This is a genomic window from Amycolatopsis lurida, from assembly GCF_900105055.1.
In the GTDB taxonomy this organism is placed as follows: Bacteria; Actinomycetota; Actinomycetes; order Mycobacteriales; family Pseudonocardiaceae; genus Amycolatopsis; species Amycolatopsis lurida.
The window spans coordinates 5913963-6028116 of record NZ_FNTA01000004.1; the positions used below are offsets into that span (position 1 = coordinate 5913963).

Annotated in this window: 104 protein-coding genes, 2 tRNA genes and 1 pseudogene (2 of these 107 only partly in view); 74 read left to right on the top strand and 33 right to left on the bottom strand. The window is 67.5% G+C overall.

All coding sequences use genetic code 11. From position 1 onward, the window contains the following. Window positions 1–374 carry the end of a serpin family protein gene (locus BLW75_RS33580; RefSeq protein ID WP_034315915.1) on the top strand. Its footprint begins 823 nt before the window's first position, so only the last 374 of its 1197 coding nucleotides appear in the window; the start codon falls outside the window, past its left edge; it ends in the stop codon at window positions 372–374. On the opposite strand, the gene BLW75_RS33585 is transcribed toward BLW75_RS33580, so the two are convergent. Beyond that, window positions 371–1195 (bottom strand): NAD(P)H-binding protein, encoded by an 825-nt coding sequence (locus BLW75_RS33585; RefSeq protein WP_034315788.1) that lies wholly within the window; start codon window positions 1193–1195, stop codon window positions 371–373. The genes BLW75_RS33580 and BLW75_RS33585 overlap by 4 nt on opposite strands. Window positions 1196–1273: 78 nt before the next feature. Then, window positions 1274–2701: a short-chain fatty acyl-CoA regulator family protein gene (locus BLW75_RS33590; RefSeq protein WP_034315786.1), complete on the bottom strand. Its 1428-nt coding sequence runs from the start codon at window positions 2699–2701 to the stop codon at window positions 1274–1276. 228 nt (window positions 2702–2929) lie between these two features. On the opposite strand from BLW75_RS33590, the gene aceA reads away from it, so the two are divergent. The 3 genes from aceA (at window position 2930) to BLW75_RS43995 (ending at window position 6421) form a co-directional block, all read left to right on the top strand. Further along, window positions 2930–4216 carry an isocitrate lyase gene (aceA, locus tag BLW75_RS33595; RefSeq protein ID WP_016336576.1) on the top strand — a complete coding sequence of 429 codons (1287 nt, stop codon included), beginning with the start codon at window positions 2930–2932 and terminating at the stop codon, window positions 4214–4216. A 99-nt stretch (window positions 4217–4315) separates the two neighbouring features. After that, a complete protein-coding gene (gene aceB, locus BLW75_RS33600; RefSeq protein WP_034315784.1) occupies window positions 4316–5920 on the top strand; it encodes a malate synthase A in 1605 nt (534 codons plus the stop codon). Window positions 5921–6289: 369 nt separating this feature from the next. Further along, entirely contained in the window at window positions 6290–6421 is a 132-nt protein-coding gene (locus BLW75_RS43995) for a hypothetical protein (RefSeq protein ID WP_255431241.1), read from the top strand. A 487-nt stretch (window positions 6422–6908) separates the two neighbouring features. On the opposite strand, the gene BLW75_RS33605 is transcribed toward BLW75_RS43995, so the two are convergent. Then, window positions 6909–8162, bottom strand: coding sequence for a glycosyltransferase family 4 protein (locus BLW75_RS33605; RefSeq protein WP_034315782.1), 1254 nt, complete (start codon window positions 8160–8162; stop codon window positions 6909–6911). Between the two features lie 108 nt (window positions 8163–8270). Between BLW75_RS33605 and BLW75_RS33610 the strand changes: the two genes are divergently transcribed. After that, complete coding sequence (locus BLW75_RS33610) at window positions 8271–10037, top strand: glycoside hydrolase family 2 protein (protein WP_034315780.1); 1767 nt, start codon at window positions 8271–8273, stop codon at window positions 10035–10037. 172 nt (window positions 10038–10209) lie between these two features. On the opposite strand, the gene BLW75_RS33615 is transcribed toward BLW75_RS33610, so the two are convergent. From BLW75_RS33615 to BLW75_RS33625, 3 genes are read right to left on the bottom strand one after another with little or no spacing between them, the layout of a single operon-like run. Next, window positions 10210–10695, bottom strand: coding sequence for a glutathione peroxidase (locus tag BLW75_RS33615; protein WP_034315778.1), 486 nt, complete (start codon window positions 10693–10695; stop codon window positions 10210–10212). A 15-nt stretch (window positions 10696–10710) separates the two neighbouring features. Next, complete coding sequence (locus BLW75_RS33620) at window positions 10711–12222, bottom strand: 1,4-alpha-glucan branching protein domain-containing protein (protein WP_034315775.1); 1512 nt, start codon at window positions 12220–12222, stop codon at window positions 10711–10713. Then, complete coding sequence (locus BLW75_RS33625) at window positions 12219–12992, bottom strand: class I SAM-dependent methyltransferase (protein WP_034315773.1); 774 nt, start codon at window positions 12990–12992, stop codon at window positions 12219–12221. The genes BLW75_RS33620 and BLW75_RS33625 overlap by 4 nt, the downstream gene beginning before the upstream one ends. A gap of 130 nt (window positions 12993–13122) precedes the next feature. Between BLW75_RS33625 and BLW75_RS33630 the strand changes: the two genes are divergently transcribed. Continuing rightward, window positions 13123–13545 carry a hypothetical protein gene (locus tag BLW75_RS33630; RefSeq protein WP_034315770.1) on the top strand — a complete coding sequence of 141 codons (423 nt, stop codon included), beginning with the start codon at window positions 13123–13125 and terminating at the stop codon, window positions 13543–13545. Here BLW75_RS33630 and BLW75_RS33635 read toward each other — a convergent pair. Further along, entirely contained in the window at window positions 13526–14377 is an 852-nt protein-coding gene (locus BLW75_RS33635) for a DegV family protein (RefSeq protein WP_091598821.1), read from the bottom strand. The genes BLW75_RS33630 and BLW75_RS33635 overlap by 20 nt on opposite strands. Window positions 14378–14620: 243 nt before the next feature. On the opposite strand from BLW75_RS33635, the gene BLW75_RS33640 reads away from it, so the two are divergent. The 4 genes from BLW75_RS33640 (at window position 14621) to BLW75_RS33655 (ending at window position 18239) form a co-directional block, all read left to right on the top strand. Further along, window positions 14621–15406 carry an electron transfer flavoprotein subunit beta/FixA family protein gene (locus BLW75_RS33640; RefSeq protein WP_016336566.1) on the top strand — a complete coding sequence of 262 codons (786 nt, stop codon included), beginning with the start codon at window positions 14621–14623 and terminating at the stop codon, window positions 15404–15406. A 26-nt stretch (window positions 15407–15432) separates the two neighbouring features. Further along, window positions 15433–16392 carry an electron transfer flavoprotein subunit alpha/FixB family protein gene (locus BLW75_RS33645; RefSeq protein WP_016336565.1) on the top strand — a complete coding sequence of 320 codons (960 nt, stop codon included), beginning with the start codon at window positions 15433–15435 and terminating at the stop codon, window positions 16390–16392. A gap of 177 nt (window positions 16393–16569) precedes the next feature. Continuing rightward, window positions 16570–17352 (top strand): GNAT family N-acetyltransferase, encoded by a 783-nt coding sequence (locus tag BLW75_RS33650; RefSeq protein ID WP_034315768.1) that lies wholly within the window; start codon window positions 16570–16572, stop codon window positions 17350–17352. Next, window positions 17349–18239 carry a lysophospholipid acyltransferase family protein gene (locus tag BLW75_RS33655; protein WP_034315766.1) on the top strand — a complete coding sequence of 297 codons (891 nt, stop codon included), beginning with the start codon at window positions 17349–17351 and terminating at the stop codon, window positions 18237–18239. Before BLW75_RS33650 ends, BLW75_RS33655 begins: the two co-directional genes overlap by 4 nt. A gap of 45 nt (window positions 18240–18284) precedes the next feature. Here the strand turns inward: BLW75_RS33655 and BLW75_RS33660 are convergent, their stop codons facing one another. Next, window positions 18285–19175: an NADP-dependent oxidoreductase gene (locus BLW75_RS33660; RefSeq protein ID WP_034315763.1), complete on the bottom strand. Its 891-nt coding sequence runs from the start codon at window positions 19173–19175 to the stop codon at window positions 18285–18287. 135 nt (window positions 19176–19310) lie between these two features. On the opposite strand from BLW75_RS33660, the gene BLW75_RS33665 reads away from it, so the two are divergent. Genes BLW75_RS33665 through mnmA form a run of 4 tightly spaced genes read left to right on the top strand, consistent with a single transcriptional unit; the run spans window position 19311 to window position 24326 of the window. Next, a complete protein-coding gene (locus BLW75_RS33665; protein ID WP_034315760.1) occupies window positions 19311–20564 on the top strand; it encodes a helix-turn-helix transcriptional regulator in 1254 nt (417 codons plus the stop codon). A gap of 24 nt (window positions 20565–20588) precedes the next feature. Further along, window positions 20589–21983 (top strand): MFS transporter, encoded by a 1395-nt coding sequence (locus BLW75_RS33670; RefSeq protein WP_277814984.1) that lies wholly within the window; start codon window positions 20589–20591, stop codon window positions 21981–21983. A 49-nt stretch (window positions 21984–22032) separates the two neighbouring features. Beyond that, on the top strand, window positions 22033–23229 hold the full coding sequence (locus BLW75_RS33675; protein ID WP_034315756.1) for a cysteine desulfurase family protein: 1197 nt from the start codon (window positions 22033–22035) through the stop codon (window positions 23227–23229). 5 nt (window positions 23230–23234) lie between these two features. Then, a complete protein-coding gene (gene mnmA / locus BLW75_RS33680) occupies window positions 23235–24326 on the top strand; it encodes a tRNA 2-thiouridine(34) synthase MnmA (protein ID WP_034315910.1) in 1092 nt (363 codons plus the stop codon). Here the strand turns inward: mnmA and BLW75_RS33685 are convergent. From BLW75_RS33685 to BLW75_RS33695, 3 genes are all read right to left on the bottom strand, one after another. Beyond that, window positions 24323–24766, bottom strand: coding sequence for a GNAT family N-acetyltransferase (locus BLW75_RS33685; RefSeq protein WP_034315753.1), 444 nt, complete (start codon window positions 24764–24766; stop codon window positions 24323–24325). The two genes, mnmA and BLW75_RS33685, sit on opposite strands and share 4 nt — an antisense overlap. After that, window positions 24763–25800, bottom strand: a complete 1038-nt coding sequence (locus tag BLW75_RS33690) for an MBL fold metallo-hydrolase (protein ID WP_034315750.1) — start codon at window positions 25798–25800, stop codon at window positions 24763–24765. Before BLW75_RS33690 ends, BLW75_RS33685 begins: the two co-directional genes overlap by 4 nt. 99 nt (window positions 25801–25899) lie before the next feature. Next, complete coding sequence (locus BLW75_RS33695) at window positions 25900–26706, bottom strand: LURP-one-related family protein (protein WP_034315748.1); 807 nt, start codon at window positions 26704–26706, stop codon at window positions 25900–25902. A 120-nt stretch (window positions 26707–26826) separates the two neighbouring features. Here BLW75_RS33695 and BLW75_RS33700 point away from each other — a divergent pair, with 120 nt between their 5' ends. Genes BLW75_RS33700 through BLW75_RS33715 form a run of 4 tightly spaced genes read left to right on the top strand, consistent with a single transcriptional unit; the run spans window position 26827 to window position 31212 of the window. Further along, window positions 26827–27864, top strand: coding sequence for a methionine synthase (locus BLW75_RS33700; protein ID WP_034315746.1), 1038 nt, complete (start codon window positions 26827–26829; stop codon window positions 27862–27864). Window positions 27865–27886: 22 nt separating this feature from the next. Continuing rightward, window positions 27887–28579 (top strand): hypothetical protein, encoded by a 693-nt coding sequence (locus tag BLW75_RS33705; protein ID WP_034315744.1) that lies wholly within the window; start codon window positions 27887–27889, stop codon window positions 28577–28579. 10 nt (window positions 28580–28589) lie between these two features. Beyond that, complete coding sequence (gene ligA / locus BLW75_RS33710; protein ID WP_034315741.1) at window positions 28590–30722, top strand: NAD-dependent DNA ligase LigA; 2133 nt, start codon at window positions 28590–28592, stop codon at window positions 30720–30722. Continuing rightward, on the top strand, window positions 30715–31212 hold the full coding sequence (locus BLW75_RS33715) for a GNAT family N-acetyltransferase (RefSeq protein ID WP_034315737.1): 498 nt from the start codon (window positions 30715–30717) through the stop codon (window positions 31210–31212). The genes ligA and BLW75_RS33715 overlap by 8 nt, the downstream gene beginning before the upstream one ends. 74 nt (window positions 31213–31286) lie before the next feature. Here BLW75_RS33715 and BLW75_RS33720 read toward each other — a convergent pair whose 3' ends face one another. After that, window positions 31287–31940, bottom strand: coding sequence for an ACT domain-containing protein (locus BLW75_RS33720; protein WP_034315734.1), 654 nt, complete (start codon window positions 31938–31940; stop codon window positions 31287–31289). Between the two features lie 244 nt (window positions 31941–32184). On the opposite strand from BLW75_RS33720, the gene gatC reads away from it, so the two are divergent. The 5 genes from gatC (at window position 32185) to BLW75_RS33745 (ending at window position 36770) form a co-directional block, all read left to right on the top strand. Continuing rightward, entirely contained in the window at window positions 32185–32484 is a 300-nt protein-coding gene (gatC, locus tag BLW75_RS33725) for an Asp-tRNA(Asn)/Glu-tRNA(Gln) amidotransferase subunit GatC (protein WP_005162012.1), read from the top strand. Then, window positions 32481–33998 carry an Asp-tRNA(Asn)/Glu-tRNA(Gln) amidotransferase subunit GatA gene (gene gatA / locus BLW75_RS33730; protein ID WP_034315731.1) on the top strand — a complete coding sequence of 506 codons (1518 nt, stop codon included), beginning with the start codon at window positions 32481–32483 and terminating at the stop codon, window positions 33996–33998. The genes gatC and gatA overlap by 4 nt, the downstream gene beginning before the upstream one ends. Then, window positions 33995–35500: an Asp-tRNA(Asn)/Glu-tRNA(Gln) amidotransferase subunit GatB gene (gene gatB / locus BLW75_RS33735; RefSeq protein ID WP_034315729.1), complete on the top strand. Its 1506-nt coding sequence runs from the start codon at window positions 33995–33997 to the stop codon at window positions 35498–35500. Before gatA ends, gatB begins: the two co-directional genes overlap by 4 nt. Continuing rightward, entirely contained in the window at window positions 35493–36002 is a 510-nt protein-coding gene (locus BLW75_RS33740; protein ID WP_034315728.1) for a hypothetical protein, read from the top strand. The genes gatB and BLW75_RS33740 overlap by 8 nt, the downstream gene beginning before the upstream one ends. A 72-nt stretch (window positions 36003–36074) precedes the next feature. Further along, window positions 36075–36770, top strand: a complete 696-nt coding sequence (locus BLW75_RS33745; protein WP_034315907.1) for a cupin domain-containing protein — start codon at window positions 36075–36077, stop codon at window positions 36768–36770. 6 nt (window positions 36771–36776) lie between these two features. Here BLW75_RS33745 and BLW75_RS33750 read toward each other — a convergent pair whose 3' ends face one another. Next, complete coding sequence (locus BLW75_RS33750) at window positions 36777–38000, bottom strand: PQQ-dependent sugar dehydrogenase (protein WP_034315726.1); 1224 nt, start codon at window positions 37998–38000, stop codon at window positions 36777–36779. 63 nt (window positions 38001–38063) lie between these two features. On the opposite strand from BLW75_RS33750, the gene BLW75_RS33755 reads away from it, so the two are divergent. The 3 genes from BLW75_RS33755 to BLW75_RS33765 all read left to right on the top strand — a co-directional run bounded on the left by BLW75_RS33755 (window position 38064) and on the right by BLW75_RS33765 (window position 40446). Next, the gene (locus tag BLW75_RS33755; protein ID WP_034315904.1) at window positions 38064–38969 is read left to right on the top strand and encodes a 2-hydroxyacid dehydrogenase; all 906 of its coding nucleotides are present in this window, start codon (window positions 38064–38066) and stop codon (window positions 38967–38969) included. A gap of 32 nt (window positions 38970–39001) precedes the next feature. Then, on the top strand, window positions 39002–39826 hold the full coding sequence (locus BLW75_RS33760; protein ID WP_034315721.1) for a DUF72 domain-containing protein: 825 nt from the start codon (window positions 39002–39004) through the stop codon (window positions 39824–39826). Window positions 39827–39903: 77 nt separating this feature from the next. Next, complete coding sequence (locus BLW75_RS33765) at window positions 39904–40446, top strand: DoxX family protein (RefSeq protein WP_034315901.1); 543 nt, start codon at window positions 39904–39906, stop codon at window positions 40444–40446. A gap of 63 nt (window positions 40447–40509) precedes the next feature. On the opposite strand, the gene ilvD is transcribed toward BLW75_RS33765, so the two are convergent. Both ilvD and BLW75_RS33775 read right to left on the bottom strand, forming a co-directional pair. Next, on the bottom strand, window positions 40510–42354 hold the full coding sequence (gene ilvD / locus BLW75_RS33770; RefSeq protein WP_034315718.1) for a dihydroxy-acid dehydratase: 1845 nt from the start codon (window positions 42352–42354) through the stop codon (window positions 40510–40512). Between the two features lie 63 nt (window positions 42355–42417). Further along, a complete protein-coding gene (locus BLW75_RS33775) occupies window positions 42418–42876 on the bottom strand; it encodes a PH domain-containing protein (RefSeq protein ID WP_034315898.1) in 459 nt (152 codons plus the stop codon). 321 nt (window positions 42877–43197) lie between these two features. Between BLW75_RS33775 and BLW75_RS33780 the strand changes: the two genes are divergently transcribed. The 4 genes from BLW75_RS33780 (at window position 43198) to BLW75_RS33795 (ending at window position 46962) form a co-directional block, all read left to right on the top strand. Continuing rightward, window positions 43198–45072 (top strand): acetolactate synthase large subunit, encoded by a 1875-nt coding sequence (locus tag BLW75_RS33780; protein ID WP_034315715.1) that lies wholly within the window; start codon window positions 43198–43200, stop codon window positions 45070–45072. Continuing rightward, window positions 45069–45575: an acetolactate synthase small subunit gene (gene ilvN, locus BLW75_RS33785; protein WP_034315713.1), complete on the top strand. Its 507-nt coding sequence runs from the start codon at window positions 45069–45071 to the stop codon at window positions 45573–45575. The genes BLW75_RS33780 and ilvN overlap by 4 nt, the downstream gene beginning before the upstream one ends. A gap of 34 nt (window positions 45576–45609) precedes the next feature. Next, a complete protein-coding gene (gene ilvC / locus BLW75_RS33790; RefSeq protein WP_016336537.1) occupies window positions 45610–46623 on the top strand; it encodes a ketol-acid reductoisomerase in 1014 nt (337 codons plus the stop codon). Window positions 46624–46698: 75 nt separating this feature from the next. Further along, on the top strand, window positions 46699–46962 hold the full coding sequence (locus BLW75_RS33795) for a DUF397 domain-containing protein (RefSeq protein ID WP_034315710.1): 264 nt from the start codon (window positions 46699–46701) through the stop codon (window positions 46960–46962). Window positions 46963–46969: 7 nt separating this feature from the next. Here the strand turns inward: BLW75_RS33795 and BLW75_RS33800 are convergent, their stop codons facing one another. Continuing rightward, window positions 46970–47983: a hypothetical protein gene (locus tag BLW75_RS33800; RefSeq protein ID WP_034315707.1), complete on the bottom strand. Its 1014-nt coding sequence runs from the start codon at window positions 47981–47983 to the stop codon at window positions 46970–46972. A gap of 43 nt (window positions 47984–48026) precedes the next feature. After that, the gene (locus BLW75_RS33805; protein ID WP_103746178.1) at window positions 48027–48464 is read right to left on the bottom strand and encodes a hypothetical protein; all 438 of its coding nucleotides are present in this window, start codon (window positions 48462–48464) and stop codon (window positions 48027–48029) included. 147 nt (window positions 48465–48611) lie between these two features. Between BLW75_RS33805 and BLW75_RS33810 the strand changes: the two genes are divergently transcribed. Then, entirely contained in the window at window positions 48612–49592 is a 981-nt protein-coding gene (locus BLW75_RS33810) for an ArsR/SmtB family transcription factor (protein WP_034315892.1), read from the top strand. A gap of 78 nt (window positions 49593–49670) precedes the next feature. On the opposite strand, the gene BLW75_RS33815 is transcribed toward BLW75_RS33810, so the two are convergent. The 5 genes from BLW75_RS33815 to BLW75_RS33835 form a co-directional block, all read right to left on the bottom strand. After that, window positions 49671–50003, bottom strand: coding sequence for a hypothetical protein (locus BLW75_RS33815; RefSeq protein WP_143055379.1), 333 nt, complete (start codon window positions 50001–50003; stop codon window positions 49671–49673). A 278-nt stretch (window positions 50004–50281) separates the two neighbouring features. Next, window positions 50282–51223, bottom strand: coding sequence for an NADP-dependent oxidoreductase (locus BLW75_RS33820; RefSeq protein ID WP_034315890.1), 942 nt, complete (start codon window positions 51221–51223; stop codon window positions 50282–50284). 275 nt (window positions 51224–51498) lie between these two features. Further along, window positions 51499–52455, bottom strand: coding sequence for an ankyrin repeat domain-containing protein (locus BLW75_RS33825; RefSeq protein WP_034315699.1), 957 nt, complete (start codon window positions 52453–52455; stop codon window positions 51499–51501). Next, complete coding sequence (locus tag BLW75_RS33830) at window positions 52439–53275, bottom strand: TIGR03620 family F420-dependent LLM class oxidoreductase (protein WP_034315698.1); 837 nt, start codon at window positions 53273–53275, stop codon at window positions 52439–52441. The genes BLW75_RS33825 and BLW75_RS33830 overlap by 17 nt, the downstream gene beginning before the upstream one ends. Further along, complete coding sequence (locus BLW75_RS33835; RefSeq protein WP_034315693.1) at window positions 53272–54180, bottom strand: TIGR03620 family F420-dependent LLM class oxidoreductase; 909 nt, start codon at window positions 54178–54180, stop codon at window positions 53272–53274. Before BLW75_RS33835 ends, BLW75_RS33830 begins: the two co-directional genes overlap by 4 nt. A gap of 96 nt (window positions 54181–54276) precedes the next feature. Between BLW75_RS33835 and BLW75_RS33840 the strand changes: the two genes are divergently transcribed. From BLW75_RS33840 to BLW75_RS33865, 6 genes are all read left to right on the top strand, one after another. After that, window positions 54277–54843 carry a TetR/AcrR family transcriptional regulator gene (locus BLW75_RS33840; RefSeq protein ID WP_034315690.1) on the top strand — a complete coding sequence of 189 codons (567 nt, stop codon included), beginning with the start codon at window positions 54277–54279 and terminating at the stop codon, window positions 54841–54843. Between the two features lie 140 nt (window positions 54844–54983). Beyond that, on the top strand, window positions 54984–56582 hold the full coding sequence (gene serA / locus BLW75_RS33845) for a phosphoglycerate dehydrogenase (protein WP_034315687.1): 1599 nt from the start codon (window positions 54984–54986) through the stop codon (window positions 56580–56582). Between the two features lie 305 nt (window positions 56583–56887). Beyond that, window positions 56888–60292: a S8 family peptidase gene (locus BLW75_RS33850; protein WP_034315685.1), complete on the top strand. Its 3405-nt coding sequence runs from the start codon at window positions 56888–56890 to the stop codon at window positions 60290–60292. 236 nt (window positions 60293–60528) lie between these two features. Continuing rightward, window positions 60529–61572, top strand: coding sequence for a 3-isopropylmalate dehydrogenase (locus BLW75_RS33855; protein WP_007031599.1), 1044 nt, complete (start codon window positions 60529–60531; stop codon window positions 61570–61572). A 297-nt stretch (window positions 61573–61869) separates the two neighbouring features. Continuing rightward, on the top strand, window positions 61870–63495 hold the full coding sequence (cimA, locus tag BLW75_RS33860) for a citramalate synthase (protein WP_034315682.1): 1626 nt from the start codon (window positions 61870–61872) through the stop codon (window positions 63493–63495). A 19-nt stretch (window positions 63496–63514) separates the two neighbouring features. Further along, window positions 63515–64285 carry a fumarylacetoacetate hydrolase family protein gene (locus tag BLW75_RS33865; protein WP_034315680.1) on the top strand — a complete coding sequence of 257 codons (771 nt, stop codon included), beginning with the start codon at window positions 63515–63517 and terminating at the stop codon, window positions 64283–64285. Between the two features lie 67 nt (window positions 64286–64352). Here BLW75_RS33865 and BLW75_RS33870 read toward each other — a convergent pair whose 3' ends face one another. Further along, window positions 64353–65591 carry an FAD-dependent oxidoreductase gene (locus BLW75_RS33870; protein ID WP_034315678.1) on the bottom strand — a complete coding sequence of 413 codons (1239 nt, stop codon included), beginning with the start codon at window positions 65589–65591 and terminating at the stop codon, window positions 64353–64355. Window positions 65592–66133: 542 nt separating this feature from the next. Between BLW75_RS33870 and BLW75_RS33875 the strand changes: the two genes are divergently transcribed. From BLW75_RS33875 to BLW75_RS33885, 3 genes are all read left to right on the top strand, one after another. Further along, a complete protein-coding gene (locus BLW75_RS33875) occupies window positions 66134–66868 on the top strand; it encodes an HAD family hydrolase (RefSeq protein ID WP_034315674.1) in 735 nt (244 codons plus the stop codon). Window positions 66869–66919: 51 nt separating this feature from the next. Continuing rightward, window positions 66920–66991 (top strand) — tRNA-Gln (locus BLW75_RS33880). Window positions 66992–67122: 131 nt separating this feature from the next. Then, a tRNA-Glu gene (locus BLW75_RS33885) sits at window positions 67123–67195 on the top strand. Window positions 67196–68025: 830 nt separating this feature from the next. On the opposite strand, the pseudogene BLW75_RS43660 reads toward BLW75_RS33885, so the two are convergent. Both BLW75_RS43660 and BLW75_RS42460 read right to left on the bottom strand, forming a co-directional pair. Further along, window positions 68026–69096 (bottom strand): annotated as a pseudogene (locus tag BLW75_RS43660) (recombinase family protein); the annotation flags it as partial. Further along, entirely contained in the window at window positions 69093–69434 is a 342-nt protein-coding gene (locus BLW75_RS42460) for a hypothetical protein (RefSeq protein ID WP_143055380.1), read from the bottom strand. The pseudogene BLW75_RS43660 and the gene BLW75_RS42460, both read right to left, overlap by 4 nt. Before the next feature lie 296 nt (window positions 69435–69730). Between BLW75_RS42460 and BLW75_RS33895 the strand changes: the two genes are divergently transcribed. From BLW75_RS33895 to BLW75_RS33925, 8 genes are all read left to right on the top strand, one after another. Continuing rightward, a complete protein-coding gene (locus BLW75_RS33895; RefSeq protein ID WP_034315666.1) occupies window positions 69731–70564 on the top strand; it encodes a helix-turn-helix domain-containing protein in 834 nt (277 codons plus the stop codon). A 64-nt stretch (window positions 70565–70628) separates the two neighbouring features. Next, on the top strand, window positions 70629–70874 hold the full coding sequence (locus BLW75_RS42465; RefSeq protein ID WP_143055381.1) for a hypothetical protein: 246 nt from the start codon (window positions 70629–70631) through the stop codon (window positions 70872–70874). Further along, window positions 70874–71812 (top strand): conjugal transfer protein, encoded by a 939-nt coding sequence (locus BLW75_RS33900; protein WP_034315887.1) that lies wholly within the window; start codon window positions 70874–70876, stop codon window positions 71810–71812. Before BLW75_RS42465 ends, BLW75_RS33900 begins: the two co-directional genes overlap by 1 nt. Before the next feature lie 8 nt (window positions 71813–71820). Further along, complete coding sequence (locus BLW75_RS33905) at window positions 71821–72066, top strand: hypothetical protein (RefSeq protein WP_034315664.1); 246 nt, start codon at window positions 71821–71823, stop codon at window positions 72064–72066. A 68-nt stretch (window positions 72067–72134) separates the two neighbouring features. Then, window positions 72135–72542, top strand: coding sequence for a hypothetical protein (locus BLW75_RS33910; RefSeq protein WP_034315662.1), 408 nt, complete (start codon window positions 72135–72137; stop codon window positions 72540–72542). After that, window positions 72542–75106 carry an ATP-binding protein gene (locus tag BLW75_RS33915; protein ID WP_034315659.1) on the top strand — a complete coding sequence of 855 codons (2565 nt, stop codon included), beginning with the start codon at window positions 72542–72544 and terminating at the stop codon, window positions 75104–75106. Before BLW75_RS33910 ends, BLW75_RS33915 begins: the two co-directional genes overlap by 1 nt. Before the next feature lie 61 nt (window positions 75107–75167). Further along, window positions 75168–77192: a hypothetical protein gene (locus tag BLW75_RS33920; RefSeq protein WP_034315656.1), complete on the top strand. Its 2025-nt coding sequence runs from the start codon at window positions 75168–75170 to the stop codon at window positions 77190–77192. Then, window positions 77189–78337: a C40 family peptidase gene (locus tag BLW75_RS33925; protein ID WP_091598837.1), complete on the top strand. Its 1149-nt coding sequence runs from the start codon at window positions 77189–77191 to the stop codon at window positions 78335–78337. Before BLW75_RS33920 ends, BLW75_RS33925 begins: the two co-directional genes overlap by 4 nt. A 52-nt stretch (window positions 78338–78389) precedes the next feature. On the opposite strand, the gene BLW75_RS44240 is transcribed toward BLW75_RS33925, so the two are convergent. Further along, entirely contained in the window at window positions 78390–79613 is a 1224-nt protein-coding gene (locus BLW75_RS44240) for a DUF4238 domain-containing protein (protein ID WP_091598840.1), read from the bottom strand. 19 nt (window positions 79614–79632) lie between these two features. Between BLW75_RS44240 and BLW75_RS33935 the strand changes: the two genes are divergently transcribed. From BLW75_RS33935 to BLW75_RS33990, 12 genes are all read left to right on the top strand, one after another. Further along, entirely contained in the window at window positions 79633–80343 is a 711-nt protein-coding gene (locus BLW75_RS33935; protein ID WP_241783779.1) for a hypothetical protein, read from the top strand. A 71-nt stretch (window positions 80344–80414) separates the two neighbouring features. Beyond that, on the top strand, window positions 80415–82547 hold the full coding sequence (locus tag BLW75_RS33940) for a type IV secretory system conjugative DNA transfer family protein (RefSeq protein WP_241783777.1): 2133 nt from the start codon (window positions 80415–80417) through the stop codon (window positions 82545–82547). A 3-nt stretch (window positions 82548–82550) separates the two neighbouring features. Beyond that, on the top strand, window positions 82551–83435 hold the full coding sequence (locus BLW75_RS33945; RefSeq protein WP_034315655.1) for a replication-relaxation family protein: 885 nt from the start codon (window positions 82551–82553) through the stop codon (window positions 83433–83435). Further along, window positions 83432–84538: a ParB/RepB/Spo0J family partition protein gene (locus BLW75_RS33950; RefSeq protein ID WP_034315653.1), complete on the top strand. Its 1107-nt coding sequence runs from the start codon at window positions 83432–83434 to the stop codon at window positions 84536–84538. Before BLW75_RS33945 ends, BLW75_RS33950 begins: the two co-directional genes overlap by 4 nt. 244 nt (window positions 84539–84782) lie before the next feature. Beyond that, a complete protein-coding gene (locus tag BLW75_RS33955) occupies window positions 84783–85649 on the top strand; it encodes a DUF4417 domain-containing protein (RefSeq protein ID WP_241783773.1) in 867 nt (288 codons plus the stop codon). Next, window positions 85646–85972 (top strand): hypothetical protein, encoded by a 327-nt coding sequence (locus BLW75_RS33960; protein ID WP_143055382.1) that lies wholly within the window; start codon window positions 85646–85648, stop codon window positions 85970–85972. Before BLW75_RS33955 ends, BLW75_RS33960 begins: the two co-directional genes overlap by 4 nt. A 10-nt stretch (window positions 85973–85982) precedes the next feature. Continuing rightward, on the top strand, window positions 85983–88409 hold the full coding sequence (locus BLW75_RS33965; protein ID WP_034315650.1) for a hypothetical protein: 2427 nt from the start codon (window positions 85983–85985) through the stop codon (window positions 88407–88409). Next, window positions 88409–90400: a hypothetical protein gene (locus BLW75_RS33970; RefSeq protein ID WP_034315648.1), complete on the top strand. Its 1992-nt coding sequence runs from the start codon at window positions 88409–88411 to the stop codon at window positions 90398–90400. Before BLW75_RS33965 ends, BLW75_RS33970 begins: the two co-directional genes overlap by 1 nt. A gap of 14 nt (window positions 90401–90414) precedes the next feature. Further along, window positions 90415–90858, top strand: coding sequence for a hypothetical protein (locus BLW75_RS33975; RefSeq protein ID WP_241783771.1), 444 nt, complete (start codon window positions 90415–90417; stop codon window positions 90856–90858). A gap of 44 nt (window positions 90859–90902) precedes the next feature. After that, the gene (locus BLW75_RS33980) at window positions 90903–91244 is read left to right on the top strand and encodes a hypothetical protein (protein ID WP_091598843.1); all 342 of its coding nucleotides are present in this window, start codon (window positions 90903–90905) and stop codon (window positions 91242–91244) included. A gap of 74 nt (window positions 91245–91318) precedes the next feature. Next, complete coding sequence (locus BLW75_RS33985; RefSeq protein WP_158005390.1) at window positions 91319–91954, top strand: prepilin peptidase; 636 nt, start codon at window positions 91319–91321, stop codon at window positions 91952–91954. 79 nt (window positions 91955–92033) lie between these two features. Further along, window positions 92034–92276: a hypothetical protein gene (locus BLW75_RS33990; RefSeq protein WP_034315647.1), complete on the top strand. Its 243-nt coding sequence runs from the start codon at window positions 92034–92036 to the stop codon at window positions 92274–92276. 10 nt (window positions 92277–92286) lie between these two features. On the opposite strand, the gene BLW75_RS33995 is transcribed toward BLW75_RS33990, so the two are convergent. Together BLW75_RS33995 and BLW75_RS34000 are read right to left on the bottom strand one after the other, a co-directional pair. Next, window positions 92287–92694 carry a hypothetical protein gene (locus BLW75_RS33995; RefSeq protein ID WP_091598849.1) on the bottom strand — a complete coding sequence of 136 codons (408 nt, stop codon included), beginning with the start codon at window positions 92692–92694 and terminating at the stop codon, window positions 92287–92289. An 18-nt stretch (window positions 92695–92712) separates the two neighbouring features. Next, entirely contained in the window at window positions 92713–93756 is a 1044-nt protein-coding gene (locus tag BLW75_RS34000) for a hypothetical protein (protein WP_034315645.1), read from the bottom strand. Between the two features lie 210 nt (window positions 93757–93966). Between BLW75_RS34000 and BLW75_RS34005 the strand changes: the two genes are divergently transcribed. The 4 genes from BLW75_RS34005 (at window position 93967) to BLW75_RS42470 (ending at window position 96499) form a co-directional block, all read left to right on the top strand. Next, window positions 93967–94251, top strand: a complete 285-nt coding sequence (locus BLW75_RS34005; RefSeq protein WP_034315644.1) for a hypothetical protein — start codon at window positions 93967–93969, stop codon at window positions 94249–94251. A gap of 330 nt (window positions 94252–94581) precedes the next feature. Beyond that, window positions 94582–95178: a hypothetical protein gene (locus BLW75_RS34010; protein WP_143055384.1), complete on the top strand. Its 597-nt coding sequence runs from the start codon at window positions 94582–94584 to the stop codon at window positions 95176–95178. Next, window positions 95175–96056 carry a hypothetical protein gene (locus BLW75_RS34015; protein WP_034315642.1) on the top strand — a complete coding sequence of 294 codons (882 nt, stop codon included), beginning with the start codon at window positions 95175–95177 and terminating at the stop codon, window positions 96054–96056. Before BLW75_RS34010 ends, BLW75_RS34015 begins: the two co-directional genes overlap by 4 nt. A 35-nt stretch (window positions 96057–96091) precedes the next feature. Further along, window positions 96092–96499: a hypothetical protein gene (locus BLW75_RS42470; protein ID WP_143055385.1), complete on the top strand. Its 408-nt coding sequence runs from the start codon at window positions 96092–96094 to the stop codon at window positions 96497–96499. Window positions 96500–96838: 339 nt separating this feature from the next. Here BLW75_RS42470 and BLW75_RS34025 read toward each other — a convergent pair whose 3' ends face one another. Continuing rightward, the gene (locus BLW75_RS34025; protein ID WP_034315639.1) at window positions 96839–99379 is read right to left on the bottom strand and encodes a S8 family peptidase; all 2541 of its coding nucleotides are present in this window, start codon (window positions 99377–99379) and stop codon (window positions 96839–96841) included. Beyond that, complete coding sequence (locus BLW75_RS34030; RefSeq protein WP_034315637.1) at window positions 99372–100340, bottom strand: AAA family ATPase; 969 nt, start codon at window positions 100338–100340, stop codon at window positions 99372–99374. The genes BLW75_RS34025 and BLW75_RS34030 overlap by 8 nt, the downstream gene beginning before the upstream one ends. 153 nt (window positions 100341–100493) lie before the next feature. On the opposite strand from BLW75_RS34030, the gene BLW75_RS34035 reads away from it, so the two are divergent. Genes BLW75_RS34035 through BLW75_RS34045 form a run of 3 tightly spaced genes read left to right on the top strand, consistent with a single transcriptional unit; the run spans window position 100494 to window position 104352 of the window. After that, window positions 100494–101537: a helix-turn-helix domain-containing protein gene (locus BLW75_RS34035; protein WP_034315636.1), complete on the top strand. Its 1044-nt coding sequence runs from the start codon at window positions 100494–100496 to the stop codon at window positions 101535–101537. Beyond that, a complete protein-coding gene (locus BLW75_RS34040) occupies window positions 101537–101863 on the top strand; it encodes a hypothetical protein (protein ID WP_034315634.1) in 327 nt (108 codons plus the stop codon). Before BLW75_RS34035 ends, BLW75_RS34040 begins: the two co-directional genes overlap by 1 nt. Beyond that, a complete protein-coding gene (locus tag BLW75_RS34045) occupies window positions 101860–104352 on the top strand; it encodes a tetratricopeptide repeat protein (RefSeq protein ID WP_091598855.1) in 2493 nt (830 codons plus the stop codon). Before BLW75_RS34040 ends, BLW75_RS34045 begins: the two co-directional genes overlap by 4 nt. 402 nt (window positions 104353–104754) lie before the next feature. On the opposite strand, the gene BLW75_RS34050 is transcribed toward BLW75_RS34045, so the two are convergent. Both BLW75_RS34050 and BLW75_RS42475 read right to left on the bottom strand, forming a co-directional pair. After that, window positions 104755–105627, bottom strand: coding sequence for a helix-turn-helix domain-containing protein (locus BLW75_RS34050; protein ID WP_158005389.1), 873 nt, complete (start codon window positions 105625–105627; stop codon window positions 104755–104757). 330 nt (window positions 105628–105957) lie between these two features. After that, window positions 105958–106290: a hypothetical protein gene (locus tag BLW75_RS42475; protein WP_143055386.1), complete on the bottom strand. Its 333-nt coding sequence runs from the start codon at window positions 106288–106290 to the stop codon at window positions 105958–105960. A 413-nt stretch (window positions 106291–106703) separates the two neighbouring features. Here BLW75_RS42475 and BLW75_RS34055 point away from each other — a divergent pair, with 413 nt between their 5' ends. From BLW75_RS34055 to BLW75_RS34065, 3 genes are all read left to right on the top strand, one after another. Beyond that, a complete protein-coding gene (locus BLW75_RS34055) occupies window positions 106704–108068 on the top strand; it encodes a helix-turn-helix domain-containing protein (RefSeq protein WP_091598862.1) in 1365 nt (454 codons plus the stop codon). A gap of 17 nt (window positions 108069–108085) precedes the next feature. After that, complete coding sequence (locus BLW75_RS34060; RefSeq protein ID WP_091598865.1) at window positions 108086–108883, top strand: class I SAM-dependent methyltransferase; 798 nt, start codon at window positions 108086–108088, stop codon at window positions 108881–108883. 207 nt (window positions 108884–109090) lie between these two features. Then, entirely contained in the window at window positions 109091–111763 is a 2673-nt protein-coding gene (locus tag BLW75_RS34065) for an MFS transporter (protein ID WP_241783769.1), read from the top strand. Here the strand turns inward: BLW75_RS34065 and BLW75_RS34070 are convergent. Beyond that, window positions 111760–112143, bottom strand: coding sequence for a winged helix-turn-helix transcriptional regulator (locus BLW75_RS34070; RefSeq protein WP_034315630.1), 384 nt, complete (start codon window positions 112141–112143; stop codon window positions 111760–111762). The two genes, BLW75_RS34065 and BLW75_RS34070, sit on opposite strands and share 4 nt — an antisense overlap. Before the next feature lie 69 nt (window positions 112144–112212). Here BLW75_RS34070 and BLW75_RS42480 point away from each other — a divergent pair, with 69 nt between their 5' ends. From BLW75_RS42480 to BLW75_RS34085, 4 genes are all read left to right on the top strand, one after another. Next, window positions 112213–112596, top strand: coding sequence for a hypothetical protein (locus tag BLW75_RS42480; protein ID WP_143055387.1), 384 nt, complete (start codon window positions 112213–112215; stop codon window positions 112594–112596). Continuing rightward, window positions 112593–113252: a hypothetical protein gene (locus BLW75_RS34075; RefSeq protein WP_034315628.1), complete on the top strand. Its 660-nt coding sequence runs from the start codon at window positions 112593–112595 to the stop codon at window positions 113250–113252. The genes BLW75_RS42480 and BLW75_RS34075 overlap by 4 nt, the downstream gene beginning before the upstream one ends. 139 nt (window positions 113253–113391) lie before the next feature. Continuing rightward, on the top strand, window positions 113392–113826 hold the full coding sequence (locus BLW75_RS34080) for a hypothetical protein (protein ID WP_241783767.1): 435 nt from the start codon (window positions 113392–113394) through the stop codon (window positions 113824–113826). Between the two features lie 224 nt (window positions 113827–114050). Beyond that, window positions 114051–114154: the beginning of a hypothetical protein gene (locus BLW75_RS34085; protein WP_241783764.1), read on the top strand. 559 nt of this gene lie beyond the right edge of the window; only the first 104 of its 663 coding nucleotides appear in the window; its start codon is at window positions 114051–114053; the stop codon falls past the right edge of the window.

Consider the following 114154-nt stretch of genomic DNA (forward strand, 5'->3'; position numbering starts at 1 on the left):
CCGCGCTGCTCGGCGAGATCCGGCCTGCCACCGTGGAACTGGCCATGCCCAGGTTCACCGTCCGGTCCGCGCTGGACCTGACGGCGCCGCTCAAGGAGGCGGGCATGCCCACGGCGTTCGAACCCGGCGCGGACTTCAGCGGCATCACCGACGAAGCCCGGCTACGGATCGCTTCGGTGCAGCACAAGACCTTCGTCCAGGTCGACGAGGAGGGCACCGAGGCCGCGGCGGCCACGGGGGTCGACGCCCGAGCCGTGTCGGCCGAGTTGCCGCGCACCGTGACCGCCGACCGCCCGTTCCTCTTCGTCATCACCGACACGGCCACCGGGGCGCCGCTGTTCCTCGGCCGGATCGGCGACCCGGCCGCCGGCTAGCGGAACGCGGCCAGATGCGTCCGTGCCCAGGTCGCGAACGGCCGCGGCTCCCGTCCGGTGAGGTCCTGGACGGCATTCGTGACCGCCGAGTCGTCGAACTCGCCCTCGGCGAAGAAGCGGAAGAAGGCGTCGACGTACTTCTCCGGCATCTCCGCGCTCATCGTCACGCGGGCCTCGGCGTCCGAAAGCGGTTCCAGCCGTAGCTCCCTTCCGAGCAGCTCGCTGAGGACACGGAGCCGGTCGGCGGGCCGGAGCGAACCCGGTCCGGTGATGGCATACGCGAGCCCTTCGTGTCCCGGCGTGGTCAGCGACTCCGCGGCGACGGCGGCGATGTCGTACGGGTCGATCGTCGCCACCGGGACGTTCGCGAACGGCTCGCGGACGACATCCCCGGCGCGAAGCTGCGGGACCCACTGCAGCGAATTCGACATGAACCCGCTCGGCCGCAGGAAGGTCCACGCCAGCTTCGAAGCGCGCACCGCCGCCTCGGCCGCCATGTGCATACCCGCGACGGCGTTGTCGGTGTGCCCGCCGACGACCGAGCGGGACGACAGCAGTGTGACCTGCTCGACGCCCGCGTCCCGCATCACCGCGAGCGCGCCCGGCATGTTCTCGTAGCCGCCGAGCAGGAAGACCGCCCGGACACCGGCCAACGCGGGCTTCAGGCTCGCCGGCTCGTTGAGATCTCCTGTCACCCCTTCGACGCCGTCCGGCAACGGCCGCGGCGTGCGGACCAGCGCTCGGACGGGATGCCCGCCACGCGCCAGGATCGCGGTCAGTTCCGAGCCGACGTTGCCGCCTGCCCCGGTCACCAAGATCATTCTTTTCTCCCCAGTGCGGTGGCCGCCGTCACAGGCCGCGGCCGTCGACGGTCACCCTGCCAGGGAGATCAGGACGGCTCAAGGCGACTTGGGCACCGCCGGGTACGGGACGAAGGTGCTGGTGTTCTCGTCGACGGTCAGCTGTTTGCCGATCGTCGGGAACGCGCGCTGCGAGCATGCCGGGCGTTCGCAGACTTTGCATCCCATGCCGATGGGGGTGGCCGCGGCGCGATCGTCGAGGTCGAGCCCGGTCGAGTAGATGAGCCGTTTCGCGTGCCGTAGTTCACAGCCGAGGCCGACGGTGAACGTCTTGCCGGGGCTGCCGTAGCCGCCGATGTTGCGCGACACCGTCCGCGCGACCCAGAAGTAGCTCTTGCCGTCGGGCAGGGTCGCGATCTGGGTGAGGATCTTGCCCGGCTGGGCGAACGCCTCGTAGATGTTCCACAGTGGACACGCGCCGCCGACGCGCGAGAAATGGAAACCCGCGGCGGACTGGCGTTTCGACATGTTGCCTGCCCGGTCGACCCGCACGAACGAGAACGGCACGCCGCGGTTCTTCGGGCGCTGCAACGTGGAGAGCCGGTGGCAGACCGTCTCGAAGCCGACGCCGAAGTGGTCGCAGAGCCGCTCGATGTCGTAGCGGAAGCGTTCCGCGCTCGCCAGGAACGGTCCATAGGGGAGGATCAGCGCGCCCGCGAAGTAGTTCGCGAGCCCCACGCGTGCCAGCGAACGCGCGGCGGGCCCGGAGAACGCCCACGAGTCGGCGAGTTCGGTGATCAGGTCGTCGTATTCGAGCAGCGCGATCTGCGAGGCCATCCGGAACGCCTGCTGCCCGACGCGCAGGCTCGGCGCCAGCCGCAGCACTCGCGGCCCCGGTTCGTACCGGTGCTGTTCGCCGTTGGTCTCGTCGATGCCTTCGTTCGTGACGTCGACGCCGTAGCGCTGGATCAGGGTCTCCTTCAGCGCCGCGAGCACCTGGCCACGCTGCAGGGGGATGTCGTGCGCCATCCGCTCGGCGCGTTCGTCCAGCTCGGCGACGTAGTTCTCCCGCTCGTAGAAGAAGTCGCGGACCTCTTCGTGCGGCAACGAGCCCGCCGCGCTGCCGTGCATGCCCAGCCCGTTTTCCGTGGTCAGCGCGGCGGTGTTCTCCACGGCGTTGCGATAGCTGCGGTGCAGTTTGACCAGGGCCTGGGCGATCGTCGGCAGGTTCGTGGCAAGGTCGTTGAGCTCGCTGTTCGTGACGTCCACGCCGAGGACCTCGTCGAGCAGCGCCTCCTTCACGTCCGCGACGAGCCGGGCGGTGTCGTTGTTCGCGAAGAACTCGGTGTCCACACCGAACGCCTGCGTGATGCGAAGGAGCACCGGGACGGTCAGCGGACGCGAGTTGTGCTCGATCTGATTGAGATAACTGGGTGAGATCTCCAGCACACGAGCCAGGTCGGCCTGGCTCATCGACCGGCTTTCGCGCAGATGCCGCAGCTTCGCTCCGGCGAAGGTTTTGTCCACTGAGGCCTCTCTGTCCGCAAGGTTTCCGGGCCTGAACGATTCAGTGAACGGTCAAGCCCGTGGATTTTGCCTCTGCTTGCGAATCTGCGATTCGCAACCTTTGCAAGATGCTACGGAAGCTTCGCAGAAATTGGCAAATTGGAGGCCTGGATCGGATTTCCCCTGTCATGTCAGGGTCTGGTCAGGAAAGGCGATCACTCGCAAACTTCGCAACACCGGGAGAATCCGATGACTCAGCACGCGCAGCAGCTGGAGCAGGCGGCCGCCGAACTGGCCAAGCAGTGGGAGACCGACCCCCGCTGGGCGGGCGTGAAGCGTTCGTACTCCGCGGCTGACGTGGTCAAGCTGCGCGGCAGCGTGGTCGAGGAGCACACGCTCGCTCGCCGCGGCGCCGAGAAGCTGTGGGACCTCCTGCACACCGAGGACTACGTCCACTCGCTGGGCGCCCTGACCGGTAACCAGGCCGTGCAGCAGGTGCGCGCCGGCCTCAAGGCCATCTACCTGTCGGGCTGGCAGGTCGCCGCCGACGCCAACCTCTCCGGCCAGACCTACCCGGACCAGAGCCTCTACCCGGCCAACTCGGTGCCGGCCGTCGTCCGCCGCATCAACAACGCGCTGGGCCGCGCCGACCAGATCAACTGGGCCGAGGGCAACACCGACATCGACTGGTACGCCCCGATCGTCGCCGACGCCGAGGCCGGTTTCGGTGGCCCGCTCAACGCCTTCGAGCTGATGAAGGGCATGATCGCCGCCGGTGCCGCGGGTGTGCACTGGGAGGACCAGCTCGCGTCCGAGAAGAAGTGTGGTCACCTCGGTGGCAAGGTGCTGATCCCGACCAAGCAGCACGAGCGCACGCTGAACGCCGCCCGCCTCGCCGCGGACGTGCTGAACGTGCCGTCGCTGATCGTCGCCCGCACCGACGCGCAGGCCGCCACGCTGATCACCAGCGACGTCGACGAGCGTGACCGCAAGTACGTCACCGGCGAGCGCACCGCCGAGGGCTTCTACAACGTCACCAACGGCATCGACCCCTGCATCGACCGCGGTCTGGCCTACGCCGAGTACGCCGACCTGCTGTGGATGGAGACCTCCAAGCCGGACCTCGAGGTCGCCCGCCAGTTCGCCGAGGCGATCAAGGCCAAGTACCCGGACCAGATGCTGGCCTACAACTGCTCGCCGTCGTTCAACTGGAAGAAGCACCTGGACGACGCGACGATCGCGAAGTTCCAGCGCGAGCTCGGCCACATGGGCTACAAGTTCCAGTTCATCACCCTGGCCGGCTTCCACGCCCTGAACTACTCGATGTTCGACCTGGCGCACGGATACGCCCGCGAGGGCATGACCGCCTACGTCGACCTGCAGGAGCGCGAGTTCGCTTCGGAGGACCGCGGTTACACCGCCACGAAGCACCAGCGCGAGGTCGGCACCGGCTGGTTCGACAACGTCGCGACCGCGCTGAACCCGGAGAGCTCGACCACCGCGCTCGCCGGCTCCACCGAGGCCGAGCAGTTCTGATCCCTCGCAAGTAGGTGACGGGTGGCGGTCTTTCGACCCCGGGAGACCGCCACCTCCCTTCCTCTTCTATCTCTCGCGAAGCCCCAGCGGAGGCACACCATGGTTGAGAAGCTGAACTACCGGATCGACGTCTGCGGACCTGCCGGTGACCGGTTCGACGAGATCCTCACCCCGGCCGCACTGGACTTCGTGGCCAAACTGGACAACGCGTTCGCCGGCCGCCGCCGCGAGCTGCTCGACGCCCGGCGCCTGCGCCGCGAGAAGCTCCAGTCCGGTGAGGAGCCGCTGGGCTTCCTGCCCGAGACGCGGGCCGTCCGCGACGACAGCAGCTGGTCGGTCGCTGCGGCCGCGCCCGGTCTCGAAGACCGCCGCGTCGAGATCACCGGCCCGACCGACCGCAAGATGACGGTCAACGCGCTGAACTCCGGCGCGAAGGTCTGGCTCGCCGACTTCGAGGACGCGACCTCGCCGACCTGGCACAACGTCATCGACGGCCAGATCAACCTGTTCGACGCCATCCGCCGCAACATCGACTTCACCACCGAAGCGGGCAAGCGCTACACCATCGGCGACGAACCCGCGACGATCGTCGCCCGCCCCCGCGGCTGGCACCTGGTGGAGAAGCACATCCGCATCGACGGCCGCCCGGTCTCGGCGAGCCTGGTCGACTTCGGCCTCTACTTCTTCCACAACGCGCGCCAGCTGCTGGCCCGCGGCAGCGGCCCGTACTTCTACCTGCCGAAGCTCGAGAACCACCTCGAAGCGCGGCTGTGGAACGACGTCTTCCTGCTGGCGCAACGGGAACTCGGCATCCCGCGCGGCTCCGTCCGGGCCACCGTGCTGATCGAGACGATCACCGCCGCGTTCGAAATGGAGGAGATCCTCTACGAACTGCGCGAGCACGTCTCCGGGCTGAACGCCGGCCGCTGGGACTACATCTTCAGCGTCATCAAGAACTTCTCGTCGCACGGCGCGGACTTCGTGCTCCCGGACCGCGCGCAGGTGACGATGACCGTCCCGTTCATGCGGGCCTACACCGAACTGCTGGTGCGCACCTGCCACAAGCGCGGGGCGCACGCCATCGGCGGGATGGCCGCGTTCATCCCGAGCAAGGACCCGGAGATCAACGCGACCGCCCTCGAGAAGGTCCGCCAGGACAAGGAACGCGAGGCGAACGACGGTTTCGACGGATCGTGGGTCGCGCACCCCGGCCTCGTCCCGGTCTGCCGCGAGGTGTTCGACGGCGTGCTCGGCGGCTGGCCCAACCAGCTCGGCAAGCTCCGTGAGGACGTCGTCGTCACCGCCGAGGACCTGCTCGACGTGGCCAGCGCGGGCGGCGAGGTCACCGAAGCCGGTGTCCGCGCCAACATCAACGTCGCGCTGCGCTACATCGACGCCTGGCTGCGCGGTACGGGCGCGGCGGCGATCCACAACCTGATGGAGGACGCCGCCACCGCCGAGATCGCCCGCTGCCAGGTGTGGCAGTGGATCCGCAACGGCACGAAGCTCGAAGACGGCACCGCGCTCACCCGCGAGCTGGCCGTGTCCTATTTGGACGAAGAGCTGGCGTCGGTGCGGGCCGAACTGGGCGAGGGCAACCGGCTCGGCGACGCCTACGAGATCTTCACCGAGACCGCGCTGGGCGAGAAGCTGCCGAGCTTCCTCACCACCGGCGCGTACGCGCGGTACCTGACCGCGCGGTGACGCAGGCTCCGGCCGCCTTTACCTGACGCGGGGCGGCCGGGTTCCACACCGGTTTGGGACGGTGTGGCCCAACGGGTCCGGTGGCGGCGGCTCCCCGTCACCGGACCCGCTTCACGCGCGCGCCCCTCCGGTAGCGCTGTCGGGCGTGCGCTTCGCCGCGAAGACCCCGTCCTCACCACACCACCGTGGACGGGGTCTTCGCGGCTTTCTTATGCCGAACAAGCGAGTTACGCCTTACGGGACCGGACGAATCGGTCACGGACCGCGATTAGGTAGGGGTACCTAGTGAAACCCCCGTTGTTTCGGCGGCGGGTCGCGCGGATGCTCGGCGCCGGGTGGGAATTCCACCCGTTTCCCCGAGGAGCAACCATGAAGAAGCAGTTGAGGACCCTCTTGGCCGCGACCTTCGCCGTCCTCGCCGTCGCCCTCGCCGCCCCCGCGGTGTCCGCTTCGGCCGGGGTCTCGGTGCAGCCGGACTGTGTCCGGCCCTGCCACTTCTGATCTTCGTCACCTAGAGCAGCTCCGGGGGTCGCGCCCCTCGCGACCCGCGACGCTCGTGGAGGGGGATCCGGGTCCCCCGACGTCCCGGATTTCCCCTCCGCCCCGCGGACACCGCCACGAATGGTCACCTGAATGCGGCGGCTCGGCCCGCATGAAGGGGTCCTTCGCGCAAAGACGAGTACGAACGCTAATTGTCCATAAAGGACGCTGAGGTCTGTCTGCGTGTCCGATCTGAGTGCTTTGCGCGGGGGTCGTGAGTGGTAATGGTCGTTCTAACGCGCTTTATCACTCACGACGCCGGCGCAAGAATGCGCAAAGTGCTCAAATCAGGCATTGGAGACCGCCCTTCAGCCCCTTGTGGACAGTCGCAGCCGCGGCAGGTCTTGCGAGGACCGGGCCCCTGAGAGTTTCAGGACCTGACACGTTGCCCTACCCCGCACGACCCAGCCGCGCCTGCCGCATTCAGTCCTCTGAACGCGTCGAGTGATCAGGGCTCGAAGGCGTTCCCGGTCGCGATCTTCGGCCGCCCCAGTTCCACCGGCTCCCCGATGCGAGCCCGCCGGTAAACGGCGACGGTCGCTTCGGCGATCCGGCCCCAGTCGAAGTCCGCGGCCAGGCGCGACTGCGCGGTCAGCGCGCGGCGGGCGGCGGCGACCTCGTCGTCCAGGACCGTCTCGACGGCGTCCCCGAGGGCGTCGACGTCGCCGGGGCTGAACGCCAGGCCGGTCTCGCCGTCGACGACGACCTCGCCGAGCCCGCCCGCGGTCGAAGCCACCAGCGGCGCCTTCGCGGCGGCCGCCTCCAGCGCGACGATCCCGAACGGTTCGTACCGGCTGGGCAGCACGACGGCGTCGGCCGCGGCCAGGACGGCGCGCAGTTCGCGGTCGGAGAGGTGCCCGACGAAGTCCACCGCGCGGCGGACGCGCAGCTTGCGGGCCTGGTCGACCAGTTCCTCCAGATGCCGTCCCTTGCCGGCGACGACCAGCCGCGTCCCCGGTTTGGCGCGGCGGATCCGGGGGAGCGCGGCGAGCAGGTCCTGCACGCCCTTCTCCCATTCCAGCCGTCCGAAGTAGAGCAGCAGCGGCGCGCCGGAGGGACTGTAGACCTCGCGCGCATGCGCGACCTCTTCCGCGGGCACCTGCCAGGTGCGTTCCTCGATGCCGTTGTGGATCACGGTGACCGCGTCGCCGTCGACCTCGAAGAGGTGCGCCACCTCGCGGCGCATGGCCTGCGAGCAGGTGATCAGCGCGTCCGAGCGGTTCGCGAGCCACCATTCGACCGAGTGAACCTGCTGGTTCAGCGGATGCGAGAGCCAGCCGGAATGCCGTCCGGCCTCGGTGGCGTGGATCGTGCCGACCAGCGGCACCCGCGCCGCCTCGGCGATCGCGATCGCGGGATGGGTGACCAGCCAGTCGTGCGCGTGCACCACGTCCGGCTGCCAGGTGCGCAGCAGGTCGGTGGCGGCTCGGACCATCGCGTGCCCCATGGCCAGCGTCCACGCGACGAGGTCCCGTTCGAAGGTCACGTGCATCGGATCCTCGGCGACCCGGATGATCCGGACGCCCTCGACCACGCGATCGGTCCTCGGATGGGTCTCGGCGTCGGTGCCCGCCGTGTGACGGCACAGGACGACCACGTCGTGCCCCTGCCGGGCGAGATGCCGGGCCAGGGCGTGGACGTGCCGTGCGAGTCCGCCGACGACCACGGGTGGGTACTCCCACGACAACATCAGCACGCGCATGGGTGGAGGTTACTCGTGAGTCGGTCGTCACCGGGACCGGGCGATCACCCCTGCCGGTGAACCCGATCGAGGGCGACAGGAGCGGCGATCTTTGCCACCATCGGAGTGATGACCTCCTCGGTGAACGCGGCCGGACCGGCCTTCGAAACCGTCGAACCGGTGCTCTCGACGCCGTGGTCCGCGCAGGTCGGGCCCGGCGACGCGCTGCCGGAGTACCCGCGTCCGCGGCTGGTCCGCGAACGCTGGCTGAACCTCAACGGCGTCTGGGAGTACGCGGGCAGCGGCGCGTCCGGCCGGAACGGGTACGGCGAGCGGATCCTGGTGCCGTTCCCGCTGGAGTCGGCGCTCTCCGGTATCGGGCGGCGGGACGAAACCCTCTGGTACCGCAAGGTTTTCAAGGTCCCGTCCGGCTGGGACGGTCAGCGCGTCCTGCTCCACTTCGGCGCTGTCGACCAGTCCGCCGAGGTCTGGGTCAACAATCAGAAAGTGGCTGTCCACGAAGGGGGGTACACGGCCTTCAGCGCGGACATCACCGACGTGGTGCGGCCGTCGGGATCGCAGGAACTGACGGTCCGCGCGACGGACCGCACCGACGCTTCGACCCACCCCGTCGGCAAGCAGCGGAACGACCCGAAAGGGATCTTCTACACCGCCGCGTCGGGTATCTGGCAGACCGTCTGGCTGGAGCCGGTGCCGTCCGAGCACGTCCGGGATCTTCAGGTGACGCCAGACCTCGAAGGGGTGACGGTTGTGCCCAAGGTCACAGGCGGCGCCCGCGTGGAGCTGATCGTGAGCGAGCCCGATGGACCGGAAGTGGCACGCGTCGCGGAGGACGTGGGACGCCGCTTGCGCGCGGAGGTGCCTTCGCCGCGCCTCTGGACGCCCGACGATCCGTATCTCTACGACCTCCAGGTCCGCTTGCTCGACGAGAGCGGCACCGCGCTCGACGTCGTCGAGTCCTACACCGGGCTCCGCACGATCGGGACGGTCGCCGACGCCCAGGGCAGGCCTCGGATCGCGCTCAACGGCCGGATCACCTTCCTCCACGGCCCGCTCGACCAGGGGTACTGGCCGGACGGGATCCACACCGCCCCCACCGACGAGGCGTTGCGGTTCGACCTGGAGAAGACCAAGGAACTCGGCTTCAATTTCGTCCGCAAACACGTCAAGGTCGAGCCGGAGCGCTGGTATCACTGGGCGGATCGGCTGGGCCTGCTCGTCTGGCAGGACATGCCGTCGCTCACCGTCTCCTTCGACGGCCCGCCCGGCACCGCGCCCGATCCGGTGCCGGAGGCGAAGGCGCGGTTCGAAGCGGAACTGATCGAGATGATCGAGCAGTTGCGCGGCATGACCTCGATCGTCGGCTGGGTGCCGTTCAACGAGGGCTGGGGCGAATTCGACACCGCGCGGATCGCGAAGCTGGTGAAGGACCTCGACCCGACCAGGCTCGTCGTCGCGAACAGCGGGGTGAACTGCTGCTTCTCGCGGCCGGACACCGGAGCGGGCGACGTCTACGACGACCACACCTACGTCGGCCCGGGGAAGCCCTCGGTGAAGGACCACAGGGTGATCGTCGACGGCGAGTACGGCGGCCTCGGCCTGGTCGTCGACGACCATCGCTGGCCGGGGGAGCCACAGGCTTATGAGATGACGCTGACCTCGGCACAGCTGACGAAGCGCTATGCCGAGGTCAGCGAACACCTCGAAAAGATCATCGCCGGAACCGGCCTGTCCGGCGCGATCTACACCCAGATCACCGACGTCGAGAACGAGGTCAACGGCCTGCTCACCTACGACCGGCGGGTGGTGAAGGCCGATGCGGCGACCGTCGCGGCCCGCAATCGCGCGGTCATCGAGGCGGGTCGGTCCGGCTGAACCTCCACCGGACCGCCCGAGTCCCGGACCCGGACGGGCACCCCGAGCAGCTGAGAAGGCAGCTGCCCGGGGTCGTCTGGCGCTTCACCTGGTCGCGCGGGTGGCCGGGATCTTCGGGGACTTTGGTCGCCGGATCGCTCCGGGAACCCGCCCGTCTCGGGAAAAGTGCGGATCAGCCGATCGTGGCGTCGATCGCCTTGGTGATCAGTTCGTCCTCGGGTTCGGTGCGCGGGCGGAACCGTCCCACCACTTCACCGGACGGGGCGACGAGGAACTTCTCGAAATTCCACTGCACGTCACCGGCGGCGCCTTCCGCGTCGACGGCCTTGGTCAATTCGGCGTAGAGCGGGTGCCGGGTTTCGCCGTTCACGTCCAGCTTTTCGAACAGCGGGAACGAAACGCCGTACGTCGTCGAGCAGAAGGTCTGGATCTCCTCGGCGGTGCCCGGCTCCTGTCCGGCGAACTGGTTGCACGGGAACCCGACGACGGAGAAACCTTTGTCCGCGTACCGTTCCTGCAGCTTCTCCAGCCCGGTGTACTGCGGGGTCAGCCCGCATTTCGACGCCACGTTCACCACCAGCAGCGTCTTGCCCTCGAGCGCGCCGAGCGTCGTGTCCTCGCCCGCGAGCGTCTTCAGTGGGATGTCGTGGATGCCCATGATTGCCCCTTTTCGTCATTTCCTCAGCAGGTCACGCGCGTCGACATGGCCGAAGGGCCCGTCGTCGCGCCGGAACGCGGCCGCGGTCTCCCGTGCGCGGTCGAGCGCACCGTCGCGGAGCAGTCCGGCGAGCGTGTCGAACCGTTCGGTGTGCACCTTCGCCCGCCGCCGCGCGTAGTCGGCGGCGGAATCCTTGGTGACCATGAACGCCCAGTCGCTCGACAGCGCCAGCATCGCCTCGGCGACGGCCTGATCGCGGACGGCGTCGCGGGTCGTCGTGTCCATCCCGGTGACCAGGTCCAGCATCCGGTGCTGCAGCGCGGTGTTGTCCCGCACCATGTCGGCGACCTGCTCGCCGTCCCAGACCCGCCAGTCCTTGCCCGAGCCCCACGACGACGCCGGGAGGTCGACCTTCCCGCCGAGGTGGCCCGCTTCGAGCGCGCCCTTGAGCGTCGTGACACGGACTCCAGCCTCGGGCAGCGCCCGGAGGACACCTTCGAGCCAGGCCGGGCCCTCGTGCCACCAGTGCCCGAACAGTTCCGTGTCGTACGCGGCGACGACGAGTGATTCGCGGCCGTGCTCGGCCTTGAGCGAGCGCAGGCGGGCGACGACGGTGTCGACGAAGTCCTGGACGTGGCCGCCGAGGGTGGCCGTCGCCAGCGCCGGGTCGTAGGGCGCCTTGTCCGGCGGCTCGACGGTTTTGCCGGTCACCCGCGACGGTTTGAGGCCGACCTCGTGCGCCCAGGTGTGGAAGTCGCGGTACGCGGCATGGCCGGGGTAGCCGGCCTTCGGCGACCAGACGCGGTACGTGACTTCGAGGTCGCGGCCGAAGCAGACGACGTCGGAATCGCCGACGGTCCGCGCCGCTGAGGTGTCGCCGTGCAGGGAAGGCCCGTCGACCATGAACCGCTGGACTCCCGCGGCGGCGTATCCGGATTCCATTCCGGGCGCGTAACCGCATTCAGGTGCCCAAATGCCCTCGGGGCGCCGTCCGATCCGCAGCGCGGTGTCGGCCAGCCCGCCACGCAGCATGAAGTCGCGGACCGCCGGGTCGAGCAGCGGCTGGAACGGATGTGCCAGCGGGCCGCCGAGCAGTTCGATCGTCCCATTGTCCACAAAGGACCGCAGGATCGGCGAGAAACCGTGCCGCCAGTGGGTTTCGAGTTCTTCCGATGCCTTGAGCGCCGTCCGGTACTCGCTCGCCGCGAGGTCGCGCAGCAGCGGGTCGCCGCGCCAGAGCGTGGACGCGTGCCAGGAGCGCAGCTGCCAGTGGCCGAGCCAGTCGTGGAAGGCGTCGATGCAGTACGGGTCGTCGAGCTGGGCGGCGAGGATCGGCGTCATGCCGAGGGTGAGGACGTCTTCGCGGCCCTCGTCGGCGAAGCGGCGCAGGAGGTCGACCATCGGCAGGTAGGAATGCGCCCACGCCTGGTAGAGCCATTCTTCGCCGACCGGCCAGGAGCCGTGATGCGGCAGCCATGGCAGATGGCTGTGCACGACGAGGCAGAACGTGCCCTCGTACTCGCTCATCGGCGCACCGCCACGGCCACGAGGTCGAGGCTGGCGTCGAGGTCCTCACCGTGGATGGCGAAATCCGCGGCCCGGATGGCTTCGACATCGGCGAGCAGCTCCGCCGGCCAGGTCGCCTGACCGGGCAGCTGTCCCATGACGACGTCGAGCTGCGCGTCGATGATCGAGCCGCCGTACTTGGCGTCGAGCTTGGCGACGCCTTCGCCGTGGTGGAGGCCGTGCAGCGTCTCGACCTCGAAACCCGCTTCGCGCAGCAGTTCGTCCAATTCGGACGGTGCGAGTTCCCTGGTGTGGAACGGGTTGAGCGGGGTGTCGCTGTCCGGGGTGAAGGTCAGCCGGTTGGGCGTGGTGACGATCAGGCGGCCGCCGGGGGAGAGCACGCGGCGGCATTCGGCGAGGAAGGCGCCCTGGTCCCAGAGATGCTCGATCACCTGGAAGTTGGCGACGACGTCGATCGAGGCGTCCCGCAGCGGCAGGAACACCAGGTTCGCCCTGGCCACGCCGATGCCGGGGTAGCGGCGGGCGACGTGCTCGGTGGTGGGGACGTCGTAGTCGAGGGCGAGCACCCGCTCGGCGACGGTGGCGATGAGCCCGGCACCGTAGCCCTCGCCGCACCCGGCCTCCAGGACGGTCTTGCCTTCGCACAGGGGCAGGAGCTCCTGGTACGCGGCCTCGTGGCGGCGGTACCAGTAGTTTTCCTCGGCGATGCCCGGCACGGTGCGTTCACCGGTGAGGTGCAGCGCTTCGGCCCTGGTGGCTGGGGTGGTCACGCCGCGACCCTACCGGCCGGTCACTTCGACCCTCCCGCAACTAGTCACCTACTTGCGTTGTTCGGCACTCGCAAGTAGGTGACGAATTGCGGGGTTGTCACGTTTCGCGGCGCTGCGCAGTCCAGGAGATATGCAACGGACATTCACCCGCGTACTGCTCGTCGTCTTCGGTCTCATCGAACTGCCCGTCGGGCTGTGGCCGCTGTTCAGCCCGGAGGGCTTCTACCGGGACTTCCCGGGGTTCCGCACCGGCTGGGTGGCGATGGACGGCCCCTTCAACGAGCACCTGATCCAGGACTTCGGTGGCCTCAACCTGGCGCTTTCCGCGATCCTGATCGGCGCCGCCGTGATCGGGACGACCGCCGTGGCCAGGCTCGCGGCGCTCGCCACCTTCTGCTTCGGACTGCCGCACTTCCTCTACCACCTCGGCCACGTCTCGCATTTCGAGCCGGTGGACCAGGTGCTGATCGTCGTGACGACGGCGCTGGGCGCGGTGCTCCCGATCGTGTTGGCGTTGATCCCCTCGAAGCGGGTTACACCGGCGACACCGTGATGCCGATGGCGCCGGGGCCGAGGTGGGCGCCGAGGATCATGCTGGCGTCCACCAGGGTGCTGTCGACCATATGCGGCAGCCGTGCCCGCAGCCGCCCGCCGATCTCGAGATCGCGTTCGTCCGGCCCGAACCGGGTGATGGCGACCTCCACGTCCTGATCGCCCGCGCACTCCACCGCGAGATCGACGAGCTTGTTGAGCGCCCGCCGCTGGCCCGGGACCCGGGTCAGCGGGGCGACCTCGCCGTTCTTCACCGTCAGCAGGGGTTTGATCGAGAACGCCGAGCCGAGGAAGGCCTGCGCGGCACCGATCCGGCCGCCGCGGCGCAGGAACTCCAGCGTGTCGACGTAGAGGATCTCCCGGCTGCCGCGGAACCGGCGTTCGGCGGCGTCGATCACCCGGGTGGCCTGCCCGCCGGCGGCGGCGACCTTGGCCGCCGAGGTCGCCGCGAAACCGAGGCTCATCCCGGTGGTCCCGCTGTCGAGGACGTGGACGGGGACGTTCACCTGCTGGGCGGCCTCGCGGGCGGCGTTCACCGTCTCCGACATGCGGCCCGAGATGTGGATGCTGACGATCGCGGAGGCGCCCTTGCTCGCGGCGTCCTGGAACGCCCAGAAGAACGCGGCGACCTCGGGCGGCGCCGTCTTCACCGGGGTGCCGGCCCGCAGGTGGCCGATGATGTCCTCGCGGTTGTAGCGGTTCTCTTCGTCGAACTGCTCTCCGACCTGCAGTTGGACCTGAACGACGCCGATTCCCCAGCGTTCGGCGACCGGGGCGGGGAGGCAGGCGGTGGAGTCCGTGATCACGGCGACGGGGCCGGGCATGGAACGCATGGTGGGGCAGGTTAGCCCGTCGTACCCGGCGGGTGTACCCCGGAATACGGCCGTTCGGGTTAGTCGGCCGGTAACACTCACTTCCGGGTGAATTACCTGGACGATGGTCCCACTAAAACGTGCATCCAGGTGAATGAAGTCACCTCGGGGGGCCGCGGCGCTGAAATGGCCCTAATCTACCGGCCAGTAGAGCTGTTGCCCCGTGGCCGACGCCGGCCACCAACGGGAGGTCGAAGTAGACCCATGACGAACATCGTTGTCCTGGTCAAGCAGGTACCGGACACCTACTCGGAGCGGAAGCTCTCCGGTGCCGACAACACTCTTGACCGCGAATCCGCCGACGCCGTGCTCGACGAGATCAACGAGAAGGCCGTCGAAGAAGCCCTGAAGATCAAGGAAGCCGGCGAGGGCGAGGTCACCGTCGTCTCGGTGGGTCCCGACCGCGCGACCGACGCGATCCGCAAGGCGCTGTCCATGGGTGCCGACAAGGCCATCCACGTCTCCGACGAGGCCCTTCACGGCTCCGACGCGATCGCCACCGCCAAGGTGCTGGCCGCCGCGATCTCCAAGGTCGAAGGCTTCGACCTGGTCATCACCGGTAACGAGGCCTCCGACGGCCGCGGTGGCGCCGTGCCGGCGATCATCGCCGAGCTGCTCGGCCTGCCGCAGCTGACCCACGTGAACGAGCTGACCGTCGACGGCACCTCGATCAAGGCCGACCGCTACACCGAGGACGGCGTCACGCACCTCGAGGCGAACCTGCCCGCGGTGGTGAGCGTCGGCGAGAAGATCAACGAGCCGCGCTACCCCTCCTTCAAGGGCATCATGGCCGCGAAGAAGAAGCCGGTCGAGACGCTGACCGTCGCGGACCTGGGCGTCGACGCCGGCGAGGTCGGCCTCGGCAACGCCTGGTCGTCCGTGCTCGAAGCCTCTCCGAAGCCGCCGCGCACCGCCGGTGAGCGCGTCGAGGACGAGGGTGACGGCGGCAGCAAGGTGGCCGCCTACCTGGTCGCGCAGAAGCTCATCTGAGACAGGTTTCGAGGAGGAATAGGGAAATGGCTGAAGTACTCGTCCTCGTCGACCACGTCGACGGTGAAGTCAAGAAGGTCACGCTCGAGCTGCTGACCGCCGCTCGTGAACTGGGTGAGCCGTCCGCGGTCGTCGTCGGCCCGACCGGCACCGCCGCCAAGGCGAAGGAAGCCCTCGCCGCGCACGGCGCCGCCAAGGTGTACGTCGCCGAGGGCGACAACGCCACCGGCTTCCTGGTCACCCCGAAGGTGGACGTCCTCGCCGCGCTCGCGGAGCGGACCTCCCCGGCCGCCGTGCTCGTCGCGGCCAGCGCCGAGGGCAAGGAGGTGTCCGCCCGGGTCGCGGTCCGCCTCGGCTCCGGTCTGCTGTACGACGCCGTCGGTGTGAACGGCGACGGCAGCGTCGACCAGTCCATCTTCGGTGGCGCGTTCTCCGTGAAGTCCAAGTCCACCAAGGGTGTCCCGGTCATCTCGGTCCGCCCGGGCGCGGTCGAGGCGGCCCCGGCCGAGGGTGCCGCCGCCGAGGAGACCGTCGAGGTCCCCGCGGGCGACCCGGCGAAGTCCGCCAGGATCACCGGCGTCGAGCCGATCGTCGGCGGCGACCGGCCGGAGCTGACCGAGGCCTCGGTCGTCGTCTCCGGTGGCCGCGGTGTCGGCTCGGCCGACAAGTTCGACGTCGTCGAGGCGCTCGCCGACTCGCTCGGTGCCGCCGTCGGTGCTTCCCGCGCCGCCGTCGACTCGGGCTACTACCCGGCGCAGTTCCAGGTCGGCCAGACCGGTAAGACGGTCTCGCCGCAGCTGTACATCGCGCTCGGCATCTCCGGCGCGATCCAGCACCGCGCGGGTATGCAGACCTCGAAGACCATCATCGCGGTCAACAAGGACGCCGAGGCGCCGATCTTCGAGATCGCCGACTTCGGTGTGGTGGGCGACCTGTTCAACGTCGCGCCGCAGCTGACCGAAGAGGTCCAGAAGCGCAAGGGCTGATGTCCTTCGTTCGAAGAGGGGCCGTCCGGGATTTCTTTCCCGGGCGGTCCCTTTTCTGTGATCCGAAAGTGATCTTCCAGCCTGAGAGAACCCTGAGAACCCGCAATTAACTGAACGTGCACTATTCGGCCATCGGGCGCATTGTCGTTGGTACCCCCCGGGGAGTAGACCTGGGTCATGACGACGTCACAGCTCCTCGTCAGTACTGACCAGGCAGGTGTCGAACTCCCGGCCGATGCGCCGCGTTACTCCCTTCTCGTGGCGAACGGGAACGAAGAAGTCGTTGCCGCGCAACGTCTTCGGTATCGAGTGTTCGCCGAGGAAATGGGGGCGACGCTCAATTCCCTCGAACCCGGGCTCGACGTCGACTACTTCGACGAGTTCTGCGACCACCTAGTGGTGCGGGACGACAACACCGGCGAGATCGTGGGCACGTACCGGATGCTGCCGCCCGATCGGGCCGCGCTGGCGGGAAAGTTGTACTCCGACAGCGAATTCGATCTCACCGCGCTCGATTCGCTGCGTCCTTCGCTGGTCGAGACGGGGCGTTCGTGCGTGCATCCCGACCACCGCAGCGGTGCCGTGGTGAGCCTCGTCTGGGCGGGGATCGGGCGCTACATGCTGCTGGCCGGGCACCGGTATCTCGCGGGCTGCGCCTCCGTGCCGTTGACCGGCGGCGGGACCTACGCGGCGGGCGTCTGGGATGTCCTGCGCGCCAAGCACTACGCGGATGAATCCCTTCGGGTGACGCCGCTCAACCCGTGGCGGACCGAGGGTGTCCAGCGGCCCGCCCGCGCGATCCTCCCGCCGCTCATCAAGGGCTACACCCGCCTGGGTGCGAAAATCTACGGCCCGCCCGCGCTAGACGCGGATTTCGGTGTCGCGGACTTCTTCGTCCTGCTGGATCTGCACAACGTCGACGAGCGGTACCTCAAGTACTTCCTGGGAGTGCAGGGATGACCCACGCCTGGATGCCGAAGTCGCCGTGCGGCGACGGCTGCCTGAGCGAAGGGGCGCCGACGGTGGCGTTCGGCCGGCGCGTCCTGCGGTTCACCGCGGCGATCGGCGTCATCTTCGGCGCCTTCCTGTCGGCGCCGCTGGTGCTCGTGCTGCGCGGCATGCCCCGGGAACGGTTGGTGCGCCTTCTCTTCGTGGGGATCTTGAGGTCCTTCGGGGTGAAGCTGCGCGTGCTCGGCGACGAGCGTTTCCGCGCCGTGCCCGGCCGTGGCGCGCTCGTGGTGAACAACCACATCTCGTGGCTGGACATCATCGCGGTCAACGCCGTCCAGCCGATGCGGGCGCTCGCCAAGAAGGAGGTCGGCGCCTGGCCGGTGCTCGGCCTGCTGGTGCGCCGCGGCGGCAGCATCTTCCTCGACCGGGAGAACCTGCGGAGCCTGCCCGCGACGATGGACGAACTCGCCGACGCGATGCGCGGCGGATCACTCGTGAGCGTGACGCCGGAAGGCACCACCTGGTGCGGTCTCGGCTCGGGACGGTTCCGCCCGGCGACCTTCCAGGCCGCGATTGACGGTGGCGTCCCGGTGCGGCCGCTCGCGCTGCGCTTCCGGCTCGCCGACGGGCGGGAGACGACCCAGCCGGCGTTCATCGGTCCGGAGTCGCTCATCGCCTCGCTGCGGCGGGTCGCGGCGCTGCGCGGTCTGGTGCTGGAGGTGCACGTGTGCCCGGAGATCGCGCCGGGCCGCGCTTCGGACCGGCGGGAGCTGGCCGCGCTGGCGGAATCCGCGGTGCAAGCGGCGCTCGGCCGGGTGCAGATCCCCATGCAGCGGCGGCGGCGGGCGGCAGCGGTTCCGGCGGCCGTGGAGGTCCCGAAGGTGCCCAGCTCGTGAGTGGTAAGGACGGTTCTAACCGTCCTTACCACTCACGAGGCCGGGTCACTCCAGCGTCAGCGTGATCTTCCCGCCCGCGTGACCGGTCGCGCTTTCCTGATGCGCCGAAGCGGCATCGCCGAGCGCGTAGCTGGAGCCCAGCTTCAGCTTCAGGTCCCGCGCGACCAGATCCTCCAGCACGGCCTGGGTTTGCGAGCCGCTCGCCGAGAACTTCAGCCCCTGCGCGTACGCCGCCGGGTCCGCGATCGTGACCAGCCGGTCAGGTGAGCCGAGCAGGCCGACGGACTCAGCCAGGACACCGAAGCCCGCCGCGTCGAACACCGCGTCGACGCCGTCCGGCGCGACCGACCGGACCCGCGAGACCCAGCCGTCGCCGTACTGGACCGGCACCCCGCCGAGCGCCTTCACCTCGTCGAGCGACGAAGCACCGGCAAGCCCGATGACCGTGGCGCCCAGCGCGACGGCCGCCTGCGTCGCGATCCGGCCGACCTGGCCGCTCGCGCCGTGGATCACCACCGTCTCGCCCGGCTTGACCTCGAGTTCGCCCAGCACCCGCAACGCCGTCTCACCGACGATCGGCAGCGAGGCGGCCTCGGCCCACGAAAGGCCGGCGGGTTTGCGGATGACGGTGGTCGCCAGCGCGTACTCCGCGTACGCGCCGGTGTCGGACCAGCCGAAGACCTCGTCCCCGACGGCGAAATCGGTGCCTTCGCCCACCGCGTCCACGACGCCGGCCAGCTCCAGGCCGAGGATGTGCGGGAAGTCGACCGGGCGGACCTCCGCCATCGCGCCGGACCGGATCTTCCAGTCGATCGGGTTGACGCCCGCGGCCTTGACCGCGACCCGCACCTGTCCCGAGCCGGGCTCCGGCAGCGGGACCTCGGCGGACCGCAGGACGTCCGGTTCGCCGTACTGGGTGATGGTGATCGCTCGCATGTTCACTCCTACTCGGATTTTCTTCGCTGCGATCAGTCAACCGGCGCCCGGACCCCGCCCGAACCAGCCGGACGAGCAGTGTTCACTAGCCGGGAGAGCAGCGTCCCCGCCCGCGGACGCGCTTACTGTGGACGCATGGACCCGCTGCACGTGCTGAGCCAGGTCGAGTACATGCTCGCCGCTCCGCGCCCCGAACTCCTGCCGCGCTTCTCCGCGACGGCCGCGGCCGTGCTGCCGCACCGCGCCGCCGCGATGGAGACCGGTGACTGCTCCCGCCTGCCGATCAAGGTCCACGGCGATCCGGCGATCACCGGAGCGGTCACGAGCGCCGAGCTTCAGCGGCTCGGCGCGCTCGGCGTCCCGGGCAAGGCGGTGGTGGCCGAAGAGACGCTCGGCGGGCAGCGCCGGAAACTCGTCGTCCTGACCTCGGCCCCGGTGATCGGCAAGGGCGCGATGATCGCGCTCGTCCCCGCCGAGGACGAGCCGTCGGACGGCGCGCTCGAATTCGTCGCCAAGCTGTGGGACATCGTCAGCGTGAACGCCGCCCAGCGCGCCACCGACCCCGAGCCCGCCGTCCTGGAGAGCAACATCGCGGCGGCCACCGCGCGGGCGCGGGCGATCACCGATCTGGGGCAGACCCACGCGACCACGTTGACGTCGTTGCTCTCGGTACTGCGGTCACGCAAGCTCGGCGACGCCGCCGCCAGGCAGACCGCGACCGACCTCGCCGCGGCCGCGCTGGTCGAGTTGCGCTCGATCGCGGACCGCGATCAGGAACTCTCGGCGGAGCCCGCGTCGGAGGCGTTCGACACCCTTGTCACGCAGCTGGCTCCGTTGGTACGCCACAACGACGTGACCGTCGACCTCGCCGGGCCGGACGACGAACGGCCGCTCCCGCAGGACATCGCGCACACCGCGCGCACGGTCACCCGCGGCCTCGTGCTCGCCGCGCTGGAGCGGGGCGCCGGCCGGGTCCGGGCGTCCTGGCGGATCGACGGGCAGCACCTCCGGGTCACCGTGCGCGACGACGGCCCGGACGTCGCCCGCGCCGTGCCCGCCACCGGTCTCACCGAGCGGATCACCCCGCTCGGCGGACGCTGGGAGGTCGACGCCGTACCCGGCTGGGGCGCCACGATCAGCGCGCTCCTGCCGCTCGGCGTCCAGGAAACGCCGGAACTGCGGCCGCTCGACCGGCTGAACCCGCGCGAATTCGAAGTCCTCGCCGGGATCGCGCGCGGGAAACGCAACCGGCAGATCGCCGAGGAGCTGGCGCTGACCGAGCACACGGTGAAGTTCCACGTGCGGAAGATCTTGGGAAAGCTGGAAGTCACGTCACGCGGCGAGGCCGCCGTGCTGGCGCGTGAGCTGCGCCTGGAGTCCGTGTCGTGAGCTTGACCTCCACCGAGCTGGAGGTTGCAGGCTCGTCGTATGACGATCACTGGGGACGAGGCCAAACCGAAGGGTGTGCTCTGGACACCTGAGCACCGCGTGACCACCATCGGGCTGCTGCTCATGGTCACGCTCATCGCGTTCGAGAGCATGGGCGTCGCCACCGCGATGCCGACGATGGTGGCCGACCTCGACGGCCTCGCGCTGTACGCCTGGCCGTTCACCACGTTCCTGGTCGCCAGCGTGGTCGCGACCGTCCTTTCCGGACGCCTCGGCGACCGCAAGGGCCCGGCGCCCGCGCTGCTCGCCGGTACCGCGTTGTTCGCCGCCGGGCTACTGGTCGCCGGGCTCGCGCACGACATGCCGCTGCTCCTGCTCGGCAGGGGATTGCAGGGCTTCGGTTCCGGGCTCCTGCTGGTCTCGGTGTCGCTGCTGATCGCGCTCACCTTCAGCGACCGCGAACGTCCGGTGATCTACGCCGCCAACGCCGCCGCGTGGGTGCTGCCGGCGGTGATCGGGCCTTCGATCGCGGGCGTGGTGACCGTGAGCGTCGGCTGGCGCTGGGTGTTCCTCGGGCTGATCCCGCTGACCGGGATCGGGCTCGCGCTGCTGGTCGTCGTCACGCGCAGACTGCCGGCACACGTGCCCGGCGAGTCCGCCGTCCGCGCCGGGGTCGTGCCCGCGGTGGTCGCCGCCCTCGGCGTCGCCGCGCTCACCTGGGCGGCGCAGCATCCGTCTCTCCCGGCGCTGGCCTACGGCGGCGCCGGACTGGTCGCCCTCGGGTACGCGCTCCGCGAACTCCTGCCCGCCGGGACGCTGACGTCGCGGCCGGGGTTGCCGACAGTGATCGCCTCGCGCGCGCTGATCGCGGGCGCGTACGCCGGGATGGAGGCCTATCTGCCGCTCACGATGACCGAGGTCCACGGCTACAGCCCCGCGCTGGCCGGGCTGCCGCTGACGGTGACCGCGCTGGGCTGGTCGGCGGGGTCGATGCTGCAGGGCCGCATGCTCGACTGGTCGCGTGAAGCGTCGCTGCGGACCGGGTTCGCGCTGGTCGCGGCCGGTTTGGCGATCTTCGTCTTCGTCCCGCTGCCCTCGTTCCCCGGCTGGATGGCGTTCGTGGCGTCGGCTGTCGGCGGCTCCGGGATGGGGATCGCGATGCCCGCGATCTCGGTTCTGCTGCTCCGCTACTCGCCGGAGGCCGAACGGGGGTTCAACACCTCGGCACTGCAGCTCGGCGACTGGGTCGGATCGGCTCTGACCATCGGTTTGGGCGGCGTTCTGCTCGCTTCGCTGGCTTCGGCGAAGGAGCCTTCGGTGGCGATCTTGGTGCTTTCGGTGGTGCTGACCGGCATCGCGTTGCTGGGGGTGCGGCTGACCGGACGGTGGCCGTCGGATATGAGCGCCGCCACCCGCTGACCAGGGTGGGCTTGGTCACGCCCCGGAACGGGCTACCCTGAAAGACGCGATGACCTATCTCGACCACGCGGCGACCACCCCGATGTTGCCCGAAGCCGTAGCGGCGATGTCCGAGGCGCTGTCCACAGTGGGCAACGCCTCCGCGCTGCATTCCTCGGGGCGCCGGGCGCGCCGCCGGGTCGAAGAAGCCCGCGAGGTGATCGCGGAGGCGCTGGGCGCCCGGCCGTCCGAGGTGATCTTCACCGCCGGTGGCACGGAGAGCGACAACCTCGCGGTCAAGGGCATCTTCTGGGCCCGCACCGGCGAGGACCCGAAGCGGAGCAGGGTGCTGTGCAGCACCGTCGAGCATCACGCGGTCCTCGAGTCCGTCGAGTGGCTGGAGCAGCACGCGGGCGCCGAGATCGTCTGGGTCGAGGTCGACCAGGCGGGCCGCGTCACCCCCGAGTCGCTGCGCACCGCCATCGGCGACAGCCCCGAGACGGTCGCGCTGGTCACCGTGATGTGGGCGAACAACGAGGTCGGCACGGTCAACCCGATCGCCGAGCTCGCCGCTGTCTGCGCCGAGCACGAGATCCCGCTGCACACCGACGCCGTCCAGGCCGTCGGCGCGGTGCCCGTCGACTTCGCCGAGAGCGGCGCCGCGGCGCTGACCCTCACCGCGCACAAGCTGGGCGGCCCGTACGGTGTCGGCGCGCTGCTGCTCGGCCGGGACACCGCGTGCGTACCGGTCCTGCACGGCGGCGGCCAGGAGCGAGCCGTGCGTTCGGGCACGCTCGACGTCCCCGCGGTGATCGCGTTCGCGACGGCGGTGAAGGCCGCGGTCGAAGGCCGCGAGGAGTACGCCAAACGCGTCGCCGAGCTGCGGGACGACCTGATCGAGGCCGTCCGGCGCGAGGTGCCGGACGTGGTGCTCAACGGCGGCGAGGGCGAACGGCTGCCCACGCACGCCCACTTCACCTTCCCCGGTTGCGCGGGTGACAGCCTGTTGATGCTGTTGGACGCCAAGGGCATCGAATGTTCCACCGGTTCGGCGTGCACGGCGGGTGTCGCGCAGCCGAGCCACGTGCTGCTGGCCATGGGCGCCGAACCCGCGGCCGCGCGCGGGTCGCTGCGGTTCTCGTTCGGGCATACCTCGGCACCGGAAGACGTTGAAGCGGTTTCGAGGGAGATCGCGGGCGTCGTCGACAGGGCGAGGCAGGCGGGGCTCGCCGGAATGCGCAAGCAGACGCAGAAGCAAGAGGTGTGAGGAAGATGCGCGTACTGGCCGCGATGAGCGGGGGAGTGGACTCGGCGGTGGCCGCCGCGCGCGCCGTGGACGCCGGGCACGAGGTCGTGGGCGTGCATCTGGCGCTGTCGGCGAAGCCCGGCACGCTGCGCACCGGATCACGCGGCTGTTGCACGATCGAGGACTCCGGCGACGCGCGGCGCGCCGCGGACATCCTCGGCATCCCCTTCTACATCTGGGACTTCGCCGAGCGGTTCACCGAAGAGGTCATCGAGACCTTCGTCGGCGAGTACGCCGCGGGCCGGACGCCGAACCCGTGCGTCACCTGCAACGAGAAGATCAAGTTCGAGGCGCTGCTGGACAAGGCGATGGCGCTCGGCTTCGACGCGGTCGCCACCGGGCACTACGCCCGTCTGTCCCTTGTGGACGGTGTGCCGGAGCTGCGGCGCAGCGTCGACACCGGCAAGGACCAGTCCTACGTGCTGGCTTCGCTGACGCCGGAGCAGCTTCGGCATTCGCTGTTCCCGCTGGGCGATTCGTGGAAGACCGACGTACGCGCCGAGGCCGCGAGCCGCGGCCTGTCGGTGGCGAAGAAGCCGGACAGCCACGACATCTGCTTCATCCCGGACGGGGACACGAAGAGCTTCCTGGAGAAGCGGCTCGGCCAGCGTCCCGGGCAGCTCGTCGACGCCGAGACCGGTGCCGTGCTCGGTGAGCACACCGGCGTGCACGGTTTCACCGTCGGCCAGCGCAAGGGCCTCGGCATCGAGGCGCCGGCGCCGGACGGACGGCCGCGCTACGTGCTCTCGCTGGAGCCGGTTTCGGGCACCGTGAAGGTCGGTTCCGCGCGGGACCTCGGCGTGAACGTGATCGAGGCGGACCGCCCGATCTGGCCGAGCGAGCGGCCGCTGGACGGCCCGACCGAATGCGTCGTGCAGGTGCGCGCGCACGGCGGGATCGTCGAGGCCGTCGCGGAGGTTTCCGGCGATTCGGTGAGCATCCAGCTGCGTGAGCCGCTACGCGGCGTCGCGCCGGGGCAGGTCGTCGTGCTGTACCGCACCGATGCCGCCGAAGGCGATCTCGTGCTCGGCAGCGCGAAGATCTCCGGGACTCGCTAGAACTTCAGCTTGAAGCCGGTGTGCGTGGCCTCGAAACCGAGGCGCTCGTAGAACCGGTGCGCGTCCTCGCGTTTCACGTCCGACGTCAGCTGGACGAGAGCGCAGCCCCGTCGTCGTGATTCCTCGATCGCCCACCGCATCAGCTCGCCGCCCAGGCCGGAGCCGCGATGGCTCGCCCGCACCCGGACGGCCTCGATCTGCCCGCGCAGCGCGCCTTTCCGCGCCAGGCCGGGGATGATCGACAACTGGAGCGTGCCCACGGCCTCCCCGGCGTCGTCGGCGACGATCAGCAGGTGCGCCGGATCGGCGTCGATCTGCTCGAAGGCTGCCAGGTACGGCGCCAGGTCGTCGGCGGAATCCCGGGTGCTGCCGATCTGGTCGTCGGCGAGCATCCCGACGATCGCCGCGACGTCTTCCCGGCGCGCTTCACGGATGATCATGAGGTGTAGTGTCGCACCCCGTCGGTCTCGGCCGCGGTGAGTTTCCCTTGAGCCACCAGCAGATCCAGATGCGAGCCGGTTTCGAGCACGGCGAGCATCTGGTTGAACGGGTCCATGTCGGGAAGTTTGCGCTGCCTCCGCGTCCAGCCCAGCCGCAGCGCGACCTCGTACGCGGTCGTGACTTCCGCGGTGATCTCGGCGCCCATGACTTCGAGCCGGTCTCGGTGGTGTTCCAGCAGTTCGTCGACGCGGGCGTGGACGCTGCCGGTGACCGGACCGTGCGCGGGGAGCATGCGCCGGTCCGGCATCTCGCGGACCAGGCGCAGGGAGTCGAGATAGTCGTGCAGGGGCAGTTCGGTCGGCACCGGCTGGAAGCCGATGGACGGCGTGATGTGCGGCAGCACGTGGTCGCCGGAGAACACCAGCCCGGCGTCGTCGTCGACGAAGACGACGTGCCCGTCCGTGTGGCCGGGCGTGTGCACGATGTCGAACTCGCGGCCGGGCACGATCTCGCGTTTGCCGGGGACGAGCCATTCGTCGGGCTGTTCCCACAGATGCGCCTCGGTGTGCCGGACACCGCCGAAGGCCTTGGCGAGTTCCTCGACGACCGGCCCCGCGCCGCACCGTTCGAGCAGGCTGACCTGCGCCTCCATCGGGAAGCGGTCCGGGTCGCCGGAGCGGACCAGCGACGGCTCCTCCCGCTTCCCGAGCCCGAGCCTGCCGCCGAACTCACGGCGCAGCTCCACGGCGAGGGTGTAGTGATCGCGATGCACGTGGGTGATCAGGAATTCGTCGATGTCGCCGAGGTCGGTACCGAGCGCCTTCAACCCGCGCGAAAGCCGTTCGCGCGCCGATTCGAGCGCCCAGCCCGAGTCCACGAGGACCAGGCGGGTTCCGTCGGTGACGACGTAGATGTTGACCGCGCGCAACGCGTCGTGCGGCAGGGGGAGCGGGATCCGGTGGACCCCAGGCGTGACCGTGTAGACGCCTGGCTCGGCCCAGTCCCGCTCGCCGTCTTCGGGCAACGGCTCCATGGTGACCTCCGTCCCGGACGCACTCCAGCGTGCCGCCCCAGTCCCTCCACCTTGAGCCGCCGGAAGCCGAGTGTCCACTTCAGGAGTGTGAGACCCCGATCACTTGTCGTCCTGTTTCAGCGCGGTGTCGATGGTGAGCGCCGACGCGACCACCATCGACGCCAGCGGGTCCCGCAGCGGACGGTGGATCTCGACGACGTAGTTGTCGGCGGTGGTGAACGCGGCCTTCACGAAACCGCCCCAGGTCTTCGTGATCCGCGCGATCTCGACGTCCGCGTGGTCCTTGATCGCGAAGTTCCACGCCCGCCAGTTCTCCGCGAAGATCCCGCCGACCTTCCGCCCGTCGACCACGAAACCCAGCCGGATCTTGCCGAAGACGTTCTCCTGCACGATCTCGCCGATCGGGGTGTCGTCGGCCTTCGTCACCAGGAACCGGGATTTGAACACCTTCGCCGGCCGCGTCACCTTCAGCACGGTGCTGTGGTTCGCGTCCCGGATTTCGAAGCGATGGGTCAGGAACTGGTCGTAGTTGGTGAGCAGCCGGATGGCCTTCTTCAACGTGCTCTGCCCGACCTGCACGACGCCGCCGAGGCGGTTGCCGTTCTGGTCGAACACCCCGAACTCGTTGGCCATCTCGATGAGTTTCGCGCGCTGGTTGACCACGAGCACGGGTTCGGAGAACAGTGTCCCGCCGCCGACGACACCGCCGCCGCGGCCTTGGGTACCCGTCGCCGCCTGCGCCCGGATCCTGTCCGGATCATGCGCGCCTTCGATGTCCAGCTCGATCATCTCGGCGTCGTGCGACGGCCGCGTGTTCGCGGTCCAGGCCTGCCCGTCCCACCACCGGTACAGCCGGGGGTTCTGCCGGTCGGGATACCAGCCGGCGGGCTGTGGGGAGCTCGTCATGGCAGGTCAGCGTAATGCGCCGGGCGCGGAATCGGGCTCGTCGACGGCAATTGCGTCGAATGTCCGTGTCCTCCCCCGCCCCGCCGCCCCGCCAGGTCGGACCAAGGGGAGAATCCGGGTGTGAACGAACGACCTTGGCCCCTTGGCGCGGCCACCGCGATCGGTTCCCTGCCCGGTACCGATCCGGTCGAGGCCGCTTCGATCGTGTTCGGCGAACTGCCCGAATTCCCCTGTATGCCCGAGCTTCCCGCCCGCGGCGTCGGGGCCGACATGATCGGCCGCACGGCGGCGCTGCTGGTCGACCTCGCGGTCGAGGTGGTGCCGAGCGGTTACCGGGTCGCCGCCCGTCCCGGGCACGACCACCGCCGGGCCGTCGACCTGATGAACTGGGACCTCGACGCCGTCCAGGAGGCGCGGGAAAAGGCGGGCGCCGCGCCGCCCGCCTTCAAGATCCAGGTCGCCGGGCCGTGGACGCTCGCCGCGAACGTCGAGCTCCCGCGCGGGCACCGAATCCTCACCGACAAGGGCGCCCTGCGAGATTTCGCCGCGTCGCTGCTCGATGGGCTGGCCGGGCACGTCGCGGAACTGAAGTCGCGCATCGGCGCGCCGGTGGTGATCCAGTTCGACGAACCGTCGCTGCCGGAGGTCCTCGCCGGTGATCTCCCGACGGCGTCCGGCTACGGCACCGTTCCCGCCGTGCCCGCCCCGGAGGCACGCGAACTGCTGTCGACGGTGATCTCCGGGGCGGAGCGGATCACCGGTCAGCCGGTCGCGGTGCACTGCTGCGCCGAAAAGCCGCCGATCCCGTTGCTGCGCGCGGCGGGGGCACAGGCGATCGCCTTCGATTTCACCCTGCTGAAAGGCGCTTCGCCCGCGCAGCTGGACGAGATCGGCGAGGCGCTGGATTCCGGCACGACGCTGATGCTCGGACTCGTCCCCACGACCGACCCCGGGGTCCCGGTCGAGCTGCGCGAGGTGGTCACGCCCGTGTTCAAACTCGTCGACCGGCTGGGTTTCCGTCGCGAGATCCTCGCCGAACGGGTCGTGCCGACCCCTGCGTGCGGTCTGGCCGGCGCCACTCCCGACTGGATGCGCCGCGCGCTCACGCTCAGCCGGGAGGCGGGCAAGGCTTTCACCGAACCGCCTGAAGGCTGGTGAGCGGCGCGGTAGCGTGCCCGTCATGCGTTTGTTCCGCCGTTCCCGCAAAACCGAGGACGTTCCCGACCCCCGCACCGCCTGGCCGGAGCAGCCGGTCCCCGAGGACGCGGCCGCCGCGGCGGCGAAGTTCTGGGAGGCCTGGTTCGCGCTCCTCCCGGAGGTCAGCGCCGCCCTCGGCGATCGAGAACCGCATCGGGTGGAACACGACCTCTGCACCATCGTCGAGGCGCTGCACCCCCGGCTGCACTTCTCCCTCGATCGTGGGCACCGGGCGATCTACTCGCTGGTGCTGACCGGCCAGGAGGATCCGGAACTGCGCCCGTACACCGACGCGTGGAAGGCCGCGGCGCCGCCGGAGGACGCCATCTGGGAGTACCACGACTCCGTGCCGCCGGTGCCCGATCCGAGTGAGGTCACCGTCAACCTCGGCGAGACGCGGATCGCGCTCGCCGACGTCCGGGTGACCGCGAAGGTCGACGAATCAGCCGGACGGGTGGACGTGACCGTGTTCCATCCGCTGATCGACGAGCTCGCACCGGAGACCCGGACGACCATGACCTTCCTGCCGCTGGACGCCACGCTGGGTGAGCGGGTCGCGGCCGAGCGGCTGGGCAGGGTCGAGCTGGTGACCGAGGCCCAGGACGGGCAGCTGACCCTCCTGGAACTGCGAGAGGTGGTCGGCAGGCTGTCCGGAAATGTCGGTGCCTCCGACTAGAGTCACCCCCGTGAGCAGCGAACTTCCCGAGAATCCCGAGCCCGCGCAGGATGTCACCGACGTACCGGCCGACGTCCGTGAAAGGCATGCCGAACTGGCGGAGGAGATCCGCGGTCACCAGTTCCGGTACTACGTGCTGGATTCACCGATCGTGTCCGACGGCCAGTTCGACGAGCTGCTCAACGAACTTCAGGCCATCGAAGACGAGCACCCCGGGTTGGTGACGCCGGACTCGCCGACGCAGAACGTCGGCGGCACGTTCTCCACCGAGTTCGTCGCGCACGACCACCTCGAGCGCATGCTCAGCCTGGACAACGTCTTCGACACCGGCGAGTTCGAGACCTGGGTCGAGCGGGTCCAGAAGGAGATCGGCGCGACGAGGTACCTCGCCGAACTGAAGATCGACGGGCTCGCGATCAACCTGCTGTACGAGAACGGCCGGCTGACCCGGGCGCTGACCAGGGGCGACGGCCGCACCGGCGAGGACGTCACGCTCAACGTCCGCACGCTGGAGCAGGTGCCCGAGCGGCTGACGGGGACGGACGAGTTCCCGGTGCCCGCGCTGGTCGAAGTCCGTGGTGAGGTGTACTTCCGCGTCGAGGACTTCCTGGCGCTGAACGCGAAGATGGTCGAGGCGGGCAAGGATCCGTACGCGAACCCGCGCAACACCGCGGCCGGGTCGTTGCGGCAGAAGGATCCCAAGATCACGAAGTCCCGCAACCTGCGGCTGATCTGCCACGGTCTCGGCAAACGCGAGGGCTTCGAACCGAAGCGCCAGTCCGAGGCGTACGACGCCCTGGCCGCGTGGGGCCTGCCGGTCTCGCCGCACAGCAAGGTGCTCGGTTCGGGCAAGGAACTGCTGGACCACATCGAATACTGGGGCGAGCACCGCCACGACGCCGAGCACGAGATCGACGGCGTCGTCATCAAGGTCGACGAGGTCGCGCTGCAACGCCGTCTCGGCACGACCTCGCGGGCTCCGCGCTGGGCGATCGCGTACAAGTACCCGCCGGAAGAGGCGATCACGACCCTGCTGGACATCCAGGTCAACGTCGGCCGCACCGGGCGGGTCACCCCGTTCGCGGTGATGGAACCGGTGAAGGTGGCCGGGTCCACGGTGGCGATGGCGACGCTGCACAACCAGGAAGAGGTCAAACGCAAGGGCGTGCTGATCGGGGACAAGGTCGTCATCCGCAAGGCGGGCGACGTCATCCCCGAGGTGCTCGGCCCGGTCGCCGACGCGCGCACCGGCGAAGAGCGCGAGTTCGTGATGCCGTTGCGCTGCCCCAACTGCGACACCGAACTGGCGTACCAGAAGGAAGGCGACATCGACATCCGTTGCCCGAATTCGCGGTCCTGTCCGGCGCAGTTGCGTGAGCGGCTGTTCCATCTGGGCGGGCGGGGCGCGTTCGACATCGAGGTGCTCGGCTACGAGGCCGCGGTCGCGATCCTGGACGCCGGTGTCGTGCACGACGAAGGCGACATCTTCGAGCTGGACGAGGAAAAACTGCTCCAGGTGGAGCTGTTCCGCACCAAGGCGGGGGAGCTGTCGGCCAATGGGCGCAAGCTGCTGGACAACCTGGAAACAGTGAAGGACCGTCCACTGTGGAAGGTCATCGTCGGCCTGTCGATCCGGCACGTCGGCCCGACGGCGGCGCAGGCGCTCGCGCGGGAATTCGGCTCGCTGGAACGGATCGAGAACGCCTCGGAGGAAGAGCTCTCCAGCGTCGACGGTGTCGGCCCGACCATCGCGCGCGCGGCGAAGGAATGGTTCGAGGTCGACTGGCACCGCGAGATCGTCGAGAAGTGGCGCGCGGCGGGCGTGCGGATGGAGGAGGAGCGCGACGAGTCCATCCCGCGCAACCTCGAAGGCCTGTCGATCGTCGTCACCGGTTCGCTGAACGACTACTCCCGCGACGAGGCCAAGGAGTTCATCATGGCCCGCGGCGGGAAGGCGGCCGGTTCGGTGTCGAAGAAGACGGCGTTCGTCGTCGTCGGCGACGCGCCGGGCACGAAGTACGACAAGGCCGTCCAGCTGAAGGTGCCGGTACTAGACGAGAACGGGTTCCGCGTGCTGCTGGAAAGCGGCCCCGAGGCCGCGGCCGAGCTCGCGCTGCCGACCGAGGAGGGCGCCGGTGAGTGACCTGGAGATCCGGCCGGCCCGGCCCGATGAGCTGACTGAGGTCGGGCAGCTCACGCTGGCCGCGTACTCCGCGGAGCGGACCCTTGTCGACGGCGCCGGCTACGCCACCGAACTGCTCGACGCCGCCCGGCGGGCGGAGCTGGCCGAGCTCCTGGTCGCGGTGGACGGGGACGGCGCACTGGCCGGCACGGTCACCATCGCCCGGCCGGGGACCGAGTTCGCCGAGCTGTCCCACGAGGGCGAGCTGGAGTTCCGGATGCTCGCCGTGCGGCCCTCGGCGGCCGGACGCGGCATCGGCGAGGCGCTGACCAGGGCGGTCATCGCGCGGGCGCGGGAACTCGGCGTGGCGAGGGTGGTGCTGTGCAGCCTGGTCACGATGGAGCGGGCGCACCGGCTCTACGAGCGGCTCGGCTTCGTGCGGCTGCCCGAACGGGACTGGGAGCCGCATCCAGGCGTGACCCTGATCGCCTACGGCCTGGAGCTCACTTGACCCCCCGCATTTAGTCCTCTGGATGCGGTAGTTCGTAACGCCGACTACCGCATCCAGAGGACGAAACGCGGAAGTCAGCTGTCCAGTACGACGGCGACGATCCCCGCGAAGTGCGCCAAACGCGCCACCTCGGCGGCCCGGAAGTTCGGCCCGCCCGGCCGGGCGACCAGCAGCGCCTTCCCTGGCTTCCCCAGCGGCGTCGCCGCGAGTTCGGTCCCCAGTTCCTTCCACGTCTCCGGCACCCAGGCCTCCTCGGCGTCGAGGATGGTGGCGCGTTCCAGCGGCAGCCACGGCAGGTCGGTGATCGGCGTCTCGGGCGCGGCGTTGGACGACGCGAGCCGGATCGCGCCGGCCTCGGCGTGCTCGACGACGACCGCCCAACCCGCCCGGATGATCCGCGGCACCCCTTCGGCGAGGATCTCCAGCCCCGCGGCGGGCTTCGCGGCGATCTCCTCGACCAGTTCGAGCTCGCGATGGGTGTCCAGCACCCCGGCGTACGGGCGGACGGCGTCGACCTCGACCCCGTCGACGCTTTCGGCGGCGGTGATGAGCGCGTCCGGCAGCCTGCCGGACGGGATTTCGACGACGAGGTCGTCGACGGCGACACCACCGCCGCGTTCGACCACGTCCACGCTCAGGATGTCGGCGCCGACGGTGCCGAGCGCGGTGGCGACCGCGCCGAGGGTCCCCGGGGTGTCCGGTAATTGGACCCGGATCAGGAACGACACACGCGCCCCTCTCGCCTCAGGCGTCCCAGCCTCGCCGTGGAACGCGCTACGCCGGGCGCCGATTGTGACAGACCGGACGAGGTAATGGGGACCGACGTCCGGGGCGCGGGATAACGAACCAGGCACTCCTTACCCGACATGGGAGCGCAGGCCGCGGCATAACCCAGTCGAGTCCGCCGACGCCGCCACCATAGACTTGCAGCTTCCGACAGAACCCGCACAGCACACCCCGGGAGTCACCCGCGTGCCCAACATTTCCCGCGACGAGGTCGCACACCTCGCCAAGCTGGCCAGGCTTGCCGTCACCGAAGAGGAGCTGGACGTCTTCGCCGGCCAGCTCGACCAGATCCTGGACTCGGTGGCCAAGGTGAGCGAGGTCGCAGGCGAGGACGTCCCGCCCACGTCGCACGCCGTGCCGCTGACCAACGTGTTCCGTGAGGACACGGTCCGACCGGGGCTGACCCAGCAGCAGGCGCTGGCCGGTGCGCCGGCCAGCGAAGAGGGTCGTTTCCGGGTGCCGCGGATTCTGGGAGAAGAACAGTGACCGAACTCATCAAGCTGACCGCCGCCGAGCTGGCGGAGAAGATCCAGTCCCGTGAGGTCTCGGCCGTCGAGGTCACCCAGGCCCACCTGGACCGCATCGCCGAGGTCGACGACCACATCCACGCGTTCCTGCACGTCGACACCGAGGGCGCGCTCGACGCGGCCCGCGCGGTGGACGCCGACGTCGCCGAGGGCAACGCGCCGAAGTCGGCGCTCGCCGGTGTCCCGCTGGCGCTCAAGGACGTGCTGACCACCAAGGGCATCCCGACCACGGTCGGTTCGAAGACCCTGGAGAACTGGATCCCGCCGTACGACGCCACCGTGACGCGCAAGCTGCGCGAGGCCGGTGTCGTGGTGCTCGGCAAGACCAACATGGACGAGTTCGCGATGGGCTCCTCCACGGAGAACTCCGCGTTCGGCCCGACGCACAACCCGTGGGACCACGCTCGCATCCCCGGTGGTTCCGGCGGTGGCTCCTCGGCGTCCATCGCGGCGTTCGAGGCCGCGATCGCGATCGGCACCGACACCGGTGGTTCGATCCGCCAGCCCGGCGCGGTCACCGGCACCGTCGGCGTGAAGCCGACGTACGGCGGCGTCTCCCGCTACGGTCTCGTCGCCTTCTCGTCGTCGCTCGACCAGGCCGGTCCCTGCGCCCGGACGGTGCTCGACGCCGCGCTGCTGCACGAGGTCATCGCCGGGTACGACCCGATGGACTCGACCTCGATCGACGCGCCGGTCCCGCCGGTGGTCGCCGCGGCCCGTCAGGGCCTGACCGGTGACCTCAAGGGCGTCCGCGTCGGCGTGGTGAAGGAATTCGCCGGCGACGGCTACCAGCCGGGCGTGTTGCGGTCCTTCGAGGCCGCCGTCGAGCAGCTGCGCGCGCTCGGTGCCGAGGTCGTCGAGGTCTCGTGCCCGAACTTCACCTACGCGCTGCCCGCGTACTACCTGATCGCGCCGAGCGAGTGCTCGTCGAACCTCGCCCGGTTCGACGCCATGCGCTACGGCCTGCGCGTGTCCGACGACGGCGAGCACAGCGCCGAAGAGGTCATGTCGCTGACCCGCGAGAAGGGCTTCGGCCCCGAGGTCAAGCGCCGCATCATGCTCGGCACGTACGCGCTTTCCTCGGGCTACTACGACGCCTACTACGGCTCGGCGCAGAAGGTCCGCACGCTCATCACGCGCGACTTCGAAGCCGCCTACGAAAAGGTGGACGTGCTGGTCTCGCCGACCACGCCGACCACGGCGTTCAAGATCGGCGAGCGCGTCGACGACCCGATGGCGATGTACCTGGCGGACCTCTGCACCATCCCGTCGAACCTCGCCGGGAACGCCGCGATGAGTGTCCCGAGTGGACTGTCGCACGAGGACGGCCTGCCGGTCGGCCTCCAGATCATGGCCCCCGCGATGGCCGACGACCGGCTGTACCGCGTCGGTGCCGCGTACGAGGTCGCACGCGACGCCGCCAACGGTGGTTCGCTGGTGCACGAGGTTCCGGAGCTGGGAGGAAAGAAGTGACCGCCGTGGTTGAGTTGATGGACTACGCCGACGTCGTCGAGCGGTTCGACCCGGTGCTGGGCCTCGAGGTGCACGTCGAGCTGAACACGAACACCAAGATGTTCTGCGGCTGCGCCAACGAGTTCGGCGGCGAGCCGAACACCAAGGTGTGCCCGACCTGTCTCGGGATGCCCGGTTCGCTGCCGGTCGTGAACGGCAAGGCGGTCGAGGGCGCGATCCGCATCGGCCTCGCGCTCAACTGCGAGATCGCGGAATGGTGCCGGTTCGCCCGGAAGAACTACTTCTACCCGGACATGCCGAAGAACTTCCAGACCTCGCAGTACGACGAGCCGATCGCCTTCAACGGCTACCTCGACGTGACGCTGGACGACGGCGAGGTCGTCCGCGTCGAGATCGAGCGCGCGCACATGGAGGAGGACACCGGCAAGTCGCTGCACGTCGGCGGCGCCACCGGTCGTATCCATGGCGCCGAGCACTCGCTGCTCGACTACAACCGCGCCGGCGTGCCGCTGATCGAGATCGTCACCAAGACGATCGAGCACACCGGCGGCCGTGCCCCCGAGGTCGCCCGCGCGTACGTGAGCGCCCTGCGGGATCTGCTGCGCGCGCTGGACGTCTCCGACGTCCGCATGGACCAGGGTTCCCTGCGCTGCGACGCGAACGTCTCGCTGATGGCCAAGGACGCGACCGAGTTCGGCACGCGCACCGAGACCAAGAACGTCAACTCGCTGCGCAGCGTCGAGCGCGCCGTGCGCTACGAGATGACCCGCCAGGCGGCGATCCTCGCCGAGGGCGGCTCCATCAAGCAGGAGACGCGGCACTTCCAGGAGGCCGACGGCACCACGTCGCCGGGCCGCACCAAGGAGACCGCCGAGGACTACCGGTACTTCCCGGAGCCCGACCTGGTCCCGATCGCGCCGTCGCGCGAATGGGTCGAGGAGCTGCGCAAGACCCTCCCGGAGATGCCGTCGGAGCGCCGCAAGCGCATCCAGCGTGAGTGGAACCTGACCGACGAGGCGCTGCGCGACCTGCTCAACGTCGGCGCGGTCGACCTGGTCGCCGCCACCGTCGAGGCGGGCGCGACGCCGGACGAGGCCCGCAGCTGGTGGGTCAACACGCTGGCGCAAGAGGCCAACTCCCGCGAGATCGAGCTGGCCGAGCTGGCGATCACCCCGGCGCAGCTGGCCGAGGTCATCGCACTGGTCAATGCCGGCGAGCTGACCAACAAGCTGGCCAAGGAGGTCGTGCAGGGCGTGCTCGCCGGCGAGGGTTCGCCGTCCGAAGTCGTCGAGAAGCGCGGCCTGAAGGTCGTCTCCGACGACTCCGCGCTCATCGCGGCGGTCGACGAGGCGCTGGCCGCGCAGCCCGACGTCGCCGAGAAGATCCGCGGCGGCAAGGTGGCCGCGGCCGGGGCGATCGTCGGCGCGGTCATGAAGGCCACCAAGGGCCAGGCCGACGCCAAACGCGTACGCGAACTGATCGTCGAGCGAGTCGGTGCCTGATCTCGCTTTGAAGAAGGTCACCTGGCGTGAGTGGCTCGGCCTCGCGGCCGGGCTGCTCGCGCTGGTGGCCTTGTTCCTTCCGTGGACGACGCTGACCGCCTCGCGCCCGGAAATCGAGGACGTGCTGACGACGTTGCCCGCCGACGACGTCACGCGAGACGCCTGGCACGCGGGTTTCCTCGCCTGGGCGCCGCTCTTCCTCCTGTTCCTGCCCGGAGTGGCCGTCGTGCTGTTCGGCCGCGTCGACGCCGTCCGCCGCGCGGGCCTGCCGCATCTGTGGCTGATGGCGGCCATCGGCGCGCTGCTGCTGATGGTGCTCGGCTGGGCCACCCTCGACTGGCAGTTCGACGCCGATCAGCGCGGGATCTTCTCCGCCGCCGGTATCGAGATCGGGACCGGGCTCGGCCGCTACCTCGGCCTGCTCACCGCTGTCGTCTCCGCCGCCGTCGCGTTCTTCGACGTCCGCTTGCTCCGCGCCGAGACCCGTACCCGGCGCCCCTGAGCTCTCCTTCGCGTTTAGTCCTCTGGATGCGCGGGGATACCGTGGGAAAGCGCTTTCTTGGAGGAGTACATCGTGTTCCCGCTTCCCGGAGGCATCGGCCTCTCCCATCTGTGCGCCTATGAATGGGAGGCCGAGGACGGGGTGTGCGGCGGCAGCCCGCATCTGCACCTCGCCTGCACCGAGGCCTACGTCGTCACCGGCGGACGCGGCGCGGTGCAGACGCTCGACGTCGGCGGCTACCGGGAGACCGAACTCGAACCCGGTGTCGTCGCGTGGTTCGCCCCCGGCACGGTCCATCGGATGGTGCAGCGCGAAGACCTGCGGATCACCGTGCTGATGCAGAACAGCGGGCTGCCCGAAGCGGGCGACGCCGTCTTCACGTTCCCGCCGTCGATCCTCGCCGACCCGGCCGCGTACGCCGAGGCCGCCGCGATGCCGGAGGACGAAGACGCGGCCCGTCGTCGTCGTGATCTCGCGGTCGAGGGCTACCTCCCGATCCGGGAGGCGCTCGTCGCGGGAGATCCCGGCCCGCTGAGGGACTTCCACCGCGCGGCCGTCGCGCTGTCCGCGCCGAAGGTCGACGCCTGGATCCCGCGCTGGCGCGCCGGTGCGCTGGCCGCCGCCGAGTTGACCGGGGAACACCTGGAAGCGCTGGCGAACGGCGACGCGAGTCACCTCGAACGGTCCGGGATCATGGTCACCGGTCCGTCCGAAGTGGACGGTTACGGGATGTGCGGGCGGCGGACGGAATACCGCATGGACTCCTGAGCCCGCTCAGTCCTTGCCGCCCCCGCCGGAGCTGGCCGACGGCGTGATGATGACGACGCGGTCGTCGCTCGAAACCGGGGTGCCGCCGTCCTTGTTGACCGTCCCGGCGAGCGCGACCTGCGGATTGACCATGCTCATCGCGGACAGCCTGCCGAAGGTCTTCGGCGGCTTGCCGACCTTGCCGTCCATGAAGACGTTCGGCTTGCCGGTCACCGCGCCGTCCGGGGTGACCGGCAGGTTCTGCAGGTTGCCCGCGATCGACGTCGTGACCGTGAGATAGCCGGTGGCACCGACGAAGTCCGCGCAGCCCGCCACGCCGGGTTTGTCGGTCCAGCTCCAGGCCGGGGTGGTCAGCGGCTGGCCGCCGCGAAGCCGGTACAGGACGTCCTTGTCGGCCAGCCGGTCGGTCAGCCATAGGCGGGAGCCGGTCTGGTCGCGGCAGATCCCACCGGGGGAGTGCACGCCGGTCGAGAAGACCGCCGAACCCGGGGTGGGGTTGCCCGCCGCCGGTTTGCCCGACGTGTCGACGCGCAGCACCTTCCCGGCCAGTGACGCCGGATCGGCCGCGAGCCCGGGGTTGCCCGCGTCGCCGGTGGCGACCAGGAGCGCGCCCTTGGCATCGGTGCCGATCGCGCCGCGATTGCCGGTGGCGCCCTTGGGGATGCCGGTCAGCACCGGTTTCGGTGCCTGGCCCTTCGCCAGCCGGACGACCCGGTTGTCGGTCGGGGTGGTGATGTAGGCGAAGACGAGCTGGTCTTCGGCGAACCCGGGGGAGAGGGCCAGCGAGGTGAGGCCGCCGTCGCCGGAGCCGTCCACGGGGACGGTCGCCCAGTCGGCGGGGTCCTTCTCCGCGGCGGCGAGCAGGATGCGGCCGCTCTTGCGTTCGCCCGCGAGCGCGCTGGGCGCGGTGCCGTCACCGGGGATCGCGGCCACGGCGGCGACGGTGTCCAGGCAGGTCGCGATGACGGACTTGTCGAAGTCCTTGCAGCCCTGCGGCGGCGGGACCGGCGTCGGCGTCTGGTTCGGCCCGTTGCCACGGCCGGGGCCGGAGTCACCCGCTTCACCACCGGGCCCGACCTGCGGCGGGACCTCGGGCGACGGCGGGTTGACCGGGGTGAACTTCTGCCCGGCGGCGGTGTTGTCGAACTCGGCACAGCCGGAGAGCATCAGCGCGCCGCAGGCCAGCATGGCCAGCGGCGCGGTCCATTTCCGCCGGTACCGGGTACGCACAGGGGCAAGCCTAGGTGGGCGTACGTGAGCCACGGGTAAGAGCCTCTCGATACCGTGGTGATCATGACTGTGACCGTTCTCGTGCCCGACGAAGAGGGAGTGGCCGCGCTTTCGGAGATCGAGGGCGTGCGTCCGGTGGTGTACCGCCGCGGGGAGCCGGTGCCGGCCGAAGCAGCCGAGGCCGAGGTCCTCGTGACCGGTGACGGGCCCAGCGACGAACTCTGGCGCGAACTGCCGAACATCAAACTCGTGCAACTGCTGGCGGCGGGCGCCGAGGACTGGGTCGGCAAGGTGCCGGACGGCGTCCTGCTCTCGACCTGCCGCGGCGCGCACGGCGGAAGCTCGGCCGAGTGGGTCGTGGCGGTACTGCTGGCGATCTACCGCGGTCTCGACGATTTCGCCGAAGGACTGCGGCGGAAGCACTGGGAACGCCGGACCACCGACACCCTGCAGGGCAAGCGGGTCCTCATCATCGGCGCGGGCGACCTCGGCAGGCATCTGCGCCGACGGCTGGAGACGTTCGACGTGCGCTGCACGATGGTGGGCGCGAACGCCCGCGAAGGTGTCCACGGCACGGACGAACTGCCCGCCCTGCTGCCCGACCACGACGTCACGGTGCTCATGGTGCCGCTCACGCCGCACACGCGCGGCATGGTCGACGCGGAGTTCCTGGCCGCGATGCCGGACGACGCGATCCTCGTGAACGTCTCGCGGGGCCCGGTCGTGGTCACCGACGCGCTCGTCGCGGAACTCGCGTCGGGACGGCTGCGCGCCGCGCTCGACGTGACCGACCCGGAGCCGTTGCCCGACGGGCACCCGCTGTGGGACTGCCCGGGGCTGCTGCTGACACCGCACGTCGCGGGCTCCGTGAGCGGGAGACGGCAGCGCGCCTACGCGGTGGTGGTCCGGGAATTGAGCCACTATCTGGGTGGGGAGCTGCCGAAGAACCTGGTCCACGGCGAATACTGAGCATCGTGACGAATCTTCATGTCGGTTGCGCGATGTGGACGCACAAGGCGTGGGCCGGGCGGTTCGTCCCGAAGTCGCTGCCCGCGGGGGAGCGCCTTCGGGCGTATGCCGGCTGGTGCAACGCGGTCGAGGGCAACACCACCTTCTACGCGACCCCCGCCCGGGACACCGTCGCGGCGTGGGCGCGGCAGACCGGTCCCGGCTTCCGGTTCGTGGTCAAGCTGCCCAAGGTCGTCACGCACGAGCGACGGCTCGCCGGTGTCGAGACCGAGATGCGGGCGTTCCTGGACGCGGTCGACCCGCTCGGCGATCGGGCGGTCCTGTGGACACAGCTGCCCGGCTCGTTCGGCCCGCCGGACGCCGACGCCCTCGGCCGCTTCCTGCGCCGTCTGCCCGCCGGGCTCCGGCGTGCCGTCGAGGTGCGTCATCCGGCGTTCTACACCGACACCCACGCCACGTCGCTGCTGGAGCGGATCCTCGCCGACGCGGACGCCGAGTGGGTGCCGTTCGACACCACGGTCTTCTTCTCCAGCCCGCCGGTCAGCGAGGCCGAGCAGGACGCCTGGGCCAAGAAACCCCGGCTGCCCCGGCGGACGACGGCGCTGACCGACCGGCCGATCGTCCGCTACCTCGGCCGGGATTCCGCCGAGGAGACCGCGCGGGGATGGGAGCCGTGGACCGAGGTGGTCGCCGGGTGGCTGCGTGACGGCCGGTCGCCGACGGTCTTCGTGCACACCCCCGACAACGACGACGCCCCGGCGCTCGCCCGCCGGTTCCACGATGACGTGCGCTCCCTGGTGCCCGATCTCGCCCCGCTGCCCGAGCCCGAACCGGTCGAACCCGCGACCCTGTTCTGAGCCGGTCCGGCGGTTCGGTCGCCTGACGGGCCGGTTTCCCCTACCCTTCGCGCGTGAGCGATGACTACCAGACCAGCATGATCTCGGACGTGGCCGAGCCCGACAAGGGCCCGAGCCCGGTGGAGACCAGGGGCGGGATCGATCTCGGTCTGCTCGTCCTGCGAGTGGTGCTCGGCGTGACCATGGGCGCGCACGGGCTCCAGCATCTCTTCGGCGCTTTCGGCGGGCCCGGGGTCGGTGGCTTCGCCAAGGCACTCGGCGGCTTCGGGTACACCAGCCAGACCACGCTGCTTTCGTGGATCACCGGGATCAGCGAGGTGGTCGGCGGCGCGCTCGTGCTGGTGGGCCTGTTCACCCCGATCGGTGCCGCGGCGCTCCTCGGGGTCTGCGCGAACATCGTGTACGTCAAGTTCGGCGGCGGGTTCTTCCAGAAGCAGGGACAGGGTTTCGAGTTCGAACTCCTGCTGGCCGCGGCCTCGCTGACCGTGCTGCTCGCGGGCTCCGGTCGGATCGCGCTGGACGTCAACACGCCCTGGCGGAAGCGGCCGCTTTCGTTCGGACTGATCGGGCTGCTGCTCGCGGCCGCGGCCTCGGTCGTGGTGATCGTCCTCTGCCGCTGAGACTCGTGAAGGCCCCCTTCCCTCGGCTCAGCCGAGGGAAGGGGGCCTTCACGCGCTTTGCGGTTACTTGCTCGGGTCCCGGACGGCACCGGTGTCGGCCGACGTCGCCATCCGCGCGTAGGCCCGCAGCGCGGCGGTGACCTTCCGGTCCCGCGAGACCGGCTGCCACGGCCGCTCGCTCGCCTCCATCTTCGCGCGCCGCTCGGCGAGGACGTCCTCGTCGACGAGCAGTTCGAGGCGGCGTTCGTGGACGTCGAGCAGGATCCGGTCGCCGTTCTGGACCAGGCCGATCGTCCCGCCCGCGGCGGCCTCGGGCGAGATGTGCCCGACCGAGATGCCCGACGAGCCGCCGGAGAACCGGCCGTCGGTGATCAGCGCGCACTTCTTGCCCAGTCCCGAGCCCTTGAGGAACGCCGTCGGGTGCAGCATCTCCTGCATACCGGGGCCGCCTGCCGGGCCTTCGTAGCGGATCACCAGCACCTCACCGGGCTGGATCTCCTTCTTGAGGATGGCCGAAACCGCCTCCTCCTGGCTTTCCAGCACCCGGGCCGGACCCTCGAAGTGCCACAGTTCCTCGTCGATGCCCGCGGATTTGATGACGGCGCCGTTCTCGGCGAGGTTGCCGCGCAGGATCGCGAGCCCGCCGTCCTTGGTGTAGGCGTGCTCGACGTCGTGGATGCAGCCGTCGGCGGCGTCGGTGTCCAAAGAGGACCAGCGGTTCTCGGTGGAGAACGCCTCGGTGGTGCGGACTCCGCCCGGCGCCGCGTGGAACAGCTCGATCGCCCGCTCCGACGGTGCCTTCGCGCGGATGTCCCAAGTGGACAGCCACGACTCGAGATCCGGCGAGTGCACGGAGTGGACGTCGGTGTTCAGCAGCCCGCCGCGGTACAGCTCGCCGAGGATGGCCGGGATTCCGCCCGCGCGGTGGACGTCCTCCATGTGGTAGTCCGAGTTCGGCGCGACCTTCGACAGGCACGGCACGCGGCGGCCGATGGCGTCGATGTCGTCGATGGTGAAGTCGACCTCGCCCTCCTGCGCGGCGGCGAGGATGTGCAGCACCGTGTTGGTCGAACCGCCCATCGCCATGTCGAGGGCCATCGCGTTCTCGAACGCCTTCTTCGTCGCGATCGAGCGCGGAAGCGCGGACTCGTCGTCGTTCTCATACCAGCGCTTGCACAGTTCGACGACCGTGCGCCCGGCGTCCTCGAAGAGCGCCTTGCGGGCGGCGTGCGTGGCGAGGGTGGAACCGTTGCCCGGGAGGGAGAGCCCGAGGGCCTCGGTGAGGCAGTTCATCGAGTTCGCGGTGAACATGCCCGAGCACGAACCGCAGGTCGGGCAGGCCGAACGCTCCACAATGGACAGGCCATCTTCGTCGACCTCGCTGCTGGCCGACGCGGCGATCGCGGTGATCAGGTCGGTCGGCGCCTGCGCGACCCCGCCGACGACCACGGCCTTCCCGGCCTCCATCGGCCCGCCGGAGACGAAGACCACCGGGATGTTCAGCCGCATGGCGGCGTTCAGCATGCCCGGGGTGATCTTGTCGCAGTTGGAGATGCAGACCAGGGCGTCGGCCTGGTGCGCGTTCACCATGTACTCGACGGAGTCGGCGATGATCTCGCGCGAGGGCAGCGAGTAGAGCATTCCGCTGTGCCCCATGGCGATCCCGTCGTCGACGGCGATCGTGTGGAACTCGCGGGCGACCCCGCCCGCCTCCTTCACCGCGCCGGCCACGATGTCGCCGAGATCCTTGAGGTGCACGTGCCCCGGCACGAACTGGGTGTAGGAGTTCGCGATGGCGACGATCGGCTTGCCGAAGTCGCTGTCGGTCATTCCGGTGGCGCGCCAGAGCGAGCGGGCGCCCGCCGCGTTGCGGCCGTGGGTGGTGGTCCGGGAACGGAGTTGAGGCACGGCTGACTCCAAGGTTCGGGATGGGGACCAGGGCGAACGAGCGCCAAACTGGTCCTACCAATCCTACTCCCCGGAATCGTCGCTCTTTTCCGGAGCCTTGGCCACGTCGTCGGTCAGCCCGGAGGGATCGGCCATGTGGCCCGCGCTGACCAGCGAGATCACCGGCAGATGGCGGGTGCGCACGGCGGGGAGGGCGATCTTGGTCTCGTCCTTCAGTACGGCCTGCACCTTCGCCTTGTCGGTGATGGCGAGGCCCTTGAGCGACGTCCACGGCAGGTCGCGCCGCCCGAACATCGTGCGAACCTCCAAGCCCTTGGCCGTCGCCGTCGTGCGAGTCCGGATGACGAACACCGCCAGCGCGATCGGGAAGACGTAGAGCCACTGGAGATAAGGCACGTCGCCGAACGCGACAGGCGTCACACAAACGACGAGGAAAGCGATCGCCAGCAACGCCGTGTTCGGGATTTTGAAGACGGCCTTGGGGTCCTCGTTCGCCTGTTCCTGCTGCTTTTCTTCTGCCACGTCAAAGATGGTGCACCGCCGCCTCCCCGGCCCCGAACGCGGGTCGCGCGACGCACCGAAGGTGTCCAGCATGCGGAATCGCCGTCCCGCAGAGTTGACACTCTTGACGGCGACCGGCTAGCTTCACTCTCGTGACAACGCAGACCGGCCTCGTACTTCCCAAGCGCGTCGACGCTTAGGGAAGTCTCCGCTGCGTCGACGCGCGACCCTCGTGCGACCACTCCGGTCGGCGGGGGTTTTTTGTTGCCTGGAACAATTTCACTTGCCCGACCAGCCAATGAATACCCGAACGAGTGACTAGACAAGACGAGGCAAACAGCGATGACTAGTGCCACCTCGCGAGCTGAAGCGAACTCCGGTACCGCCGGAGCCCGACCCAAGCCGGCGCCGCCCGCCGGGACCCCGGTGCGGGTCACGGGCGCGCAGTCGCTCGTCCGTTCGCTCGAGGCGGTGGGCGCGGAGGTCGTGTTCGGTATTCCGGGCGGCACCATTCTCCCGGCGTACGACCCGCTGCTCGACTCGACGAAGGTCCGCCACGTCCTGGTCCGCCACGAGCAGGGCGCCGGCCACGCCGCCACCGGGTACGCGCAGGCCACCGGCAAGGTCGGTGTGTGCATGGCCACCTCGGGTCCCGGCGCGACCAACCTGGTCACCCCGCTGGCCGACGCGAACATGGACTCGGTCCCGGTGGTCGCCATCACCGGCCAGCAGACCCGCGCGCTGATCGGCACGGACGCCTTCCAGGAAGCCGACATCTGCGGCATCACGATGCCGATCACCAAGCACAACTTCCTGGTCACCGACCCGGCGGACATCCCGCGCACCATCGCGGAGGCCTTCCACCTCGCCTCGACCGGCCGCCCCGGCCCGGTCCTGGTGGACATCCCCAAGGACGTCCTGCAGGAGATGACCTCCTTCTCCTGGCCGACGGAGCTGCGGCTGCCGGGCTACCGGCCCACGCTGCGCCCGCACGGCAAGCAGGTCCGCGAGGCCGCCCGGCTGATCAGCAAGTCGCGTCGCCCGGTCCTCTACGTCGGCGGTGGCGTGATCAAGGCCGACGCCTCGCGCCAGCTGATGGAACTGGCCGAGCTGACCGGGATCCCCGTCGTCACCACGCTGATGGCGCGCGGCGCCTTCCCCGACTCGCACCCGCAGCATCTCGGCATGCCGGGGATGCACGGTTCGGTCGCCGCGGTCGCCGCGATGCAGCGGGCGGATCTGCTGATCGCCCTCGGCGCCCGCTTCGACGACCGTGTCACCGGGCAGCTGTCCTCGTTCGCGCCGGACGCCGCCATCGTGCACGCCGACATCGACCCGGCCGAGATCTCCAAGAACCGCAAGGCGGACGTGCCGATCGTCGGCGACTGCGCGGAGATCATCACCGAGCTGATCGAGGCCGTCCGTGCCGAGACCGACAAGTCCGCGAAGCCGGACCTGAAGGACTGGTGGACCCAGGCGAGCGCTTGGCGTGACGACTACCCGGCCGGTTACGAGTGGCCCGACGACGGGACGCTTTCCCCGCAGTACGTCATCGAGCGCATCGGTTCGCTCGTCGGCCCGGACGCGGTCTACACCGCGGGCGTCGGCCAGCACCAGATGTGGGCCGCGCAGTTCGTGAAGTACGAGAACCCGCGCACCTGGATCAACTCCGGCGGCCTCGGCACGATGGGCTTCGCCGTCCCCGCCGCGATGGGCGCCAAGTTCGGCATGCCGGACAAGCAGGTCTGGGCCATCGACGGTGACGGCTGTTTCCAGATGACGAACCAGGAACTGGCCACCTGCGCCATCGAAGGCGCGCCGATCAAGGTCGCCGTCATCAACAACGGCAACCTGGGCATGGTCCGCCAGTGGCAGAACCTCTTCTACTCCGAGCGGTACTCCAACACCGATCTCGGTACCCACAAGCACCGCATCCCCGACTTCACCCTCCTCGCGGAAGCGCTCGGCTGCGCCGGGCTCCGCTGTGAGACCAAGGAGGACGTCGACGCCACCATCCGGCGTGCCATGGAGATCAACGACCGCCCCGTCGTGATCGATTTCGTGGTGGGGAAGGATGCCCAGGTGTGGCCCATGGTGGCCGCGGGCACCGGTAACGACGAAATCATGGCCGTGCGCGGGATCCGCCCGCTCTTCGACGACGACGAGGTCGCCGCCGAGGCGGAGCTGAACGCCGCCACAGAAGGAGACGCCCGATGAGCGTGCACACCCTGAGCGTTCTGGTCGAGAACAAGCCCGGTGTCCTCGCGCGGGTTTCCGGACTGTTCTCCCGGCGTGGGTTCAACATCGAATCCCTCGCCGTCGGGCCCACGGAGAATCCCGAGGTGTCCCGGATGACGATCGTGGTCGCCGTTGAGGAGCTACCGCTCGAACAGGTGACCAAACAGCTCAACAAGCTGGTCAACGTCATCAAGATCGTGGAATTGGAAAAGTCCACAGCCGTGCAGCGTGAACTGCTGCTCGTGAAGGTCCGGGCCGACAACACCGTGCGCAGCCAGGTCCTCGAAACAGTGCAGTTGTTCCGCGCGAAGGTGGTGGACGTGTCGCCCGAGGCGCTCACCGTCGAAGCCACCGGCACCTCGGACAAGATCGGTGCCCTGCTGCGGATGCTGGAGCCCTATGGCATCCGCGAACTGGTCCAGTCCGGAATGGTCGCGGTCGGCCGGGGCGCCCGGTCCATCACCGCCACCTCCGCTCGATAACTTTTGTAAGTCAGGAAAGGAAGTAGTACCCCTCATGGCAGTGGAAATCTTTTACGACGACGACGCGGACCTTTCGATCATCCAGGGTCGCAAGGTCGCCGTGATCGGCTACGGCAGCCAGGGTCACGCGCACTCGCTGAGCCTGCGCGACTCCGGCGTCGATGTCCGCATCGGTCTGCCCGAGGGCTCGAAGTCGCGGGCCAAGGCCGAGGAGCAGGGTCTCCGCGTGCTCACCCCGGCCGAGGCCAGCGCCGAAGCCGACCTGATCATGATCCTCGCACCGGACACGAAGCAGCGCTTCATCTACGAGCAGGACATCGCGCCGAACCTCAAGGACGGCGACGCGCTGTTCTTCGGCCACGGCTTCAACATCCGCTACGACCTGATCAAGCCGCCGTCCAATGTGGACGTCGCCATGGTCGCGCCGAAGGGTCCTGGCCACCTCGTCCGCCGCCAGTTCGTCGACGGCAAGGGCGTCCCGGCGCTCATCGCGGTCGAGCAGGACGCCTCCGGCAACGCGCAGGCGCTCGCGCTCTCCTACGCGGCCGCCATCGGTGGCGCCCGCGCCGGTGTCATCAAGACGACCTTCACCGAGGAGACCGAGACCGACCTCTTCGGTGAGCAGGCCGTCCTCTGCGGTGGCGCCTCCGCGCTGGTGCAGACCGGTTTCGAGGTGCTCACCGAGGCCGGCTACGCCCCGGAGATCGCCTACTTCGAGGTGCTGCACGAGCTGAAGCTGATCGTCGACCTCATGTACGAGGGCGGCATCGCCCGTCAGCGCTACTCGATCTCCGACACCGCCGAGTACGGCGACCTGACCCGCGGCCCGCGCGTCATCTCGCCGGCGGTCAAGGAAGAGATGAAGAAGATCCTCGGCGAGATCCAGGACGGCACCTTCGCCCGCGAATGGGTCGCTGAGGACGAGGCCGGACGGCCGAACTTCACCAAGCTCGAGGAGCAGGGCAACCAGCACCCGATCGAGGAGACCGGCAAGAAGCTCCGCGACCTGATGTCGTGGGTGGACCGGCCGATCACCGAGACCGCCTAGTTGTCACCACGAAGGGGCCCTTCAGCGCGAAGGGCCCCTTCGTTTTGCGTATCGGAAAGCGATAGCGTTGGCACCATGAGTGAGCAGCCGGTGGACGACAAGGCCCAGGTCAGGCCCGATCTGGACCTGAGCGACGCGGTGTGGATCCGGGCGGAACCGGAAGGCGCGAACCTCGCAGACCGCGCCGAGTACGCGCTGGTCCCGCATACCGACGGCGTCACCTATACCGCGATGCGCCAGGCGTCGGATCCGGACGGTCACATCCTCGTGTTCACCCCGACGGAATGGGACGCCTTCGTGAAAGGCGTGCGGGACGGCGAATTCGACCTTCCCGCCTGAACCCGGATCAGTAGGGCAGGACGTACGCGTGGCTCATGTCGGAGTCGTGCGTGGTGGTCGAGCCTTCCGAGTCGGTGAGTCCGGTGGCCGTTCCCTGGATGCCTGCCGCTTCGCCGCTCAGCCACTCGGCCTTGACGTAGGCGTTGAACCGGGGGACGCAGCCCGGTGCCTTGCTCACGGTGAAGTCCGCTTTGTTGAGCGGCACGTATTTGTGGTGCACCCAGTACGGCACCTCATGCGTGACCTGGATGCTGCTGTCGCTCTTGCAGAGTGTGCCGTCCGCCTTCCACTGGTTGACGAAAAGCGTGAACTTCACCTGCGTGGACTTGTATTTGTCGCAGGTGATGCCCCGTAGGCAGACCTGCAGCTCGACGTCGCCCACCACATTGAGGCCTTGCACGGTCGAGGGGAGGGTGAAGTGGTCGAGCGAGGGCTCCCACACCTTCGGGGAACCGGTGTGGAGACCACGGACTCCCGTGCTCACGCTGGACTGCACCGGTTGCCCGTCGGTGGCGTTGGTGACCGAGGTGTCGGCGAACGTGAGGTACCCGCTGACCAAGCGGTAGGTGGCGTCACTGGTCGGGCTGAGGGAGTTGCCCCGCACGTTCGCGGTGCAGGTGACCGTGCCCGCGACGCCGGGGTGGACGAGGAAGCGGGTGTAGAGCGTCACGTCCTGGTTGGGGGAGCCCGAGTTCGTGTCGTAGACGTTCTGCCCGATCACCATGTTCTTGCTCCAGCCGCCCGGGCCCCGGCAGACGATTTCGTTGTCGAAGAGGCTGCGGATGGTGGCGTCGTTGACCCGCATCTTCGAGACCACGTACGCGGTCTGCGTGGCGGTCATGTCCAGCGAAACGGTGCCCACGGGAGTGACGCTGTGCACGACACCCGACTCCGGGAGCTTGGGGACCGAGATCGTTTGCGGGGTGAAGGTGACGAATGTCGCCGCTTGCGCGGGGGTGGCGGCCAGGAGGCAGGCGATCAGTGCGAAAACCGCTGCCGTGGCCAAGGAACGGACGTTCAAGTGGACCCTCCTTATCGGTGCTTCTCGGTGCGGATCCGATCGGTCAGCTGTTCGGCGGCTTTCCCGGGTAGGGGCCGTCGCATTCGCTGACGCCGCGATAGCAGTAGAAGTGTTGGAGGCCTTCGGCGGGGTTTCCGGTGGTCATCCAGACACGGGCTCTGGTGGCCCCGCCGACGACGTCCGCGTCGAGGGGGAGGGATGCTTGCCCGGATCTGTCACACCAGGTGCTGGAATTCTGGGTGTCCAGATAGGTGGTGCCCGCCCAGGCGTCCGCGTAGATACGACGGCATCCGCTGGCTTTGAACGCTCCGTCGACGCCGACCGACCGGTTGTACCAGGTGACCTTGCCGATGTAGTAACTCGCGCCGACCTCGATCCGGAACGTACTGGTGGGGTAGGCGGCGGCGGTGGCCGGTGTCGCCGCGAAGACCAGCCCGCCCGCCGACGCGACCGCGGCGACGGCCGCACCGACCTTCCTCATGCGACTCTTCGCTTTCGTCGATCTCACCATGACGATCACTCCCAGGTTCGTTTTGTCCGGCGACACCACTCAACCCCGCGTGGCTGTCGCACCGGAAAGGATTCGAGCCCGTTCAAATCCGTCGCGAAGACTGCTACCGTCGACGTGGTGCTCACGTTGCGTGTCGACGCCGACACGGTGTCCAGGACACGGTTTTCCCCTTCCCCCGCAGCGGAATCCCTGGCGTGGCTGAAACTCGCCGCCGCCTCGGGGCGGCACCCGGTGTTCGGCGACCCCGGACCACTCGCCCGCGCGTCACTCGCCCATCCGGACGTCGCCCTGCTCGCGGACCTGTTGCCGCGCGACGGCGACACCTACACGCCCGATCTGCTCACCCCGCAGCCGGGCACGGACACGCAGGGCCGCGACCTGCTCGACGCACAGATCGCCCAGATCGAGGCGGCCGCGCAGGACGACCTCGAAAGCCAGGTCTTCCACTACACCCGGACCCACTGGAGCAGGCCACTGGACACCGAGACCCGCCGGGTCGCCGAATCGGGACGGATGCAGCGACGGCTCGCCAACGGCCTCGCCCGGTTCTGGCGGGACACCCTCGCCGATGGTTGGCCCGACCTGCGCTCGATCCTCGATCAGGACATCGCCCACCGCGCGACGGGCATCGCCACCCACGGCATCGGCCGGACGCTCGGAACGCTCCACCCCGACATCGCCTGGTCCGGCGACGCGGTCACCATCGAGAAGACGTGGGACGGCGAGGTCGACGGCACCGGCCGGGACCTGGTCCTCGCCCCCGGAGTGCTCAACTGGCCCGACGTCATCATCCAGGTCGACACCCCCGGCCAGCTCGTCCTCTACTACCCCGCCCAGCGGGTCGGCACCGGCCGGGACCGCAGGTCCGGAAACCTCGCGCAAGTGGTCGGCAACGCCCGAGCGGCCATACTGGCGGACCTCGAAACCGCCCGGTCCACGGCGGAACTCGCCGCCCGGCTCGGATACAGCCCCGGCACCGTCTCCTACCACCTCGGCGCGCTGCACCGCGCCCGTCTCGTCACCAAGGTGAGAGACGGGCGCTACGTGCTGTACCAGCGGACCGCGCGGGCGGCAGGTCTGCTGGAAGCCCGCGATTAGCCTGTCGGCCTGAGATGTCCACAGCCGACGACCGTCGACTGTGGACATTCGGACGAGCCCTGTGGCCTCGGCCCCTGATCAGTCCGGGTAGTCCACGCTCATTCCTCGCAGATTCGTGGTGTCCTGGGGACAGTTCACCTTCGATTCCTCGTTCTTGTTCGCCCACGGGCCGAAGTACCACCGGTAGGTGGGTTGGGTATACGTACGGCACTCCGCCGCCGCTCGATGTGCGCGTCGGGTGCACTTCGACGAAACCGCCCAGGAACCCGTACTCCGCCACACGCTGCAGTCGGGTGGGATGGCCTGGGTCGACGCGGATGCGGCCGGTGCCATCGACACCAGTGAGCCCGCGGCGATCGCCATCACCGCCGCCGCGACTCCTCCGCGTGCTTTCGACCGGATGCTCGTCATCGGTTCCTCCCTCGTGGTGAGATCCGGCGGATCCGGACTCGCCGTCGGGTTCACGCACTCGCCGACGAGGTCGTTGCCATCCGGCGAGCACGATCACCCGGATGGCGCTGATCAGCCCTTCGCGTACGCGCAGAGGAATCATCCCCGGGTCACTTGTCCCGCGAATCAGGACATCCGGCCTGTCCAAGCGCGCGTTCAGTTCGCCGCCGAAGTTCTCGCGGAGGGTTTCGCGGTTCTCCTGCCCGGCGGGCGTTGCGGACTCCCGCTTGTCCGCCTGGTCACTCCGCGACGGACAGCACGACCTTTCCCGTGGTCTTCCCGGCGGCCACGAGCTCTTGGGCCTTCGCCGCCTCTTCGAGGGGGAACACCGTGTCGATCGTCGGCCTGAGACGTCCGCTGTCGACGAGTTCGGCCAGCGCGAGCAGTCCGGTGCGGTCCGGCTCGGCGAGGGTGAACCCGGCGGTGACTCCGGCGGCCTCGGCCAGTTCCGGCATCCGCTCGTCGTTCGTGCGGGTGAGCTGGACGAGTCTGCCGCCGCGGCGAAGCGTCTTGAGCGACCGCGGCCCGTACTCCTGGCCGATCGTGTCGAGGACGACGTCGACGTCGCGGACCTCCTTGGCGAAGTCCGTCGTGCGGTAGTCGACGAGCTCGTCCGCGCCGAGGCCGCGAAGGAACTCGTGCTTGGCCGCGCTGGCCGTCCCGATCACGTACGCGCCGCGCGCCTTGGCGATCTGCACCGCGAGATGCCCGACCCCGCCCGCCGCCGCGTGGATCAGCACCCGTTGTCCCGGCCGGATGTCCGCCGTGTCGACGAGGCTCTGCCAGACGGTCAGCCCCGCGAGCGGCACCGCGGCCGCGTGCACGTGGTCCAAAGTGGACGGTTTGCGCACGAAGTGACGGCTCGGCGCGGCGACGTACTCGGAGTACGCCCCGGCCTGGAACGGGAACGACGGCATGCCGAAGACCTCGTCGCCGGGGGAGAACAGGGACGCGCCCGCGCCGACCTCCTCGACCACGCCGGACACGTCCCAGCCGAGGATGAACGGCGGATCGCCCATCGGGCCGATGCCCCCGGTCTCGCGGGTCTTCCAGTCGACCGGGTTGACGCCGGCGGCGTGCACCCGGACCAGGATCTGGGTCGGGCCGGGGACGGGTCTCTCGACGTCGACGAGTTCGAGGACTTCAGGGCCGCCGAGGCGGTTTTGACTGATCGCTCGCATGCGGTCCATTGTTCGGCGAGCGTCGTACGTTCGGCGAGGTTCGGGCGGGCCAAGCGTCGTCAGGATCGGGACAGCCGTTCGGGCCGCCTGCCGCGGAGGTTGCGAAAGCCACTTTCGCAACCTTCAACGTTGCGAAAGTGGCTTTCGCAACGCGGCGGCGGCAGGTGGTGGCGGATCCCCCGGATGTCGCGAAAGCCACTTTCGAGACGTCTGGTGTCGCGAAAGTGGCTTTCGCGACACTCGCGCGGGCGGGTGCCCACGTGCCAGGCACGCGCTCAGGCGTCCCGCAGTATCGCCAAGATCTCCGTCTGCTCGAAATGCTCGGCCCACCCCAAGGCCGACGACGAGTACAGCGAATCCTTGAGCGACGGATCCGCCCCCACCTCCAGCAAGACCCGCACCGCGTCGACATGCCCGCCCTGCACGGCAAGGTGCAACGCCGTGACGCCTTCTCCGTGGGAAAGCCCGCCGAAGGTGCCCTGGCGGTTCACCGATGCGCCGAGTTCCGCCAAGGTCCCGATCACCGATGCCTTGCCCTGAGCGGCGGCCCAGGTCAACGCCGTGCCCCGGTAGACGTCGGCGTCCACGTCGGCGCCCCGTGCGACGAGAGTCCGCAGCGTGTCGGACCGGTCGTTCCGAGCGGCCCACGAAAGCGCCTCGTCGACGATCTCGGCCGGATCGTCGCTCGGCAGCCAGTCCGGGAAACCGCTGTGCGGCCGGTGGAACTCGCGATGCGCGCCCGCCGCGGGGGAGAGCGTGCCGTCCGGCGCGAGCAACTCGTCGAGCAGGTCCGCCCGGCCGAGCCCGGCGGCGACGCGCAGATTGCCGGGGGAGACGCTGCGCGAAGCCAGCAGTTCCGCCGTCTCACGATGGCCCCAGAACAGCGCGACCACCAGCGGTGTCCCGCCGTCGCCCCGTGCCGCGACGTCGACCGGTGCGCCCGCGTCGAGCAGCATCGTGACCAGCAGCGGCAGCCCGGCGTACCCGGCTTGGTGCAACGCCGTCCAGCCGTGCACGTTGGCCGAAGCCGGATCGGCGCCATGGTCGAGCAGGATCCGGCACAGCCGCTCGTCGCAGGTCGCGGCGGCCATGCCGAGCAGGTCGTTCCCGTTCTTCCCGTGGGCGTGGACGAGGGTGGGCAGGTCGCCGATCAGGCGCGCGAGCCCGGCGAGGTCTCGCGCGTCGATCAGTTCCCGCGCCTTCTCGAAGGCGAGTTCAGCCGGTGACGTCACGCTCCCGCACGCTACCCCCGACCCCCGACAGAACCCGCCATTCGGCCAGCGGGATCCGGTCGTCCCCGGTCAGGACCTGCAGGCAGACGTGATCCGCGCCCGCGTCCAGGTGCGCCTGGACGCGCGCGGAGATCGCGTCCTCGCCGACGGCGACCAGCGCGTCCACGAGACGGTCGGAGTCGTAGTCCTCCTCGGTGAACCCGAACCGCCGCAGATTCGCCCGATGGTGGGCGGCAAGGTCCAGGTACGTCGACACGTGCCGCCGCGCGATCTCCCGGTCCGTTCCGAGGACGACGGCCTGCTCGACGGCGAGGAAGGCCGAAGGTCCCATGGCCTCCCGCGCCAACGCCGTGTGCTCGGCGGGGACGAAATACGTATGCGCCCCGTCTGTGCGTTCCGCGGCCAAAGCGAGCATCTTCGGCCCCAACGCGGCCAGTACGCGCCGCCGCGCGGCGTCCGGTGTGGACAGATCGGTCTTGTCCATCTCGTCGAGATAGCCGCGCATCGCGTCCAGTGGTTTCGCGCCCGGCAGATGACCGCCCAGCCCGAGGACGAACCTGCCCGGATAGGCCTCCGCGAGGGTCCGTTCGGCGGCGGCCGCGGCGACGGGCTCCCGGTGGGAGAACCGCGCGATACCGGTGGCGACGGTCAGCCGGGAGGTCGCCGCCAGCAGCAGCCCTGCCTGCGTGAACGCCTCCCGTCCCAGGTACTCCCCGAACCACAGCGTGTCGAAGCCGAGTTCCTCGACCTCCGCGGCTGCCTCGCGGACTTCGCCGATTTCTTTGCCGTCGAAGGAAAACGTCCAGATTCCGACGCTCATCGGGTCACCTCCGCCAGTGCCGGGGCGAGCCGTTCCAGCTGTTCCAAAATGGACCGAAGATCGTCCCCGACGGGGTTGACGAGCACGGTGTCCGCGCCGGCGTCGACGAGTTCCTTGAGCCGCCCGGCGATCCGCTCCTCGTCGCCCCACGCGGTCAGGCCGTCCACGAGCCGGTCGCTGACCTCGGTGATGTCGGCGTCGGTGTAGCCGAGCCGCTTCCAGCCCTTGAAGTAGTGCGGGATGCCGTACTGCTTCATCAGCCCGATATCCCGTGCCACGCTCTTCCGCGCCTGCTCGCGGTCGCCGAGCAGGACCGAATGGGTGGGGATGAGCAGTTTGTCCTCGCCGAGGATTTCGCGGGAGTACGGCGTGTGCTCGAAGGGCTGGGCGTACGGGTGCGCGCCGTCCGTCAGCTCCCGCGCGAGTTCGAGCATCTTCGGCCCGACGGCGGCGAGGACGAGCGGGAACGGCACCGGCGACGGGAATTCCTCGGCCGCCGCGGACATGGCCGTGAGGTAGTCGCGGGTCTGTTCGAGCGGCCGGTAGTCCGAGCCCGCCTTCGCCGCTTGATGCGAGTGCCCGATCCCGACGCCGAGCACGAAGCGGCCAGGGAAGGCCTGCGCGAGCGTTCGTCCGCCACTGTGGGCGGTGTACGCGGGCCGTGACCAGATGTTCGCGATCCCGGTGCCGACGACCACCCGTTCGGTGGCGGCCAGCGTGAGGGCGCTGTACGCGAACAGTTCCCGGTTCCCCGGCCCTTCGCCGCCCCACACGGTGCGGTAACCCAGTTCTTCGAGCCGCTGTATCGCCCGCCGCTCCTCGTCCGGGGTCGGTGTGAACATGCCGACCGGCAGCCAGACACCCACCGGGCCCAGCCGCTCCCGGGTTTCTTCGATCAACGTCATTCTCGTCTCCCCAGCTAACATGAGGCAGCCTCCGCTTACAGTGGCCGACTATACGGAGGCTGCCTCCGATTTGTCGAGACTAGGCTCGGGAGCGCGATGGACACCGAGAAGAAGCCGCTGCGGGCGGACGCCCGGCGCAACTACGAGCGCCTCCTCGAAGAAGCGAGGCACGCCTTCGCCGCGCACGGGGTCGAGGCGTCGCTGGAAGAGATCGCGCGCCGGGCCGGTGTCGGCATCGGGACGCTCTATCGGCATTTCCCGACGCGGGAGGCCCTCGTCGAGACGGTGCTTCGCGAAGGCTTCGACACGCAGGCCGCGGCGGCCCGCGAACTCCTGGACTCCCCGGAGCCGCTGAGCGCGCTGAAGGCCTGGCTCGCCGGGATGGGTGAACAGTCGGCGCGCTACCGCGGACTGCCCGAACTGATGGTCGACGTCCTCAACGACGAGACCTCGCCGCTCTACGCGTCCTGTCACGCCATGCGGGACCAGGTGTCCCACCTGGTGGAAAGGGCGAAGGCCGCGAAGGAGCTCCGCGCGGACGTCACAGTGCCCGAAATCCTGGTGATGCTGCACGCGCTTTCCTGGGCCAGTGAACACCTTTCGGGTGACAAGGGCCTCGAACGCCTCCTCGATCTCGTTTTCGCGGGATTACGGGCGAGTTAACAATCCCCTGTCACCAGGGCTAAACTGCGGCGCAACCGGGCACAACGGCGTGACCGTCAACCGCTTCGAGGCACTTTTTCCCGCCGAGAAGCCAATCAACCCCGAGTCGCAGGCACAGACCAGATAGTGGGAGCCGTATCGTGACCAAGCCGAACAAGCCCGTCGTCCTCATCGCCGAGAAGCTCGCCCCCTCCGTGTTGAGCGTCTTCTCCGACGAGGTCGAGGTCCAGCATGTGGACGGCACGGACCGCCCCGCGCTGCTCGAGGCCGTGAAGACGGCGGACGCGCTGCTCGTGCGGTCCGCGACGAAGGTCGACGCCGAGGTCCTCGGCGCCACCACCTCGCTCAAGGTCGTCGCCCGCGCCGGCGTCGGGCTGGACAACGTCGAGGTCCCCGCCGCCACCGAACGCGGTGTCCTGGTGGTCAACGCGCCGACGTCGAACATCGTCTCCGCCGCCGAACACGCCGTCGCCCTGCTGCTCGCCGTCGCCCGCCGGGTCCCGGCCGCCGACCAGAGCCTCCAGGGTGGTGCGTGGAAGCGCAGCGCCTACTCCGGCGTCGAGATCCAGGGCAAGACCATCGGTGTGGTCGGCCTCGGCAAGATCGGCCAGCTGTTCGCGCAGCGGCTCGCCGCGTTCGACACCAAGCTCATCGCGTACGACCCCTACGTCTCGGCCGCCCGCGCCGCGCAGCTCGGCATCGAGCTGGTCACGCTGGACGAACTGCTGGAGCGCGCCGACGCGATCTCCATCCACCTGCCGAAGACCCCGGAGACCAAGGGCCTGATCGGCGCCGAGGCGCTCAAGAAGACCAAGCAGGGCGTCATCATCGTCAACGCCGCGCGCGGTGGCCTGATCGACGAGCAGGCGCTGGCGGACGCGGTCAGCTCCGGCCACGTCGGCGGCGCCGGAATCGACGTGTTCGTCACCGAGCCCACCACCGAGAGCCCGCTGTTCGGCCTGCCGAACGTCGTCGTCACCCCGCACCTCGGTGCCTCGACCGCCGAGGCGCAGGACCGCGCGGGTACCGACGTCGCGAAGTCCGTGCTGCTCGCGCTGCGCGGCGACTTCGTGCCGGACGCGGTGAACGTCGCGGGCGGCGGCACGGTCGGCGAGCACGTCCGGCCGTACCTCTCGCTCACCCAGAAGCTCGGCACCGTGCTGACCGCGCTGAACCCGAAGGCCCCGGCCTCGGTCACCGTCGTGGTCAAGGGCGAGCTGTCCACCGAGGACGTCAGCGTGCTCCCGCTCGCGGCCGAGCGCGGCGTGTTCTCCGGCGTCGTCGAGGACCAGGTCACCTTCGTGAACGCGCCGCGCGTGGCCGAAGAGCTGGGTGTCCAGGTCGATCTGGTCACCGAGACCGAAAGCCCCAAGTTCCGCAGCATGGTCACCGTGCGCGCGGTCCACACCGACGGCACCACCCTTTCGGTCTCCGGTTCGGTCACCGGCAAGGACGAGGTCGAGAAGCTGGTCGAGGTCAACGGCCGTCACTTCGACCTGCGTGCCGAAGGCAACGTGCTGCTGCTCGAGTACCCGGACCGCCCGGGCATCATGGGCCGCGTCGGCACGCTGCTCGGCGAGGCGGGGCTCAACATCGAGGCCGCGCAGATCAGCCAGACCACCGACGGCGCGGACGCGGTCATGCTGCTGCGCGTGGACCGTTCCGTCGACTCGCATCTGCTGGAGCCGATCGGCGCCACCGTCGGCGCGCACACGATTCGCGCCGTCAACTTCGGCTGACCTGCGAAGCGCGTGAAGGCCCCCTTCCCTCGGCTCAGCCGAGGGAAGGGGGCCTTCACGCGCCTTTCGCAATTAGTCGACTAAATGCGAACGTGGTGTGTGCAGGGTTCGCGGGATCGCAGAGCAAGATTCAATAACGGTGAAAAATGCCTACTGAAGTCGGGCTGGTCCCCGGATAGGTTCTTCCGGCGAGGCCGAACCATCGCGTCGTCAAGGGCACGGCGCGGCGCCGGGGCTCACCGTCGGGGGTGTGTTCGAGCGGCAGGCAGGTTCCGAGTCCAGGCCTCGAGTGAGGGCACGTACTCATGAACAGATCCCGCGTACCCCGATGGGCGATCCGCTCGTCGGCCGCGGTCTTCGCCGCGTTGCTCGTGACGTCCGTGACCGGGGCGTCCGCTGCCGCGCAGGATGTCCCTCTCGCGGACGGCGTCACGCCGGCGAAGATCGACCGTAACGGATTCCAGGGGAAGGTCGAGCCGAAGCTCAAGGCCGCCCAAGGCAAGATCACCGCCTTCGTCGAGCTGGCCAAGCAGCCCGCCGTCGACGCCTTCAACGCCGAGCAGAACAAGGGCGCCGGCAAGGAGAAGGCCAAGAAGGCCGCGAAAGACGCCAAGGCCGACGCCGCCGCGACGGTGAACTCCGTCGTCGGGCAGCTCAAGGCCGCCGACGCCGGCACCCAGCTGGTCACGCAGACCGCCAACGCGGTCGCCGGCGCGGTCGTCACGGCCGACGCGGCGAAGATCCGCGAGCTGGCGAAGCGGCCGGACGTCGTTTCGGTCAAGAAGGTCGTGCCGAAGACCCGCACCAACTCCAGCGCGGTCCAGCTGACCAACACGCTCGCCTCCTGGCAGCAGACCGGCCGCTACGGCGACGGCATCCGCGTCGGCGTGATCGACGACGGCATCGACTACACCCACGCCACCTTCGGCGGTCCGGGCACGGCCGAGGCGTACAAGGCGATCAACCGCGACCAGGCCACCCCCGCCTTCCCGACCGACAAGGTCGTCGGCGGTATCGACCTGGTCGGCGACGCCTACGACTCGGGCAGCGACGACCCGGCCCTCAACACCCCGAAGCCGGACCCCAACCCGATCTCCTGCGGCCACCACGGCACGCACGTCGCGGGCACGGTCGCCGGATTCGGTGTGGACGAAGCGGGCAAAACCTTCACCGGTGACTACAAGAAGCTGAACAAGAAGAAGATCGAAGCGATGCAGATCGGCCCGGGCACCGCGCCCAAGGCCCTGCTGTACGCGATCAAGGTCTTCGGCTGCGACGGCTCGACCAACGTCACCTCGCAGGCGCTCGACTGGTCGCTCGACCCGGACGGCGACGGCGACTTCACCGACCACCTCGACGTGGTCAACCTTTCGCTGGGCGGCGACTTCGCCACGCCGGACGACCCGGACTCGCTGTTCGTGCGCAAGATCGCCGCGAACAACGTCGTCCCGGTGTTCTCCGCGGGCAACGGCGGCGACCTCAACGACGTCGGCGGCGCGCCGGGCAACACGCCCGAGGCGCTGACCGTCGCCAGCAGCCGTGACGCGTCCGTCCTGCGCGACGCCGTCGAAGCGGTCGCTCCCGACGGCGTGAAGGGCGCGAAGACCGGCCAGTTCAGCCAGAACTACGCGACCTACGACACGCTCGACGTCACCGCGCCGGTGGTCACGCTGTCGGCCGACAACGCCGCCGGCTGCAAGCCGTACTCCGAAGCCGACAAGGCCAAGGCCGCGGGCAAGATCGTGTTCCTCGAATGGGACGACAACGACGCGACCCGCGCCTGCGGTTCGGGCGCCCGTTCGAACAACGCGCAGGCGGCCGGTGCCAAGGGCGCGCTGTTCTCGTCCACGCTGGAGCACTTCTCGGCCGGGATCGCGGGCAACGCGGCCTTGCCGACGTTCCAGCTGACCGGCAGCGCGACCGCCTCGATCCGTCCCGCGGTGACCGCGGGAACGCTGCAGGTCCGCATGACCGGCAAGGGCCGCGTGTCCGTGCCGACCACCGATCAGTCCATTGTGGACACCCCGAGCTCGTTCACCTCGCGTGGCGGGCGCGGCCCGGCCGTCAAGCCGGACGTCGCGGCGCCCGGTGACTCGATCGCGTCCGCGCTGAGCGGGAGCGGCGCCGGTCGCCTGGTCATCTCCGGGACGTCGATGGCGGCTCCGCACACCTCGGGTATCACCGCCCTGATCCGTCAGGCGCACCCCGACTGGTCGGTCGAAGAGGTCAAGGCCTCGGTCATCAACACCGCCGGCCACGACATCCGTGACGCGTCGGGCCGCACCTACGGGCCGCAGCGCGTCGGCAGCGGCCGGATCGACGCGAAGGCCGCGCTGGACAACCAGGTCCTGGCCTACGTCGTCGACAACCCCGGCTTCGTTTCGGTCAACTTCGGTGTCGTCGAAGCGGGCGGCCCGGTCACCCTGACCAAGACGGTCAAGGTGGTCAACAAGGGCATCAAGCCGGTCGAGTACTCGGTGGGCTACGAAGCCGTGAACGCGCTTCCCGGTGTCGAGTACACAGTGGACAAGCCGACGGTGAAGCTGAGCCCGCGCGGTGTCGCGCTGGTGAAGGTGACCCTGAAGATCGCCGACCCCAAGGCGCTCCGCAAGGTCATGGACCCGACCATGGCGGCGACGCAGGTCGGTCTCGCCAGGCAGTTCGTGGCGGACGCCTCCGGCCGGATCGCGTTCACCCCGAAGAGCGGCACGACCGTTCCGCTGCGGCTTTCGGTGTACTCCGCGCCGAAGCCCGTCTCGTCCATCAACACCCCGGGCAACGTCAACTTCGGCGCCGGCCAGAACCAGGCCGTGCTGAACCTGACCGGCAAGGGCGTGGACCAGGGCACCGGTTCGCAGCGGTACCGCTCGCTGATCAGCGTGCTCGAACTGCAGGCGGAATCCCCGCAGCTGCCCGAGTGCGACGGCGACGTCACCACCGACTGCACCCTGAACCAGACCGCCAAGGGCGCCGACCTGCGCTACATCGGCGCCGCGTCGACGGCTCCGCTGGCCAAGGCGCAGGGTGAGCCGGAGAACGCGTTGCTGGCCTTCGGTCTCACCACCTGGAGCGACCTGGCCAACCTGGGCAGCAACACCTCGCCGTTCGTGGACATCGACACCACGGGCGACGGGAAGCCGGACTTCGAGACCTATGTGACCAAGGTGACGTCGACCGACGTCCTCGTGGCGGTCACCGTGGCGCTGAAGCCGGGCTTCCCGCAGGTGGACATCCAGCCGATCAACGGTCAGCTCGGCGACGTCGACACGAACGTGTACGACACCAACGCCGTCGTGCTGCCGGTGAGCATCGCCGCGCTGGGCATCGACCCGAACGCCGCGTCGCACAAGATCAGCTACACCGTCGGAACCTCCGGGTTCTACGCGGCGCCGGGTGCGGACTCGTCGACGATCGACTACGTCGGCACGCCGCTTTCGTTCGACGCCTTGGCTCCCGCGTACACCGTCCAGGGCGGCGGCGACTCCGCGCTGGGCTACGTCGCGAAGCCGGGCACGGCGCTGGTGGTCAACCGCAACGCGGCCGCGCAGGACACCGTGCTGGGCCTGCTGGCGATCGAGCACCACAACGCCTCGGGCAACCGGGCGAACGTGGTGAAGATCCAGGCGAACGCCGGTGGGGGCGACACGGGTGTCGACCGGCCGGGCAACGGCGGTCGGCACACCGGGCGTCAGCCGATCGGTGTGGGCTGACGCGGTAGTGCGGTAGTCGGCGTTCGATGAGGTGAGGGACGCCCTGGCGGCATGCTTTCCGCCAGGGCGTCCCTTCTTGTTTTCACTCTTTCGGCTGTCTCGCTCTGTGGGAGATTCCGGCATAAGGGTGGTGCGGCTACGGCTACCGGGCTACGGCCGGTAACCTTCCGCTGCTGGCGTTTTCTTGCGGATGGGCCATCCGGACTGCCGGTGGCCTGGTCTACGGAGGTGTGTGGATGCGGCTCGCGGTGATCCCAGGAGACGGGATCGGGCCCGAAGTGGTCTCCGAGGCGCTCAAGGTGCTCGGTGAGGTCGTACCGACGGCGGAGATCACGAACTACGACCTCGGCGCCGCCCGGTGGCACTCCACCGGTGAGCTGCTTCCGGAGTCGGTACTCGGTGAACTCCGTCAGCACGACGCGATCCTGCTGGGCGCGGTGGGCGACCCGACGGTGCCGAGCGGCATTCTGGAGCGCGGGCTGTTGCTGCGCCTCCGGTTCGAGCTCGACCACCACGTGAACCTGCGTCCCGCCCGGTTGTACCCGGGGGTGCGCGGACCGCTCGCCGAGGCGGGCGAGATCGACATGGTCGTCGTGCGTGAAGGCACCGAAGGCCCGTACGCGGGCAACGGCGGCCTGCTGCGCAAGGACACCGAGAACGAGATCGCGACGGAGGTCAGCGTCAACACGGCGTTCGGCGTCCGGCGTGTGGTGACCGACGCGTTCAACCGGGCCGAGGCGCGGCCCCGCAAGCACCTGACGCTCCTGCACAAGACGAACGTGCTGGAGTACGCGGGTTCGCTGTGGTCGCGGATCGTCGAAGAGGTCTCGCTGGAGCACCCGGAGGTGACCGTCGCGTACTCCCATGTGGACGCCGCGACCATCCACCTGGTGACCGACCCGTCCCGCTTCGACGTCGTGGTGACGGACAACCTGTTCGGCGACATCATCACCGACCTGGCGGCGGCCGTGACCGGCGGTATCGGGCTGGCGGCGAGCGGGAACCTCGACATCACCCGGCGGAACCCGAGCATGTTCGAGCCGGTGCACGGCAGCGCGCCGGACATCGCGGGCCAGGGTCTCGCCGACCCGACCGCCGCGGTGCTGTCGGTGTCGCTGCTGCTGGACCACTTGGGGCAGAAGGAAGCGGCGCGGCGGATCGAGGCCTCGGTGGCCTTCGACCTCGCGACCCGCGACCAGGCGTCGCCCGGCGCGACGCACGCGATCGGTGACCGGCTGGCGGCCCTGGTGTCGTCGAACGTGCGCCCGGTCACTCAGTAGTTTTCTTTGGGCTGAAGGGGCCCTTCACCGCATCTCATGCGGTGAAGGGCCCCTTTGTCGCATCGGATGAGGGGAAAGTCCCCTTCGCCCGCTCCCAGCACTTGGGAAGTTTCGCCCGGCTTGTGGACGCCCGCCGGGGCGTGTGCCATGATGCGTCCGTGACCTCCTGCACCATCATTATCGCCGAGCGCGCCGGATAACAGCTCCACAAGAGCCCCCGGCGCGCAACCTCTCGCACCCATGCGGGAGGTTTTTTTGTTGCCTGAACACGTTTTGCCCCACCACGAGGAGATTCCCGTGACCCGCAAGGAGCCCGCCGATACACCGCTCGGCGACGCTTTCCACCTTTACGACACGACGTTGCGCGACGGCGCGCAGCGCGAGGGGATCTCCTACTCCGTCACGGACAAGCTGGCGGTGGCGAGGCTGCTCGACGATCTCGGGGTCGGGTTCATCGAAGGCGGATGGCCGGGCGCGCTGCCCAAGGACACGGAATTCTTCGCCCGTGCGGCTTCGGGCGAACTGAAACTGCGCCACGCCGCGCTCGTCGCGTTCGGCGCGACGCGGAAGGCGGGGGCGAAAGCCGAGCAGGACCAGCAGGTGCGGGCGCTGCTCGATTCCCAGGCACCGGTGGTCACGCTCGTGGCCAAATCGGATCTGCGTCACATCGAACGCGCGCTGCGGGTGGATGTCGACGAGGCGTGCGAGATGGTGCGGGACACAGTCGCGTTCCTCGTCGGCGAAGGACGTCGTATCTTCCTTGACGCGGAACACTTTTTCGACGGCTACGCGTTCTCCCCGGACACCGCGCTGAGGGTGCTCGACGCGGGAGTGAACGCGGGCGCCGACGTCGCCGTGCTGTGCGACACCAACGGCGGCCAGTTGCCGCTCGGCCTCGCGGAAACCGTCCGCGAGGTCAAGGAAAGGACCGGATTCCGGCTCGGAATCCATTGCCAGGACGACACTTCCTGCGCGGTGGCGAATTCCGTCGCCGCCGTGCAGGCCGGCGTGACGCACGTCCAGTGCACCGCCAATGGTTACGGCGAACGGGCGGGTAACGCCGATCTGTTCGCCGTGACGGGAAATCTGGTGACCAAGCTCGGTATGGAGGTGCTCCCGACCGGAGGCGCCGCCGAGCTCACCCGGGTCTCCCATGCCCTTGCCGAAATCGCGAACATCGCCCCCTACACCCACCAGGCTTACGTAGGGGCGTCGGCCTTCGCCCACAAGGCGGGACTGCACGCGAGCGCGATCAAGGTGGATCCGTTGCTGTACAACCACATCGATCCAGCTTCGGTCGGCAATGACATGCGGGTACTGGTCACCGAGATGGCCGGCAGGGCCAGCCTGGAGCTCAAGGGACGTGAGCTCGGGGTCGACCTTGCCGGCCAGCCCGAGGCGCTGACGAGCGCCGTCCGGAAGGTGAAGCGGCTCGAATCCGAGGGCTGGTCCTTCGAGGCCGCGGACGCTTCACTCGAACTGCTGCTGCGGCGGGAGGTCGACGGCCCGCAGAGCGACGTCCTCGACGAACCGCCGTTCGAACTCGAGTCGTACCGGGTCGTGCTGGACCACCGGTCCGACGGTGAGGTCGTGTCCGAGGCGACGGTGAAGGTGCACGTCGCCGGGCAACGCGTGATCGCGACCGCCGAGGGCAACGGCCCCGTGCACGCGCTCGACGCCGCCCTGCGCGAGGCGCTCACCCCGCATCTGTCCTGGTTGGACAGTGTGGAGCTGGCCGACTACAAGGTGCGGATCCTCCCCGGCCACCCGGGCACCGACGCCGTCACCCGTGTCCTCGTCGAGACCAGCGACGGCGAACGGGAATGGACCACCGTCGGCGTGCACGGCAACATCGTCGAAGCGAGCTGGCTCGCGTTGTGCGACGCGCTCGTGCACAAGTCCCTCAGGGAAGGCCCGGCGTGAGGAGTCGTACAGTGGGGGAGTGCGTCTAGCCCGAATTGCTCATCCCGGTGGTGTCGCGTTCGCTTCGATCGAAGGGGACGGCGACGACGCCCAGGTACTGGAAATCGCCGAGCACCCCTTCGGCAACCCCAACTTCACCGGCAAACGCTGGCCGCTCGCCGACGTCCGGCTGCTCGCGCCGATCCTGCCGTCGAAGGTGATCGCGGTCGGCCGGAACTACGCCAAGCACGCGGCCGAGTTCGGCAACGAGGTCCCGCAGGACCCGATGCTGTTCATCAAGCCGTCGACCACGGTGATCGGTCCGAACGCGCCCATCCGCCGTCCGCGTGGTGTCGGCCGCGTCGACTTCGAGGGCGAACTGGCGATCGTCATCGGCCAGCCGGTCAAGAACGTGCCCGCCGCCCGTGCGGCGAGCGCGATCCTCGGCTACACCGTGGCGAACGACGTCAGCGCGCGTGACCTGCAGAAGTCCGACGGTCAGTGGGGCCGGGCGAAGGGGTTCGACACCTTCTGCCCGCTGGGCCCGTGGATCGAGACCTCGCTCGACGCGGCCGACCTCGCGCTCAAGTCCGAGGTGGACGGTGTCCTCAAGCAGGACGGCCGGACCTCGGACCTGGTGCACAAGATCCCCGAGCTGGTCGAGTTCGTGTCCGGCGTGATGACCCTGCTGCCCGGCGACGTCATCCTGACCGGCACGCCCGAAGGCGTCGGCCCCATCGAGGACGGCCAGTCGGTCTCGATCACCATCGAAGGCATCGGCACGCTGACCAACCCGGTGCAGGACATCTGACGCGTGCGATGAAAGGCCCCTTCATCGCAAAATTTGCGATGAAGGGGCCTTTCATGGCATCCGGAGGTCAGCTCTCCGCAGGTTCCATCGCCCGCCGCGCGAAGGCCGGCGCGTGTTCGGGCCGCAGCCCCAGGCCCAAGAGCCGGGCTGGGACGTAGGACAGCACCGGGAACCGGCTGAACAGTTTCACCATCGGCGCGGGCGGGCCGTTGCGTTTGCCCGCCATCACCGGCCCCATGACGTTCTTGTGCAACATCCGTTGCAGCCCCTGCACCAGCATCGTGGGCGCGAGACGGCGCTTGCGGACCTTCGCCAGGTCCGCCACCGACGGCCTGCCCCGCCGCAGCGGCTCGGCGAGCAGGGTGGCGGCCGCGACCGCGTCCTGCACCGCGAGGTTGATGCCGACCCCGCCGACCGGCGACATCGCGTGCGCCGCGTCACCGATGCACAGCAGTCCGTCGATATGCCACTTCCGCAGCAGGTTCATCTTGACGTCGAGGAACTTGACGTCGTCGGTGGTCTTCAGCTCGTCGACCCGGTCGGTCAGTTCGGGAAGGATCGCGGCCACGTTCTCCCGGAACGCCTCGATGCCGTTTTCGCGCAGATCCTGGCCCTTGGGGCTGAGATAGGCGATCTGGAAGTAGCCCTTGCGCGGCAGCGGCACGGCGAAGCGGCGGTCCCGCATCTTCGGGGTCAGCATGCCCTCGCGTTCGCCGTCGCGCCGCGAGATCCGGAACCACCACGCGTCGAACGGGATGGCGTACTCCTTCGTCGTCAGGCCGGCCTCGCGGCGGGCCAGCGACCAGCGCCCGTCGGCGGCGATCACCAGGTCGGCGCGTAGTTCGCCGGTCTTCCCGTCGGCGTCGCGGTAGCGGACGCCGCTCACCCGGCCCTGTTCGAAGATCAGCCCGGTCATCTCCGTGCTCTGCCGCAGCGTGAACTTGGACTCCTTCGCGCCGGCGTCGGCGAGCAGGTCCAGGAAATCCCACTGCGGGACCATCGCGATGTACGGATGCGCCACCTTCAGCCGGGTCAGGTCGGCCAGGCGCATCATCGTGCCGTCCTCGGCCGGGAACCCGGCGTAGGAGATCTCGCTGTGCGGCAGGCTGAGGAATTTCTCCCCGAGGCCCAGCTCGTCGAGCAACGTCAACGTCGACGGGTGCACGGTGTCGCCGCGGAAGTCCCTCAGGAAGTCCTTGTGCTTCTCCAGCACCGTGACCTCCACCCCGGCCCTGGCCAGCAGCAATCCGGCGACCATGCCCGCGGGGCCACCGCCGACGACCACGCAGTTCGTGCGTTCGCTCATCCGTCCCACCCCTTCAAACCCTTATTCATCGCTTGTTGAATAAGCTCAGCATGCACCTGCCCGACCAGCGCGTCAAGCGCCATCCGGGCGGATACGCCGTTCGGGCTATGACCCGGGTCTCACCGGTCCGGGTGCCGATGGCGACTGTCCAAAAAGGACGTTAAACGGGGTGGGAAAGTCCCGGAAGGACAGCGACCGCGGAAATGCCCATGTGGACGGTCCGTGACTCGAAGCCGGGTAAGGATTTCGTTGTCGTCACAGGGTGTGCGCGTCACGAATCGGCCACGGCGCCGGACGTCGCTATTTCACCCGCCCGCTCGCGTCGGCCGTTGTCCGGTAACTAAAACACGTCATCTCACCAACTGGGAGTAGAGTGCCCGCGCCGGAACAGACCAGCCTTAATCACCTCATCGGCAGAGTCGCGATCGCGCTGAGTGCCCTAGCCTCACTTGGTGGATTTCGCTCTCGTGCCCCGGACCCCGTCACGAACCACGCCGGACGCTCCGGACGGAGCGCCATGGGAGCCTCCGGAGTTACGGTTGGTGTGCCTCGACATCGATGACACGTTGATCGACTGCACGGCGGCGATCCGGCTCAGTCTGCGCGCGCTCACCGGCCAGAACGACCTTTGGCCACTGTGGGATCTCATCACCGAAGAGCATGTCGCGCTGGTGGTGGCAGGCGAAATCGATTACGCGTCCATGCATCACAAGCGTACTGAATGTTTCCTGGCCGAGATCGGCATTCTGGCCGACGAAGACCAGGTCATGGGCTTCGAAAGACGCCGTCGTGAAATTCTCACCCGTTCGTGGCAATTGTTCGAAGATGTCGTCCCCTGTCTGGAATGGCTGAGAGCCGCGGGCGTCCTCGTCGCGGCCGTCACGAACGCCTCGGGCGCGCATCAGCGCAAGAAGATCGCCGACCTCGGGCTCGCCCGGTTCTTTGATCACGTGGCCATCGCCGGTGAACTGGGAGTAGCCAAACCGGACCCGGCGATGTTCCACTCGGTCTGCCTCGGCCTCGGCTGCGACCCCGCCCAGGCGGTCCACGTCGGCGACAAGCTCGACACCGACGCCATCGGCGCGCGCGACGCCGGCCTCGGCGCCGTCTGGCTCGATCGGGACGGCATCGCCGAGCGCGCCCCGGCGGGTGTGCACACCATCGCCGGCCTCGACGAGCTGCCTGAGCTGCTCGTTTCCGAGTTCGCGAAGCTCGGCGTCCCGGCCCAGCGTGCTACGGAGACCCCCGCTTTCACGGTGCGGAACGGCGTGCTCTAGTATTCTTTCTCGTGCGGCACCGAGCCGGTCGAGATCGGAACGGTACCTCACTGGGGTATGGTGTAATTGGCAGCACGACTGGTTCTGGTCCAGTTAGTCTAGGTTCGAGTCCTGGTACCCCAGCTGGAGAACTCTCCGGAGTGAAACACAGAGTGACCCCCCTGCGAAGGCGGGAAACCCGGTCTGGTAAGTTTCTCCACAGCAACACAGCAGGTGAACAACTGAAAATCTCCTTCTGAAGGAGAAAGTTCCTAGCCCCCGTCGTCTAGCGGCCTAGGACGCCGGCCTCTCACGCCGGTAGCGTGGGTTCGAATCCCATCGGGGGTACGCGCAGCTTCCACCCAAAAAGTCTCGACCGGAGCGGTCGGGACTTTTTGCATTTCGGTGGAGGTCATCGCGTCGTGGATCCTTTCTGCGGCTACGGCTGTCTCCGGTACCTGATCGACCGGCAATTTGATGGTAATCGTCACTTGGTCGCCAGCGCCATGGACCTTCACGGTGAGCTGGGTGATTTCGAAGAGCCGGCGAAGCAGCGCCTGAGGCGCACAGGCCAGCTTGAGCTGGAGATGCGGGAGCCCTTCGAGGCAGTTCAGGTCAGACGACGTGGGCTTCGCCGGCTGCTTCTCGTCCTCGGCGTTGAGATGTGCGATCGCTGCCATTGCTGCTGACTTGTCGTCCTCGAGCTTGTTGTAGTTCTGGCGGAGTGCCTTGGCGAACGGATCGTCCGGGGCGCCGTCCTGCGCCTGTCGAAGAACCGAATCCTGCCGCCGAGCCACGTCCGTCAGTTGACGTTGAAGGTGCTCACGTTCGGCTCGACGCTCCTGGGCTGCACTATCGTCCACAGTGGCCAGATCGGTTTCGATGATGCCTCGCCGCTCCGGGCTGAAGAGCCGGTCGGAGTAGAAAGCTGAAACGGCTTCAAGAAGCTCGTCCTCGCGGAGCCGGATCGCCGCTGGAAGCCCGGCGTGGGGGCCGGTATCGCCGCGGTTGTTCTTGCCCGGCCAGCACAGGTAGTAGAAGAGCCGGTTGTGTTTCGTGTCACCGGCCATGCGCCGTCCGCAGCTGTGGACGACCATGCCGCGGAAGAGGTAGGTGCGCTCGGCGCTGGGGTTGCTGTTCGGCTGGTCGTCCGCGCGGGATCCTCGTCGAGTCTCTCGGCGGCTGGTGAGTTCGTCGAACATCCATTTCGCGATCAAAGGTTCATGGACCGGTTTGGGTGACCACACCCACTTGAAGGGCTCGTTGACCCTGCCGCGCTTGGATGTGGTCGCTCGGCGGTTGAAGACCTGGTAGCCGGTGTACTTGGGGTTCTTCAGGACGCCGGCGACGGAGCTCTTGCTCCAAGCGCCGCGGGTGCGAGACTTGCTCGGCGCTGTCGGTGGCGGGTATCGCTCGGGGTCGGCGTTGAGACGGTCCGCGATGGTGTTGTAGCCGAGACCTTCGTGGTACCGCCAGAGAGCGATCTGCACCACGGTCTCGGCGCGCTCGCTGTCCGGTTCGAGACGAGACTTGGTCTTGCCCTTCTCCGCTTTCGCCGGGCTCGGGTGGGGGACGACCTTGGCCTTGTAGCCGTACGGGGGCTTGCCGATGTTCCAGCCGTCTCGCACGTGCGTACACAGACCGCCCCAGGACTGTTCGAGGGTGTTGAGGACCTCGTACTCGGCGATGGACTGGTTGATGCGGCGCTGGAGGACGCGCTGGGCCCGGCTACCCGATAGGGTGATCGGCTCGTTCGATGCGAACAGAGGGACGTCCGCTCGCTCGAGTTCCCGCTCGACCGACAGGCCCTCGAAGGCCCTGCGGGCCACGCGGCTGATGCCCTCACAGATCACGATGTCGAACGTTCGCGTGCGACTTGGCGCCTCCTTGAGCAAGTCCGCGATGCCGCCTGCGCGTGGGACGGGAATGTCGAAGCGTTCGTAGTCCGCTCCTTGCCCCCTGTCGCCGAGTTCCATACGGCCGGACTCGACGTCGTAGAAATGCGCGACGATGACCCAGGACTCAGGGATCGCCGATTTGCAGTTGGCCAGCTGGCGCAACATCGACTGACGCGGGTCCTGCAGGTCTTCTGTGGACGTTCGTCCCAGGAACGCGACTCGCACTTCGTCGCGGAGCAAGGCTGTGGGCATGCCCAGAGGTGAAACTGCGTAGTCAGAGAGTCCGGAGGGGCCAGAGACGAAGCGGCCGGGCGCTGGAGGGGTTCCGGTCTCTTGCTCGAAGGTCGTCATGTCGATTCGTCCTCGGGGGTCGCCGAGCCGGGTTCGTGCACGGCCCAATGGAGCAGCTCGCCGATCACGGCGTTGAGTTGCCAGCGGAGACGATCACCTTCAACGCCAGGAACCGTTGTGGCATATGAGGAATAGTGGCGATCGCCGGATTTGAGTGCTTGATCATAGCACCAGTCTGGCTGGTTCGATGACGCTTCGAGCGGCGAGCGCGGTGCCGGAAGGTCGTAGTTATCGGTGCTGTCCATTCGTACCCGCCCCAGTTCTGCCGAGACGTACTCGGCCGATGGCGAGACTCGGCGCGCGATGGGCGACGAATCCAACGAGATCGGCAGAGACATGTCGTCGATGGCTCGGTTCCATTCAGCGAGGGTGATCGAGACCAGGCACGAGACCTGGTCTCGATCACCGAGAGAAGCGACGAGATCCGGCGAAACCCAGCCTCGCGAGCTTGTTCGAGTCTCGATCGGAACGCCGTCGCGCAAGAAGGGTTCGCGCCTCGTCGTGGGCGGCGGATACCCCGATCGGGTGGCGATCGACTTGCCCCACGGCCGGGGCAAGCATCTGGGCCAGGAAGTGGGCGAGGGGTGGTTACGAGCCTCGTGGCGATCTTGCCGCCGCTCGAAGGGCCACCGCGATGTCCGCCACCTCCAGCCCGCTCACCGTGCTCCAACGCCAGCTCGCTGACCCGAAGTCGCGCTCGCGGTTCGACACCGCCCTCTGTTCCTGGGCAGCGCAGGATCCAGCGTTGGCAGACCTTGGTGTTCACGAGCGGCTTTCGGAAGTCCTCACCAGCCGTGACTATGCGCGTCACGACGAAGTTCTGTACGCGCTGTTGCAGCGGGCCGCGCTCGCCGGAGCTGAAGGCGTCATCGCTGGGGAAGTCGTGCTGAACGCCATGTTGCCCGCGGTGCCGGGCATCGTCGGACGCGTCATCCGGGCGAGCCGGGCTGCCATCGGCAGTTTCGGAGCCCGCCGCGGCATAACCGGAGGCGGAGTCTCGGCGAACGAAGCCAATGCCGACGTCCAGGCCGCGGCCATCGGTCACCTGTGGGAGCAGATTCGCTGTTACCCACTTCGACGACGGCACCACGTTGCGGCCAACCTGGTCTTCGACACCCAGAGGGCCGCGCTGCGCGCACTCGGTGTCGACATCACGCAAGCCGTCGCCGAGGTCGTGAACATGGACGATGTCGCGGTGCATCAGCCGCCGGCCGAGAAGGACGCGTCGGAGGAGCTGCTGGAGCTGCTGTCGTGGGCGGTCGAGCAGCGATGGCTCGACGAACAGGACGCGACGATCCTGAGTGCTCGGTACTTCGGGGAGCAGATGGGCCGGGACGGAGTTGCGACCGACCGGCAGCTCGGGGCGCTGTTCGGCGTGAGCCAGCCGACGGCGACGCGGAGGCGGAATCGAGCCCTCGGTGCGTTGGCTGAGGCTGGGCGTGAATGGCAGCGTGCCGGTCGGAGGTGAATCAAAGGGCCGGTGAGCTGGGCGTGTCTTGAGCACCGCCGCCCGCAGACCTCAGGGAGCTCCCGTGACCGGACCCCGCGCCGACCTCGCCCCCGGTGAACTGCTCATTGCCCACGCTCGTGTTCGAGCGAGGGACCTAGGGCGGCGGCTCGAGTCGATGATGGTCGATCGGCAGCTGTACGACGAGCTCTGGCGGTTCCTCGACGAGGTCGGATTCCCGGCTTGTGATGCCCTCGACGCGCTCGCCGGTTCTGGTGATCGGGAGCTGCGCAAACGCCTGCACCAAGTGTTGGGAATCGAGGCGCGGTGATGAAGCGCCGCGAGAGCCGAATCGTGCAAGCGCTCCCCGATGCTCAGCTGGAGTCCGTTGTCCACACTGCGGCTCGGCGGGTCGGCAGGGCGCTGGGGTGGTGTCTAATCATCGCGAGCCCACTGGCCGTGATCGTGGGCTTGGTGGTGCTGCGCCCGACGGCGCCTTCTGATGCCCCGCGGCCGGAGCAGCAGGCCACGGCTGGCGGGCCGCAGGGCTGGGCGGAGATGTACGTACGGTCGTGGCTCTCGGCCAACCGTGACGATTCCGCTGGGCTGGAGGCTTTTTACCCGGCAGGGATGAAGTCGACTCGTGCGGTCGGCACGCAGATCCCAGTCGATACCAGCACGTTGTCGGTCGTATCGCCGCGACCGGGCGCGTGGTCGGTGCTCGTCGCGGCCAATGTCTTGGTCCAGCAGTCCGACGGAAGGCATCGAGCAAGACTGGCCTGCGCCGTGGTCAGCCTTGTCGGGAGTGCCGGCGGCTATGTCGCAGCGGCGCTTCCAGCGCCGGTGGCGTGCCCGCGCACGCTCCCCGCGGTCGACCTCGACTACCCGGAGTCCGCAGAGCTGAACGGGCCGATCGGTCAATCCGTGCACGGCTTTCTGGTCGCCTACCTGGCCGGTCGAGGAGAGCTGAGCCGCTACATCGCGCCGGGGACGAACATCGGTGCGATCGCACCGCCGTTGTACGCCGAGGTCCAGCTGCTGGAGCTGCGTACGCACGAGCAGTTCGAGCCCGGCCAGGCGGCCCGGCCGCTGGACGGAACCGAGGTTCACGCAACCGCTCGAGCCTGGGGATATGACGCCCTTGGGCAGGTCACCACGATCGACTACGCCCTCACCCTCGTCGCACGGGCAGGTCGCTGGGAAGTCAGCCGGATCGACCCGGCTCCGTTGCTCGCCGGAGTGCCCGCAACACCTCCGGCTGGAGAATAGGAGAAGAGATGTCGACCTTCGTGCTCGCAGCCGACGTCAAGACCTGGATCGACACCAACCTCGCCTGGGGAGACCAGGCCGTTCGCCGTCTGATCCTGCTCGCGGCCGTCGTGGGTGGCATCGGTCTGCTGATCGGGACACGGGGCAACTTCACCCGCTCGATCAAGTACGGCGTGATCGCCGCGATCTTCCTCGGCATCTTGCTCAACCTGGACGGTGTGTCGGGCATGTTCGGCGCCTGGTTCACGAAATGACCGCGCAGCGCACGCGCGGTGATGTCCTTATTGGACGGTCGTATACGAGGTCGCGCAGGTTTCCGCGGATGTTCGGGCGGATGCCCGGCCGGGACGGCGGATACCTGCCTGGTGGGCCGTACACGCTCACTCAAGGCGTGGTCTTCCTCGTCCTGCTGCTGGTCGTGTGGAAGCTGCCGCTCCTGGACTGGCTGGGCCCGGCGCGCTGGGGCGTGCCGCTGTCCGCGATCGCCGTTCGCCGCGCGCGAATCGAGTCGCGGACGCCCGCTAGCTGGCTGGTCGGCCTCGTAGCGCATCTGCTCGCGCCGTCTTCGGGAATGCTGGCAGGTCGGCCCTATCGGACTGAGCGGCCGGCGCTGGTCACTCCGCGGTTCTACCTGCACGGCCTGGACGTGGCTGTGGACAAGGCTCGACTGCCTGTGGATAGCGCCGTGCCGACGTCGTCACTGCAGCGGCTGCTGGCCGGAGCCCGGTGATGGAGAACCAGATCCAGGACATCAGCGGCAACCTGGTGTTCTGCGCGGATGGGTCGGTCTGGGCGGTGTGGCGGGCACACCCCCGCGAAAGCGCGCGCTCTACGGGAAAACAGCTGCACGAGCTGTACAACTGCACAGTCACGTTCATGAAGTCCCTACGCGGCGAGGTGATGCTCGCGTCTCTGTGTGAACAGGTCCAGCCGCACGCGATCATCCGGCGCTGCCTCGGCGGTATCGACCTCGACGAGAACCCGCACTGGGCGGAAACGGTGCACAACGCCTGGGACCAGCTCGACGACCTCGACGTGCTCGGCCGCAGCTACTGGATCGCCAAACCCCTCGCCGGCACCGGCTGGCGCGACGGAGGCCGCGCCCTGCTGCGAGCCGCTGGGGCGGCACTCAACGCGGGCCTCGGTCTCCCGCCGCGCCCCGCATCACCTCAAGCTGTCGCTGAAGCACAGGCACTTGCGCGCGTCATCGAGCACGAACTCGGCGGCGCGATCCCGCTTCGCCCCGCGACCGAAGCCGAACTTCTGTGGTGGTTGTGCCGCGCTCCGGTCAGAGGCGTTCGTGAGCCCCAGCTCGAACGCGCATCGACCGTGCACAACACCGGCGCCACCCTGTCACGAGGCCGAAGCCGTGCTCGGCTGGTCACATTGCGCGGGACCGTCTTCGACGAAGGCGGTCGCAGCGACGAAGGCAAGCGCTTCGGGAACCCGCTGCGGGCCTTGAACAAGCGGTTCCTCAAGTGCGTCACGCCGGATGACGACGGGCTCGTCGTGAGCTACCAGGCCAATCTCGTGCTCGCGGAGATGCCCCGCGCCTTCACCTGCCCAGGGCACGAGATCTTGTCGCGACTGGCGAATATCGGCTTTGGAGTCGACTACGCGCTGCGCATTGCGGCGAAGACGAACGACGAGGCTCGCGCGGCGAACCGGCGCCGTACCCGCGACCTGATGAGCCAGGACGACGAACACGGCGGAGACACCGCGGGTGTGCCGGCCGACGTTCACTCTGCCCAGGAGGAGATCCAGCACAAGAACGCCCGCCTCGGCGCCAGTACCACCGAAATCGAACTCGAGGTCGGCGTCGTCGCCTGCGTGTGGGGTGAGACCGCCGACGAGTGCGACGCACGGGCCAAGACGTTGCGGCAGATGTTCTTGGGCGGCGAGTACAAGTGGGAGAGGCCGCTCGGTGGACAGAAGCAGCTCTATCAGGCGCTGCTTCCCGGCTACCGGACGCCGCTCGTCGTGCGGGAATGCAGCCAGAACCTCCTCGCCAGCGACTGCGCGATGCTGCTCCCGATGTCGTCCGCCGAGTTCGGCGACCCGAGCGGCGCCTTGTTCGGCATGGTCCTAGATGGCGGCGCGATCACGCCGTTCCTGTTCGACCCGACCTACGGACCCACCCACGACTCGTCCGGAGGCGTCGCGGTGATCGGCGAACTCGGCTCCGGGAAATCGGTTGTATTGAAGAACCTAGCCGCCGTCGTCCGGCTCATGCTCGACGGCCGCGTGATCGCCATCGACCGCACCCGGAGCCGCGAATGGGCACCGGTCGCGAAAGCGCTCCCGGGCAACTGCCAAGTGGTCGACATCATCGATCCCACGCTCGACAGCGAACGCGCCGCGGACACCGAACTCCGGCATTCCTGCGATCCACTGCGGGTCTTCCACGGCGAGACGAAGTCCAGCACCGGCATCGCCGAAACCTTTTTCGCCTCCTGGCTGGACCTGGAATCCAACTCGGCCGAACGCGACGCGCTCGGCCGCGCCCTCGACCAGGTCAGCGGCTCGCCGACCGCGTCCAGCAACGCCCTCATCGACGTCCTCACCGACCACGGCACCACGGACCCAGCGTCTCGAGGCCTCGCCGACCGACTGCGGCGCCTTCGCCGCGATCCGATCACCCGCCCGATCTTCGATCCCGAACTCGCCCCCGTCGACGTGCTCGCCGCGGACATGGTTGTCTTCTGCACCAACGAAGTCCCGCTCCCGAACACCCTCGAGATGAGCAACGAGCGCATGGCCGCCCGCATCCCGCCAAGGAAGCTCTTCGGCCGTGCCTTCCACCTGCTGATCGCGGCGATCGCCAAGGAGATCTGCTTCGGAACCGAGCGGTGGGGCCAATTCATCTGCGATGAGGCCTACAACGTCACCGGCACCCCCGAGGGCCAGCAGATCGCCTTGGAATTCGTCCGCGATGGACGCAAGCACGGCGCCGACGCCGCCTTCGGCTCGCACTCCGAAAGCGACCTCGGTGACGAAGTCCTCCGCGGCCTGATTGCCGTCCGGATGCTCGGCCGCCACCGCGACAGCGGTCTCGCCCGACACGGGCTGGCGTGGCTCGGCGTCGACCCCGGTGACACTCGCTACCAGGAGATCGTCACCAAAGATCTGTCACCGCTCAACCCCGCAGGCGGCGACGAAGAACGCCGAGCGCGCGCCGGCGAGTTCCTGGTCCGCGACCACGCCGGACGGGTCGGCAAGGTCAAGATCTTGACCCAGCCCTACCGGACGCTGCCTCAAGCCGTTCTCACCACGCCCACCGTCCGGCGGCCTTGAATCAAACCCGCTGGTACACGCCATGTCTCGGACACCACCGGCGCGACCTCGGGAGACGTTCATGACGCTCAACGCGCGTGCCGCGAAACCTCTCGCGTTCGCCACCATCGTGCTTGTTCTGCTGCTCGGCAACGCCGCGCCCGCCACTGCTCAAGTCGTTCCGCTGCCACCGAACGAACCGCGGCCGTGCCAGCCGTACCCGCTGTGCCTCGTCGTTCCCGATCCCCGCGCTCCACAGCCGAATCCACCGAACTTGGACCATCCCGATCCGGATGCGCCGACCCTGCCCTTGCAGGACGACCCTGGGCACGCCGCGCACCTCAAGGGCATGTTCACCATCGACGACGGCTACGGCCGCGACCTGCGCAACTACGACCTCTTCGCCAACCTGCCCTCGCTGATCAGCAACCCCATGCCGACGATCTGGCTCTGGCTGGCGAACATGGGCTTCGCCGTCGGGAAGTACGCACTCGGCTTCTCTGTCTGGTTCACCGAATGGTCCATGACCGCCGGCGTCGTCGACTGGATCAAGGCACCCGCGCAGGACCTCGAGAAAGTCTGGCAGACGACGATCATCGGCGGGCTGAAGCTCCGCGAGTTGGCCCTCTTGATCGCGACCGGCTACCTCGGCCTGCTGTTCATGCGCGGCCTCACCACCCGAGCCTGGCGCGAGACCGTATCCACGATCGCGATCAACGTCCTGGCCATCGCGGTCATCACCCATCCCGTCGACTTCCTCGTCGGCGATGGGGGAGTGCTCAGTCTCAGCCGAGACCTCGGCGCCGACGTCAGCGCCGTGATCATGGGCAAGCAACCCGGCGGCACCGGCAACCCTGCCGCGCCGATCGGGCAAGCCCTGATCGACAACCTGCTCATCGCGCCGTGGGAGACGCTCAACTACGGGGCACCGGTCTCTGGCAAGCAGGGCACGGGCGCCTGCCAGTACTCGATCAAACAGATCCTCGACCAGGGCCCCTGGTCCGGCAAAGACAGCACGCCGGCCCGCGAACTCGCCGGTTGTCCCAGCGAGTACGGCAAGTACAACGAGGTCGCCGACGGCGACCGCATGCTCGGGGCGTGGGAGTACGCCGTCGCGATGATCCTGTTCGCGATCCTCACCATCTGCCTGAACGCGATCCAGATCCTTGCCCCGTACTTCCTGCTCTTCGAAGGCCTCCTGCTCAGCCTGGCCCTGATCGCGGCCCTGATCCCGACACTGCAGCACCAGCTGGCCTACCGCATCGGCTCGATCGCCGGGACCATCGCCAAGCTGCTGATGGGCATGTTCTTCATCGCCGTCATGACAGTGCTGCTGCGGTCGCTCATGCTCGCCGACCTCGGCCCGCAACTGGTCAAGTTCGCCGTCATCGACATCGTCGTGTTCTCCGGCTTCCTGTTCCGCAAACGGCTCATGACGAACATTCAGCGGATCCGGTCCAGCGTCAACTCCGGTGTCCAGCGGCTCGGCAGGCCACGGAGCGGCCCGAAATCCATGCCCTTGCCCGTCGTCGAGCCAGGGCCGCATCGGATCAGCCGGACGATCAAGACCGGCGCTGGTGCCTTCACTGAGGCCATCGCCCCGGCGAACGACCTGAAGAACCGGCTGGTGACCGCGGGCAAGCTGGGCGGGAAGGCCAGCAGCAAGGCCGTCTCCTTCACCCTGGGCGCCCCGGTGTCCTGGCCTGCAGCCGCGAACCGCGCCCGCACCGCCCTCACCGCACGGGGCACTGCGGCCAAGGCAACACTTGGGCGCAAGGCGGGCGCCGTGAAGGCCTACGCCTCCACCTACGCCGGAAACATCGGCGCCGCCGCAAGCCCACTGGTGAATGTCGCGACCACCGCGGCGTCGGTGCTCGGCAGCCACCGCTCATCCAACGAGCAACCCGTTGCGCCTCAGCCACCCGCCAGGGTCTCGGCCACGCCCGACTTCACCGGCACCGACCTCGCGGCTCCCGCTCCTGCTGGGAGTAGGCCGCGAGGCAAGTGCCCAGTCCCGGAACCGACTGCGCTGCCGCCTGGGATGCTGCCGATCACGCCGACGTGGTCGCAACGTTTGCGTACGCGGTTGAACGAGCACCGGTCATGAACCCGCTACTCGCACTTCAAGTCGCCGAGCATGTCCGCAACGAGGTCCGCGAACATCCGAAACGATGGGGCTGCCTCGCGCTCCTTCTTCTGTTCGGGCCGGTCATCGCCTGCACACTCGTCGCCGTCCTGATCATCGTCGTCATCGCCGGGGGAACAGGTGGATCAAGCTCGGCGCCAGGGCACGTGCCCGGCATCCCGGACGTCATGCTCACCGCCTACCAACAGGCGTCCCAGCGCGTCGCCGGCATCCGCCCCGCCTGTGCCGGGATGCGCTGGTCGATCCTCGCAGGCATCGCCGAAGTCGAATCCCGTCACGCCTCCGGCCGCACGGTCGCACCCAACGGAGACATCAGCCCACCGATCCTCGGCCCACCTCTCGACGGCAGCGGCGTCGGGGGCAACCGCACGCCCATCCGAAATTCCGACGGCACCTTCGCGCGCGCCGTCGGCCCGTTCCAGTTCCTCACGACCACCTGGGCCGGCGTCGCACAAGACGGCAACGACGATGGCACCCGCAACCCGCATAACGCCTTCGACGCCGCTCTCGGTGCGGCGGCCTACCTCTGCGGAACCGGGCCTCGGGACCTGAAGGACCAGGTCCAACTGCGCGCCGCGCTCTTGCGGTACAACGCCAGCCAGACCTACGTCACCCAGGTCCTCGCCAACATCGAGCGCTATGACGCGGTTGAACTCCGGCCTGCCGTCAGCGTTTCCGGGGCGGCTAAGATCGTCATTGACGCCGCGATGTCGCAGCTCGGCGTGCCGTACGCCTGGGGCGGTGGAACGGCCGCTGGGCCGAGCCGCGGGATCCGGGACGGTGGCGTCGCAGACCGGCACGGCGACTACAACAAGACCGGCTTCGACTGTAGCGGCCTTGTCCTCTACGCCTATGCCAAGGTCGGGATCAGCTTGCCGCACAACAGCAGAGCACAGTTCGGCCTTGGTGTGCGAGTGCCAAAAGAAGCCGGCTTGGGTGCGCTCCAGCCGGGTGACCTCATTTTTTATAGCCCAGGTATCATTCACCATGTTGGTATCTACATCGGCAACAACAGGATGGTCAATGCGCCGTACTCCGGCGTTAACGTTCGACTCGACACTGTCGAACTCGGCGAGTACGCCGGAGCTGGCCGCTTACTGCGCTAGTTGGCGCAGTGTAATTGTCGTCATCTTATAGGTGTCCGTTACTTTAGCTCTCTCACAGATAAGACCACATGTCCGGGGCGGGGCGGTGTAAGCCCTGGTCGCAGAGGACGACGTCAGGGCGCGCGTCGAAGGCGTATGACAGTTCAATGCAGCAGCCAGGCGGTTCGACATACTCTCCTTGTGGAGTCCTATGTGAACAGCGAATTCGGGTTTGAGTGCGACGCCTGAACCGCTTTGTTCGAGGCAATCGTTCTTTTTGCTCGTCACTGGCGAAGATCATCCTTTCCCTGCCCTGCTCTACAGCTCTCCTTGTCAGTCCGACGAGCTTGCCGGTTGCTTCCCGTATGACGACCTTCTCACCCAGTAGTTCGTTTCCAAGCGCTACCACCCGGTTCGGGCTGATTGGCCATATAATGTATGGAGCGTCGTGTAGGCTGGGGCGTACGTTCCCCTTGAAAGGAACTAGAACAGGACTGTCGCAAGTGGTAAAACGGCCTCGGTTGTCTTGCCAAATCTCTATCTGCTTCGTAGTGAGTACGTCTGCGGCACCCCGCATTGTTTTGAACAAAAGTTCGGTGTGTATCCCTGCTGCGAGATATGGGTTGCCTGGGTTCTTCATTGACTTGAAACTATGGGGATTTTGGGCGTTGAACCAAGCGTCGTACTGCATCTGTAGTCGTCTTTGCTGCGTGGTTCGCATGTGCTGCGCGGCTATTGTGACGCTGAGGGAGATCAAATCATCAAAGACTAGAGCATCCGGGTCCTCGATTTGGTTAAGTAAAGTTTGTATCCGTCGAAGCTCAACGTCCACCGCCCCGAAGAGCAACTCCACGCGGTTGTGGGCAACGCCCTCTTTTCCGGCGACTCGGTAGAAATTCTCTTTAACACAAACATCTGACAGACTGATTGGTTTGACTGCGCCTGTGACGGTGTCCAGAGTCCACACCCGTTTACCGTCGAATGACCATTGTCTAAGGTAGGTTTTTGGAACGTAATGATGGCGTTGACTGGTAGGGTCTGCCGCAGACTGCAAGCTCAGGAGCCTGTCCATATATGCCCGCGCTCCAGTGGGGAGGGACTGACCCCCTCTGGTGATAGGTACCTGCCCCCACGGATTTCGGACACGCCTCATGAGTGTCCAGTCGTCCCTGTCGAAAAAATCCGGGTTTATCGGCACGGCAATACGATAGTAGATGACCCATGATTTTCGAACTGTGCGAAGCGGGTTGGCTTGCGTTTTCTCGTGGTCGTTTATGGCAGGAGGCGTGTCGCACATCCCGGCGGTTCGCCGTTCAATGAGCGAGGCCGGTGTCGGCCACGGGGCTCAGTGCATCGAACGCAGCTGGTATAGGCATGCCTCAGGCATGATGCTGAGAGAGCAACTTGCGGTCGGTAGTGCGGTCGACCTGGCGCTGGCGTACCACGAGGGTGACAGAGTTTTCCCTGTTCAGGCCATGTGGGCATGCCCTTCTTGGAACGCCGACTTGTTCCCCCATGGCCGTCAGGCCATCCAGGGAACCAGCGCGCCGAAGGCGCTCAATGTCCACCATGTACTCAAGGAGCCCGCGCTGTGGTGGGTGACCACAGCTGTGGTCGCGATCTTGATCGCGGTCGTCGTCCTCCACCGACACTTCCGTTCCCATCACCTCCGCTCCAGAGTCCGTTACGACCTCCTCCCGACCGCCACGTTCGACCCGTCCCTTCAGGGCGTCCTCGCGTTCGCGCACCAGCTCGGCCGGGTGCGCCCAGTGCACGGCTGGGTGCCGCGCTCCACGGTCGGCGTCCGCGTGCGGTTCAGTACGGACGAGGCATTCGGCAAGTTGACCATGAGCGTGGAAGGCCGAGAGTCGATCACTGGCGTGATCAACAAGTTGACCTACCCGGAGGTAGAGATCCGCCGTAAGGCCGCTGATCAAGGAGAACTCACCTCCCAGGTCGAGGGAGATGTGACCCGGGGCGACGATCGAGGGAGAAGCGACCTCCGTGTGGACGGGGGTTTGCGATGAATACCTTGCGAGATCTCCTAGGACGGCGGACGGAGGAGAGGTTTCCTGTCGCAGAAGAAACCCAACCGCAGGTGCATACGGCTCGAGCCGAGCTGGTTCTCGCGCGGCCGGCTCACCTCGCGCTCAAGGCGCTGCCGCTGCGTCCGGACGATCCGCTGCAGGCGTTGGCGAACGCGCTAGGCGACGTCCGGCCGGATCTCGGCGAGACGGTTGATGTCTTCCTGGACCTCATCCCGCTGACACCAGCGAGAATCCGTCACCTCGCCCGCCGAGCGGCCACGCATGGCGGAGCCGGTGGGCGCGCGTTGGTGGACGGGCTCGTCGACGTCGCTGGCGAGTTCGTGCCGACAGCGCGCGGGGCCCGCCGGCCTGCGACGCGAGCGGTCGCGCCGGTACCGAACAAGTTCGCCACGGACGAGCCGGTCTTCGCGGTCCAGCTGCTGATCCGGTGCCGTTCGGAGATCCCCGGCCGCGCCGAGGCCCATCTGCGCAGCGTGATCGGCGCCTTCGACGTCTACCGCGGCGACAACTACTGGCGAGCTCGAGGGCCACGCGTGCTGGGTTGGCATTTCGGCGCGGACACCATCCTGATCCGCAGGTTCTTCGACCGGCGGTTCCACATCGGCTTGGCCAAACCACGCAGCCGGTCATACGTGACGGCCAGCGAGATCGCGGCGCTGTTGAAGCCGCCATCCGGACGTTGCCTGTCACCGGTGATCGCCCGCAGCCGGGGCTGGGTCATGCCGGCGCCCAGGGAGATCCCGCGGTACAAGCCAGGCATGGGCCTCGTCCGGCTCGGCTACGTCACCGACCTCAACGGCGAGGACCGGCTCGTCGGGGTGCCGATCCGCGAGCTGCTGTTCTCGGCGCGGTTCGGGAAGGCCGGCTTCGGCAAGACCGAGGAAGCGCTCGCGCAGGCGATCGAGATCGCCCGGCTCGGCGGCGGGGTCTGGTTCCTTGACCCGCACGCTGACGGTTGGAAGCGCGCGAAACCGTATCTCTCGGACCCTGAGCTACGGAATCGGCTGTGGGAGGTCAACCTCGATGTCCGCGGGCGCGACAAGCGGCTGCCCGGCTGGAACCCGCTCAGCATGCAGGGCTTCTCCGAAGAGGACATCGAGGACCGCGTCGACGCCGTCGTCACCTCGTTTGCCACGGCGCTGGGTTGGGGGGACTCTGCGCCGCGGGCGAAGTCGATCCTGACCAAGGCGTGCGAGGCGCTTTGCTATCTCGCGATGCGGCTGCCGCCGGAGTGCGCGCCGACGATCTTCCAGATTCCGACGCTCCTCGACGACGACGCCTGGCGCGACGAGATCCTGCGCGTCCTGAAGCCGAGCATCCGCCGCTATTGGACGGACTCCTTCACGAAGCTGGCGCCGGACGCGACCACGGTCGTCACGAACATCATCAACCGGCTGCGCACCAGCCCGACCTTGTCCGCCTTCCTCGGGTCGTCGATCACGACCTACAACGTCCGGTATGCGATGGACGCGGGGAAGATCGTCTTCGTCTGCACCACCGGCACCGGCGAGACGAACAAGCTGATCACCTCGTTCATGATCTACGACCTGTTCCGCGCCGGCCGCTCGCGCGCGGACACCCCGGTCGATCAGCGCCGCAGGTGCGACGCCTTCGTCGACGAGCTCGCCGCGGTCGACGGCGCGTCGCGCGGATACCTCGCCGCGATCCTGGAACAGCTGCGGAAGTACCGCGTCGCGCTGCACGCGATGAACCAGATGCCCGACCGGCTCGCCCCCGAAACCCGCAGGGCGCTGCTGCAGAACCAGTCGCTCCTGATGACCAGCGCCGCTGCGATCGACGGCGCCCGGACGGTGGCCCGCGAATACGGCGGTCTCGTCCAGCCCGCGACGATCACCGAACTTGAGCAGTTCCATCACGTCGTGACCGTGACGCTCGGCGGCCAGCGCACCACGCCATTCAAGATCCGCGGTCTCCACGTGGACGACGAATTCGCCGAGCACTTCCACCCCGAGTGGAACGACGACGTTGACCGGTGCCTCGACCGGAACCTGACCCGCAGGCCGATTGGGGAGGTCCTCGACGAACTCGAGGACCTCGATGACCGGATCCTCGATGCCCTACGCGGCAACCAGCCGGCCCCTCGTTCGCGGCGCGGGCGGCCTCCGTCCCGCGGGAGTGGCGCAGGCATCGAGCTGCCGGCACCTGAGTCGACGGTGGAGTGATCGATGCCGCGACTCGATCCGTTCAAGCGCGAGGCGCTCGTCGTCCTCTACTGGCATCGCATGGTCTCCACCGAGCAGATGGGGCGGATGATCGCCCCGGCGACATCGATCCGCACCGTCCAGCACAAGCTCCTTGCCCTACAGGCGGACGGCCTTGCCGACGGCTTGTACCGGCACCACGCTTCCCGGACTTGGCATGTCACCGAAAGCGGCGCGGCACTGGTCGAGGAGTCCGGACGAGTGGATGCCCGCCCGTACCGGATCCCGCGGGAGGCCGCGGTGGAACTGCTGCAGGATCATGCGCTCGACGTCGTCGAAACCGGGCTCGCCTTTGCGGCGGAGGCCCGCCGGCGCGGGGACGAATGCGGGCCGCTGTCCTGGACTCCGGAGGTCGCGCACCGATTTCGGGATGGCCGTGGACGGCACCAGGGCGTAGTCATCGCGGACGCGGTCCTCGACTACGTCCTCGATGAAGACGGGCGGCGGTCGCAGCGCACGTTTTTCATCGAGCTCGATCGCGCGACCATGCCCGTCGCCCGGCTGGCGCAGAAGCTCCGCTCCTACGTCCACTACCACGACTACATCCCCGGAAAGCCGAACTCGGCTGGGCAACCCGCATGGAGAAGCCGGTACGCGCGCTTCCCGCGGCTTCTCATCGTCCTGTCTGGCGCCGCCGAACACGTCCTCGAGCGTCGGCTCGCGGACCTGCGGGCCTACGCACAAGCGATGCACGGCCTGGCGCTCGCCGAGGATCGCGTGTGCGCACTGGGCACGACCTTGCGGAGGCTCCGAGACCCCGGGCCGACTGCGGACATCGCGCTGCCGCTGCTCGCCGAGAGCGGCGCACCGGTATCCGTTTTCTGCTGGCCAAAGGCCGGTGAATCGTGACGGAGGAGCCAACGCCGGTTGAACTCGTCGAGCAGCTCGGGTTTTCGTCGCGGTTGCGTCAGCGCCGATTCACCTTGCTCCCGTTGCGAGGAGAAGGCGCCCCCTTCACAGACTTGCAGGGGCGAGCGCCCGGCGACAGCACCGCGCCAGAAGAACTCGCTGACCTGATCTCCTCTATCGCGACCGTCGGCGTCCTTCAGCCGGTCCTCGTCGAGGAGATGGACGCCGGCGACGACAAGGCCCCCGCCATGAGGCTGACGGCGGGGGAGCGGCGCTTGAGGGCCTGCCGCTGGGGCGCCGTCCACAAGCCGGAAAACCCACACTTCACCGCGCTCCCAGCGGTCGTGTGCCCGGGACCGTTGTCGGACGAGGAACGCCGGATCTGGCAGCTGGTCGAGAACCTCGCGCGCGAGAACCTGCGCCCCGGCGAGCTGGCGGCAGCGCTTGTCCTCGATCGCTGCGCCGTTCTGCTGGGCAAGCTGATCGCACACGGCTACAAAGTTCCCGCGGACGTCTACGCGATCGATGATCCGATCGCCCGGTTCTCCGCCATGGAGCGGATCCGCGGCGCAGACAAGAAATGCGCGGCGCCATGGTCTCAGGTTTTGACCCGCCTCGGCCTGCAGCTGACCCCGCGGAAGGCGCGCGAGCTGGTGCGCGCGTTCGCCGAGATGCCCCGCGAGATCGCCGAAGAGATGGACGAGGCCAAGATCAGCCTCAACACCCGCATCCGGTTCATCGAGCTCAACCGCGGGCGAGCGCAGGCCGCACAGGACATCTGGGCCGCGGTGAAGAAGACCAACCGGACGCGGCTGTTGAGCTCGGCCCTGACCGCCGCGGCCGACCCGGCGGTCACTCCGGACGAAGCCATTGCCGAAGCCGAGCAACTGCATGAACAAGCGGACAGTGCGCGTGCTGACAAGCTCCGCGCCGACTCGCCAGCGACCGCTGATCCCGTCCCGTTGGTGAATCAACGACTTGTCGACAACACCCTCGCCAGCCTTCGTCACCTCACCGCCGCGCTGGCTCGCGGTGCTCGGCTCTCCGCGCACGATCTGGCGTCGCTCCGACTTCTGACCGCTCAGCTCAACGGAACGGAGTGAGCCCTTGTCCGTATTCCTCGGCCTGCCCACCGACGCAACGCCGGCCGCGCGGTGCGACTGCAGGCGCTGCCCCTGGTACGCGGGAGCCGACGCAGAGCCGGGTGCGGTGATCGCACCGGTGTGCTCCGGATGCAACTCGGACTGCAGCTACTGCGGTTGCGCACGCGCAGAGACCGTGCAGACGGCAACCGCATGCTCAAGCTGTCCGATCCGATGCGGTTCCCGAACAGACATCAAGGCGTGGATGGCCGATATCGGAGAAACCCTCGAATTCGACGACGTCGTCCTCCGCAGCCGCTTGCCCGAAGGCTTGCCCTCCTTCATCCCGCAGGTCGACGGATCCGGCGCCGGCGACCTCGACGCGGCGTTGGGCTGGCCCGCCTACGCCGTCGGTCTTCGTCGCGTGTTCTCTCCGCAGACGCACGCCATCTACCCGCGGTGGGAGCAAGCAGCGACGGCCGCCGAAGCACTAAGTCTCCCGGCCACAACGCTGACTGTCCTATCGGGTTACGGAGAGGACCCGCTGGTCGAAGCGTTCTGGACGGCGCGGCACCGCGATCGGTTGCTCGATCGGCTGGCGACGCTCAAGTTCGACCTCGTCCTGACTCCCAACTACTCGATCTACGGCAACTGGCCGCGCGCCGAACATCTGATCAACATGCGTAGGTCGCTGCTGCTCGCGGAGGAATTTGGCCGGGCCGGGATGCCGGCCGTCCCGAACCTCTACTGGTTTCGGCTCGAAGACCTCCAGCGGTACGCCGCGTGGATCGTTGACACCGCGCCACCCGCCATCGCGATCAACCTCCAGACCGTGCGCGAGAACAAGAACTGGGAAAGCTGGGCGTTGCCCGGTCTCAGCTGGCTCGCGGAAAACATCCCGGCCGGCCTCCCGGTCATCATCACCGGACTGTCCCGCCGAGACCGCATCGCCACCGCCGTCGAACTGTTCGGCACCAGGCTGATTCTCATCAGCCAGAACCCGGCGCAGTACGCGCTTCACGGAGCCGTGATGACTTCCGAAGGGCGCAAGGACCTGCAAGCCCGCGTCCCGGACGCCTTTGCCAGCTCGGTGCGCTACCTGGCTTCGCTCTTGCCCGAAGGAGGCAATTGATGCAGCGGACACTTTGGATCCTGCTCGGCTGGTCGACCGAGTACGGTGCCGCCACGACCGTCGTCGCGGTGCTCGGTATCGATCAGGGAGACGACGGCGGGATCGACCGGCACATCGAATGGGTCCCGCGGGAGTATCAGCGTTGCCTCACGTGGCGCGAACGCATCGCTTCTACCCCAGTAGATGAACTTCCTGCACACATTGAGATCTGGGAACACTCGCTCACCGCACCCGCCGCCCGGGTCGACCTTGTTCCGTCGGCACCCGATCTCGGTGCCGCTGTTCAGTACCAGCTCGACGACCTGCTCGGTCACACCGGCTGATCGAGTCTCCATGGGAACGAATTCCAAAACCAAGCACGTGGCCTACGCTGTCGGCCCTTCGGCTTCGGAGGACGCGTCGCTCGATGACGGTCCGAAGTGGACCGATGCTGAAATCGCCTTGTCAGTCGTCGAAGGTTTCGTGCTCGACGGAATCGATCCTGAGAACCCCTTCGAGCCAACGACGCTCGACCTGCCCGATGACATCGAAGAACGGTACGCGATGTTCGTGGAGGCGGTCCACGAGGCGCAAGCGGAGATAGCGAAACTCAGCGGCGATCCAACCGAGTTCGAGGACGCCCTGCACACCCAGTGCGAGCTGTTCCTGAACGATCTGACCCATGACGAGCTCAAGGAACTCGCCGCCGCACACGGATTCAAGTACCCAGCGCTGGTGGGTTTGTCCGAAACCAACGGCAACCCCTTGGTGCACTGGCTCGATCCGTCCTATCCGGACGATGCGGTCACGAAACAGACGATCCAGAGCGTCGCGGTCAACAGGTTCGCGGCTTTGTGCTCGGGTGAAACCGTCAGCGGCAAGACCCTCGATCAGTGGCAGCAACTGGACATGAGTCTGGTCTCGACACCGAACCACAGCGTGCCTCCGGGCTTCGTGTCCTGGACGCCGACCGCTGCCGAAGTTCAGGCAGCGCAGGAAAAGCTCAACTCCGCCATCGGCACCGTCGAGGCCGCCAAGACCAACGGCTCGTGGGCCGATCCCGACCTCGTCTCGAATCTGATCGCCGCGGAAAATCAGCTGGCCACGGCGCACAACCCAGCGCTCGAAGACTTGGCGACGATACGTTCAGCGGCGAAACATCAAGTCGACCAAGTGCTCGTCGACATCTCTCCACATGAAGTGTCCACGGCGGTACAAGCCGCGAAGGACCACGACCAGATCGCGCCATTCCAGGTCAAGGTGCTCAACGCCCACCAGGTTCTGAAGCTGCTACGCGCGTCTACGGAGAAACAGGAACGGCTCGACCTCCAGCAACTCGCGGTCGAACGTGCGGCTGCGAAGTCGACGTTCGAAGCACATATCGCCGACCTGCAGAACATGCTCGGGCCGGGCGGCCTGCCCAGCCTCTCCGACCCGGGCGGCGCCGCGGCGATGACGAAATTCTTGGACCACGCGCATCAAGCAGGTCTCACCTACATGGACATGGGTGGTTGGAAGCCCGTTGACCCAACACTCGCGCATAACGAGACACTCCAAGTCGCACAAACCGAGATGGCGCCATGGGCTGACCAGCAAGAGCTGCAGGATCTGCGGACATTCGTCGTCTCCGCCGGCCTGCTCACGAGCGATCAAGCCGCGGCTGCGACGAAGTCGTTCTGCAAGAAGCTCCTCGTACATCAAACCTATGGCTCCAGCGCGTCGGTCGCGTCGCTGAAACACAGCCTGCAAGAGAAACTCGCACTCAAGAACAGCACGAAGTCGTTGCCGCCCAAGACAGGGAAGTCAACGAAGGCGCCGATCTTGGCGGCGCCGAGGAGTGCGTTCGGTCGCCAACACGCCGAGATGCTCTCAGCCCTGAAGCAGACCAAAGCAGCGCTCGCGGCCTTGCCGAAATCGGTCGATCCGTCCGCTGTCGCGGCTTGGGATTTCGGGGCGGGTAAGCCAGCACACCTCGGCGGGACACATCCGAAGACGCTGCACACCGGGCCAGACGGCAAACCCTGGCTCGCGAAAAGAGAAGCGACTCCACGGGGCGGCGCGGTCATCGCGGCCGAGGCCGCTACTTCGCGAGCGCTTCACCGTGCAGGTCTTCCCGTGGTCCCCGTATTTGCGACCAAGATCAACGGAAAGCCTGCTTCCGTGCAGCCGATGCTCGTCGGCGCAACCGAAATGTCCGACAACCCTTCCACCTGGTCCCAAACCGACGTCGACGACATCGTCCGCTTACACGTCGCAAGCTGGGCTCTGGGAAACCACGATCCGCACTCCGGCAACGTCCTCCGGACCGGCGAGGGTGGTCTCGTCCCGATCGATCACGGACAGTCGTTCAAGTTCTACGGTCAGGACAAGCTGTCGATGTCGTTCAGGCCGAACAACACGACGGCCGTCTATCACCGGGCTTACGACGCCTTCAAGGAGGGCAAGCTCGCCAAAGGGGTCCGAGTAAACCCTGCGGCCGCACACTCGGTGATCAAACACCTCGAGTCGGTCCCAGACGCGGAGTGGCGCGGACTGCTGAGATCGGCGGCGTACGCGGGGGCCGCGCAGAAGGAGATGAAGTGGGTTCCGGCGATACGTGCGAGGGCGGCCAAGCACCATGGCATCGCCGAAGCCTCGGTGACCACGAAACAGGTCGCTGAGGCGTTCCTCGACTACGCAGTCGAGCGCAAGAAGAGCCTGCGCAAGGACTTCGCCGAGTTCTTCGTCGGTGAGTTGAAGCTGGAGAACGCCGCGGCCCTTCAGCACGCGGGGAAGGCCTGATGGGGACCAACTCCAAGACGGCTCACGCGAGCTACTCGATCACCCCCTCGGCCCCGGCAGCCGAGCCGGGGCCAGTCGAAGCTGCGCCGCCTAAGGAGGAACCAGCTGCTCTGCCTGACGAGGAGGTCTCCGTTGATGCGCAGGCAGCGGGCGAAATGGACAGCGCCAAGGAACCTGGCGCTCAGCCGCTGACGCCCATCCCAGATACGCCGGACGTCGGTAAACCGTTCGGTGAGCCGATTCTGGTGGGTGGGACCGATCTGCACGCATCGAGTGCCACGCTGGTGAGCTACGCCAGCGCCGAAGGCCCACGCACTGTTCTGCACGCACTGGTCAGCGAGGAGGCAGAGGAGAAGCTGCTCGACGCCATCCACGTCACCAAGGAGTCGGCGCCTGTCCAGGTTGAGCAGGTCGTCCACGGCCGGCTTCCCGTCGACGAACAGCACGAACTCGCGGACAAGATCATCGCTGCTGCGAAGAGCGTGAACCACCACCTCAAAGCGGGAGATCTCTCCGTCGGGAGCCTTCCGTCGACAACCGAGCAGAAGATCAGTGACGGGAAGGCGGCGATGTCTGCCGCAGCCGATGATGTCGGTGACAGTCCGGGACCGGCGGACTCGGCGATGCTCGCGCACTACGCGGCGAAGCTGACCGACGTCGAGGCAGCGGCCGCCGCCGCGAAGAACGTCGGACACGTCAACCCATACCTGCACCAAGGCGTCGCGACCGTCACCGTGACGATGCCCGTGCTCGCGAGCGACACTGGCGACCACCGAGTCGCCGGCCTCCTGCGAGACGCGACCCGGATCAAGCCGACCCTGGACTCCGAGACCGGCCAGGCCAGCTGGAACGGCAAGGCACGGTGGGAGAAGGTCGAAGGCAAGGAGTACATGATCAACCTCGGCGATGGTTTCCAGGCCGTTTACCGGCCCTACAGCGTCAACTCACCGAAGACGACGGAGTTCTCTTTGCGCGGCAGGCTCGAAATCATCGCGCCCGCAGGTGAGGGGCATGGCCCGGACGTGGTCAAACGCCTCGGGCAGCTCAACCTGGCAAACCGCCCCATGACCCACGCCGAAGGTGAGTACGGCTACCTCGCCGCGAACGTCAAGGCACAGAACCTGGGAGGCAAGACCGAGGTGCAGGCGGCCATCGCGACCGGCGATCAGCTCGAGGAGATGACGCGTCAGGAACTCTTCCATGAGCGTGCACACCTCGCTGTCGGCCTGGACGACGCTCAGCTCGCCCGGTTCGCCAAAGACATCCAGCTGGACGCGCACACGCAGGCATTGCCGGCGAAGGTGAAGGTTCTGCGCGAAGCCGTAGCGAAAGTGACTGGGCACCAGACCGGCGACGCACTTGCTGCCACGGCGGGCTACGACCCTGCTCCCCGGCGGTCTGGCGGCTGGCTCACGTGGAACCGGTTCGATGTCGGCAACTCGATGGCGAAGCTGACGGCCGCGTTCGAGGGGAAGGCCCTGGTCCACGCCACGTCGTCGACGGGGCTGAAAGCGATGCTGGCGAACGGTGTGCTCGCCTCGACCGAGCGCCGGACGTTGATGGGAGTAAGCCGCGGCGTCGGCATGAGCGAAGACCAGGACAAACTCACTGGGGGAGCGAGTTCCGTCTTTCTGCGCGTGCTGGGCAAGCCACCGTCACATGATGGCCCGAAGCTGGTGTGGGACCAGCCTGAGCGGCTGATGCACCGCGCGGACTACTACGGCGCGAACGCGGACACCTACGGAGCCGTCAATCCCTCCAAGACCGGCCAGTACGCGTCGTCCACGCGAGATCCGTTCAAGATCGCTCACTTCACAAGTCCCGCCAACGAGGTCATGTTCGGAGACGGGATCGACCTGCTGGGCGGCGAAGGACCGTCAAGAATCCTCTGCGACAGCAAGACGCAGCGCGACGAGATCCACGCCATGTTCACGGCCAAAGGCATCACGCATATCGCCGGCAAGCCGATCGACGACGTTCTGAAGGCATGAAGGAGAGATGACCCGTGAATCGTGAGATCGACCTCGACGAGGCCGAGCACATCCTTGAGGACCTGGTCACCGGCCGCGCGCAGAAGCGGGCTAACGACCTGCTGCCTGGCGCCGAACTCGTCATCGACGGCGGCCAACGCGTCGCACTGGCCAGGCACGTCCGCCGGGACACGGATGAACCCGCTCTCTTTTGGATCCGGCCGTTGAGCGCGGCCTTCCAAGACCCGGGAACGCGGCTGCCCGTCTTCGATCCAGCGATCGTCCGGCGTCGGGCGCTCCACGTGGCCGCGGCCCGGCGCGATGGCCAGCGCCTCCACCTCGAACTCATCGGCGGCTCGACCGCGACTGTGCAACCGGCGCGGTCCGGCCGGCTTCTGGTCCTGCAGGATTTCGACACCTGGACGACCACGATCGCGGACGACGAGCGCGAGGGGCTCGAAGCGCTCGAACACGACTGAGCTTCAGCGCATCAAGGCGTTCATCACCAGGGCTTGTCTCGGGTATGAGTACGACTTCAGAGCCTCGGCTGAGCGACGTCGAATGGGTCGCCGAGCACCACGAGGCGCGCGGTCAGCTGCTTGTCCGTGGTTCGTCGCTCGGCGAGATCATCACGAAGGCGACAGGGGCGCTCGCCGGTCACTTCCCGCCCGTGGGGCAAGCAGGATTGCGTGTGCGGCCCGGCTGGTGGTGCGTGACCACCTGCGAGTGCCGCCGTGGGCTCGCGGCATCGAATCATCCAGGGTGGCACTACCGCCGGGCACGGTCGAACGAAGCCGGTTCTTGGTACGGCGCCGAGATCCGGTTCGGCCTACGGGACAAGACGTCACACGGTCGAGCGACGTGAAGGCCGATACGGCCGACCAGCCTTCGAGCTCGTGTGACGATGACCGGATGGACCACCTGAGGGCGCCGGCCTCGATGAGCATCGACCTGCACATCGTTGTCGGGTTCGTCCTCGGCGGCGGGTTGGCTGCGGTGTCTGCGCTGCTGTTCCGCGCCACTCTCAAGGCAGCGCCGAAGCGTCCGCACTACATTGCGATCGTGGTCGCAGCCGCTCTCGTCGGGGCGGCCGCCGCGGTGTGGCCGCCCAGCTTGATCGCCGCAGGTGCCCTCCTCGCGATGCTCGGCGTGCCGGCCGCCGCCGTCGACGTCGTCGAACACCGGGTACCGGACCGGCTCACCGCGCCCCTGGCCCTAGGGATGGCCATCACGCTGGCCACCACGGCACTGATCACGGATTCGGCGCCGTCGTTGACCATGGCGGTCGTCGGCGCCGTGGTTTGGGGCGGCGTGCTGCTGGTGTCGTTCCTCCTCACCGGCGATCCAGGACCCGGCGATGTCAAGTTGGCACCCAGCCTGGGGATGCTGCTTGGCTGGCTGGGGTGGAAGTGGCTCCTGACCGGGATCGTCGGCTCCTACCTGCTGGCCGCCCTGGTCGCCGGGCTCGGCCTACTTGTAAAGCGTTGGAGCCTTCGTGACGGTCGTGTGCCGCTCGCGTCGCCGATGCTGGCCGCCACGATGCTGAGCGTGACGGTGGCCGCGCTGAGCGGCTGAACGAACGTCCGCGTGAATCGAACGCACGGTCGGAACGCCATGTTCTGAGGGCTCAAGACACCAGCAAAGGAGCCCACCGATGTACGAACCTCCGTGGTACGACCAGGATCTCGAACAAGCCGCATCGAACGCGGCCCAGCGGTTCGACCTCGATGACGACCGGGCTCGTGGGCTGGTCGAGATGGTCGTCGATGCACTGGAGGAAGGTGGCGACGCCGTCGGCGACGCGGCCTGGGACGTGGAGAACGAACATCCAGGCGTCCCAGGTGAGGACTTCGTTGAGGACGTCGCCGCAGACCTCGGTTACGAAGACCTGCTATGAGCTGATCGGTTCAGTATTCGGCGTCAGCCGCGCCCGGCTTCGTGAGCCATCGTTCCCGACCGTCGCGCGGCTGTCCGCCGATGAACCCGTCCCAGCAAACGACCTCGTGGGCCACGTCCGTTCCGAGAAGCCGCGGGTCCAAAGTGGACGAGGCACGGTTGTATGTCAGCACGAGATTGCTGCCCTGCGTGATGGCCTCTGCCATCTGGAGGTGAAAGCGCGCCCACTCCAGATAGGTCCTGTACGACCGCTCCAGCTTTTTGGCCAGGCGACGGTGGAAGCCGTTCCGTTTCCCCGGGACGTCTGCGATCTCGTCGTAAAGCTCTTTGGCACGAGCGAAGAAGTTCTCGGCCGCGAGACAGTGATGGGCCGCCGACATGACGTCCTCGGTCGGATTCGTTCGTTTGACTGCGATCATTTGATTTCCTGCCTTGCGTCAGCCGTGCCCAGGTGGGGGAGCGTCGATCAGATTGACCTTCTTGCCGATCCGGACCGGTGCGTCAGCCGGGCCGCGCCAGTGGCCAGACACGACTTTCCAGCGTCGAAGTGAGTGGTTGGGTCCGTACGCCTGCCTTCGAAGGAACGGTGCGACGGGGAAGCGCACACCGACGGTGCGTCCGGTCGGCTCGAGGGCCCGCACCGGTCGAGGAGGTGCCTTCCGGCTGACCGAGAGCACTCGTACCGGGTCCGTGGAATGACCGGCTCGCGCGGACCGCTTCCGCAACGTCTTCGGAAGATGCTCGTCGGCTACCTCCGTGAAGCCGTTCGGCTGGCAGAAGATCCAACCGGCGTGGACTACGCGCAGCCAGTCGATCGTCGTCTTGGCTGCGGAGACCTTGGTGGGGTCGAGAGCCTGTCCGCCGGGCTCGTCGGGGACGACGGCTTGGGTGGCTCCCCAGGGCATGTAGATCTCGTTGTCCCACGTGAGCTCGGCATTTTGCGCGTGTGCGAGCCTGGTCGCTTCGGCCGTTGGGAAGCCCACCGCGCGGAACTTGGCGGTCACCGCCGCGAAGTCGGTGGCACTCCAGAAGGTCAACCAGATTCCCCCGTCGGGATGGCTGATGAGGGTGGTCTCTCCCCAGGAGACGGCAACGATGGCGACTTCCTTGCCGTCTTCTCTGGCGTAGATCGCCAGCGGTTCGGCGAAGAGCATGAAGCCGGTCAGCGCGGGTAAGTCCTGAGGCTCGATGTCCCAGCGGTCCCGAAGATTCCGGGCTGCGTGGTGAACCAGGGGCGTGATGTCGCTGGTGACGTAGAACAGCCGCGCTTGATGGAGCCGCCGGTACTCGTCCGCCAGCATCAGTTCGGCGCCGACGTCCGGATCACCGATCGGGCGAAGCGTTCCTCGGCCTTCGCGCACCATCGCCGAGGTGAACAGGTGAGCGACGGAGGTCGTGAGATATCCGGCCAGGTGCTCGCGTAGGGCGGGAAGCTCACGTGGCTCGGGCGGGGACCAGGCCGCTTCAGCGCGCTCGGCCATGGCGACGTCCCTCGAACCGCTTCCGCACAGCCAGCGACCTGGTGTTTGAGTGCTGCATGGTGCCTCCCCGGTGAAACCTTCAGTACTAAGTGAACAAGGTTCAGGGTAAGCAAACTTTGCACACTTAGTCAACAAGGTTCGAGCGGGTCGGACATGCCGTGTTGCCGCTGGTGCAAGTCGGACGTGCAGGTACCTGTTAACTTCAGTCTGGTGAGCGGCGAAAACCATCGGGTGGAAGATGGCCATTCGGCCGGCGAAGGACTGACCCTTCGGTACGTCGGCATGGTCGAGATCGGGGAGTGGTTCGAGGTCTCGCATCGGACGGTCGCCCTGTGGCGGCGCCGCTACGCCGCGGATCACCCGTTTCCGGAGCCGGACGTTGTCATCGGTCGGACGCCTGGTTGGTCACCTGCGCGCGAAGCGGAGATTCGGGCGTGGGAGCGAGCGCGCCCTGGTCAAGGCGCCGGCGGCGGCCGCCCGCGCAAGGCGACCTAGTCGACTTTGTTCCGTGCGGCTCGTCCGTAGCCTCGGATGGTGCGGTCCGGCGCATCGGTAATCTGCTGTGTTGTCAAGATCGTCTTAGGGGCTACTGAAGCGTAATGTCGCGTCTGTCGCGAAGCAGGGCCCTGCCAACGTCACGAAAAGGGCAATTCCGGTCTCCAGGGCCGTTGAGCGTATCAATGGCAGGCCAGCTCGGCGGGGTCATCCTGCCATTTCACTGCGCACGCCGGGCGATCCGTGCATCTGCCCGAGTATATGCTTGCCGAACAGTACGGCGCACACGTATATCGGGGGAGATGAATGCGAGAGGAATGGATAGTGCTCGTGGCGGCCATGGCCGGTATGCTGGCGGGCGGTGCGATGACGTTTCGCTACGCGATCAGGGCTGGTCAGGCCTCGGGTGAGCGAAGTCTGCAGGCGCAACTGCTTTCGGCTGAACAGGGGCTGAAAATGCGCCTAGAGGCTGAAGCTCGGCGGCGAATGCAGGAGAAGCTCGAAGAATCCTATGGCAAACTCATGGGATGGTTCTTCGAGCTCGACATGGTCGTCGACAGCGTCTGGATCGGAATACACTCCACTGATCAGGAGATCATCGAAGAAACCAGGATGACGCTGCACAAATGGCCTTGGGTGACCTTGAAACCGCCGCAGTATGTGGCATCGACCCAGCAGTACTGGAGCGTCGCGGTCCGGGATCTGATCGAGAAATTCTACGGGGACACAGTTGATTTCGTTAAGTTTGCTCAAATCGTCATCCGTTCCGTCGACGACGCGAAGGACGGCGACGACGTGAAGGATCAAGCCATGGAAAAGGTCTGGGAGGGACGCGGAAAACTACGGGAAAGCATTGCCAAGATCCGGGAGCAAGCCGGTGTGGAGCTGATGCACCCCGAACGCGACCTCTGGCAAAGCATCCGATGACCGAATACGGTGGCGTGCAGCGATATCTGTACTGGTCGGATCGCCTGGTAGGAAAGTACCTCGACGACCTCGGCGTCCGGGTGATGGAGAAGCGCCAGCGGAAGATATCCACGCCGAACATCCGGGGATTCCTGCCTGCCGTCGAGTGGTCGGAAGAAGGGCCCGCCGTCACCCGGCCGGATCTCGCAGCCAAGCTGGAACGAGGGCTGGGGCAATCCGTCGTCGATACCTTCGCTTCGCCGCCGCCGGTTCATTTCGCCAGGGGGGTTGGCGACGTCGTGTTCGGCGAGTTCGTCGGCACCGAGCCCGGACGCGCGGTCATGTACACCACGGTGTCCGAACCCGACGGCGGCCGGATCGCGGTCTGCCTGTTCGGAAGCGTTCACAACTACGCCGATTTCGTGGCCGACAGCGGGGCGCCGAGCCAGCACGGCTGGACCTGCTCCGAGGCCGGGAGTATCCGCCGCTTTCTCGACGAGGAGTGCCGGGTGCGGCCGTCGTGGGCCTCGGAGGAGGAGCTCGCCCGCGACGCTGTCAAGGTCGCCTGCTCGCAGGGAGAGGACGGCGCAGTGCCGGTGGCTCGGCGCCGTTGCGGCTGGCACCGCGGCCATACATACGGCGACACCGGCGAAGTCGGTGAGTGGCTGGCGGAGATCTATTGCGATTTCGACTTCCGCAAAACTCAGCTAGGGCCGCAAGATGGCCACGATCGCGTCCTTATCGGTGCCCCGTTCTGGCTTCGGACGCCATCGCTGCGTGCGATCAGGCTCTACGCGGACTATGCGGAGGGCGAGTTGGACGAGCGGGAGAGGAAGGCTTCGCGAAGATGGGGCTTGCGCAAGTTGTTCGGAGGCGCGTCGATGGATCCATCGCGGTGATGTCTCTTGCCGGTCGTTTCATTGGATCGTGCGCTGTGACGGCCGTCGACAATCGTAATGCACTCGCCTTGACTCCACGCGGTCATCACGAGCCGACCAATTACGGATTTTGGGCAGCGGCAGACCGCTTCGCACGTGTCGCGGAGGACGAACACGGCCAGGCTGTCCGCCGCTTGCGCGAGCTCTTCCGCAGTGAGCACGTGTTACGAGCCGCGTCACTGCTCGGTCGAACGTATGTTCTACTGTTGGACGCACGGTGCGAGGAGGTCGACGAACTGAGCTGGCTGGTGAGGGAACGGGCTACCGGGCGCGAATGGCGTGTCGATACGAGTGAGATGGCGTGGGAGGTCGGCGGTTACGACTTAGGGCGTTTCGAAATCCACGTCATCGACGAACTGGTGAACGGTGCTCCGGACGGCTACCCAGACCCGGCAAGGGAGTGAAGGAGTGCGGGAGCTCCGTGTCTCGTACATGTCCCCGACGGTGACAGTGGTTTGGCGTCCGTGCAGGCGCTAGCCAGCCGAGAACCAGGTCGCGACTCGTAGGGTAGGCCATCGTTCGGCTCTGCCATGTAGCTGTTGAATCGCTGATCATGATGGTGAACGGATCTCAAGACACCGCTTCGAGCTTGAGCGGGTACTCGGCGGTTGGCATGGGCGACTGGTCGGCCTTGTCCACCGTCGTCCTCAGCCGTGAGACCGGCGCTGTTGTGCGGAGTTCCGTCGTTGCGATCGGTGGTCTACCCCGGCAGGTAGTGGTGTCCCATCCGGGATCTCCGGAATTCAGGCCTCTTCGATCTCGACCGCGATCGGTGTGGTCAGTTCTGTGGCGATCGGAGTGTAAAGGTCGACGTCCTGCAGGGGCGTGCGGAGGGAGACGATGAGGCTGTAGCGGAGAGGAAGATCGGCTCGGTCGGCGCGTTTATTGGCTTTCCACCAGCCGCCGACAGGGTAGACGGCGACGAGGTCGCTGTCGGCGAGCTCGGCACCGGTACCGTCCCAGATGTCGTGATGCAGGGAACCGAGGTTGCGTTGATTGCTTCCTACGAGCCATCGCTCCGATCCGCCTGAGGGGCGCCCTCCGGTCTCTTCGTCGCCCGCGTCCCGGTTCACGCGGGCGACGAAGTCTTCCAGGCGTTGTTCGAGGGGAGAGCGCAATTCGAAGCGAAGGCCATGGGACGCATAGGAATACCGGCGCCGCCACCCTCTCCGGGAGGCTGCGGGTTCGATGAAGTAAGACAAGGTGATCCGCAGCTGGACGTGAGTGTCCAAGAGGCTGCGGAGTGTCTCGCGCGGCCAAGGGAGCCGGTGCAACCTAAAGTTGCGTGCCTGATGATCTGATCCGGTGAACGGGACGAATTCGTCTTGGGTGACGAGAGTGACCGCGTTGCGGCTGGAGGTCAGTAGAGTTCGTTCGGCCGGGACACCCCAGCCGTAGCGTCGCAGCATTGCCTGCCGAGCGGCCTTGCCGTGTTCGCCGTCGATGTCGGCCCTCATGGCTGGAGTCCATTCGGCGGTGTGGACGAGGAGTCCTCGGACGGATTCTGGCCAGTACGACGGGTATGCGGCCATGGCCTTGGCCGCGAGCCTGGATGCCTGAGCGGTCGCGGCGCTCGTGGCGTTGGCCGAGGTCAGCGTGAGGTCGTCCTTGTGTGAGGTCGTCCGCACCGTGTGCAGAGGATGCTTGTCGTGGAAATCCACGCCGTCCGTGAGGACGTTGCCGCCTTCCAAGCAGATGTCGGGCTTGATCGGCCAGGGACGTGTCCCGAATAGCAGCGAGGTCCTGCTGTGCGGTGAAAGGGCGCCATCCGCAGCCAGGGGCGTCCAGTCCGCGAAACCAGGGTCGGATGGGCTCGCGGTGAGCTCGGTGTAGGCGCCGACCACCAAGGCGTTCCACGCTTGCGCCGGGTCTTCGATGGCCGCGGTGTCGCAAAGGTCGAGATAGTCGGTGCCGTTTTCGAATTGCCTGACGTTACCGGCGGAGATCACGAACAGCCGGGACGCCTCGGGGGCGGGCCTTCCGATGAGTGTGATCCCGTTCTCGGAGCGGCCGATGTCGGTTCCGGCACTCAGCGCATCGATCGACGCCGACCACAATGAGGGTTCTCCGGGGCGGGCTTCGGGCTGAGCGGTCACCGGTAGGCAGAACACTCGTGGGCGTCCGGCGGCCGATGTTTCGACCGCCGCACCCGCCTGGGCAGTGACCAGGCCATAGGTGAGCGGATCGTTGCCGACAAGAGAATCGGGCAGGATTTTCACCGATTCCAGTCGGTGTGTCAGTGCGATCGGCTTGGTGCTGACGAGCAAGTCGTCGAGAGGCCCGTAGAGAGCAAGGCCCGCCATCGAAGTCCCATGACCATCGGTATCGGTACCCGCACTGTCGACGACGGAATGCACGTCTCCGGCGTCCAGGGATGCTGAGAGCAGCAAGTGCGAGCGGCGGACACCGCTGTCCAGATGGCAGACGGCGGGAGCGTTCTCGTCGATTGCGATGGCCGTGCGGTCCATGAGATCGCTGGTCAGCTCATACTGATCCTCGCGGGGAAGGTCGTCGATCGTGTCGACGATCTCGGGGCGCCGAATCTCGGCGATCGGAACCGCAGTGAACGGCAGGCTGTGCAGGTCGTCCCAGCGTGCTTCGATCCAGGTCACCGTCCGGTCGGTCATTTCGAGGGTTCGGCTCGCGAGACGCAGCCGTAATGCCCCGGCGAACGTGCGCAGGAGGTCGAGGCCTGTGGGTGAGGGAGTGAGCCAGAGTTCCCACCAGTTCAGGCCCGCCGGTGGTGCTCCCGCAGACTGCCACAGGTCCCGGAGCACCACACTGCGGATCCGCCCGATATTGGCTACGAGTTCCCGGTTACGAGGACTACCTGCCGTCGTCTGACGAGTGAGAAAATCCTCGAAGATCTTTAGGAACTTGGCCCGGAACTCATCGCTGACCCAGACGACGGCGCTTTCCGGCTGGCCGTCCGAGGCCGGTATTACGGAAAGCAACAACCACAGTGGTCGCTTCTTCGGACCGCGATGGCCCGACATGCGTTCCAAAGAGTCCAGCTTCAACGGAAACGCCCGGTCGGCGGCATCCAGGACCAGGATGACACCCAAAGCCTTCAGCTCTTCGAGTGCGAGTTCTTCCGAAGCGTGCTTACGGTCTCTTTCGGCCTTGGTGAAGGAGGTTCGCAGGTCGCCGCGGAGTTTGCCGCCGTGAGGGCGGCGTTCCACGTCACGTATACGGGCGTCACCGCCGCCACGGCGACGAAAGTCGCGGTTCTCGGCGCGGCCGACGACGGTCAGGTGTGTCAGGGCCGTACGAGGATCACTCACCGCTCGCTGCCCGGCGTGCGTCGAGAGCGGCGATCACATCTTTCACCACGACATGGTCGTCGCCGCGCAGGATTGCCTGCTTCGCGGCCTCTTCCGCTGCTTTGACCAGTTCGGCGTGGCTCAAGTCGGCGGTGTGCGGACGGACCGTCGTCCATCGAAGTCCTCGCCCGAGCAGGCCGAGCCGGGCCTTCATGACCTCTACTGCGTGCCCGGGTTCCGGGAGACCGTATTTGACCACCAGGTCGAACCGCCGGAACAGCGCGTGATCGAGGATCGAACGATGGTTCGTGGCAGCCACTACGATGCTCTCCGCGCTGACCTCTTCCAGGAAGACCAAAAAGGCGTTGACGATCCGGCGGGCTTCACCCACATCGTTTCCACCTCGATGTGCGCCGAGCGCGTCGAACTCGTCGAACAGATACACCGCACGCTGGGTCGCTGCGGCCTCGAACACTGTCCGGAGCTTGCTCGCGGTCTCGCCCATGAACTTGCTCAGCAGGCTGTCCAACCGGACGGTGAGCAGCGGAAGGGACAGCTCGCGGGCGAGCACGCCCGCGGTCATCGTCTTGCCTGTCCCCGGCGGGCCTTCGAGCAGCAGTCGGTGAACCGGTGTGTATCCATGGCCGATCAGTGCTTGCCTCTCGCGCTGCTCGCGCAGCACGCGGGCAAGCGTGTCCTTGAATGACGAGGGGCCGACCAGGTCGCTGAGTGTCACGTCCGGGAAGCCGGCGGTCAGCAGTTCGGCGAGATCGCCCCGCGGCCGCGCGATGGCTGTGACCTTGTCGGCGACCGGGCTCTGGCGAGCCGCGTCGATCATCTGTTTCAGGTCACTCGCCAGCGTGCTGTGTCCCTGACGGGCGGCTTTCGCGGCCACTTGCAAGGCCACCGCGTAGAAGGCGTCGTCGTCGCCTGCGGCGTGACTGCGCACCAAAGCCTTGACGTGCTCACCCGATGCCGTCACGGCTGTTGCCCTCCTCCACTACCCGTATGAACCGCCAGGGTAACCGTCCGCAGAGAGTGTCGCGTTCCCGGCGCGGCGTGTTTCACGGCTTGACTCGAGTGCTCAATGAGTGCTTCTCTCTACGAGTGCTTATTGAGTGCTTAAGGGGGTTAGGTGAACTCGGTCAAGAGTCGCCGCAGCGAGCTGAGGTTGACGCAGCAGGAGGCGGCGCGACGCGCGGATGTTTCCCTGGCGACGTGGCGCCGCTTCGAAGGCGCCGTGGTCGGCGACGGCGCCCTGGATGGGTTTCGGCCCGAGAACCTGCAAGGTTTCGCGAGGGCGTTGCAGTTGAGCGTGGTCGCACTTCGGCGGTTGGTGTCGTCGGATGACGCTACGCCGGGCCAGGGCGGAGAGGTCGAGGCAGCCAACCGTGGCGCGGCAGGCGTGGTGGGCATGTTCAACAAGTGTTTCATCGGCGAGCCGCTTACTCCAGCCGACGCGATGGTGCTCTCGCATACCGTGACCTTCTCCGACTTCGCGCCCGTCAAGAGTGGTCAGTTCCATGTCGACGATACGTTCGGGTATCAGTTCGCCGCGTTTCTCAAGGGTGAAGCGACGATCCGGGAGGTGGATCTGCTGTGCGATCTCCCCGAACTGGCACTCACTCAGGTCAACAACCATTGGCTCGTGCGGATGGGTGAGCGGATCATGCGGATCGGTGCGGAGTTGGATGCCGGACGTGTTCCTCGGCCGGAGTGCCTCGCCGACGAGTACGCCCTCTGGATCGTCATCGCGAACACCGAGCCGCCTCAGGACAGCGACATTCTCGAGATGTATCCGGGACTGCGCATGCCGGAGGACGTGTTCGGCCACGATCCCGACTTCGACGATCCGGACGATCCCGCCGGCCGTGAAGAATGGATGAATCGTATGGTTGCCGGTCTCCTACCGCCGGAGGAAAGCAATGACTTCCGGCGATACGACCTGGACATCATGGAGGCATATGGACAGGGGATCTACGATCCGGCGGATCCCCGCCATCCGTTGCGGTGGTTCGACCGCGACGACCTGCGAGAGCGATGCGAGTCCGCGCTCGAGTTCGTCCGATTGCCTGCAGAAGAACAAGCGAGGAGGAGCGCCGAAATGCGCGAGCGGGCTGTCCTCCTTGCTCCGAGGAACGACATGCGCCCGTCGGTGGATCGAGGGGGTGCCCGGTAATGAGGTGGAGCGCACGGCTGCTGATCGTGATCGCCGGATCGGTCGTGACCGGAGCGGGGGTGCTGGTGCTGCTGGCCGGTCTGGAGGACGCGGACAAGATCAGCAGCGTGGTCGGCGCGGTGGCGGGGGTGCTAGGCCTGGCGGTGTCGATCGCCGGCGCGCTGCGAGCTCGCGGCAGTCAGGAGAATTCGGCTTCTGCGGCGCTGGCCAGTTCCGACGGCGTTGAGGCCAAGCCGGCGGTAAGGGACGTTTCAATGCTCGCCGAGGCAGCGGGCGATGCTCGGATCTATCAAGCTGGTGGCGATATGACCGTCAACGACCGATGAGCGAGGATTCCGGGCGTGCCGTTTACGCCACTGGAGACACGCTGTTTGCGCAGGCAGAAGGCGATGCCCGGATCTACCAGGCCGCCGGTGACCTGACCGTCATCGCCCGGTCTGACGTACCGGAGGGGCCGACGGTGAGACCGATTCCCGCGAAGCTGGACGACGATTCGATATTCGTCGGCCGCGATGAACAGCTCCGGGAGTTGCTGACGGCGTTCGGGAAAAGTCAACGATCCGAGGCGGTGGTGGTGTCGGCGGGTATGGGCGGGGTCGGCAAGACCGCTCTAGTGACTCGCGCGGCAGCTCTGGCGGTCGAACAGGGCCTTGCCACTACGGCGGTCATCCTCAATCTCAACGGCTATGACCCCGACATCACTCAGCGTGTACGACCACGACACGTGCTGGGACCGCTGCTATGGGTCTTGGGGTTACCCGACGAGCGGATACCGAGCACAGTGCCCGACCAGCTCACCTCCTACCACAGTCTCCTCACCACCTGGGAGCGGGACGGGCGGCGGCTGATTTTGGTGCTGGACAACGCCGGGGACGCCGAGCAGCTCGCCGAGTTGCTGCCATCGGAACCGCATCGAGCGGTGGTGACCACACGTGACACCCTCACTCTTCCCGGACGAGCCCGGCGACTGGACCTTGGCACCCTGACGGTGTCCGACGCGGTGGACCTGCTCGGCCGGCTCCTTCGCCGCAGTGATCCCGAGGATCGGCGTGGAGAGGACGGAGCGGGGCTGGTTCGATTGGCCGATCGATGCGGCTGCCTGCCGCTGGCGTTGGAGATCGCCGCCGCAGTGATCGCCGATGATCCGTCGATGACCGTGTCGGACTTCGTCTACGAGCTCGAGCAAGCCCCCAATGCTCTGGAATCGCTCAGGCGCGCGGACCGTTCCGTCGCCTCGGTGCTGGAGCTGTCGTGGAAGCAGCTGGTCGAACGCGAGCCCGAGGTCGCGCTGCTGCTGAGCCTGCTGCCGCTCAATCCCGGGCCGGACCTGGACACTGCGGCCGCCGCGGCTCTCGCGGGCATCCCCGAGTCGCAGGCAAAACCCCGGCTCCGAATCCTGCACCACGCCCACTTGCTCCGGCAGAGCGGTGGACGGTGGCGGATGCACGATCTTGTCCGCCTCTACGCCCGTGATCGGCTCACCGATCAGCACCGAGCCTCGGCGGTTCGGCGGCTACTGGACAGTTATCAACGGATAGCCGCCGAGGCGAATTCTCACTTGGGGGCCGCGCCGGGCAGCTCGGTGTCGGAACGGTTCGCCGACCGCTCGGCGGCTTTGGCCTGGTTCGATACCGAGCGGGCCAACCTCGTCGGTTCGGTTTCCCTCGCGTTCGACACCGACCATTTCGTTCTCGCCGTGAACCTCGCAGCAGACTTGGTCAGGTATCTGGACCTTCGTCGCCACATTACAGACTGGGTCGCCGTCAGCGAACATGCGCTCAATGCTGCTCGACGCTTGGGCAACCCCAGCACTCTCGCCTTCGCTCAGGAACGCCTTGGAACCGCACTGCTGGCGGCGAGACGATTCGACGAGGCGACTACCGCCCACCAGTCAGCCGTCGATATCTTCCGGGAAATCGGCGATCGACGCGGTCAAGGGGAAGCTCTGGCCAGTCTCGGAAACACGTTGCGCGCCGCCAGAAGCTTCGAGGAAGCAATCGGTATCTGCCAGCAGGCCTCCGTCATCCTCGATGAGGTCGGGGACCGCCACGGCCGAGGGCGGGCATTGGGAAACCAAGGGCTCGCACTGCGAGCGATCGGTCAATTCGAGAGATCGATCGAGGTCCATTTGCAAGCCATCGGAATTTTCCGTGAGGCAGGTGACCGCCAAGGGGAAGGTGAAGCCCTGGTCAACCTCGGCCTTGCCTATTACATGGTGCGACAGTTCGGGAAGGCGGTCGCCTCCCAGCGGCGGGCAGCGGAGATTTTTCACGAGTTCGCGGACCATCACCGCGAGGCGAAGGCGCTGGACAATCTCGGGTGCGCGCTGCGAGAGTCAGGGCGTTGGGACCATGCCGTTGAAGCCCACATGAAGGCGTTCTATCTGTTCTGCGAGACCCGAGATCTCCATAGCCTTGGTCTCACAATGCACAATCTCGGGTCCACTCTTCTGGGATTGGGGCAATGCGAAGACAAAGCCCTGTTCGCCTTTCGCTTCGCCCTGAGTGCCTTCAGAGATACTAACGATCTTCACGGTGAAGGCAAGGTTTCAGATAGTGTCGGCGTTGTTTTGAGTATTATGGGGGAGTTCGCTGAAGCCATCAAAGCCCATCGGCTGGCCGCTGACCTTCTCCGTGAGACCGGGGACCGCCAGGCCGAAGCTATCGCGGTGTACAACCTGGGCCGTGTTCTCGGGGATATGGGGCAGGTGGCCGAGGCGAAGGATGCCGGCCACAGGGCAGCGGCCCTGCTCCGCGAGGCTGGTGACTCTTACTCCGAAGCGCTGGTGGCGGGTTGGCTCGATCAGTTGTCCTAGTGGCTGCGAGATAGGCGGAATCCGAATTTCCGGTCCGCGAGTCGTGGACTTGCTGATGATCAGTTCGTTGAATGAATAGAGTGGTGGACCTGCGGGGTTCCCGGCGTCCGCCATTTCCTGAGGATGCGGGCGGCCGTAGTTATGGGTTCCGGCCGGCCGATCGAGTACGGCGCCCGAATCGGAATCCGTCCTTGTTCCAGCTCGGACAGGTAGTAAGTCCACATCGCACGGTTGAGGAGTTCGACGGCCAGCAGCCGGGCAAGCGGCGGCAGCAACGCCGAAGACGATGGTCGCGGGCGCTTCCCCGATATTCGAGCACAACGACAGGTGGTTGCCGCCGCGGAATGGCACGACACTGGAAGCGAAGGGGGAGACCGAACCCGTCGACAAAGCTGGCCTGCCTTACAGGTGCACTGGCGAGTTGATCTTTTCTATGGATGTCCTTTCGTCCAGAGCGGTCTCGCGGAGTTCGTTCAGCTTTCGTAGATACGGTGCCACGTCGTTGGCCTCTTCAAGTACCAACATCGCGGTGGCGGTGTGAACGACGAGGACGGAGTTGTCGTCGAAGTCCTCGAAGAGGCCGAACGCCGTCTGAATGTCTTCGTCGAAACTGTCGGACGGAATGATGTGCACGTGGCAGTGTGGGACGCTCGAGGTGATCATCAACTGAAGGAGCTGTTCATCCAGGACGCTGCGCATGGTCGGGTCATGGAGTGCTGTTTCGTCGATGTAGAAGGTGGCGCCGAAGTCGCCCTTCACGCCCTTGAGCACTTCCTGGCGCGATAGCCGCGCCTGCAAGGCTTCCTTGACGAGCGGGTCCTTGGGGTTTCGGTTCTGCCGCATCATCACGTCCGCGTACTGCTCGCTCTGCAGTAAGGAAGGGATTCGCCGCGGTTCGTAGAACGTCATGGTCTTGGCGCTCGCGTGCAGGTAGTCGAAGGTGGGGAGCAAGTCGGGCATGTTCTCGGGATGACGCTGTAGGTCGTACCCATTGGCCGGTGACTCGGCCAACTTCTTCAGGCGATCGAACTCGGCCGGTGCCGTCGTGGCTTTCGCCAGGTACGTGACGGTGTCCAGAAGAGACCCTTCGCGCTGCCCGCTCTCTATTCGAGAGATCTTCGGGGCTCCCCAGCCGAGTGAGCCGCTTATAGTGGCCTGAGTCAGGTTGGAAGCCTGCCGCGCGTGCCGAAGTGCGGCGCCGAGCTCTCGGCTCTTGGCCGTGGACTCCTCTACGCGCCTGGGTTGTGCCGGTGGCTTCGGTGCCGATTTGAACACGATGGATCACTTTCTCATGTCTGGCTCGGCCCCGGCCATTGAGGCCTTTGTGGCCAGAGTCGGTGGTGGAGTTCAGGCGGGACGAGGGCCGCCAGTGAGAGCCGGGCGGCAAGTACTTCTCTTGCAGCGAGGTCAAACCGTTCGCACGGCCACTGCTTGCCGAAGCAGACAGAGCAGAGGAACGTCACGTCACGCGCGGGGAGGTGTGCGGTCAGGTCGCATACCGACGAGGCGACCTTGCCCAATGGGCTGTCGCTGTCGACGATCACGCAGTTCCACGACCGGTTCGAGAGTGGTTCTTCCATGACCGGCTCACCCGCCTCGGGTTCGTCACGGGAATGGGTATGTCTTGCTCGGCAGGCCGCCTTGTGCACGCGTGATCTCGTGTGGCGCCGGAAGCAGGGGTTCTAGGTACGGCCGTGGCTGTGGAGGGAGAACGACGACTTCGGTCAGCTCGTCGTCCAGAACCTCAAGTTCGACCGAAGGCCATCCTTTCTCCATGTTCTCTTGCTGTCTTCTGACCCTGGCGACGATCGCCAATGCTGCCCAGTACGGCTGCCCGCGGAATCGGTGGATTCGGCGACGCCCTCTGAGCCGGTTGACCATGAGGCCGATCAGGCAGCCGATGACTGCAGCAGCGGCGACAGACCAGAACTTCGACACGGGGGCCTCCCGGACGGCATTCGCTCAGAAGCCTTCTCGAAGCCGGTAGGCCAGCCGAACGGATACGCACGGCCACCACTGTCCGCAGCACGAGCATCGGCCGTGGCGCGGGTCGGTGTCGGGAAGAGGCGCATGTACGGCGAGATAAAACGTCAGCAAGCTATACAACTGGACGGGTTCAGGATCTTGCGATCGGTTGGCTCGCGATTTGGCCAACCAGAACGGCAGCCGCCGCCTTGAGTCGCGGCGCATCGAGCTCTTGCAGACGGTTGTCGTCATTGCTGACCTCCGGACACGAGTGGTTTTCCTGGACTGTCACCACTCTGGCGCGACCGGCTATAGTTACGTAACGGGGTAACGTCGCTACGTTTGGTATTTACCCTCTTTTACCCCCTGGCAGAGCCGGAGAGCGCATGGCCGACGAGAGTGTCACCGCCGAGACGGCGCACGCCCGTCTCGCTGGGGAGATCAAGCGGCTCCGAAGTGCGGCCGACTTGAGTCAGGCCGGCTTGGGTGAGCGGGTGGGGTACACCCGGAACTACGTTTCCATGGCCGAGCGGGCCGGTGGGAATCTGCCATCACAGAACCTCGTCGAGGCACTCGATCAGGCACTGGGGGCCGCAGGACAGCTGTACGCGCTTTGGCGGGCAGCCAAGGAGGAACAGCAGGTTCGTCGTCGGCTGGGGCGAGCTTCCGTGCTGACCAGTTCACCGCCTCCGCTGTCGACCGAAGGGGTTGAAGATGCAGAGCTCAGCCGGCAGGCGGTCGCCGAGGACGCGCGCGATGCCGCGCGGGTCGCGCGCATGATCGCGTCTTCGGGGACGACGAACGAGGCCGTCGAACAGTTCGACTCGGAGATCCGCAGGATCGCCGCGGCTTACATCTCCCGGCCGCTGGTCGATGTGTTCGGCGAGATTCGGGAACTACGTCAAGAGGTCTTCCGGCTGCTCGATTGCAACCGGATCCCGAATCAGCTGCGTGACCTCTATCTGCACGCGAGCAGGCTCGGCGGCTTGCAGGCACACGTGTCGCTTGACCTTGGCGACTACCGTGCCGCCGACATCCATGCTCAGACCGCGTGGCTGTACGCCAAACTCGCCGGACATCAGGACATGCTCGGCTGGATCAAGGCGCTTCAAAGCCTGATCGCCTACTGGGACGACCGGCTCGAGGACGCTGTCGAACGAGCCCGCGAAGGTGCTTTGTTCCGGCCAAGGGGAACGACTGGGGCTCGCCTGGCGAGTCTCGAAGCGCGGGCCTGTGCGGCGCGCGGTGACGAACAAGGAACGCTGATCGCACTCGATGTCGCGGAGAGCGCTCGCGCCGACGCGACCACGGACGAGTACTCCGGCGTCTTCACCTTTCCCACGGCGAAGCAGTCGGTGTACGCCGGAACCACGCTGCTGACCTTGAAGAGCAGTCCGGCGCTGGCGAAACAGGCCATCGGAAAGTCGCAGTTCGCGCTCGACGTCTACCAGGTGGCGGCCCCTGCCGATCGTTCCGCGGGAGACATCTTCGCCGCCCGCCTCGATCTGGCTGGCGCACATATGGTCCTGGGCGATCTGGATGCCACGCAGTCGTACCTGGTTCCCGTTCTCTCCGCGCCTGAGGTGCGCCGGACGGCCAGCATCGTCAAGAGGGCCCGCGACATCGGAGATCGATTGAGTTCCACGAAGTACCTCACAACGGCTCGCGCCAAGGGGATGCGCAACGAGATCCGGGAGTTCTGCGCGCCGCCGCCCGCGCTTCCGCCGGGATCGGGGGTGGTCGCGAAGTGACGTCGCGACCTGAGGGCGTGGACACGACGAGCCGTGCCAAGCTCGCTGGAAGCGCGTACAAGGACGAGGCCGATCTGGCCGCACGGCAGTCGCTGTACAGCTGGCAGCAGCCGCGTTACGACCTGCCTGGCATCGTGCTCGGACATCTGCCGGCTTCGGCTAGGAGCGTGCTCGACCTGGGCTGCGGTAACGGGAAGTTCCTCGATCGCATCCGTCGCGAGCGTCCCCAAGCGCTCGCTATCGGTGCTGACATCTCGCCCGGAATCTTGGCGCCCTCGCCGCCGCCGACCGTGGCGGCTGACGCGGCGGCTCTGCCGTTCGCGTCCGGACGATTCGACGTCGTCCTGGCGCTGCACATGCTGTACCACGTGGCCGAGCTACCTGCGGCGCTCGAGGAGATTCGTCGTGCGCTCGTTCCTGGCGGCCTTGTCTTCGTCTCGACGAACGCACACAGCGACAAGGTCGAGCTGGACGACCTCTGGTCAGCGGCTGCCGGCGACATCCTCGGCATCGCCAACGGGCCGAGGCGGGTAGCCCTCAGCGAACGGTTCGCGCTTGACGACGCGCCTCGTCTCCTCGAGCCGTACTTCGAGCAGGTCGCCTCGGTCGATCTTCCCGGGGTGATCACCGTCCGCGAGCCCGAACCTGTGCTCGCACACCTCCGTTCGTATCGGGCTTGGGCTGACGAAGGCGGCGTGCCCTTCGAAGCGACGATCGATCGTGCGCAGCAGTTGCTCGTCCGGCACCTTGAGCGGCACGGCGAGTTCACGATCTCCTGCCTAGGTGGCCTCATCATCGCCCGAAAGCCCCTCTGACCAGGCAACTCACAAGTTGATCACCTTGGGTAGTCAGGTACTACAAACGGGCGAAAAGTCGCTGATCGTGGTCATCTGACGACGCTCCGGGCATACCGTGAGATTCGGGAGAGGGACGAACGACCCGGCATGGTCAGTCCGGCGGGAGTGCGAATGCGCGACCGCATGCTGAGTTGTCGCCTGGGAGTGCGTGTAGGGGGAACGGATATGGCGGAGCGCCGCCGTGCCGGCTTTGCCGTGCCATTGCGGAACCCGGAATTCCGGGCGCTTTGGGTCGCCGAGCTGTTGTCGATCGGCGGCGACCAGATTGCCCGGGTCGCGTTGTCGTTGCTGGTGTTCACGGAGACCTCGTCCGCGGCGTTGACCGCGTTGACCTACGCCTTGACCTTCATTCCATCCGTGCTCGGTGGCTTCCTGCTGTCCGGCCTCGCCGACCGCTATCCGCGGCGAGCGATCCTGGTCGTCACCGACGTCGTTCGCGCAGTTCTCGCCGCGGCGATGGCGTTGCCTGGGCTGCCGCTGCCTGTGCTGTGGGCGTGCGTCGCCGTGCTCAGCGCCGCGGCAGGCCCGTTCAAAGCGGCGCAGTCGGCGTTGATGCCGCAGGTTCTCGGCCGGGAGGGCTTCCCAGCCGGGCTCGCGCTGCGGCAGTTCACCGGTCAGGTCGCGCAGGTGGTCGCGTTCGGATCCGGCGGGCTCGTGCTGACGCTGATCGAGCCGCATCTCGGAATGCTGGTCAACGCGGGCACCTTCGTGCTGAGCGCGCTGATCATCCTCAAAGGTGTGTCGTTGAGATCGGTCAGCCGAGCCGCCACCGAACAAGAGGAGCAGGTACACGCGCCTGCCCGAACGTGGGTTCTGCTTTACGCCTTGGTTCTGCTGGTGGGCGTCTACGTCGTGCCCGAGGGCTTGGCGGTGCCGTACGGACACGCCCTGGGAATCTCCGCCTTCGGCATCGGCCTGCTGCTCGCTGCCGACCCGCTGGGGAGCGCCATCGGTGCCTGGCTCACGACGCGGTTTCGGTTACCCGCTACGCCGCTCACCGCGCTGCTCTTCGCGGTAGTAGCCGGCGTGCCTCTCGCCGCCTGCGTCTTCGAACCAGGAGTGGTCGCTTCGATCGTCCTTTGGGCCGTGTCCGGCGCCGTCTCGACAGCCTTCCTCATCCAGGTGCAGACCGTGGTCGTCGACCTGGTGCCGGATGCCCGTCGCGGCGGAGTGATGGGCCGGATGTCGACGTGCCTTCACTGTTCGCAGGGAATTGCGATCCTGGGCGGCGGGGTGGCCGCCCAGCAGTTCGGGCCCTTCAGGGCTGTTGCCGCAGCGGGTGCCGTCGCGATCGGCGTGGCGGCGGGAATCAGCATGCTGCGGGTCCTGACTCGCTCCCGGCAGCGAGCCGGGAGCGAGCATGGTTCAGCGAATGAGGACGCGCGAGATCACCAGTCCTTGTTGGTCATCGACGAACCCTCCTCCCAGCGAACGGACTGCCTGGACGGCCCGCCCGCTGAGAACACCCCGACGACGGCGTCCGCCGGAGGACCGCCTGGGGACGCAAGCGACTCAAGTATGCAGGTCAGCACCTCCGATGTGGCCAGCGAAGCCCCAGGTGATACGGAACGTATTTGGAATGTCACACGGTGGAAGCTCTGGTCGCTGCGCCGGCGGGTGGTCGCCTTCGTTCTGGCGGTCGAGATCGCTGCGGTCGTCCTCACGCTTCTGCTGGACGGGTTCATGCAGGTAAGCCGATCCGATCTCTTCCGTTTCGGCGTCCTCGTGGTGCTCGGTCTCCTCGCGGCGGAGGTGACCCGGGTTGTCGAGCAGATGCGGCGCCGGTTCTCCGATACGCCGCACGTCAACATGAGCTCGGTATGGACCCTCGCGGCGGCTTTGCTGGTCACGCCGACCTTGGCGGCGGCGACTGCGGTCATCCTCTATGGGCACATGCGGTGGCGCAGCTGGCGTCGTGTGTCCGGCATGTGCCTATACCGGGTGGTGTTCAGTGCGAGCTCGGTGGTCGTCTCCTGTTGTTCGGCGATCGCACTGGCGCGCTGGCTCCCTGCTGTCCAGGCACTCGAAAACATCGACGACGGTGCACTGCTCGGGCTCGCCGTGGTGGTCGTCTGCTACTGGCTGGTGAACTCGGCTTTGGTCGGCGGCGTGATCGCGTTGTCACCCGGCAGGCGCTCGGTCGGAGCGTTGGTCGGAAGCTGGAGCGAGAACAGCCTCGAGTTCGCGACCTTGTGTGTCGGTGTCTTGGTCACGTTGCTGATGGTCTGGCATCCGCTCGCGTTGGTCTTCGTCATGCTGCCGCTGTACGTGCTGACCCGCAGTGTTCTCGTTCGGCAGCTCGAAGCCGCGGCGACGACGGACAGAAAGACCGGCTTGCTCAACGCCGAGACCTGGAAGACGCTCGCGGAGAACGAGGTGGCCAAAGCTCGGCGTCACCATGCGCCGATTGGCGTGCTGATGATCGATGTCGACAAGTTCAAGTCGGTGAACGACACGTATGGGCACATCGTCGGAGACAAGGTCCTGCGCGAGATCGCGCAGGCGATCGTCGGAAACGTTCGTTCGTACGACATCGCCGCGCGATTCGGAGGAGAAGAGTTCGTCGTTCTCCTGCCGAACGCCGATACGGCGGCCTCGGTCGGTATCGCGGATCGCGTCTGCGAAGCGATCCGCGAGATGAAGTTTGCGGACGAATTGGGTGATTTGCGACTTAGTGTCTCAATTGGAGTGGCGGCCTATCCAGAAGCGGGCGAAGCCCTCAACGATGTGCTCGTGGCGGCGGACAACGTCCTGTTCGCGGCGAAGGACGCGGGCCGCGACAGGGTTCGTTCGCTGATGCCGGACCCTCGCCGTACGGCATCCGCCAAGGCGGACTAAGCGCCTCGGCGGTCGACCTCGTCAGCTTGGCGGTCCGCTTGGTAACCCTGAGCCCACTCGGCCAGCGGCCGGATGGCGCGGAGCAGCGACCGGCCAGTCGGGGTGAGTACGTAAGAGACCGTCGCGAAGTTGCCCGATTCGGCGTGCCGCTCGATGAGCCCGTCCTCGCGAGCACGCTGCAGGGTGTCGCTCAGCACTCGGTTCGAGAGCATGCGGTCTCGGTCGGTGCGCTTCTCGACGTCGTTGATCGAGGCCAGCAATTCCTTGAACGGCGTCTCGCCGCGGGCGAGCCCGGCCAAGACGGCGACGGTCCACCTGCCTCTCAAGAGATCCAAGGCGGTCTGGACGCTGTGCCGGTACGGAATTTCCCACCTCTCCATACCGACCAGCTAACACGATTCGGTACGGCTTGCGCGCGAGCAAATCTACTCATTCCTACACCCGGACGAGTGACAAAAGCCCTGATGAGCCCAGGCTCACCCGGTGTTGACCTTGCCCTCACCGGACTGGAAAGCGGTATTCCTGATTTGCCAGGAACGGACTGCCTGGCGACGCAGGAGAAAGAAACGAAGGCCGGCTGGACAAACCTCCCCGCTCGAGGAACTCGCAAGCGCCTCGGGCAGCTCCAGCCGGCCTTCGCCTTCAGAAGGTTCACGGAGGGAGGCCGGATGTCAGCCGAATACATTCTCGCCTGCGGTGATCGAACGAAGGTCCCCGCAGGCGAAGACGACGAACTATTGAGCCGATACGTCTGGTGCGACGAGTGCCGGATCTGGCGACGCGTTATCGAGCAAGTGGATCCCGCCGATCTGGATGCCGAGGTCGGAGGATGACCGTCACCGATCTCACCGAGCGCTTGAGGAAGGCTCGACGACGCTTGTCGGATCCGGAGCCGCCGTCGAAGACTTCGCTGCGCTGGCTGAACCTCGCGACGGTGGTCGTCGCGATGGTATTCGCCCTGCTCATCATCCATCTTTTCGCGGTCCTCAGTGATAGGACGGTGCCCGCGCTTGTGCTGGCCAGGGACGTCGGCGCAAGTCAGCCGTTCGTCGAATCAGACCTGGCCACTGTCGACCTGGTCCCTGACCACGACGTCCGCTTCATCCGTGCGTCCGACCGAGCCGCTGTCATCGGCCGCGCGCCCGCTGTCGGCCTTCAGAAGGGGACACTCCTCGCCGCAGCCAGCCTCATACCGGAGGGCGTGCCGGGACCTGCGTTTCAGGTGGTCGGCCTGCGAGTGGAAGCAGGCCACCGCCCGAGCCAGCCTCTTTGGCCGCATGCGCGGGTCTGTGTGTCGCCCCTGCCGCAAGCGCTGCCCTGTGACTCGTTCCCGCCAGTGGGAAGCGTATTCGTCGCCCAAGTCGCTGGAGTCGGACTACCTGACTCTGACGGGACGGTCGTGGTCGACGTGATCGTCGATCCTGAACACATCGGTCCGGCTCTGACCGCTGCAAGCGGGTCCGTGATCATCAGCCTCAGGGGAGCGTGAAATGAAGTCCAAGCTCTTGATCGCCGTGTTCATCGCGGCCACCACGGCCGCGTGCAGCGAGAGTGGAGATACGCCCTCGAGCGCGCCTGCCGTACCTCCCGTATCCCCGACCTCAAGCCTTGCCCCGACAGCTGAGGACGTGGCGAAGCAGAAAGCACTCGAGGCTTACGAAGGCTACTGGCGTGTCAGCACCGCTGCGGAGAAGGCGCCGCGGGCGAAGGACTGGCGTTCAGCGCTGGGCGAGTATCTCGTCGACCCGGAGTTGACGCGTCACCTCGCGGAAATCCAGAACCTGGCCTCCGTGCCGTCACATATGGACGGTGACTACCGGCGTACCCCAGTGGTGACCGCGGTGTCGCTCGACGAGCGCGACCCACGGATCAAGATCACCGACTGCCTGGATCGGACGGGACTCCATCTGATCAGCGACAAGCCGGGCGAGCAAGGGCGGGTTCTCGACAACCCGGATCAGCCGCGGCGGTACGAGTTTCGTGTCGAGGTCGTCCGGTACGCCAGTCTGAACGACCGGTGGCTGGTCCAGGTCGTCGAAGCCACCTTGGACAAGCCATGCTGACGAAGGCGATCGGCTCAGCTCTACTGGTGACCGCGATGGTCAGCCCGACTCCGGCGTGGGCCAGCCCAGCGCCAGGCCCAGGTGGTTGCCAATCTTCGGGGGTGCGCGGGACCTGCTGGGTCGGTGCGACGGACCCCGGTCGGCCGGACCGCGAAGGCGGCCAGCCGGGAGCAGGACCAGCAAACCAGGCAAAGCGTGCCGGACCTGCTCCGCAGTGCCTTCCGATGGAAATCCCCCAGCCGGCGAGCGGTGACCCGATGTGGGCGGGGAAGGACGCGTCGAAGGGGCGGTTGGTCGTGATGATCTGCGGCGTCGGCGGGCCAGGTGG

What these genes read in the sequence shown, in the direction of transcription:
- BLW75_RS33585 (WP_034315788.1), bottom strand. Translation starts at nt 1,195, where the DNA reads ATGATCTTGGTGACCGGGGCAGGCGGCAACGTCGGCTCGGAACTGACC.
- aceA (WP_016336576.1), top strand. Translation starts at nt 2,930, where the DNA reads ATGACTCAGCACGCGCAGCAGCTGGAGCAGGCGGCCGCCGAACTGGCC.
- aceB (WP_034315784.1), top strand. Translation starts at nt 4,316, where the DNA reads ATGGTTGAGAAGCTGAACTACCGGATCGACGTCTGCGGACCTGCCGGT.
- BLW75_RS43995 (WP_255431241.1), top strand. Translation starts at nt 6,290, where the DNA reads ATGAAGAAGCAGTTGAGGACCCTCTTGGCCGCGACCTTCGCCGTCCTC.
- BLW75_RS33605 (WP_034315782.1), bottom strand. Translation starts at nt 8,162, where the DNA reads ATGCGCGTGCTGATGTTGTCGTGGGAGTACCCACCCGTGGTCGTCGGC.
- BLW75_RS33610 (WP_034315780.1), top strand. Translation starts at nt 8,271, where the DNA reads ATGACCTCCTCGGTGAACGCGGCCGGACCGGCCTTCGAAACCGTCGAA.
- BLW75_RS33615 (WP_034315778.1), bottom strand. Translation starts at nt 10,695, where the DNA reads ATGGGCATCCACGACATCCCACTGAAGACGCTCGCGGGCGAGGACACG.
- BLW75_RS33620 (WP_034315775.1), bottom strand. Translation starts at nt 12,222, where the DNA reads ATGAGCGAGTACGAGGGCACGTTCTGCCTCGTCGTGCACAGCCATCTG.
- BLW75_RS33630 (WP_034315770.1), top strand. Translation starts at nt 13,123, where the DNA reads ATGCAACGGACATTCACCCGCGTACTGCTCGTCGTCTTCGGTCTCATC.
- BLW75_RS33635 (WP_091598821.1), bottom strand. Translation starts at nt 14,377, where the DNA reads ATGCGTTCCATGCCCGGCCCCGTCGCCGTGATCACGGACTCCACCGCC.
- BLW75_RS33640 (WP_016336566.1), top strand. Translation starts at nt 14,621, where the DNA reads ATGACGAACATCGTTGTCCTGGTCAAGCAGGTACCGGACACCTACTCG.
- BLW75_RS33645 (WP_016336565.1), top strand. Translation starts at nt 15,433, where the DNA reads ATGGCTGAAGTACTCGTCCTCGTCGACCACGTCGACGGTGAAGTCAAG.
- BLW75_RS33650 (WP_034315768.1), top strand. Translation starts at nt 16,570, where the DNA reads ATGACGACGTCACAGCTCCTCGTCAGTACTGACCAGGCAGGTGTCGAA.
- BLW75_RS33655 (WP_034315766.1), top strand. Translation starts at nt 17,349, where the DNA reads ATGACCCACGCCTGGATGCCGAAGTCGCCGTGCGGCGACGGCTGCCTG.
- BLW75_RS33660 (WP_034315763.1), bottom strand. Translation starts at nt 19,175, where the DNA reads ATGCGAGCGATCACCATCACCCAGTACGGCGAACCGGACGTCCTGCGG.
- BLW75_RS33665 (WP_034315760.1), top strand. Translation starts at nt 19,311, where the DNA reads ATGGACCCGCTGCACGTGCTGAGCCAGGTCGAGTACATGCTCGCCGCT.
- BLW75_RS33675 (WP_034315756.1), top strand. Translation starts at nt 22,033, where the DNA reads ATGACCTATCTCGACCACGCGGCGACCACCCCGATGTTGCCCGAAGCC.
- mnmA (WP_034315910.1), top strand. Translation starts at nt 23,235, where the DNA reads ATGCGCGTACTGGCCGCGATGAGCGGGGGAGTGGACTCGGCGGTGGCC.
- BLW75_RS33685 (WP_034315753.1), bottom strand. Translation starts at nt 24,766, where the DNA reads ATGATCATCCGTGAAGCGCGCCGGGAAGACGTCGCGGCGATCGTCGGG.
- BLW75_RS33690 (WP_034315750.1), bottom strand. Translation starts at nt 25,800, where the DNA reads ATGGAGCCGTTGCCCGAAGACGGCGAGCGGGACTGGGCCGAGCCAGGC.
- BLW75_RS33695 (WP_034315748.1), bottom strand. Translation starts at nt 26,706, where the DNA reads ATGACGAGCTCCCCACAGCCCGCCGGCTGGTATCCCGACCGGCAGAAC.
- BLW75_RS33705 (WP_034315744.1), top strand. Translation starts at nt 27,887, where the DNA reads ATGCGTTTGTTCCGCCGTTCCCGCAAAACCGAGGACGTTCCCGACCCC.
- BLW75_RS33755 (WP_034315904.1), top strand. Translation starts at nt 38,064, where the DNA reads ATGACTGTGACCGTTCTCGTGCCCGACGAAGAGGGAGTGGCCGCGCTT.
- BLW75_RS33760 (WP_034315721.1), top strand. Translation starts at nt 39,002, where the DNA reads ATGTGGACGCACAAGGCGTGGGCCGGGCGGTTCGTCCCGAAGTCGCTG.
- BLW75_RS33765 (WP_034315901.1), top strand. Translation starts at nt 39,904, where the DNA reads ATGATCTCGGACGTGGCCGAGCCCGACAAGGGCCCGAGCCCGGTGGAG.
- BLW75_RS33780 (WP_034315715.1), top strand. Translation starts at nt 43,198, where the DNA reads ATGACTAGTGCCACCTCGCGAGCTGAAGCGAACTCCGGTACCGCCGGA.
- ilvN (WP_034315713.1), top strand. Translation starts at nt 45,069, where the DNA reads ATGAGCGTGCACACCCTGAGCGTTCTGGTCGAGAACAAGCCCGGTGTC.
- ilvC (WP_016336537.1), top strand. Translation starts at nt 45,610, where the DNA reads ATGGCAGTGGAAATCTTTTACGACGACGACGCGGACCTTTCGATCATC.
- BLW75_RS33795 (WP_034315710.1), top strand. Translation starts at nt 46,699, where the DNA reads ATGAGTGAGCAGCCGGTGGACGACAAGGCCCAGGTCAGGCCCGATCTG.
- BLW75_RS33805 (WP_103746178.1), bottom strand. Translation starts at nt 48,464, where the DNA reads ATGAGGAAGGTCGGTGCGGCCGTCGCCGCGGTCGCGTCGGCGGGCGGG.
- BLW75_RS33815 (WP_143055379.1), bottom strand. Translation starts at nt 50,003, where the DNA reads ATGACGAGCATCCGGTCGAAAGCACGCGGAGGAGTCGCGGCGGCGGTG.
- BLW75_RS33820 (WP_034315890.1), bottom strand. Translation starts at nt 51,223, where the DNA reads ATGCGAGCGATCAGTCAAAACCGCCTCGGCGGCCCTGAAGTCCTCGAA.
- BLW75_RS33830 (WP_034315698.1), bottom strand. Translation starts at nt 53,275, where the DNA reads ATGAGCGTCGGAATCTGGACGTTTTCCTTCGACGGCAAAGAAATCGGC.
- BLW75_RS33835 (WP_034315693.1), bottom strand. Translation starts at nt 54,180, where the DNA reads ATGACGTTGATCGAAGAAACCCGGGAGCGGCTGGGCCCGGTGGGTGTC.
- BLW75_RS33840 (WP_034315690.1), top strand. Translation starts at nt 54,277, where the DNA reads ATGGACACCGAGAAGAAGCCGCTGCGGGCGGACGCCCGGCGCAACTAC.
- BLW75_RS33850 (WP_034315685.1), top strand. Translation starts at nt 56,888, where the DNA reads ATGAACAGATCCCGCGTACCCCGATGGGCGATCCGCTCGTCGGCCGCG.
- BLW75_RS33855 (WP_007031599.1), top strand. Translation starts at nt 60,529, where the DNA reads ATGCGGCTCGCGGTGATCCCAGGAGACGGGATCGGGCCCGAAGTGGTC.
- BLW75_RS33870 (WP_034315678.1), bottom strand. Translation starts at nt 65,591, where the DNA reads ATGAGCGAACGCACGAACTGCGTGGTCGTCGGCGGTGGCCCCGCGGGC.
- BLW75_RS42460 (WP_143055380.1), bottom strand. Translation starts at nt 69,434, where the DNA reads ATGTCTCTGCCGATCTCGTTGGATTCGTCGCCCATCGCGCGCCGAGTC.
- BLW75_RS33895 (WP_034315666.1), top strand. Translation starts at nt 69,731, where the DNA reads ATGTCCGCCACCTCCAGCCCGCTCACCGTGCTCCAACGCCAGCTCGCT.
- BLW75_RS33900 (WP_034315887.1), top strand. Translation starts at nt 70,874, where the DNA reads ATGAAGCGCCGCGAGAGCCGAATCGTGCAAGCGCTCCCCGATGCTCAG.
- BLW75_RS33905 (WP_034315664.1), top strand. Translation starts at nt 71,821, where the DNA reads ATGTCGACCTTCGTGCTCGCAGCCGACGTCAAGACCTGGATCGACACC.
- BLW75_RS33910 (WP_034315662.1), top strand. Translation starts at nt 72,135, where the DNA reads ATGTTCGGGCGGATGCCCGGCCGGGACGGCGGATACCTGCCTGGTGGG.
- BLW75_RS33915 (WP_034315659.1), top strand. Translation starts at nt 72,542, where the DNA reads ATGGAGAACCAGATCCAGGACATCAGCGGCAACCTGGTGTTCTGCGCG.
- BLW75_RS33920 (WP_034315656.1), top strand. Translation starts at nt 75,168, where the DNA reads ATGACGCTCAACGCGCGTGCCGCGAAACCTCTCGCGTTCGCCACCATC.
- BLW75_RS33925 (WP_091598837.1), top strand. Translation starts at nt 77,189, where the DNA reads ATGAACCCGCTACTCGCACTTCAAGTCGCCGAGCATGTCCGCAACGAG.
- BLW75_RS44240 (WP_091598840.1), bottom strand. Translation starts at nt 79,613, where the DNA reads ATGTGCGACACGCCTCCTGCCATAAACGACCACGAGAAAACGCAAGCC.
- BLW75_RS33935 (WP_241783779.1), top strand. Translation starts at nt 79,633, where the DNA reads ATGAGCGAGGCCGGTGTCGGCCACGGGGCTCAGTGCATCGAACGCAGC.
- BLW75_RS33945 (WP_034315655.1), top strand. Translation starts at nt 82,551, where the DNA reads ATGCCGCGACTCGATCCGTTCAAGCGCGAGGCGCTCGTCGTCCTCTAC.
- BLW75_RS33955 (WP_241783773.1), top strand. Translation starts at nt 84,783, where the DNA reads ATGGCCGATATCGGAGAAACCCTCGAATTCGACGACGTCGTCCTCCGC.
- BLW75_RS33965 (WP_034315650.1), top strand. Translation starts at nt 85,983, where the DNA reads ATGGGAACGAATTCCAAAACCAAGCACGTGGCCTACGCTGTCGGCCCT.
- BLW75_RS33970 (WP_034315648.1), top strand. Translation starts at nt 88,409, where the DNA reads ATGGGGACCAACTCCAAGACGGCTCACGCGAGCTACTCGATCACCCCC.
- BLW75_RS33980 (WP_091598843.1), top strand. Translation starts at nt 90,903, where the DNA reads ATGAGTACGACTTCAGAGCCTCGGCTGAGCGACGTCGAATGGGTCGCC.
- BLW75_RS33985 (WP_158005390.1), top strand. Translation starts at nt 91,319, where the DNA reads ATGAGCATCGACCTGCACATCGTTGTCGGGTTCGTCCTCGGCGGCGGG.
- BLW75_RS33990 (WP_034315647.1), top strand. Translation starts at nt 92,034, where the DNA reads ATGTACGAACCTCCGTGGTACGACCAGGATCTCGAACAAGCCGCATCG.
- BLW75_RS33995 (WP_091598849.1), bottom strand. Translation starts at nt 92,694, where the DNA reads ATGATCGCAGTCAAACGAACGAATCCGACCGAGGACGTCATGTCGGCG.
- BLW75_RS34000 (WP_034315645.1), bottom strand. Translation starts at nt 93,756, where the DNA reads ATGGCCGAGCGCGCTGAAGCGGCCTGGTCCCCGCCCGAGCCACGTGAG.
- BLW75_RS34015 (WP_034315642.1), top strand. Translation starts at nt 95,175, where the DNA reads ATGACCGAATACGGTGGCGTGCAGCGATATCTGTACTGGTCGGATCGC.
- BLW75_RS34040 (WP_034315634.1), top strand. Translation starts at nt 101,537, where the DNA reads ATGAGGTGGAGCGCACGGCTGCTGATCGTGATCGCCGGATCGGTCGTG.
- BLW75_RS34045 (WP_091598855.1), top strand. Translation starts at nt 101,860, where the DNA reads ATGAGCGAGGATTCCGGGCGTGCCGTTTACGCCACTGGAGACACGCTG.
- BLW75_RS34055 (WP_091598862.1), top strand. Translation starts at nt 106,704, where the DNA reads ATGGCCGACGAGAGTGTCACCGCCGAGACGGCGCACGCCCGTCTCGCT.
- BLW75_RS34065 (WP_241783769.1), top strand. Translation starts at nt 109,091, where the DNA reads ATGGCGGAGCGCCGCCGTGCCGGCTTTGCCGTGCCATTGCGGAACCCG.
- BLW75_RS34070 (WP_034315630.1), bottom strand. Translation starts at nt 112,143, where the DNA reads ATGGAGAGGTGGGAAATTCCGTACCGGCACAGCGTCCAGACCGCCTTG.
- BLW75_RS34075 (WP_034315628.1), top strand. Translation starts at nt 112,593, where the DNA reads ATGACCGTCACCGATCTCACCGAGCGCTTGAGGAAGGCTCGACGACGC.